Below are 113,599 nucleotides of genomic sequence, written 5' to 3' on the forward strand. Positions count from 1 at the left end.
TTCGATCATGTCGTCGTGCGCATTTCAAAGCTAGTCCTCCAATAGTCAATCAATCTTAAAATGAAACACATCTAATCATATCAAATGAGGCGTGTTTCAAACAGTCATAATTAGGGAATAGTAGAGTAAGAGAGAAGCAAAGGAGGCGTTCTTGATGGGATATATAGCCCCGATTCAGCCGGATCTGTATTTTCAGTATATCAATCGTCCAGCTCCTCAGGATAAAGAAGACTATGCGAAAGTAACAAAGGTTACCCGCACCTTTCATGACAAGATTTACAGAGAGCTGGAGAAAAAAGAGGACTTAGTGACAGAAGCGGAAACGAAAGTACAGCAAAAAAAGCGGGAACGCTTTGTACGAGATATGTTTATGGAGGAAGGCAAGGGCATTCATATCAATACGTATATATAAATGATTGCGCTTTCTTCCATTGGCGAACGATAATGAAAAAGAAAAAGCCAGGGCATCTTGAATGCTCTGGCTTTTCTTTTGGTCAAACAGACAGTGTTTTTGTCATTTTGACATGTTTGATTCCTGCTTCTTCAAACGGTTCAGAAACCGCTTTGTAGCCTTTCTTTTCGTAGAAAGGAAGAGCTTGGATTTGGGCATGCATAACCGCTTCTTTTGCTCCATTTGCAATCGCTTCTGTTTCTAGCGCCTCTAATAGTTTGTGGCCAAGGCCGAAGGAGCGCGCCTCTTTTAACACACAAATGCGTTCAAGCTTTGCCTTTGATCCCTCAATGATCCGCAGTCTAGCGGCCGCCTGAGGCTTTTTGTCATCATTGTAAATGACAAAATGGGTGGCTTTGTCCTCTAGTTCATCTATTTCGATCTCTACTGGAACTTCTTGTTCTTTTACGAATACTTCTTTTCGAACATAATATGCATCTTCTCGTTGTGTTTGTTCTGTTGCGATGACTGTTTTCAAATGTCTTTAACCCTCTTCTCCTAAAATAAATGTTTCATAGACGGTCCAAGATCCGTTCTCTAATTGATATAAAAGGTGGAAGCGATCCACTGTTTCTTCATGGTCAATCTTTCTCAGCTTTAATGTGCCAAGTACGTCTGAATGCTCATCATCGGATAGTTTTTGAGCGACTGTCACATGCGGAACAAAGGCATATTCAGGTGTACCAGCAAGTGGATCTGCGTACAATCTTTCATTGAGCGCCATGATGTCCTCGTTCGGTTCTACTTTCATATAAATGACGTTGTTTACAGGAGCGAATGAACTGAATTTTTTAATACGTAACGTAATAGGAGAAGCATTTTTTGCATAATCTCTTAACGTTGAGACGACCTCAGCCGCTTCTAGATCCGTTAATTCAAAAGGTGTTCTTAATGTTAAATGAGGCGGTATGAGTGCATAGTTCGGATCATAACGCTTCCGGTAAGAGTTCGCAATATCTTGCAATTTTTTTGATGGAAATATAACAACTCCGTATTTCATCATGTTCCCTCCTGAATAAGAAAGTATTTATTATTGTTTATTATAACAAAATTCAGTTGATTAACGAATATGGGAGCATTCTTTTTAACGAAGGCGCAATGAGCGGCTGCCAAAACGTCCATTTATGATCCCCTTCGAATGTCTCAAATAAATAATCCGCACCAGATTGTTCAAGAAGGGCCTTTAAATCTTCGTTCGGCTGAACAAAATCAAGCACCTGGCCATCTGTTGTTTTCACAGCGGTTTCCTCAAGCCCAATTTGATGGATAATGGCATAATGAGAAAGGGCTGTCGACTGTTTGACGGCTTCTAGAACCGACTCGTCAACGTAAGGGGACTGCAAAATCAGCCCGCCAAATAAAGAAGGATAATCAATGGCTGTCATGAGAGAAATCGTCGCACCAAGTGAATCACCAATAAACGTACGACCTGATCCAATTTGATAGGTTGGAAAGTGTTGATCAATATAAGGAACCAGTTCATTTGCTAAAAAGCGTTTATACGCTTCAAACTTTGTGCCGTCTGGATGATACGTGTTCCGTCTTTCCGTGACATTTTCATAAGGAACACCAATGATAATCGAGCGTTCCATTTCTTTGTTTTGCATCAATTCTTCTGCCTGTCTGCCTATTTTACCTAGGCGGAAATAATCATGACCATCCTGGGCAATGATGACATGATATGTATAAAGGGGGGAGTAATTGACTGGCAAATAGATCAAAATGGTCATGTCCGCCCCAAGTTCTTTTGACTGTATGGTTTCTTCTTGAATGATTCCTGTTTTCTTCACCATAATCCATTCCTCCAGCTAACCAAATTCATCATAAAGTGAAACGTTTCCATTCATTGTAACACGAAAAACAGTGTTGTTCCTATATGCTAACATGCAATCAAACCGTATAACATCAATTCTGTTATAAAATACAGAAAATTTTAATTAATCATGACATTTCCCCTTGAAAAATGAGATTTAATGGGTTACAGTATTAAGAATTAGAACAGACAGACAACACATTCTTATCGTGAGAGGTGGAGGGACTGGCCCTTTGAAACCTCAGCAACCGGTATGCATCACTTCATGTGATGTACCAAGGTGCTAAATCCAGCAAGCAGCTTTTTTGCTTGGAAGATAAGAGGAAGCGATTAAACCCCTTCTTCTTATGAAGAAGGGGTTTTCTGTTTTGAAATCAGATTTTTACTTAGGATGGTGTCAAATGACAGAACATGTGGAAACGAAATTAGCGCAGATTGGAAACCGTAGCGAAGAGGTGACTGGCACTGTCAGTCCTCCCGTTTATCTTTCGACAGCATACAGACATAGAGGCATAGGGGAATCTACAGGATTTGATTACATTCGAACGAAAAACCCAACAAGACAGCTCGTAGAGGATGCAATTGCTTCACTCGAAGAAGGGACGGCCGGTTTTGCCTTCAGTTCGGGAATGGCGGCGATCCAAACGATCATGGCTCTATTTGAAAGCGGAGATGAACTCATCGTCTCTTCAGACCTATATGGCGGTACATACCGTTTGTTTGAAAACGAATGGAAAAAGTACGGCTTACGTTTTCTTTATGATGATTTTTCAGATGAAGACTGTTTACGCTCTAAAATCACGCCAAACACAAAAGCGGTCTTTATTGAAACACCGACAAATCCACTGATGCAGGAAGCTGATATTCAAAAAATAGCGAAGATTGCAAAAGATTATGGCGCTTTGGTGATTGTCGATAACACCTTTTACACACCAGTCTTGCAAAAGCCCATTACGCTTGGAGCGGACATTGTCATTCATAGCGCAACCAAATATTTAGGCGGACATAATGACGTTCTTGCAGGGCTTGTGGTGACAAAAGGAGAGCAGCTGTCTGAAGATATGTTCCAGCATCAAAACGCGATTGGAGCGGTTCTATCACCATTTGACTCATGGCTTTTAATGAGAGGAATGAAAACACTGGCTCTTAGAATGCGCCAGCACGAGGCAAATGCGAAGGAGCTGGCACAGTTTTTAGAGGAGCAGCCAGAAATTCAAGATGTGCTTTATCCAGGAAAGGGAGGCATGCTGTCATTCCGAGTAGCCAAAGAGGACTGGGTCAATCCATTTTTGAAGCAGCTGAAAACGATTTGTTTTGCTGAAAGCCTTGGCGGAGTCGAAAGCTTCATTACGTATCCTGCAACACAAACGCACATGGATATTCCAGAAGAGATTCGCATTGCAAACGGTGTATGTAACAAGCTGCTCCGTTTCTCTGTTGGCATCGAGCATGTAGATGATCTGAAATCAGACCTGAAACAGGCACTATCACAAGTAAAAGAGGAGGTACACGCCAAATGACCACACACGATTGGACACTCGAAACACAACTCGTTCATAATGCGTTTAAAACAGACCGTTCAACAGGTGCAGTCAGTGTACCGATTCAGCATGCATCCACATTTCATCAAAGCAGCTTCGATGAATTTGGCCAATATGACTACTCCAGATCGGGAACTCCGACACGTCAAGCATTAGAGGATACGATTGCAGCGCTGGAAGGAGGAACGAGAGGGCTTGCCTTTGCATCAGGCATGGCTGCTATTTCAACCGCTTTTCTTCTATTATCAAAGGGAGATCATGTCCTTGTCACAAGAGATGTGTACGGCGGGACTTTCCGAATGATCACTCAAGTTCTTTCAAGATTTGGAATTGAGCATACCTTCGTGGACATGACGGATTTGAATGAAGTCAAAAGAGGCATTCAATCAAATACAAAGGTCATTTACATGGAAACACCGTCCAACCCAACACTAGGGATTACAGATATTGAAGGTGTCGTCCAGCTTGCGAAAGAGCATGGCTGTCTGACTTTCTTAGATAATACGTTTTTAACACCTGCGCTTCAGCGTCCGCTGGACCTTGGTGTTGACGTTGTTCTGCACAGCGCAACGAAATTTTTAAGCGGCCACAGTGATGTGCTGTCAGGCTTAGCCGTGGTGAAAGATAAGAAGCTGGGAGAGGAACTCTATTCACTGCAAAACTCCTTCGGTGCAGTCCTTGGCGTGCAGGATTGCTGGCTCGTGCTAAGAGGATTAAAAACCCTTCAGGTCAGATTAGAAAAAGCAAGCCAAACGGCATATGAACTCGCTACATTCCTCAAAGAACATCCTGCGGTGAAAAAAGTATACTACCCAGGCTTAGATGACCATCCGGGTGCAGATATTCAGCGAAAGCAAGCAAGCGGAGCAGGAGCCGTTCTCTCATTTGAACTAGAAAACCAAGCGGCTGTCAAAGAATTGGTGGATGCCGTTACATTACCTGTATTCGCCGTCAGCCTCGGCGCCGTTGAATCGATTCTGTCATATCCAGCCAAAATGTCACATGCGGCTATGCCAAAAGAAGAAAGAGAAAAAAGAAGGATTACAGATGGGCTGCTTCGTTTAAGTGTCGGAGTTGAAAACGGAGAAGACCTCAAACGCGACTTCAAACAAGCACTCGATCAACTAAAGCCCGTCCTTGTGAACCAATCATAAAGAAGGAGAGAAAAAAGCCGGCACAGCCGCCGGCTTTTTGACCTTTTTTGAACAAAACCATTGACGACTTAATATGATGGTTATATAATAGAGACTGTCAGTAAAAGAAAGCCCAGAACTGATACATAACCCGATTCCGTAGCTCAGCTGGGAGAGCGCTACCTTGACAGGGTAGAGGTCGCTGGTTCGAGCCCAGTCGGAATCATCGTTGAAACCCTTGCGTAGCAAGGGTTTTTTGTTTTTTTTGACAACGAATATTTGTTCTATTTATTTTAATTGGGGACGAATTGGGGGGCGAACTTTATCCGCCAGATTGTTTCCAGTTGGCAGGAGGTTTTCGATTGCTTGCCTAACAGTCTTCTCGTCTTTACCTGTTTTTCTTTTCAGATCATCAATTGTTGGATTCTTACGGAAGCGGCTCATATTATAAATAATTCGATAAATCTTTCTCTCGAGATCAGACAGACAATCACCACCAAAAATAGTTTGTCAGAATATAAGTTCGTGTTGAAGTTTAGTTAAATGAAATTAGGAGGAAATAAACTTTGAAATCTTTTTGGGAAATAGACGAGGAAGGTTACTATACGTTAAAAAAGATCACCGCAGAAGAAGTAGCTAAGGCTGAAAAGAAACTAGGAGTCACTTTGCCAGATACATATAAAAAGCTCATATTAGAACAGAATGGTGGTTATACCATTCATAATGCTTTTCCAACCACTCATTCTAATTCATGGGCTGAGGATCACATTCAATTTAATCACCTGCTGGGAATTGCTGAAGATGAAGGGATTATGGATAGTGCCTATTTGATAAAAGAGTGGGAGCTGCCAGAAGGGCTTGTTTTGATTAACGGGGATGGCCATACTTGGGTAGCGATGGATTATCGAAAAACGAAAGAGAATCCTTCAATTCATTATTTTGATGTTGAGATGGAAGAAGACTTTAAGTTAGCAGATTCCTTTGATGAATTCATTGAGGGGCTTTATACAGCTGAGTACACTGCCGATGAGGAAGCAGCAGAGGGTGAATATGAACTTTCTGAAGTTCATTTAAGTAAAGAAGAACTTGAAGCCATATTTGAATTGGACGTCCTTGATGAAGAGAATCTTTATAAAATTCAATACTACCCGATGGTTGATTTGAACGAAATTGAATGTTTTTTTAAAAAGATGCAATATCACATTGAAAAAACAAGAGATGAAGATGATCGTTATGAAGTAGCTTCTGCGATTAACAACGTTCTCTTATTGAATCCCAATATGCCAATCAACGATAAAATTAATGGAAATCTAAATCAAATTGCTAAATTTTTAGAAAAAAATAAAGATCCACTTATAGTAAATCTCGGAGAACATATTGCTATGAAAACAAGTTTCCTTTAGTAAGCTTGGGCACAAAAAACAGGCCATACTAGTGGAAGATTTATTTGGAGTATCATCAAATAATAAAAGGCATACCAGAGAGGCGAATTCGTCTCTCTTTTTTGCGGTTTCTTTTCGGTGTGGAATATTCAAACGGATGATAATATATGTAATTATAGGGAAAATAAAGGAATGGATAGGGGGAGGTTTGTTTGGGAGAAAAAGTAGCAAGCCCATTTGTTGCTAAAATGATCGGTGATTGGTACGGATATATAAAGAAACAGGACATTCTAAAGGCTGAAAATAAGAGAAAAGAGATCGTAATAGCCTTTGAAAATATGGAAGAAGATCAAAATGTCTTATTATACTTTAACTTGATTGATTCCAGATACAAAATGTTGGCGCAGGAGTTTGAGGGATCAAAAGATATATTGAAGCAAATAGACATTGAAGAGAAGCAGAAAACGGATGACATGATTCAGTATTATTATTTCTTCTTCAATGGCATGTATGAGTTTTATAAAAAGCGCTTTTCAGACGCTATCAACTATTATCATATTGCAGAGACCCGACTTCGAAACGTTCCTGACGATTTAGAACGTGCTGAATTTAATTATCAGCTTTCGATTGCATACTACGAAATCGCACAAAATCATTTCTCCATTAACCACGCCAAAAAAGCTTTAGAAAGCTTTAAATCAGCAGATTTACAAGAGAGTCGGGTTGCTACTACTCTAATGGTAATCGCATCAAATAAGATGGATTTAAACCAATTTGTACAAGCTGAATCCACCTATAAGGATGCTATCAATTTAGCAGCAGAATCTAAAATTGATTTTCCACAAGCGCTAGGGTATTTCAATCTTGGGATATGTTATGAGCGTCAAGGAAAGCTTCAGCAAGCTTTAGAATGTTTACAAAATGTCTTTTCGGTTGAATTAAAAAAGCCACACAAACCACTGTATATGAGAACAAATTACATGTTAGCGCGTGTACTCTTCCAGTTAGATAAAAAAGCTCAAGGGCTGGATGCACACAACGAGTCACTCATGTTAGCGAATGAATTAGCTGACAATGCGTATATTGCTAAGTTAAATATCATACATTCAATATATGTAACAGATGATGAAATTCAGCTCGACGCAGCTCTTGATGTACTGAAAAATCAAAAACTTTGGACAGATGCCGCAGAATTGTCAATTATGGCAGCAAGATTTTATAAAAAGCAGGATAATTACAAACTGGCATCAAAATACTTTGATGAAGGTTTGGAATCACAGGCCAAAAAATTGACATGGATGGAGGAGGAAGCTGAATGAAGCACCTGAAAGTTATGATATTAAGCCTTACCTTATTAATGGGGATCACAACCACTGTACATATAAATTCCTCAAATGATTTTCAAACCGCAGAAAACGGCTACTTTGGTTAAGCATGAAGTCTATTAATAAAAAAGCCCTTTTTGGGGGCTTTTTTTATTTGAATATTATCTGCTATTTTCATTGCTGTTTCAATTGATCAAAACACAACTTCAAAACGTATAGGCAAAATAAAAACAGACCCTGCAAGGTCTGTTTTTATGGGGACGGATGGGGCCTAATCATTACTATCTTTTTCATTAAGATTAGAAGTTCCCTATACGCTCCATTGCTTTATCAAAACCTTCATAGTCAATACTTGAATTATCTATACAAAAAGAATTTAATTACTGCGATTTTTCTCTCCCCAATCACATAACTGTTCTAAAATTGGTAAAAGTGTTTCTGCCTTATCTGTAAGACTGTATTCCACTTTAGGGGGGACTTGTGGATATTCCTTTCGTATAATCATCCCATCTGCCTCTAAATCTTTAAGTTGTGCACTCAATGTTTTAAAGGTAATCGTTCCAAGTCTCCTTTTCATATCATTAAAGCGAACGGGTTGATTTTCCGAAAGGAGATACAGAATTAGCATTTTCCATTTGCCTCCTATAACTGATAAAGTATATCCAAAAGGTGTCTCTTGGATATTACCCGTTTTTCTATAATCGGCCATACTCATATTGACACTATCCTTTCTGGTAGTAACTATCTAAATAGTGCGTACTTTTTTTCTCTCTATATTCATTTTATACTTACTTTACTTTGAAATAAAGGAGAGAAAACGATGACTAATATTAAAACCTACAATCACAATCTATGGGATCACGGTATTACCCAAGGATATAGCGTTAAAGGAACAATCTACATTTCAGGTCAATTTTCATACGATAAAAATGGTATGTTCGTTGGTAAGGAGAATATTGAAGCTCAGACTCTGCAAACATTTGAGAACCTTGATCGGGTATTGGTGGAATTGGGAGCTACGAAAAACAACATTGCATATGTGGAAATTTTTCTTACAAATCCACAAGAACACTCAGAAACGGTCATAGATCTATTCAAGGAATACTTAGGTCAACACAGACCAGCTGGCAGTCTCATTGGTGTGACATATCTGGCTTTCCCAGAGCAATTGATTGAAGTCAAGGCTATCGCACACACTGATTAAATATGTTATCATTTGACCAATTCTCAATATCAATACAAGGGATAGAATAAGGATTCGAGCCAAACCATCTATGATGATTAAAATGAACAAACTATGCTAGAGTAATGCCTTACAGTATTTTTCTAACCTCAAAAGGTAGCCGAAAAAATGGGATAGACGGCTACTTTGGAGCAAAAATAGAAAATGCGGTCAAACGATTCCAGCTCTTGCATGCTTAGAGCTGATGGTATCTATGGTCCGAAGACAAAAGCAGCTCTTCAAAAAGCATTGAAAATAAGTAAAACCCCCTGTCCTGTGTAGGATAGGGGGTTTTTATGTTTTAAATGATTTAACTCTACTTGTGGTCAAAATTTAATGTTTTGGATTTGTAAACAAAAGTTTTACACCAAAACCTACTAAAACTAGTCCTGTTATTCTGTCAATGGTCATTTGAACTTTTGTTGATAATAGGAATTTCCTGATGTATCCAAGCAGAAATACAATCGTCGTAAACCACAGTATAGATAATAGGGCATAAATAGAGCCCATAATGACAAATTGAAGACTAGTATTGAACTGTGGTGTAACGAATTGAGGTAAAAACGTTAAAAAGAATATAGCAACCTTTGGGTTTAAAGTATTTGAAATTAAACCTTGTTTAAAAGCTGATTGTTTTGGTACTACAACATCATGAAAAGATGTATCGTCTTTCTTTTTCTTGTTGATGAAAGAAGACACGCCTAGATATATAAGATAAATAGCACCTAAATACTTAATGATTTCAAACGCTAAGGCAGACTTCATTAAAATTAAAGAAAGTCCAAATGCTGCGGCAAGTGTATGAATGAGAGCGCCAGATGTAAGACCTAATGCCATCTTCATCCCATCAGATTTTCCTGTTCCGATGGTTCTTTTAGTAATTAACGCAAAATCAACTCCAGGAGAAGCAACGACAAATAAGGTAAGAAGAAGGAAAGTCACAAAGTCATTCATCTCCTCACATCCTTTTAAAAGTGATAATACATACTAACGCAGAAACATTTTCATTGCAACATGAGAGTGCCTTAATTAGCAAAAACATCGAACTAATGAATAAGTAAAACCCTTGGCCATAAAGGTCAGGGGTTTATTTCGGTGTTTATTTTTCAGGAGACGTTTTTCTGAAATCCTTATTCACTATGTTTGATCCCAAAAAAACAAAGGCTCCAAAAGGTGTGTCCAGTTTAAGAGGTTATTTGCAAAATATATAGACTTTTTGCGAGAATCCTCCGAAATGTAATACGGACTTTAAATTTTTTCATTTATAATTCTCTATTTGTCTATACTTTTCATATCGCTGTTGTATTAGCTCTTCCGAAGATAATAGTATCAATTGTTTTAGAGATGAGGCGATTGCAGATTCAATCTTTTTTGCCTGTGATTTTATATCATTTTGTGCTCCACCTTTCATTTCAGGAATGATTTCATCAATAATTCCTAAATGTTTTAAATCTTTTGCTGAAATTTTCATATGTTCAGCAGCTTCTGGAGCATACTTAGCGTCCTTCCATAGGATAGATGCTGCTCCTTCTGGCGAAATGACCGAGTACCATGAATACTCTAACATATGGATATGGTTACCGACACTAATGCCAAGAGCTCCACCACTTGATGCCTCTCCAATTACAATACAAATAATTGGCACTTTAAGTGTAGCCATTTCCAATAGATTTCGAGCTATCGCTTCAGAAATTCCACGTTCTTCAGACCCTTTCCCTGGATAGGCGCCTATTGTATCAATAAATGTAATAATAGGGCGATTAAATTTATCAGCTTGTTTCATAAGTCTTAGCGCTTTTCTATATCCTTCTGGATGTGACATTCCAAAATTTCTTTCTATATTTTCCTTTGTACTTCTACCTCTTTGATGACCAATAACCGTAACGGGCATTCCTTTAAATTTTGCAATACCACCTATCATTGCTTTATCATCACCATATAATCGATCACCATGAAGTTCGAAAAAGTTTGTAAACAATAAAGGTATATAATCCAATGTCGTGGGCCGGTTACGTAGCCTTGCAATTTGAACTCGTTGAAAAGGTGTAAGATTAGAATAAATTTCTTCTTGCATTTTATTTAAACGTTTTTCTAATAAATGAATTTCTGACGATAAATCTACATTATTTTCTTTCATCATTTTCTTTAATTCATCAAATTTCTCTTTTAGTTCAATAATAGGACGTTCAAAATCCAAGCTCATTTTATCCTCCAAAGGTTATGATTTACCTCACTCTAATCAAAAGACTTAGAAATAGAATCAATAAATAATTCAAAACCATCCACAACTATTTTTTGTTCTGATTCTGATAAATTATTGAGGATACGTTGATAAAATGTAAGGGATTGTTCTCTTAAGCGATTAACAGTAATGTGTCCTTTTTCTGTGAGGTGCAAAAAAAGTTCTCTTCTGTTTTTTTCATTTACTTCACGATAAACAAGCCCCATTTTTACTAACTTATCTACCAATCTACTTACAGTTGAAGTATCTAATCTAAGTTTATTGGATAGTTGCCAAACAGTTAATCTTTCCACCTCTAGTTCCTCTAACGCCATCATTTGAGAAGTTGGTAGAGGTTTTTCAAACGGTCCATTTGGCAAATTTTGAGATTCGAAAACCCCAGTTAATATAATCATTTTCTTAATATCTGTTCTTAGTTTTAAGGCATCTTCTCTTTTCAAAAGGTCAACCTCCTACAATTCGTGTATCATACATCAATTGTATTATACATCAATATGATTTTTTCACAAGCTTAACGTAAGCCAATATGACAACATGGACGAGATATTTCTTCTTGTTAAATGTATCTAATTTGTGAAATTAACAATTTCCACAAACTAAAATATATGGAAGTTCAGACTATAGTAGGTAACATAATACTCATTGTTATGGCGAGTATCTAGTCTTGTAAAAGTGACAAGAATAATCATTTTGCATGAATAGGAGGAGATTTTATGATGATTATTGCCATAACTGATGTTACGTACGGTAGTAAAGTTAGAGAGCCAAAAGGTGCTCTGCGTTACTACTAAACACATGCCTTAGAAATCGAAAATTTTAAGGAAGAGCTTCTCATTCAAATGGACTTTACAGATTAGCTCTCGAAAAAAAATTACACGGAGGTAATAGGAAATGAGAATTAACCACAATATCGCAGCACTTAACACATTGAACCGTTTGTCTGCAAACAACGGTGCGAGCCAAAAGAACATGGAGAAACTTTCTTCTGGTCTTAAAATCAACCGTGCAGGAGATGACGCTGCAGGTCTAGCAATCTCTGAAAAAATGCGTGGACAAATCCGCGGATTAGAAATGGCATCTAAAAACGCACAAGACGGTATCTCTCTTATCCAAACAGCTGAAGGTGCATTGACTGAAACTCACTCAATCCTTCAACGTGTTCGTGAACTAGTCGTTCAAGCTGGAAATACTGGTACACAGCAAGGTGAAGACGTAGCTGCAATTAAAGATGAGATCACAGCGCTTGTTGAAGAGGTCGATGGTATTTCTAATCGTACTGAGTTTAATGGAAAAAAATTATTAAATGGTACGTTTAATGGAACAGGCACACCAGAAGTTCCGCCGACAGATCCAGATGATCCAAGTACCGGTACACCTGCAACTGAAGGTGATGCTTTAGTATTCCAAATTGGTGCAAATGCTACACAACAAATTAAGGTAAACATTCAAGATATGAGCGCTGCTGCTTTAGGCGTTACTGACGCAGATGGTGCAGTCGAGACAGGTAAATCTGTTAAAGATATCGATGTTTCTAAATTTGAAACAATCGCAGCTGATGACGATGGTGGATTTGATGATCAGTTAGCAATCGTTGATGGAGCTATTAAGCAAGTTTCTGCACAACGTTCTAAACTTGGTGCAGTTCAAAACCGTCTAGAGCATACAATCAACAACCTTGGTGCTTCTGGCGAAAACTTAACGGCTGCTGAATCTCGTATCCGTGACGTTGACATGGCAAAAGAAATGAGTGAGTTCACGAAGAACAACATTCTTTCTCAAGCTTCTCAAGCTATGCTTGCTCAAGCGAATCAACAGCCACAAAACGTACTTCAATTATTACGTTAATAAACCAAAAGCCCCTATATAAAGGGGCTTTTTTTGTTTGTCTTTATTCAGTTCGATGTCTTATTTTATAGATCGTTCTAAGCCACTTCAACGCCAATGAATACGACAAATAATATTACTATCCAACTAACCAATTCTGCCCAAATATTTGACATGGTAATCATGCCGAACTGACTTAATCTCGATTGAATTACAAGGGAGATTCAAGCAGTAATAAACACAGACTCTTTTTCAACATCAGTTCCAGCCAATGATTCTAAATGATTTTTGATCTCTAATGAAATATCCTTTGGTAAACCATCATTGATAACTTTGGATTCATCAAAGGAGAAAGTTTCAGTTGATTTCACCTTGACAGGGTAGAGGTCGCTGGTTCGAGCCCAGTCGGAATCATATAAAAAGACGTTAATACAGAGCCATTCTTGAGTTATTCGAGAGTGGCTTTTGTATTTCTCAGTGTTGGTCATTATCCTGTTTTTCACAAACAGAGAGCTACATAAAGCAGCTCCCTGACAAGTAATCAATCTTTCTTTTTTTTGTAGTCTTTTATTAAGCTTGAAACAGTTAAACCCATTACACCAAAAGCGACTACATAAAATAAAATATTTGTAACAGGTGTATCGATTTTTCCTAAAATCAACACAATAGCGATAATAGCGGCAGGTAAAGTGATTAACAAACCTTTGGATGCCTTATTTTCCTGTGTCACTAGCCGAGCACCTCCTTGATGTTTCACCATTTAGATGTGTTTTAGTTCATTTTAAAAAACGAACAACATGATGGTTTTAGCAACCCACCATGCTGCATTTTCACTTCCAGTCACTTTAAGAGCGCCTAAGTAAATACCATGTTCAAGAGTGCCTGTATAGTGTTCGAGAGTGATTAAAATGGTTTCTAACCCTGTTACACCGCCTATCATTACTTTCAGTTTTGTTGGTAATTGGTCATAAGCTCCTTTTATTGCTTTTATAGCAGATGTGAATTTACCGTGTAGAGCAGCTTCTCCGTTTGGTTTGGACTCTGCTTCTTTTATTGCTTTTTTGAACTTTGCTGTTTCTTCTTCATTGAGATTCCAATACTGTGTAATCTCATCTATTGTAGGCTCTTTTGATTGATCAAAAGAAGATTTTACAGATGAATAAAAAAAGGACTGTTCTTTTTCGAGAGCTTTAGTAGCATTTGCTTCTGCAAAAGGTGTGAATATAAAAACAGAAATTCCTGCAACCGTTGATAAGATTAAACCTTTCGAAAAACTTAGTTTTTCCATAATAAACTCCTACTTTTGAATATATTTTAGAAAATTAGGCTTTCAACGAATGTAAGGCTTATTTAGTAATGCAATATTTTGTTTTAGCTGTTAGAAATATTCCTCCTATTTTAATGAATGTTATCATTTGTAAATAAAAGAAGTAAATAGGTTATTTGTTATAGGGTTTGAACGGTACAATATGCATGCATATTAATGATGAAAATCATGAATAACAAAAAATGTAAACAAAGATTAAGAATAAAGAGGTAACATTTTTAGCTCTTAAAAAACGAAGGAATACCGGAGGATAAAAAGCGTCTGTAGTAACGGTAGAAGTGTATTAGAGGTGTCACTGGTAATGACAGAATTCTATACCTCTACCTTGACAGGGTAGAGGTGCCGGTTCGATCCATCGTAAAGAATTCTTCTTTGTTAAAGATTAAAGAAGCAATCAGTAAAAAAATATGAAACTATTTTATTTCCTCATCCATCACTTTCTTATATTTCTCAAACTCAGAATCCTTCATTTCTCCGTTCATTTGAAGCAGGAAGTTCCCTTTTGAATATGTGTGAGAGAAGAACATAGATCCAGCATTTCCCAACTCATCATAATAAGATTTGGCTTGGTTAAGGTCAGTTTCATTTCCAAATTTAAAAATCCTTCCACCAGCATTTTCACCTAAAGAAGGAATGAGAATCCTTTTTCCTTCTTCTCTTATATTTCCAAACTCTTTTTGTTCAAGATCAGTTGGTTTTTCTGCTTCAAGCCCAGCACTTTTGAAAGCTTCAATCACGTTGTCTGTGGTGAGTTGTTTTTTAGTAGATGCTGCACTGCTACAAGCTGTTAACAATAATAAACATGTAAAAAATAATACAAAATATTTCTTCAACGTTCAGGTGAATACACATTTGATAAAATAATTAGCGAGGGGGAGAAAGATATGAAGTCATTTTTACTAATTGGACAATCAAATATGGCGGGGCGCGGCTTCAAACATGAAGTTCCTCCGATTTATAATGAAAGGATCATGATGCTGCGAAATGGTAGATGGCAAATGATGACTGAACCCATTCATTTTGATAGGCCGGTAGCTGGCGTAGGACTGGGGGCTTCCTTTGCGGAGGCTTGGTGTAAGGATCATGAAGGAGAGAAGATTGGCCTTATTCCTTGTGCAGAGGGTGGCAGTTCCATTGATGAGTGGTCGCCGGATGAAGCATTATTTCGTCATGCAATAAGTGAAGCTAAATTTGCAAAGGAAAGTAGCGAATTGGCAGGGATATTATGGCATCAAGGAGAAAGTGACAGCCAAGATGGGAAATACAAAGAATACTATGAAAAAATACTAAGATTATTTCATGAACTAAGAACTGAATTATCTGTACATAACATTCCGCTTGTAATAGGAGGTTTGGGTGATTTCTTGGGAAAGGCGGCATTTGGCGCAGGATGTGTGGAATTTTCACTGATGAATGAGGAACTTCAAAAATATGCACATCATCATGAAAATTGTTATTATGTTACTGCGAAAGGTCTTATACCTAACCCGGACGGAATTCACATCAATGCGATGTCCCAGAGAATATTTGGTATAAGATATTATGAAGCATTTCGAAAAAAAGAACATATACATGAGCCAATAACAAATGAACATGAGTTAGTGAATGAATGTCATAATAGAATGAATACCTCAGCGGAGAAAACATATATAGCAATAGAAAAGTTCACGTTAGGCAAGATGACTTACGAAGAGTTGCTGCAGGCTTTATCGTAGGTAAAACTCATGGTAGACTTTGAATGGACAGAAACACATATCTCTTGAAAGGATGATTGTGGTGGTGAAAACAGATAAAGTCTCCTCCTGAATACAGTAAATCACACATTCAGGAGGAGATAAAAAATGTTTAAACAAATAGATGAAAATTATCCGAGAAAAGAGCACTTTCATCATTATATGACGTTAACTCGATGCTCATTTAGTCTGGTGGTTGATCTAGACATCACGACATTGCATTCAATATTAAAAGAAAAAAAGCTAAAAGTATATCCTGTGCAAATTTATTTGTTAGCAAGGGCTGTGCAAAAAATACCGGAGTTTCGGATGGATCTAGTGAACGATGAACTTGGTCACTGGGATCTTCTCCATCCTAGTTATACGATTCTAAATAAAGAAACAAAGACATTTTCAAGTATTTGGACACCTTATGACGAAAACTTTGCTCGGTTTTATAAAAGCTGTGTAGCGGACATTGAAACTTATAGTGAAAGTAACAAACTATTTCCGAAACCTAATATGCCAGAGAACATGTTCAATATTTCAAGTCTACCTTGGATTGATTTTACTTCTTTTAACCTTAATGTATCCACAGATGAAACTTATTTGCTGCCAATATTTACGTTAGGTCAATTTAAGATGAAAGGAGAAAAAATCATCCTACCCGTTGCGATTCAAGTACATCATGCTGTTTGTGATGGCTATCACGTCGGTCAATATGTGGAATATTTGAGGTGGCTTATAGAACATTGTGAAGAGTGGTTAAGCGATTCATTGTATACTTAATTTTCAAAAGGTGTAGTCATTTAGAAAAAGGCAGACTTTGCAGAGTCTGCTTTTTCTGTTGTTAGAAGAAATGTGTAAAATCGCGGTTACTCAACTGTTCTTTTTGCGGTTTCTTTTCGGTGCCTTGTAAACTCATACATGTGATAATAAATGTAATATAAGGGAAATTAGTGGAAGGGGAATAAGGGATGGAGAAAGTTCTTTCTTCACATGTTGGTGTGAAAATAAATAAATGGTATAAAATGATTCGGCAATTCAGTGTACCCGATGCAGAGATTTTGAAAGCTGAGGTAGAACGAGAAATTGAGCGAATGGAAGAGGATCAAGACCTGCTCATTTACTATCAATTGATGTGTTTTCGACATCAGCTTATGCTCGATTATATAAAACCTTCATTCGATCAATCAATTTCCGCGCTAGTCGATAAAATAGAGAATTCTAACCATCAACTGTCTGGAATGTTGCAATACTATAATGCCTTTTTTAGAGGTATGCATGAATTCAGTAAGAAAGAGTATGTACAAGCCATTCAATATTATAAGATTGCTGAGAGGCAGCTGGCGCTTGTTGTAGATGTAATTGAACAAGCAGAATTCCATTTTAAAGTTGCTGAAGCATATTACATTATGAAACAAACCCATGTTTCTATGCACCATATTATAAAAGCCCTAGAGATTTATGATCGTTATGATCTTTATAAGGTGAGAAAAATTCAAAGTCTATTTGTGATCGCAGGAAATTATGATGATTTTAAACGATATGAGAAGTCGCTCCCCCACTTACATAAAGCACTAGATCTTGCTGAAGAAATAAATGATCAAAGATTAATCGCTAAAACTTATTTGAATCTTGGAAATACGTATGACAGGCAACAGGATTATATTAAAGCTGCTTCCTTCTATAAAAAAGGGTTGGATAAGATGACTGAAAACAATGAAGATATTAAACCAAGATTATTTTTTAGTTTAAGTTGGACTTTGTTTAAAAGTGATAAAACAAAAGAAGCACTTGAATATATCGCTAAAGGAATAAAAAGTGCAACAGCAGAAAACAATCTGTTTTATAAAACATTGCTCAATTCATTAAAGACAATTTATGTAGATGAAGGTATTGAAAATATACGAAAAATGTTTAAAGGGTTAGAGGAAAAGAAGTTGTATCCTTATATTGAAGAGTTTGCTTTAAGCCTTGCAAATCTTTATGAAAAAAGGAATGATTCGGAGAGGGTAGCAGATTATTATAGAACTGCCATAGAAGCTCAAACCGAAATCCAAAAAGGGGAGTGTTTATATGAATATTAAAATGAAGATATTGATTAGCGCCACTTTATTGGTAGGTGCTGCTTGCCTAGGTTCTTTTAATTACTCACAAGAATCAACTGATCGAAATATCACTGTATTTCCTCAAAAAACCGATCGAAACACGACGATGATCGATCCAAATTCAACATTTGAAAACTAATAGGCAAAACTAAACAGACCTTGAGGGTCTGTTTTTTTAAAATGGGGACAGATTGGGGACGAACCCTTTCAGTTTTTTATCAGAAATGCACTTGCACATTATAGAACCTTATTAAATCAGTCTTTTTCAGAAATTCTACAAGACATCACAAAAATCCTTTGACGCCCTAAAGACATCCCAAAAAGATTTATACGGCCTCACCGCCACCAACGGCTTCAGCGAAGCGATCACAGGCCGAGACATGTTTGGAAACAAGATCTCAAAAGAACAGCAGGAAGCAAGTATGAACGCGGCGCTTGGAAAGCTTTTGCCGTTTGGGGCGAAAGGGTTTCATGGAAAAATGGGGATTAAGAAAGGTGAGAAAAACTCTTTATCTCCAGGTAATGGATTAGCTATACATGAATCTAGAGGTGGACACTTAATAGAAAGACACGTTGGGAAAACAGATGAAGAACTATTAGAAAGATTGAAAAGTAATCCTAAAATTACGGGTTCTTCTACTTTTAATGATAGAATGACTGCAGAAAAAGTTGCTGATTCAGTTTTGGGTGATCCTAAGAGTGTTGATAAAATACAAAAGTGGTTATCTGACCCCAACAGTAGACCTACATTACCATTAAAATATAAGGGGGATGGAGAGGTAATTGGCAGAAGTGTTTCGAGAAATTCAGAAGTAGTCGAGAATGTTACAAATGCGAAAATTATATTGAAAAAAGATGAGAATGGCGGTTTTATTTTAACAGGATACCCTGTTAAATAGAAAGAAGGATGATAAAATGAATGAGAGTTACAGTTATTTAGAAGAGTTAGAAGATTTTTTAGGTGGCACATTTCATCAGGATATCGATTCACCAGAAGAAGCGATTGATGAGTTTATTCATGAAGCTAGCAAAGAATGTCTGCTGTCTACTATAAAGGATTGTCAGGATTTTTTGAATAGTACTTTAACAATACAGGAAAAAGAAAACTTTATCGAAAATAATGCAGAAATCTACTTTCCGGCGATCTCATTAAACTCTTTACAGTGGTTTAATAAAATAATAGAGGAAATGAAAGAAGCAGTGAAGATGAAGTAACAAAATGAACCTTGATTGGCTAATGCCTTTCAAGGTTTTTTGTGTCTATTGGTCAACAAACCGAGAAAAAGAAGATCTTTTTCTACGTGGATTATCGTATGATATAGATAAACAAATCGAACGTGAATATTTTGTCCAGAAGGAATAACCTGAGGATGCTGACATTGAGCACTTTAAGTGCCTTGTACTTAGCTGGCACTCCAGTCAGATCTTTTTTATATCTACTGATAAATTCTTTATTGGATGAAGGAATTGAACGAGTTTGTAATTTGAGGTTTTAAAATGGTAAATGAGTAGTTGGTCAATGATATACTGATCTCATTAGAAACTAGGAGGTCCCCACTTTGAAACCTTTTTGGGAGAAAGAAGAAGAGAGTCCTTTCACGTTAGAAAAGATAGATGAGGAAAAAATTCGTGAAGCAGAGGTGAGACTCGGTGTCGCTTTACCTGTTACATATAAAAAGCTCATCTTAGAATGGAATGGTGGCTTTACAGTTCGTAATGCTTTTCCAACGGAACAACCGAATTCATGGGCTGAGGGGCATGTTCAATTTGACCATCTAAGAGGAATCGCCCAGATAAGAGATCAACATGTTTTGAATGAAGCAACGACAACAATTCACTCCATCCTTCTGTTAAACCCGGATATGCCAAGGAATGACTGTATCAATCAAGAGGTGAAAGAAATAGCGGAGTTTCTAGAAAATAGTGGTGAGTCTAATACTGCTTTTTTAGGAGAAGTCATTCATCCACTGAAAAAACGATAGTAAAAGAAGAAAAGCCCTTAAAACAGCCTTATAGAAAAGTTCTATTTGAAGGTTGAGGATAAGTTACAATCTATCCAAAATCCATTAGAATAAAGAAAATGGATAAAGGAGCAACCACATGAATTTCAATTTAAATGAAGCTTTGGATATGTTGAGTCGAACTCCTCACATGTTAGAAAGTCTTTTGTCCGGTTTATCGAATGATTGGCTTCACAGCCGTGAAGGAGAGGGAACATGGAATCCAGTTGAAGTCATTGAACATTTGATTGAAGCAGAGAAATTCAATTGGATTCCTCGATTAAATGTGATTCTTGCTGATGGAGAGAATACACCATTTCCTGCGTTTGACCGCTATTCTCATTTGAATCAATCTGAAAGACAGATAGAACAAGCACTATCTGAGTTTCATCATGTGCGGATGGAGAATGTGGCATACATTCAGCGCATGACACATTCAGGCCTTGATTTAGAGAAAAAGGGCGTCCATCCGGAGTTTGGGGTCGTGCAAGTGAGCGAATTACTTTCTGCGTGGGTTGTCCATGACTTCACACATATGTCCCAGATTATTCGGGTCATGGCGGAACGATATCGAACCGATGTGGGTCCATGGAGCGCTTATTTAGGAATTTTGAATAGGAAATAAATGTTTAATGACGCTTAGCGGCCCACTCAGATTGAAGAATGGCATATTGATATTCATCGACCCAATGTCCCTTCGACATATAATTTTGCAGCAAATGTCCTTCGCGTCTCATTTCTAAACGTTCCAGCACTCGAATGGATTTTTCGTTGCGCACATCTGTAAAGGCGATGGTTTTATGTTTGTTCAATGTCATAAAAATATATTCGAAGATTGAACTGAGAGCTTCGTGAATATAGCCCATTCCTTGGTATTCGGGCGCGAGGGTAAAACCTATTTCAACGATTCTAGGTTCACTGTCAAGTGTATGGATGGCGCAATCTCCTATCAGCTGATTGGACTCAGATAAGGCAATAGCGTATTGAAACCACGTCCCCGGTTGATTAGGTTTTTGTGTCATTTGATGTTGAACAAATGATTCAGCATCTTCGTACGTGTAGTTTTCCCAAGATTGAAATTTTGCAATAGAAGGATTTGCTCGATATTGATAAAATGCTTCAATATCCTGTCTATCAAATTGACGAATAACAACTCGGTTTGTTCTTGTAAATATGCTGTTTGCATTCTTCATGTGTTAACCTCACTTTTTAGTTTGTTCTTGATTTGAAAAAGTCTATCAGCCATTCAGATAGCTGCTGTTGTGCTTTGCTGACAAATCGATCTGCATAATAAATTAATTCCAAGTGCCGGACAGGTGCTGGATCAGCAATAGGAATCGAAACAATATTAGGCCACATCGAATGTTGCTTTAGTAATCCTCTTGGCTGAATGGTTGCACCGATGCCGGCTTCAACCAGCTGCAATAGCGAAAACGCGGACCCAACCTCCATGGCAGTGTCCAGTTCAACACCCTGTTCTTTACATACGTTATCTACTAAATCCCTTCCTAGATATCCCTTCGGATACATGACCAACGCACGGTGAGTCAGCTCTTTTAATGACACTTCGCTCTTTTGGGCCAAATCACTTTCTGAATGAACAAATAATTCGTAAGGCTCACTTCCAAGTGGAATTTGAACGAGACGCTTATCCGAAGGCCCTCGCAGTCCGATGCCGAGATCCACTTTATGCGAAAGGACTTCTTCACGAACGAAGATATTTGAATATGCCTTTAGATTGGTTTCTGGATAAAGAGTTTTAAATTCTACAAATAGTGGCACCAGCTGAAAATCAAGATCTGAGGGGAGTACTGCGAGACGGACGGTTCCTCGTTTTTCCGATAATAGTTCTTTCATCGCATTTTTTGCATCTCTTTCAGCTTGAAGCATTTTCACGCCATATTGATAAAGCAGCGAACCAGCTTCGGTAGCAACGACCTTTTTGCCGATTCGATCAAAGAGCGGCATCCCAACTTCTGCTTCAAGCAGTCGAATTTGCTGGCTAAGTGTAGGCTGTGATATGCCTAGCTGCTCAGCAGCCTTTGTAAAATGCAAATGATTGAATACAGCCATAAAATAGGTAATATGCCGGGTATCCATATGTCCACCTTTCATAAATGATAGTCTTTTCCTATCATCATAATACGATTTATTGTATTGATCAATGAATGCGGCAGATTTATACTCAAAGTAACCTTAACAAGATGAGAGAGAAAGAAGGGTATTGATGAAAAAAATATATTATTTAGCCGCTTTATTTTTAGCCGCTTTAAACTTACGTCCGATCATTACTTCCGTGGCTTCCATGATGAGCATGATCCAATCAGAGCTTGGAGTAAACGCACTGACAGCAAGTCTTTTGACCACTTTGCCTGTCCTTTGTATGGGAATATTTGCTCCCGTTGCAACGATACTCAGCCGGCGTTTTGGTTTAGAGAGAACGCTGTTTTTCTCGATTCTTCTTATCACGATTGCCACTGCACTGCGTGGTACTAGCCAATCGGTTGCTATCCTGCTCATGACTGCGTTTGCTGGAGGGGTAGGGATTAGCTTCGCAGGTCCTTTATTGTCTAGTTTTATTAAAAAATATTTCCCGAGAAATCCTGGGATTGTCAGTGTGTATTCAATTTCGATGACAATAGGTGCAGCGCTCGCTTCCGGCTTCACGATTCCGATTTATCTACGCAGTCAGCATCATCTTCCATTTGCATTGTCCTGCTGGGCTATTCTAGGGGTGATCGCCCTTATTCTATGGATAGGTTTAGCTCGCAAAAATGAGCAGAGTGATCTTGTAACGTTGCCGTTAAAATTGCCGCTGCGAAACAAAAAGGCCATTCAATTCACCTTGTTCTTTGGCTTTATGTCCAGTATGTTTTATTCTTTGACGGCATGGATTTCACCGATTGCTCTTAGTTTTGGAAACAGTCCGCAATATGCTGCCATGCTCTTGACCATATTTACACTCATTCAGATTCCGGTGGCACTACTCGTTCCAGCGGTCGTTACTCGGTTAGGAAAACCGAAATTATTTCTCATCTTATGCAGTCTGTCTGAACTCATTGGACTTATCTTTCTTCTTCTGCCAATGCCGATCTTGCCAGCCGTCATTTTCCTAGGTATGGGTGCCGGGGGGTTATTTCCTTTAGCGCTTATGCTCCCGATTATGGAGACGAGTACTCCGGAGGAAGCCGGAACCTGGTCCGCGATGTCGCAGATGGGCGGGTACATCGTGGGTGGATTCGGTCCGTTTTTCATTGGCTTGGTTTTCGATCTAAGCGGACATTTTTATGCTTCCATTGTGGCAATGCTTGTCATCGTCTCGTTAATGATTGGCGTTCAGTTATCAATGAAACTTGGTAGAAAAGAAGAAGTGTCGAGTTAAATGATGCAGCTTCACATTTCAATATAAACGGGGGAATTCTATTGCTCATTCGAGAAGCAAAAACGATCGATTATCCACAATTAAGACAAATCTATTTAGAATCCCGGCGCCAGAGCTTTCACTGGCTCAATCCAGAAGAACTCCATCTGCAAGATTTTGATCAAGATACGCAGGAAGAGCAAATTTTCTTAGCTGAGGACAACAATAAAATTCTTGGATTTATTTCTCTATATGTACCAGATCGTTTTATTCACCTTTTGTTTGTACATCCAGAAGCTGCTGGTCAAGGGGCTGGCGATCTGCTGCTCAAACAGGCTATAAAAGTTTTAGGAACACCGGTCACCCTCAAATGTGTCTCCGACAATCACAATGCTTTATCTTTTTATCAAAAAAGAGGGTGGAAGGCTGTTGTGGAAGAAGGAGAACCTGGGGCGGAATACTGGGTGCTTATTTATGAATAGAAGTCATTTTATCTTATCATTCACAGGGCCCTTATAGGGCCTTTTTGCGGTTTCTTTTCGGTGTCGAATGGCGCATAAAATGGTAATATATGTCATTATAGGGAAAATAGAGGAAGGGGTAAGAGCTGATGGAGAAAGTGCTTTCTTCTCACGTCGGTTTAAAAATCAATGAATGGTATTATCATATTCAAAAATTTAACGTACCGGACGCCGAAGCATATAAAGAGGAAATCAAATCAATGCTTGATTATATGGAAGAAAATCAAGATTTATTTTTGTATTTCTCACTCATGGAGTTCAGACATAAATTAATGCTTGATTACTTGAATCCTTTAGAAAATGGGAAAGAGCGGGCCAACTTCAAGGAGCTCGCAATGAAGATCAAAAGGGACCAAGAGAAATTAACAGGACTGCTCGAGTATTACTTCAATTTTTTCTACGGCATGTATGAATTTGAAAACTATGAATACCTAAATGCAATTACCTTCTATAAACGGGCAGAAAAAAAGCTGTCTCTTGTCAGTGACGATATTGAACGGGCCGAGTTCAATTACAAGATGGCTGAAATCTATTACCACATGAAACAAACCCACATGTCCATGCACCATATCGCACAGGCGATAGAATGCTATCGAGAAAAAGAGACATACACTGTAAGAGAAATACAATGTTCTTTTGTGATCGGATTAAACTATATAGATATGGGCTGCCCCGAAAAAGCAATACCCCATTTTCAACACGCACTAGAAAAAGCCGCCGACAACTCAACAAAACGATTAAAAGGATCAGCACTCTATAATTTAGGGTTGAGTTATTTTCATCATAATGAAATAGCCCAAGCAATTATACATTTTAATGACTCAATTCGAGCATTTAGAGAGCAGGGATACGAACATTTAAATAGAATCTTAGACCCGCTTATTATGTTGTCAAAAGCCTATTTCAAAAAGAAAGAAAAGGATTTAGGTAAGTATGCTTTAAATAACGGCATAGAACTATCTGAAAAGCTGAAAGACCATGTGCTGTTATTGATATTCAAATTTTTAAGATCACTATATGTTGACAACAATTTTGAGCAGTTGGAAACAATAATGGAATCGCTAGAAATAAAGTCAATATATCCTGATCTTGAAGATTTAGCAAAAGATGCTGCAAAATATTATAATGAAATGGGAGATAAAGACAATGCAATGCATTTCTATGAAAAGATTCTTTATTTCCAAACTCAAGTGAAGCGGGGGGATTGTCAGTATGAAATTTAAAACGTTAACAGTCGTATGCGTGATGTTTAGTATCATCAGTATTGTTGGTTATTTTACATCTGAAGTGACAGCAAGTCATGATGAAGCTAGGAGAGGTCATACTGCAAGTATCGGTTATACTGCATAAATAAAAAGCCCCTTAAGGGCTTTTTATTTTAAGACGGAATATATGCTATGAATAAAGAATATTTTTTCCATAGAAAAGATATTGAGGAGGAAGTAAAGTGACAATGTTAAAATCAACATTATTTCGAAGGATTTTCATTATATCTTTTGCTTTAACCTTTATGATTAGCCTGTTCAATATGGCTGTGTTGCCAGGGACGCCAGCGTCTTATTATGTTGGTCTGGTTTGTAAAATGTTGTTTATCAGTTTGTTAAATGGTATGTTTTTCGGAACAATCATCTATTTGATTGGCGTCTTTCTCGGTGCTAAATCTTCAAAGGAAAATCAATAAAAAGTGAGCGGCTATAGTCTGCTCTTTTTTATTTGAAAAAATTTGATATCTAATGAAGAGAAAATGAGTTACTTCATGTACGATCTAGATCGTAAATCCAACATATGTATTTTTCATCATACATTACATTATTTTTAATATCCTACTGCATTCTATTTTAAAGGATGTTACCGTTGTTTGTAAGGAATGATTGGCCAGTCTTCCAATAAAAATTGGAGGGAAATCATGAATTACAAAATTGAAATGTTAACGAATATGAAAATGGTGTATATGAGAAATATCGGATCATATGGCAGCAAAGAGAATTTTGAGATGATGAAGAGATTTAAAAAATGGATTAAGCAACATCATTTAAATGATGAATTAAAGGAATATGGTATATATGGTGTTCCTCAAGATCATCCTGGAAAAATTCCATCAGAAAAATGCAGATATGACCTCATGCTTATGACAAATAGAGATTTCACAAAAGATCAAATGGTTCAGACTGGTCATTTTGAAGGAGGAAAGTATGCTGTGTTCACGGTGACACATACAACCGAAAAAGTGAATTTGTTTTGGAGACAATTGCCTCAAATGATCCAAAACAATCGATTAAACATGCGTCAGGCACCTATAATGGAAAGGTATAGAGAAGAAGAAGGCGAAGATAAGGTGTGTGAATTCTTACTGCCTATCTTTTAAACACTTTATCAAACTGCAATGAAAACAGACCTCATATGGTCTGTTTTCATGAGTATTAAATGTTTAAATATTTTAGGACTCGTTCCTTTAAATATCGGTATTGATCCTCATTCGTATCTTGAAATGCTTCTTCTCGATTTGAAGGGACATCCATATAAACGATTTCCTCCGAGAATTGTGAAGAAGTAAAGTCGATTCTTGTTCCATTCACTACGTTGTAAAAGTGCCATCCGCTAGGTAATGCGGTCTTGTTTATTTTTCCGCCTAAAAGATCATGGACGACTAAAGAAGTGACACCGCATTGTCCATTGGCCGGGTTTTCTTTACTCCATTTTGAACTAAATTGAGAGGACCAGGCTTTATAAAGAGCATCAATGATTTCGTCTGTCGTGTAGAGGTTCATCATAAAAATCCTTTCTATTTAAAAGCGAAATGAATATAGTGTCTGTTTAGTCTATAATAGATTTTTTTTTCGATCAAAATCCAGATGCTATACTTGATTAAACCAATATAACAATGAGGGTCATGACAGGAGGAGCATGGAGTGATATTCATCATAGGCATTGTAATCGCTTTTATTGTGGCTATTTTAGGCTTTACTATTTTCGTAGATGTAGGTAATGGGCTGGGAACGGTTTTTAGCATCATCGGTGCAATGGTCATTTTATGGATAGCGGGTAGGCTGCAAAGGCAAAAAGAAAAGAATGATCCAAATATATTATTAGATAAAATGATGATGCTTTTTCAAGAAGACGGGTTTCAGGCTTCCACATACATCTTTTCACAAAATGTTGATAAAGGCTTTGCGATTGATGATGAGCGAAAGGTAATACGCTTTATTACACATCAACCTGGCCGCTCATCTCGAAAATTCAGGTTTGAAGTCACTGAGCTTTCCTTGAAAGAGTTGAAGCAAGTTGACATGTTAGAAGATGGTGTACCGATTGAACAATCTGTTGAGAGTGATAATAATGAAGAGATCTCGACACTTGAATTGAGATTAACTATGAATGATCAGGAATCATCAACGATTACGCTCACCTTTCTGACATTTGATGTGCCTGTTCGTAAGAGCACTGCCGAATATTTGACTGAACGAGAAAATCTGAAGGAGATTTATCATGAAATTGATTCAATGATGAAATCTGCGGTTTAATAAATGACTGTTCATAAAGAAGAAATCACAGTTTGAGGTGGTTTCTTTTTTTATGTCCATCAAGACAAAAGCTGGTTCAATCATTGCGGTTGAATGTTTTTCTCAAAAATGAATAAAGATAGACTAGACACGAAAACGATCATTGATATCGAAATGACTGGAGGAAACATACATGCAAAAGCTTTGCAGGGAAGTCTGGATCGAGGTCAATCTTGACGCGATTAAAAGAAATATCGAAGCCATTCAAGCGCATATTCCAAGGAAAAGCAAGATCATGGCTGTCGTAAAGGCAAATGCTTATGGACACGGCTCAGTTGAAGTAGCGCGGCAGGCACTAGAAAGCGGTGCGACAGAGCTTGCGGTTGCCAGCTTGGAAGAAGGTATTGTATTGCGGAGAGCAAAAATTGAAGCACCGATTCTGGTCCTTGGATTTACCCCGCTCGACTGTGTGAAAAGGGCTGCAGCCTGGAGAATTGATCTCTCCGGCCTTCGAGAAGACTGGATTGTTCAAGCAAATGAGATCTTAGCGGAAGAAGAAAGTCAGCATCGCCTTGGGATTCATGTCAATGTTGACACAGGGATGGGACGATTAGGTGTACGGACAAAGGAAGAGCTGTTAGAGGTGGTGGAGGCGCTTGAAAAGAGTGAAAACCTGAGGTGGGATGGAATATTTACGCATTTCTCCACTGCGGATGAGCCTGACCCTGATTTCACACTAATGCAGCACAGCATTTTTATTGATTTTCTTCGTTTCTTAAAAAAAGAAGGCATTACTTTGCCCACTGTACATATGAACAATACAGCGGCTGCCATCGCATTTCCTGAATTTAGCGCAGATATGATACGGCTAGGCATCGGACTTTATGGACTGTATCCTTCGCAATACATTGAGAGTTTAGATGCTGTTAAGCTAGAGCCCGCTCTCAGTTTAAAAGCAAGGATTGCATTCGTGAAGGAAATGGTGACAAAGCCAAGGACCGTCAGCTATGGGGCAACCTATGTAGCAAAACCTGATGAAGTTATAGCAACCATACCAATCGGTTATGCAGATGGGTACTCACGAGCATTATCCAATCGAGGATTTATGCTTTTCCGTGGAAAACGAATGCCGATTGCTGGCCGCGTCACCATGGATATGACGATGATCAGTTTAGGAGAAATGAAAGCAAAGCAAGGCGAAGAAGTCGTCATATATGGTCGTCAAAAGGGCGGAGAAATTTCTGTCGATGAAATCGCCGAAATGCTCAATACGATCAACTACGAAGTCATCGCCACCTTAAGCCGGCGCGTCCCAAGGTTTTATCGTCGCGGCGGAAAGATTATTAAAATATCGACGCCGGTGATGTATGTGTGAGGGTAAATAACAGGTGCAATTTGAGGATATTTGTTCTGGTGTACAATGATAAAAATTAAATTTTATTACAAATATGTCGATAAAAGGAGGGATATTTAAGATATGGAGGAAAGAAACGATGAAAAAAGGTTTATTTTTAGTGCTTTTGACTATTTTTATGATGGTCACAATTCATCCGGTAAAAGCTCATGCAGCTGAAACAAATGGGTGGACGAAGCGAGCGGACTTACCGGAAGAGCGTATCGGAGCAAGTGTAGGAGTAGTTGAGGGGAAAATATATGTATTCGGTGGAGCAAGTCAACAGTCTAAATTCAACAATTCAACATATATGTATGATCCTAATACTGATTTGTGGACAGAAAAAGCAAGTATGCCTAGAGAAAGAACGGGCGCTGCTTACGCGACAGTAGGTAAAAAAATCTATGTTATTGGCGGTCTTACTGATACAACTAAAACAGTTCACAAAACCATCGATGTTTATGATACGGAATTAGATCAATGGACAGAAGAACCGATTCAGATGCCTGAGAAATTTATATATACATCCTATATAAATGGTTCCTTAAGAGCAGTTACAGTTGGAGAAAAAATTTATATAGTGGCATCTTTATCAAGCTCTCAAGTAAATTTTTATTCCTATGATACGGTAAGTGGAGAGTGGGAAAGCTTAGATAATTCTCAATTAACTTCTCGTCAAGGGAGAAGTATTGCAGAGATAAATGGAAAGTTATACATTGCTGGTGGTGAGGCTAATGTTAGCCGAACGAATGATAAAGATATTTTAGAATATGATATGGCGCTAGGGAAGTGGCAACGGTTAAAGGATGTTCAATTAAATTCTTTTGCATATGAAGCTGCTTATGTGACATACAATCATAAATTATTTATGATTGGCGGCCAGCGAATTGGAGATAGATCGAGTAAATTACTAAAACAAGTTCAGATATTTGACCCACAAACTAGTCAAGTCAAAGATTCCTTATATGAAATTCCAGAAGGTAGAGTTGGATCTGTGGCAGCTATTGCTGATGATCAATTATATGTTATTGGTGGAAGAGATTATGCTGAATCAATAGGTAGTCATTCTGTCAAAAACAATTTTAAATCTGTTATTTCTATTCCATTAAAAGATCTGCAAAAAGTGTCAAAGGATCAGGATGAAACAAAACCAGGTGATGGAACAAGCGAAGAACCAAAAGATCAGGACGGAACAAAGCCAGATGATGGCACAACCGAAGAACCGAAAGATCAAGACGGAACAAAACCAGGTGATGGTTCAACCGAAGAACCGAAAGATCAGGACGGAACAAAACCTGGTGATGGTTCAACTGAAGAACCAAAGGATCAAGACGGAACAAAACCTGGTGAAGAAGCAGCAAAAGGCATACTTTCAATTACGATGATAAACGGGCTGCAAAAGGATTATCTGCTTTCAATGAAAGAAATCAACGATTTTCTTAACTGGTACAAAGAAAGAAGCTTTGGTATTGGTATGAACTTCTATGAAATCAATGATGAACACAATAAAGGTCCTTTCACAAGTAAGAAGGATTATGTCGTATACCAAAATATCTTAATGTTTGATATCAAGCAATACTGAAATCCATAAATGATAAAGCTGCTGATAAGAGATCAGCAGCTTTTATTTTGATAAATTTGTTAAAATTAGGATTAACGTCATGAAAAAATGTGATATCTTTTAAAAAATCTGCTAAACATCCTATAACCACATCCGATAATAGAATTGTCAGGGTTGATAGGCCCTAGAATAAAGGACTTTTTTCAGACAAGGACGTCTGTCAGGTCCCACATACATGGAGGTAATAGGAAATGAGAATTAACCACAATATCGCAGCACTTAACACATTGAACCGTTTGTCTGCAAACAACGGTGCGAGCCAAAAGAACATGGAGAAACTTTCTTCTGGTCTTAAAATCAACCGTGCAGGAGATGACGCTGCAGGTCTAGCAATCTCTGAAAAAATGCGTGGACAAATCCGCGGATTAGAAATGGCATCTAAAAACGCACAAGACGGTATCTCTCTTATCCAAACAGCTGAAGGTGCATTAACTGAAACTCACTCAATCCTTCAACGTGTTCGTGAACTAGTTGTACAAGCTGGAAACACTGGTACACAAGATAAAGGTACTGACCTTCAATCTATCCAAGATGAGATTAAAGCTCTACAAGAAGAAGTAGACGGTATCTCAAACCGTACAGAGTTTAACGGTAAAAAATTGTTAGATGGTACGTTTAAAGATACTGGTGATCCTGCAACTACAAAAAGTTTGACTTTCCAAATTGGTGCTAACGCAACTCAACAAATTGATGTTAATATCGAAGATATGGGTGCGGATGCAATTGGTGCAAAAAATGCTGGAGTAATTGTTGCTGGTCAAAGTGTTAAAGACATTGATGTGACTAAATTTGCAGATGTAGCTGCTACTGCTGCAGGCGGTTTTGATGAGCAATTAAATATTGTTGATTCTGCAATCAACCAAGTATCTGCTCAACGTGCTAAGCTTGGAGCAGTTCAAAACCGTCTAGAGCACACAATCAACAACCTTGGTGCTTCTGGTGAAAACTTAACAGCTGCTGAGTCTCGTATCCGTGACGTTGACATGGCGAAAGAAATGAGTGAGTTCACGAAGAACAACATTCTTTCTCAAGCTTCTCAAGCAATGCTTGCACAAGCGAACCAACAGCCACAAAACGTACTTCAATTACTACGTTAATAACGGGCCCCTTTATGGGGCTTTTTTGTATTTATTAATTAAAAAATATGGATGATATTTAATTTTTTAATAAAATTTAGGAGTGGGGTATTAAGCGTAATTGTGAATTTAGACAGATAAATTCATAAATTAATCTTGAATCAAGCTAAACATCCTTTAAAATAAACCGATATTTTAATTGTTAGGGTTGTTAAGCCCTAGAATAAAGGACTTTTTTCAGACAAGGACGTCTGTCAGGTCCCATATACATGGAGGTAATAGGAAATGAGAATTAACCACAATATCGCAGCACTTAACACATTAAACCGTTTATCTGCAAACAACGGTGCGAGCCAAAAGAACATGGAGAAACTTTCTTCTGGTCTTAAAATCAACCGTGCAGGAGATGACGCAGCAGGTCTTGCAATCTCTGAAAAAATGCGTGGGCAAATCCGCGGATTAGAAATGGCTTCTAAAAACGCACAAGACGGTATCTCTCTTATCCAAACAGCTGAAGGTGCTTTAACTGAAACTCATTCAATCCTTCAACGTGTACGTGAACTAGTCGTACAAGCTGGAAATACTGGTACACAGCAAGGTGAGGATTTAACTGCAATTAAAGACGAAATGGATGCTTTAATTGAAGAGATTGATGGTATTTCTGATCGTACAGAATTCAATGGTAAAAAACTTTTAAATGGTGATTTTAAAGCTTCTACCCCACCAGTAAATACTGACCCATCTTTAGTTTTCCAAATCGGAGCTAATGCAACTCAACAAATCAAAGTGAACATCCAAGATATGGGTGCAGATGCTTTAGGTGTCGATAATGGAACTGGTGGTATCGTTGCAAACCAATCCATTAAAGATTTAGATGTAACAGCCTTTGCAACTAATGCGGCAGATGCTACAGATGTTGGTTTTGACACACAACTAAAAATTGTTGATTCAGCTATCAACCAAGTTTCATCTCAGCGTGCTAAACTTGGTGCAGTTCAAAACCGTCTAGAGCACACAATCAACAACCTTGGTGCTTCTTCTGAAAACTTAACAGCAGCTGAGTCTCGTATCCGTGACGTTGACATGGCGAAAGAAATGAGTGAGTTCACGAAGAACAACATTCTTTCTCAAGCGTCTCAAGCAATGCTTGCACAAGCGAACCAACAGCCACAAAACGTACTTCAATTACTACGTTAATGAAAAGCCCCTTTATGGGGCTTTTTTTATGCTTTTTTTCTTCGTGTTTTCTCCAGTCTTATGCTTCTTAAATCCCTCTGTTAACTCATGATAAATGACCTTTAATTTTGGCATACTCTAGCGAAACGATCATAGTGAATGAGACTTACTCCTTATTTATCCCTTTTTTGTTAAACATATTCCATTAAAGTTCGATAAATGGATTGTAAGGCTTACAAAAAAATTCTAATTTAGAACTTTTGGATAAGGACGTCCAATTGGTTCAAACACATGGAGGTCATTTAACATGAGAATTAACCACAATATCGCAGCACTTAACACACTGAACCGTTTGTCTGCCAACAATGGTGCAGGGCAAAAGAACATGGAGAAGCTTTCTTCTGGACTTCGTATCAACCGTGCAGGAGATGACGCAGCAGGTCTTGCGATCTCTGAAAAAATGCGTGGACAAATCCGCGGATTAGAAATGGCGTCTAAAAACGCACAAGATGGCATTTCGCTTATTCAAACAGCTGAAGGTGCATTAACTGAAACACATGCGATTCTTCAACGTATGCGTGAATTAACAGTTCAAGCAGGTAACGTTGGGACTCAACAAACAGAAGATTTAACAGCAATTCAAGAAGAACTTACTGCTTTGGTTGATGAAATTGATGGTATTTCTCAGCGTACAGCATTTAACGGAAAGAATCTGTTGGATGGCAGCGTTGAAGAAGGATTCCAATTTCAAATTGGCGCAAACATTGAGCAAAATATCAACGTACAGATTGGCAAAATGGATGCAGAAACTTTAACTGTAAAAGATATTGTAGTTAATGAAGAAGGCTTTAACTTTGACACCGAAGTAGCAAAAATCGACGCAGCAATCGGCGCTGTATCTAAACAGCGTTCAGCTCTTGGTGCAGTCCAAAACCGTCTAGAGCACACAATCAACAACCTTGGTGCTTCTGCTGAAAACTTAACAGCAGCTGAGTCCCGTATTCGTGACGTTGACATGGCAAAAGAAATGAGTGAGTTCACAAAGAACAACATTCTTTCTCAAGCATCTCAAGCAATGTTAGCGCAAGCAAACCAGCAGCCGCAAAACGTACTTCAATTATTACGTTAATGAAAAAGCCCCTTTGAGAGGGGCTTTTTTTATTTCATTCAAATGACAGCAAGTGCTCTAGACGAAAGTCAGGAACCGCTTCATGGAAAAAAGCTCGGTTGCCTTCATCGTTCTTTTGATCCCATTGCTTCCACCATTCAGCGGTTTCTCCAGAGGTGTCAGCTTGAATCATGTTGTGCAGCTGTTCTAAGTTGATGATTTCTCTTGGTTCTAATAAAAAAGAATGCATCCGGTGATACGCCTCAAGACATTCAGGCTGTTTTGTCACAATGGCGAATTGTACGTAGCGATTTAAAAATTCCTGTACGAACGTCAAGTGGGGGATGGTTGCTTCTCCTTTTAACTCGACGCCGTCCCACGCCATATCAGCAATCGCACAAAGCCACCAGCCAAGTTCACTCGCTTGCTGCATTTGTTGTAATGTGTCCTTTTCAAAAGACAGCCGCTCATTTTTTTGTGCTAGTTTGAGCATACGGTCAAGTGTTTGTGCTTCGAGGGCTGCCTTTGTCATGCCCTGTCCATGAATGGGATCTAACGTACACAAGGCATCGCCCATCACCAATAATCCACTTGGCCAATCCTGCATGTGTTCATAGTGATGTCTCACGCAGGAAGGAACTCTAAATCCTTTTGGTTTTGTAAAGGGCGTTAAATGGGTGATGGCTTCTGCTATCGCGGGGTGGGTCAGTGCAGCGGTTTCTGAATCAAATTGATCAGCATCCGTTGTTGGATAATGTGAACCGCCAGCTGCAGAAAGAAGAACAGCCACTAAATCATGATCAACCCGTTCAAACAGTCCTGTTGGAATTTGCTTGTCTGGCTGGCCAACTACGACCATTGATTGCAGGGGTGGGGCCCCTGATGGTATGTGATAATATCTTGTGCTGTAGCCTAGAAACACATGTAACTCATCAGTCTTTGGTAAGGTCCATCCAGCGTCTTTCAGCCATTTTGGCAATTTGGACATTCTTCCAGACGTATCGATCACTAAGTCTGCTTTTATTTCATGAATGCTGCCAGGTTTTACTTGCCGGTCCTTCACAACAAGCCCCATGACTTGATTAGTCCCCTCTTTAAACTGAAGGGAGATGGCTTCATGTTTTTCTAAAAACTGCACACGTTCCTCTTTTACTATTCTTTGCATCAGCACCCACTCTAGCATTGCACGTCTTGTGACGGCGGTTTCTTCTGTATCAGTGAGCGTTAATTCGCCATCTTTTGTGATAAATCGAGAGGTTTGATGCATGGTATTAAATCCGCCCATTGCCAGTAACTCTTTTGTATAACCAGGGAATAGACGTTCAACGATTTGATTGCCAAGTGGCAGCATTCTATGTGGGTGAAAGGCTTGAGGAGTGCCAAGACGATTCTCAGGAGAGTCCGGCAGTTCATCCTTTTCAATCATCAAAACTTGATGATAAAACGTTGATAAAACTTTTGCAGCGAGCATCCCGGTGATACCTCCGCCAATGACGATTGCCCTCTCATATTTCATGGGTTGTGTCACAACATGCGCCTCCAATGAATATACAAAATGGTTACATGACCATTTCATCATATGTCGATTCATTAATTATAGCAAATTTACGTTTGAATATAGAAAGGAAAAGTACTTCTTTTTACTCGTAAATATGAAGAATTTCTTCTAATCATTATCATTATTTTAAAAAGTAACTATTAATTTAAGAGGAACGACCGATAAACTATATAAGGGGGTAGAGAAATTGGATATACTACAGAGTATTGTGACAGCAGCACCTTATATGATGCAGATTTTAAAAAACGAAGTGACGATGGGTGTCATTGATCGAGAGAAATTCTTGCTGTATTTGCCATCGAAAGATGTTGATTTTCAAATTCGAGCAGGAGAACTCATTAAGCCAGATGATTTAAATATGAAAAAAGCGCTCAGAGGTGAGACATCAAGTATGTTTGTGCCTGAATCGGTTTACGGAATACCGTTAAATGCAATGGGTCTGCCAATTTTTGATGAAAATCAACAAGTTATCGGCGCACTCGCTTTAGGTTTTCCACTTAAAAATCAATTAGAGCTTGAAGCATATATGGAGTCATTAAATGACATCATTCAAAGTATTCAAGAAAAGGTGCATGTGGTGGCGGCACATTCAGAAGAGCTTTCTGCGACAAGTGAGGAAATGACCTTACAAACGCAGCAAACACTTGAAAGCTCGAAAAAAACATCTGATATTACAAAAATGATTAAGGGCATTTCGAAACAAACAAGTTTGCTGGGATTGAATGCGTCAATCGAAGCAGCCAGGGCAGGAAAAGAGGGGGCTGGATTTAGTGTTGTAGCCAGTGAGGTTCAAAAGCTTTCAAGTGAAACTTCACGTGCAACAGAAAATATTGAAAGTTCACTGCAAGGGATTTCCTCTAATATACATACATTACTTGAGAGTATGGACCATATGAAAGGTTCATCATCAGAGCAGGCTTTACTTGTGACAGAGTTTAGTGAAATTGTGGAACGGCTGACGAGCGTAAGTAAAGAAATGAAAGAATTCATGCAGCATGTGATGTCAACGTAAAAAACGAATCCAAGAGGGATTCGTTTTTTTGATACGCTATTTTCTTTTGTTCCGGTCAAAGCGATAATCGTATGTTTCTCCCTTTACCACATTTAAAAATTCATGCCCAATTTGAACAAGCTGTCCATTTTTCCATTTGATGAGAGGGTCTTTATCAGGGTATTTCCAGTAAATCGTTTTCTTTCTGTGGGTGAGTTTGTTTTCAATTTCTGCTCTAACTGCGTTTTCCTTTAGTTTCCCTCCGCTATGTCGATAGGTGTTGATGATATATGTTCCGTCAGGTGATGTCATCGAGCGGATAAAGGTTCCGTGAGATACGCCTTGAAGAGAAAAGCATTTCCAGTAAATGATGCCAGCGAAGCTAAGGATTAAGATGACAAAGGTGATGGTGGTTTTCTTTTTTAACATGAATTCCTCCAGATGTAGATCACAATATTTCTAATTTATGAGAGAGAATGCAAAAAGATTCATATAGTCCAAAAGTTCTATTCATTTCAATTATCGGTCATTTTTTCTCAAAATTCAACAGATAGCCGAAAAGATAAGGAAAGTTTAAGGATGTATTAAGTCGATAGGTCATGTGAAATCCCTTTACAAAAGAATTTAAGATCAGTAGACTTATGCTCAAATAGAGAAATGGGGAAGATGGAATGACGCAAATCATTGATACATATCAAAGTTATGAAGAGCTTTCCGCTCATGAAAGAGAGGGAATCGACTATCAAATTCTTCACGAGCGGAAAGGAGACCAGCTTTTGGTTTTGTCCCCTCATGCTGGGGGAATTGAATCTGGCGTGAGTGAGCTCATTCATGAAATCGCAAGTGATGATTCTATGTATTTATTTGAAGGCCTTAAAGTGAAAGGCAATCATGTGCTTCATATTACAAGCACACGTTTCAATGAGCCGGTCTGCCTTTCTCTAGTGCATACCCATCATTACACGTTTGCGCTCCATGGCTACGGGGAAACGGAGGTGCTTCAAACATTAGTGGGCGGGACAGACAGAGAAAAAGCGGCAGAAACAGTGAAACGTTTAACGCTTAATGGATTCCCCGCAGTGCTGCTATCTGAATCTGATCGCTATTCTGGAACACATCCTCACAATATTAATAATCAATGTCTGACCGGAAAAAGTGTACAACTTGAAATCAGTCAGGCGCAAAGAAGAGCATTCTTTCAAGACTTCAGACGGCGCTATCGCCGTGAAACGCAAAATGAGCAATTTTATCGGTACACAAATGTACTCAAGCAAGTATTAAACCTTTATGAATAAACCCCTGTCGCCCTATGCAGAAGAGGCTTACGTTTGATAAACAGCTTCTTTTTCCGCGACCTTCTCGGCTTTCATTAAATAAGATGTAAACTCTTGTTGGAAGCGAATGCCTGCTTTCCGCTGTTCGAACAAGGCCAGCCGCTTTTCAGCGAAAGCCCAGGTGACATGAAATGTTTGCGAAATGTGCAAAATGGCTTGCTGCCGAAGGTTTGGAAGCTTCATTTGCATCAGCATAAAGGTCGGCACACAAAAGTGATACATGAATTGTTTAGCCTGAAACTCTTGCAGTTCTCGAAAGAGTTTGTGCATCTTGAAATGATTGCCTGCATGCTTCAGCACATGACAAAGCTCGTGGGCAAAATCCTGCCATTGTTCCTCTGACGATAGAGATCTGTTTAATATAATACTGTAAAGACCTTGATGTTTGATCATCATGCTGCCAGTATCCTCATAGTGGACCCATACATGAAATTCAGAAGCGATCCTTTGCATGTCTCTATAAGCAGGACCGCTTATTTGTAATTTGGCATATAACCGCTTAATCTCTTCTTCTAAATGGGTTAAAAAACCAGTCATTTAAAAACCTCCAAGCAAACGTATGTTCTGTTTTTGGCGTAAAAGAAAAGTCCATATAGGACTAAATAGCTAATGAAGCTATTACTTACTTTTAATATCGGCTTATTTTTAACAATTTTAACATAAAATCAAGGAAAAATGGAATTAATTCCTGTTTTTTTCTTCATTTTTGCGTTTTCCATTACTAAAAAGAGTGGTTTGAATTCAAATTTTACCATAGTCTTATCACTAAAACAAACCTAAGTTGTCTTACGAACGCCACCAATTGATGAGAAAGATCAATTCAATTTAGCAAAAGGGAGTGCAGAACATGGTAGAAATTTATCAAGATTTTATTCCAGTTGGAAACGGGAACCGCCCAGGATACGCCATGACACCGATGTATGTGACGGTGCATAACACAGCAAACACGTCAAAGGGAGCGGATGCGAAAAGTCATGCGGCATATGTGAAACGCCCAACGACAGAAGTGAGCTGGCACTTTACAGTGGATGATCATGAAATCTTTCAGCATCTGCCGTTAAATGAAAATGGCTGGCATGCAGGGGACGGACATGGAAATGGGAACAGAAAGTCGATCGGCATTGAAATTTGTGAAAATGAAGATGGAAATTTCCAGCAAGCGGTCAAACATGCGCAATGGCTCATCCAAAAGCTGCTGAAAGAGCATAATATTCCACTAGCGAATGTGGTCACACATCAGCACTGGTCTGGAAAAACATGTCCGCGTCTGCTTCTCGCTACATGGGATGAATTTAAAAAAGGAATTGAAACGGCAGGAGATCCTGAGACGGTCATCACGTATGTCGTCAAAAGCGGGGATACGTTAACGAGTATTGCCAAAGCTCATGACGTCACAGTTCAAGATCTTCAGAAGTGGAATAACATTAGCGACCCGAATAAGATTCAAATTGGACAGGTTCTCAAAATTTATCGAAATGATGGAAAAATGATGTATGAGCTGCCAGATGGGATTTTAAAGGTGACTTCGCCTCTAACGAAGGGAGAGCACGTACGCCTCGTCCAAAAAGCGCTTGCTGCTGTTTATTTTTATCCTGATAAATCGGCTGCAGATAAAGGCATCGATGGTGTTTACGGAGAAAAAACGGCGAATGCCGTAGCGCGCTTTCAGCTGGTGAACGGTTTGACAAGTGATGGAATATACGGTCCTAAAACGAAGGAGAAGCTGCTTAAACTGTTAAATCAGTGAGTGTTTCTGTTTGTATGATTGGATGGCTGTTTCACTCTTTTCAATTAAACGCTTAGTATATGGGGACGGCTGATATTCGGCAAACTGAACATATCTCAGTTGTTTGATTTTCTTTTTCATTTTGGCACCTCAATCGTTGCAGCGTATAGTGTATTGTATGCAAGTCTATGTGAAAATGGAAGCAGGACGCGGATTTCGTTCCGCGTCCTTTAGTGTAATCAAGCCTTTTTATTTTTATACTCATCCAGAAGCTGTTCATTCTTTTTAAAAATTCGCTCAGTATGGGGGCTTACCTTATAATCGGCCATACTGATATGGCGTTTTTTCTTTAAAATCTTAAAAGGGTTTTTCTTAGGATTGTTGTTATCCCCTTGAAGTGCGTGGTCCATCTTCATCACCTTCCTCTTCGTCAGGCAAGATTAGGTCATAAATTGTTGTAAGTGATGTCATTAATAAATAGTCGAACTCCGTGACAATCTCATCGGAGGTGAGCTTAATGACAAAATGAGCATCTGCTACAGAAAATGGGATGAGCACCAAATGACCGAAATCATCGTAATATACTTCCTGCCTGTCAAGCTTCGCCTGAATAAGAGCCCGCTGGTCAAGTGTCCGAAGCAGGTCGTCTTTTTGTTCCTGCATATCGTATGGACAAAGCACCGCTTGAATATTCATCTTGTCGGCAAAAGAATAAATCAGCCGCTCAATTCCCTCTATATATGCCTCTACACTTCCATAATATACATGGATCGGTTCATTTTTCAATAGGTATTGGTACGTTTTTAGTTTATTGAGGTAAGAATGAAGCAGATCGTTATTTTGTTCAAGGAGTTGATGGGTGTCGGTTTCCAGCTCATGATTTCCGAGTTTTTTAATATAGGAGCTAAGAAAGATGAAAGCATCAGTTAATGCGAAAAATACGGCAATGATCAAGTAGTGCATCCAATCAGTGAAGATAGAAGAGGGGTCATTTGTCCAGTACACAACAGCACCCGCTACATAAATCCAATACCACGTTTTACGAATGGCAAACATCTTTTCTTTTACTTTTTGTTCAAAGCGCCAAACCGCAAATACATACACAGCAAGAGCACCTAGCAATAACCATACAGTCAATTGAAAAAATAATAGCATGTTCTTCTCTCCCATAGACAGATGAATACTTGTTTATTTCTATGGATATGATTGGAAACCCTGCTTCATGAAAAAATGTCCTGTAGAAGGACGGTTTTAAGTGTGCGGGCAAATAAAAAAAGACCTGTCAGACAGGTCTTTGATATTAGAGAATCGCATTTAACACAAAGTATATAAGAGCTCCTAGAGTTCCTGAAATCGGTAATGTAATCACCCAAGTGACAAGCATACGTTTTGCTGTACCCCAGTTAACCCCTTTGACTCTGTGTGCAGAACCTACACCTAGAATAGAAGATGAGATAACGTGAGTCGTACTAACAGGTAAGTGAATAAACGTCGCACCGAAGATAATAGCTGCACCCGTTAAGTCTGCAGATACTCCGTTTACTGGACGAATTTTCATAATTTTACCGCCGACTGTTTTGATAATCTTCCAGCCGCCGATAGAAGTACCGAGTCCCATTGCAAGCGCACAAGAGAATTGTACCCAGAAAGGAATGTCGTCTGTTGTATGCAAATTACCTGCAATTAAAGCCATCGTAATAATTCCCATCGCTTTTTGCGCATCGTTTGTCCCATGGGTATACGATTGCAGTGCAGCCGTTAAAATTTGAACACGTCGGAATTGTTTATTTGTTTTTGCGAGATTGTTGTTTCTAAATATAATTTTGATAATGGTATACACGATATATCCCAATACGAAAGCTAGGATAGGTGAAAGCAAAAGTGCTTGAATGATTTTAATGAATCCCGAATAGTTTAAAGCGCCAAAACCGGCAGAAGCAATAACCGCACCTGCAATTGATCCGATTAATGCATGTGAAGAACTACTCGGAATCCCGTAATACCAAGTAAGCAAGTTCCATGTGATGGCGGCAATTAAAGCAGCCAAGATCACAACAGAGCCGTTTTGAAGCGTAAATGGATCTGCGATATCTTTTGTAATGGATTTTGCCACACCTGTAAATGTCATTGCTCCTAAGAAGTTCATGAACGCTGCCATGATGATCGCATGTCTAGGCTTTAATGCCTTCGTTGAAACTGAAGTCGCAATGGCATTTGCTGTATCGTGGAACCCGTTAATGAAATCAAAAGCAAGTGCACAAATGACAATAAGTATGGTAAGGATGAGTAATGTGTCCATGTTTAACTAACCCCGTTACGCATTCTTCATAATGATTGTTTCTAGATTGTTGGCAACACTTTGACAGGAATCAGCGATTTCTTCAAGTGTTTCGTAAATTTCTTTGTATTGAATCACTTTAATTGGATCTGTTTCTTTTCCAAACAAGTTCTTTAATGATTTACGATGAAGATTGTCACAATTATGTTCAATCTCTTTGATCTTGATTGCGTGCGGATGAATATCTTTCAAGCGATTTTCAGCTAGTAGATCAATTGTGATTAAAATTTCTTTCGCACACTCTCTGATGTAGTGGCTGAATTTGTCGATATGTTCGTCAGAGCTTGTAATTGAGTAAATTTCTAATGTTGCGGAAAAATGCTCAATTCCATCTAAAACATCATCGAGGCTATTCGTCAATTGAAGAATGTCTTCACGTTCAATCGGTGTAATAAAGGCTTTGTTCAGCTCTTTAATCATGGTATGAACATGATTATCACCTTTTGTCTCATATTCCTTCAATGTGTCAGAAAATTCTTTCAGAGTGGTTTGATTTGTTACTTTATAGCTAACAAAATACTCAGCAGTTTCATCTAAATTTTTAGCAATTTCCGTTAACAAGACGGAAAACTTGTCTTTTTTCCTTTTTAACATGTAAAAACCCTCCATTGTATAAATGAGACAATGCACACATCAAATAATTATATATTCTTTTGTCGAAAAAAAACAGGTGTAGTCGAAAATTTCTTCACTTTTTCTATTTGATCTTATTCTGACCTAAAGATGTGATCTCAACACACCTTTTTCTAAAAGGGGAAAAGCCACGAAAAAAGCGGGCCATATTTGGCGCCGCTTAAAGGCTAAGAAGCTGAATGAATCAGCTTAAACCGTTCACAAACAAGAAGCATATCCTCTTTGAATTCTAAACCGTATGATTGGAGTGCTTCTGTGAAAAATTCTTTATGTTCTCTGTACCAATAGTCATAAGATAAGTCGCCTTCACCCTCTGCTTGTGCAAATGATACGGGGACTTCATTCATTGGCATGACATCTACATGTGTAATTTCAATGATGGCTTTTGGCTCTTCTTGGCTGTTCAAAATGACCGCATATTGTCCGGGTTGTGGAAGCGGCTCCTGTTCCTTTTCATAAAAAAGGTGTCCAGAACAAGTGGCTGTTTTTTTTCCTTGCTTTACAAGGTCAAGCAAATGATCAGGATCTGAGCCGAATGCCCACGCCGAAACAAACGCGTCAGCAGGTGCTTTTTCTGATTTCTCTTTCCAATAGTCTTCCCAAAATAATCTGCATTTGTTGTTCAATGCTTTTCCCCCTCTTTGTTGTGTTTATTATACCTTGAAGCTGAATCGTTGGAAATGATGTGTCTTTATTCCTAATGAGTGAGTGCGTCATATGTTTTGAAAAACAATGTTTGATTTGGGAAATGTAGGATGATAGGATGAAAATTTTTGAAATTTTAGAATAATCTATTGTATTCTGGTCAAGAAGTCGGTAAGGTCAAAGTAAGAATATGGAAGGGGTGTTGTTCATGAAACGCATTTCTCTAACTGTTTTGTCCATATGTCTGTTTGTTTTCTCGTTTTTTCTGCCTGTCAGCCAAGTCAATGCGAACGAATCTCATGGGAGTAAAGTAGCTGTTGGGAAAGATGGCATGGTGGCTACTGCTCACCCGCTGGCATCAGAAGTAGGTGCTGATGTATTGAAGAAAGGTGGAAACGCAGTGGATGCTGCTGTTGCCATCCAGTACGCACTGAATGTGACAGAGCCAATGATGTCTGGAATTGGCGGCGGTGGTTTTATGATGGTTTATGATGGAAAGACAAAAGAAACATCCATCATCAATAGTAGAGAACGAGCACCACAGGGCGCAACACCTGACATGTTTTTAACGGACGAGGGAAAAGTCATCCCATTTGCTGAGCGGTCCACACACGGTAATGCGGTTGGCGTCCCAGGGACAGTAAAAGGTCTCGAGGCAGCATTAGATAAGTGGGGAACCCGTTCGATGAAGGAATTGATTGAGCCTTCCATTCAGCTTGCAGAGGATGGATTTGAAATCGATTCTGTTCTGGCAAAAGCCATTGAAGATCATCATGAAAAGCTGAAAAAAACGGCCGCAGCGCCAATCTTTCTTCCAGATGATCAGCCGCTCAAAGAAGGCGATCTGCTTGTACAGCCAGGTCTTGCGAAAACATTTAAGCTCATTGCAAAAAAAGGAAGCAAAGCATTTTATGAAGGAAAAGTAGCAAAAGCACTTGCAAAGACAGTCCAAGATTTTGGCGGAACGATGACAACTGATGACCTTGGTCGTTATGAGGTCAAGACTGACAAGCCTATCTGGGGGGACTATAAAGGATACCAGCTTGCAAGTATGCCTCCACCAAGCTCAGGCGGTGTGTTTATGCTGCAAATACTCAAAATACTAGATCACTTCAATCTATCACAATATGACCCCAAATCATTCGAAAAATATCAGCTGCTAGCTGAAACAATGCATCTCTCCTATGCTGACCGTGCTGCATATGCAGGCGACCCCGAATTCGTAGATGTTCCACTAAAAGGACTACTAGACGATGATTACATTTCAAAAAGAGCTTCTCTCATTCAATTAGATCAAATGAACAAAAACCCGAAAGAAGGAGATCCATGGGCGTATGAGGATGAAAAAAATCCATCCCCAATTGTCCCGCAGCCAGAAGATAAAACCATTGGCGAGACCACTCATTTTACTGTTGCCGATCAGTGGGGAAATGTCGTGTCATTCACAACAACCATTGAACAGTTATTTGGTACAGGAATTCTTGTTCCGGAATATGGCTTTTTCTTAAATAACGAACTAACAGATTTTGACGCAAGACCAGGCGGAGCAAATGAAGTCCAGCCAAACAAACGTCCATTATCCAGTATGACCCCGACCATCATATTCAAAGATAACGAGCCGGTCATGACTGTGGGCTCACCTGGAGGAACGACCATTATTGCTTCTGTTTCACAAACGATCCTAAACTTGCTTGAATACGACATGGAGCTGCAAGATGCGGTGGAAGAGCCGCGGATTTATACAAACAGTCCAACTTCTTACCGTTACGAAGTAGGTGTTCCCCTTGATGTGAGAACGAAGCTAAATGACATGGGTCACCGTTTTGGCAGTTCACCTATTGATATAGGAAATGTGCAAGCCTTACTCATTGATCGGAAAGCAGGGACATTTACAGGAGTAGCTGACTCCTCAAGAAATGGAACCGCTGTTGGTGTCAATTTAAAGCTATCTGCCGATTAAGACCATTTCCCGGGAAAAGAAGCGCCTCTTCAAGATGGCGTTTCTTTTTTTGTTTAAATGAAAAAACAGAGTTGACACCTGTGAATAGTTTGAATAATATAAAGACTGACATCAATCATACATAGCTGATCGGACAACCGAAGGCTCTTGGCAATTTGAAGTACAGAACTGTGATGTATTTCAGGTGGCTAAGGGTCTTTTTTGCGTGTGAAACGGCAAGGTTGGTGTCACTATTATTTGATAACGGGGAGCGGGATAACATGAAAAAGTGGAAATGGGTCTCTATCGTGACCATCATTTTAGTCTTGGCTGTGACGAGTACTGCATGCTCAAACGCAAACGAAGCTTCAAAGCAAAAGGGAAAGGTTGAGCTGTTAAATGTTTCGTATGATCCTACACGTGAATTTTATCAGGAATACAATCAAGCCTTTCAGACGTATTGGAAAGACAAAACTGGTGAGGATGTCACGATCAAGCAGTCTCACGGTGGATCAGGAAAGCAGGGAAGATCGATTATTGATGGACTCGAGGCAGATGTGGCAACACTGGCTTTAGGGTATGACATTGATGCGATTGCAGATCGCGGACTGCTTTCAAAAGATTGGCAAAAAGAATTTCCAAATCAGTCCACACCGTATACATCGACCATTGTGTTTCTTGTGAAGAAAGGGAATCCCAAAAACATTAAAGATTGGGACGATTTGATTCGGCCAGGTGTGTCCATCATTACGCCAAATCCGAAAACGTCCGGCGGTGCGAGATGGAATTACTTAGCTGCATGGGCCTACGCCGATAAAACATTTCATGGGAATGAAGAAAAAACAAAGGATTTTGTCAAAAAGCTATATGAACATGTCGAAGTCCTTGATTCAGGTGCACGCGGAGCCACAACGACCTTTGTTGAACGCGGACTTGGGGATGTGTTAATTGCATGGGAGAATGAAGCCTATTTAACGCAGCACGAACTAGGCAAAGACAAATTTGAGATTGTCACCCCATCAATTAGTATTCTAGCGGAGCCGCCTGTTGCGGTTGTTGATCAAAATGTGAAACGTAAAGGAACAGAGAAAGTGGCGAAGGCTTATTTAGATTATTTATATTCTAAAAAAGGGCAGGAAATTGCGGCGAAAAACTATTATCGCCCTAGAAATCAAGAAGTCTTAAACATATATAAAGACCAGTTTAAAAAGATTGATATGGTGACGATTGATCAAGCGTTTGGCGGGTGGAGAAAAGCGCAGAAAAGATTTTTTGATGATGGCGGCTTATTTGATCAAATATACAGCGGACAAAAATAGGGGGCAATGTGATGAAGAAAACACATGCAGCCGCCAATAAAAGAAAACGTATATTGCCTGGATTTGGTCTGAGCCTTGGGGTGACGCTCGTTTATGTGAGTGCGATTGTCGTCATTCCATTATCCATGGTATTTATTTGGACGGCTTCATTAGGAGCAAAGGGGATTTGGAAGGTTTTTACCGATGCAAGAGTATTGAAGTCGCTTCAGCTGACCGTGACGACTTCCTTTGCAGCTGCTCTCATCAATGCAGGGTTTGGTGTACTGATTGCCTGGGTTCTCGCCAGGTACACATTTCCTGGAAAGAAAATCTTAGATGCTCTCATTGATTTGCCTTTTGCTCTCCCAACCGCTGTTGCGGGTATTGCCCTCACCACCCTTTATTCTCCTAATGGATGGATTGGTCAATTTCTGCATATAAAGGTGGCGTACACACCGATTGGGATTATTTTGGCACTGATTTTTATTGGCATTCCATTCGTTATCCGAACCGTTCAGCCTGTGATAGAGGGGCTGCAGCAGGAAGTGGAAGAGGCTGCGGCGATTCTTGGTGCGACAAGGAGACAGACCTTTTTTCACATACTGCTGCCGGCCTTGTTTCCTGCGGTGATGACTGGATTTTCACTTGCGTTTGCAAGAGCGCTAGGTGAATATGGCTCTGTTGTGTTTATTGCTGGAAATATTCCGTTTAAAACAGAAATTACACCGCTGATGATCATGTCCAAGCTTGAACAATATGATTATCATGGTGCAGCAGCAATTGCATGCTTGATGCTGCTTCTTTCATTTTTCATTCTGTTATTGATTCACGGCATTCAGTGGTATGTTGAGCGGAAAAAACAAGTATACGTGAGGTGAAACCATTGGAGAGAGAGTTTAGTCATCAGCACCATATTCGGTATAAAAGTCCTGTAACCGAATCTAAAGCAGTGAAAATCCTATTGATTACGGTCGTGTATGCTTTTTTGATTTTATTTTTACTTATACCGCTGATCGCCGTTTTTTCAAAGGCATTTGAGAAAGGGTGGAGTTCATACCTTCTGGCCATCTCACATCCAGATACACTAGCGGCGATCAAATTGACCGTTTTCATTGTCGTCGTCACCTTGCCGCTTCAAATGATCTTTGGGGTGAGTGCTGCATGGCTTATCACAAAATTTAACTTCCGCGGAAAACGTTTGTTAACGACTGTGATTGACCTCCCGTTTGCCGTTTCGCCTGTGATTGCTGGACTTGTATTTGTGCTTTTATTTGGTTCAAACGGGCTTTTAGGACCTTGGCTTATGGCGAATGGATGGAAAGTCATTTATTCTGTACCAGGCATGATCCTAGCCACCATATTCGTTACATTTCCGTTTATTGCTAGAGAATTAATCCCGTTTATGCAGCATGAAGGCATTCATGAGGAGGAAGCATCGCTCACACTTGGTGCAAACGGATGGAAGACTTTTTTCTTTGTGACACTGCCGAATATCAAATGGGCTCTTTTTTACGGTGTCATTTTAGCCGGGGCAAGAGCGATTGGTGAATTTGGTGCCGTGTCGGTTGTATCAGGTCATATTCGAGGCATAACCAATACGATGCCGCTTCATATCGAAATTTTATACAATGAGTACCAATTTCAAGCCGCTTTTGCTGTGGCGTCTCTCATGGCGTTTGTGGCAGTCATTACTTTAATCATTAAGCAAATCATTCAGCAGAGGGATCACCGGCTAGGCAAGCGGTCAACATAAATGGAGGGATGTGCCTTGGGGATTACAGCAAAACAAATATCAAAACAATTTGGCCAGACAAAGGTTTTGCAAAACGTGGATTTATCGATAAGAAATGGTGAATTGATCTCTTTATTAGGACCGTCTGGCTCTGGGAAGACGACGTTATTAAGAATCATTGCAGGTCTTGATTACGCCAATAACGGGCAGATTTTATTCGGAGATCAGGATTACACACACATTCCAGTACGAAAACGGCAGATCGGTTTTGTGTTTCAGCAATATGCGCTTTTTCGAAATATGACGGTTTTTGATAATGTGGCATATGGACTGAAAATTAAACCTAGAGGAGAAAGACTGCCTAAAAAAGACATCAAAGAGCGGGTACATGAGCTTTTAGAGATTGTTCAGCTTACGAAGTTTGAGCAGCGGTATCCAGAGCAGCTGTCAGGCGGGCAAAAGCAGCGTGTAGCACTGGCGCGCGCACTTGCCGTTCAGCCGAAGGCACTCCTCTTAGATGAACCCTTTGGCGCACTTGATACAAAGGTGAGGAAAGAATTAAGGCATTGGCTGAAAAAAGTTCATCGTGACTTTCAAATGACCACCATTTTTGTGACACATGATCAAGAAGAAGCATTTGATATTGCTGATCGTGTTGTGGTGATGAATGAAGGAAGAATCGAAAAAATTGGCACAAAGGAAGAAATGGCAGTGCAGACAGACAATCTATTTGTATCTGAATTTTTAGATATAGGAAGCCACATTTAACAAGCAGTATAGAAGATTAGAAGGAAGAGACGCGGTGATGACTGCGTCTTTTTTTATTTAAATTTCCCTAGGGACATTGACTTATAATTTTGAATATTATAATATCTTTACAAAGGTAACAGTATTGAACATTTTTTAGAAAGTATAATTGTAAGCGCTTTATAAAAGGTTCTATTCTAAAAATGTTCTTTCTTTTTGTTACATGTGTTCATATTTATACCAAATGAAAGGGGTGGTTGTTTGAACAGCTTGTTTGAGTTAGATGAACAACTGATTAAGCTGCAGTTCGAAGCATCTTCGAGAGAGGAGGTGACCACATATTTAGCAGGGCGGTTAGAAGCTGGAGGGTACATTAAATCGAGCTTTTTACCAGCAGTGCTTGAAAGAGAAAAAACATATCCTACAGGCCTTCCACTTGCAGCCTTTGGGGTAGCGATTCCGCATACAGATCCTGAGCATGTGAACAAACCAGCGATTAGTGTAGCTACTTTAAAGGAACCTGTCATTTTTCATAAGATGGGAAGCCCTGATGAAACAGTGCAAGCCAAAATTGTGTTTGTCCTAGCAATCTCTGAGCCTAGCAAACAGCTTGTGATGCTGGAGAAGCTGATGACACTTTTTAGAAAAGAAGAAGTGATGACGAAGCTCTCTTATATGACATCTTATGAAGAAGCGGTTGACGTGCTTCAGCAAGAACTAAACCAATAGTCACTCACGAAATTATGTAAGCGCTTTATCTGAAAAATTCAGGAGGTGGATGTATGATCAAGCAAGCCGTCGATTTTATATTAGACCTTGGACCAACTATTATGCTCCCGATTATTATGACGCTTTTCGGTATGATTTTAAGGCAGGGCTTTAAGAAATCCTTCAGGGCCGGTATTACGATCGGAATTGGATTTGTTGGTGTCAATCTTGTCATTAATTTGCTCGTGAGCGGACTTGGGCCAGCAGCAAAAGCCATGGTTAATTCCCTTGGGCTAAAGCTCGATATTTTGGATGTTGGATGGCCGATTGGAGCTGCCATATCCTTTGGTACACCCGTTGCCCCGCTCATGATTCCTCTTGTGCTTTTATTAAATGTCATCTTATTGTCTGTAAACTTTACGAAAACGCTGAATGTGGATATTTGGAACTTCTGGCATTTGATTTTCGCAGCCTCTGTTACTTACTACGCTTATCATAATATGTTCTTGGCTCTTGCTGTTGGCTTGATCGTCTCTGCGATCACGCTAAAGTTAGCCGATTGGACGGCGCCGACAATCGAACACCATTTCGGATTAAAAGGCGTATCGATGGCTCATGCGGAAACGGTCAACTTCGCCCCGCTCATGTATGCGTCCAACCGCGTCATTGATAAGATTCCTGGTTTAAACAAAATTCATGCTGATCCAGAAACCTTGAAGAAACGCTTTGGCATCTTTGGCGAACCGCTTGTGATGGGTCTCATACTTGGTATCATTATTGGTCTTCTCGGCGGCTATGATGCAAAAGGCGTGATGACGCTCGGTATTCAAATGGCGGCAGTTCTTGTCTTAATGCCAAGAATGGTTGCGTTATTAATGGAAGGACTGATTCCAATCTCTGAGGGCGCTCGTTCTTATATTCAAAAGCGTTTCCCTGGGAAAAATGTCTATATTGGTTTAGATACAGCGATTGTGATTGGTCATCCAGCGAATATGGCGGTAGCCCTTTTAATGGTGCCGATTACGATTTTGCTAGCAGTTGTTCTGCCTTACAATGGCATGCTCCCGTTTGCTGACTTATCGGTTCTGCCATTTACAGTTGTCTGGGCAGTAGCAGCCGCTCGTGGAAATATTATTCGCGGCCTTATTAACAGTATTTTTACATTAATGATTGTCTTCTTTATTGCAACGAACCTTGCTCCGCTTGCGACAACCATGGGGAAAGCAGTCGGCTTTGATTTCCCAGAAGGGGCAAACATGATTTCAGGTATTGATCTTGGTTCTCACGTCATTCCTTGGATCATGGTGAGACTTCTTGATCCGAGCAACCCTTACTTTATTGCAGCCATCATCTGTGCTCTGGCTTATGGGCTTCTATGGTACTGGGTGCGAAATGATATTAAAAAGCAGTATGCAAAAGAAATGGGCTTAGATCAGAAAGAACAATAAATGAGCTGGAGGGATTCTAATGGCGAAGAAAATATTAGTATCATGCGGAACGGCAGTTGCAACATCAACGGTTGTCGCTAAAAAGGTAGAAGAGACGTTAAAGGAAAAAGGATATGATGTCGTGGTGGAACAGTGTAAGGCATCTGAAGTCCCGCAAAAAGCGGAAGGCGCCGATTTAATTGTGACGACAACGCCTGTAAGTGATACAAAAGGGACACCTGTGATTCAAACATTATCCTTTTTAACTGGATTTGGTATTGAAGATGATATCGAGAAAATCATTGATCATATCAAGTAGAGGGCTATTTTCTGAAGGAGCTTTTCCGGCTCCTTCTAGTGATTTGAAAGGAGGAAGTCTTATGCAGCATCATGCTTATAGCCGAACGTCTGCAGTGTTGTCTATTTTTCTTCCGGCTGTGCTCATCTGTCTTTTTTTTCTCTGGTCTCTTTATACGTTATGGTCAGCAGGACCTGACCCGTTAGCTGTGTTAGGCGTTTATACGCTGCCTATTCTCATGCTATCTAGTATTACAGGACTGAACCAGCCGACAAGCGTCATCATTAGTGAAGATCAACTGAAGATAGGCGCTTTTGGCAGATGGCACACATATGCAGTTTCTGATATTAAAGGAAAGCTTTTTTTAAAGCCTTATCCTCATATCGGGAAAGTCTATGTCAGGGTGGGGCCATCTCGTATATTCGGAGGGCGTTACTGGATATCCAGTGAGATGAGTGAGTACAAGCAGCTTGTTCAAACGTTGCAGGATTTTGCGAAGGGTGATGAAAAGGAGGATGCCGCTACATGAAATCAGCTGTCTTTTATTCTTCAGAGGACATTCGGTATGAGGAGCGGAACCGGCCAGTCATCGGTGATGATGAAGTTTTGTTAAAGCTGCGAGCCTGCGGCTTATGTGGAACGGATATTTACAAAGCAACACATGAGACAGTACCTCCTGGGACAGTGCTGGGGCATGAAATCGCTGGTGATATTGTCGAGACCGGCAAGCACGTGACAAATGTCCAAACGGGAGACAGGGTCTATGTGGCACATCATGTGCCTTGTTTCACCTGTGACTTTTGTCAAAAGGGTTTTTATACGATGTGTCCGCAGTTTACAGCCACAAATGTAGAGCCGGGCGGGTTTTCAGAATATATCCGTGTACCTGCTTTGCATGTCAAGCACACGATGGGCAAGCTTCCAAAAGACGTATCGTATGAGCAAGGGGCGATGGTAGAACCGGTTGCCTGCTGCCTGCACGGGTTTGAACGAGCTCCTGTTCACCCAGGAGATTCCGTTTTGATCCTTGGAGCGGGGCAAATTGGCTGTATTCAATTGCAGCTCGCCAAATATTATTTGGCTGGGAAAGTGATGATAACAGACGTGAATGAGAACAGACTGCTGCAAGCGAGGAGTTTAGGTGCAGACGTCTCCTTTCATCCAGCAGCCGAGCCGGTGGAAAACCGGGTGATGAAAGAAACAGATGGAAAGGGAGCAGACCTCGTCATTATTTCTGTTGGGAGCAGTGCGCTTTTAAAAGAGGCGTTTCAGGCTGTAGCGCGAGGCGGGACGATTTTGGTGTTTGCTCATTTTCCAAAGGGAGATGTGGCCATTCCTGCTGAACGATTTTTCAATGATGAAGTGAAGGTAGTAGGAGCCTATTCCTCGCATCCATATCATTATCGTGAAGCTCTTGAGCTTTTGAAAGCAAAAGTGGTCAACACTGAAAAGATGGTGACGCATCGTTATCCGTTAAGCCAGCTGCTTCAGGCGATAGAATGTGCGAGGCATCCTGAGGGTGAGAGCGTCAAAATCATGATGTATCCAGATGAATGAGTGTATGAGATTAAAAGAGAAAGAGAAGTTCTTTGGAAAAGGGCTTTCCCTTTCTCTTTTTTTCTGATAAAAGATGAAAACGCTTAAAAACGAGAGAGAAATGCTTGACTTCGATGACACTTAAACGTATGATGATTACAAATGTAACATATAAGAACAAATGTAAAGGGGAGAGAAGAAATGCAAAAACAAATCACTTTGCCTGAACAGATTAGCCATGAGAAATTAGCAGATTTATATAAACAAATGTGGTTAGTGAGATATTTTGATGAAAAGGTCGACCAATTTTTTGCAAAAGGACTTATCCATGGCACCACTCATTTATGTGTTGGACAGGAAGCGTCAGCTGTTGGATCGATTGCCGTATTAGAAGATAAAGATAAGATCGTCAGCACACACAGGGGACACGGTCACTGTATTGCAAAAGGGGCCGAGGTTAATAAAATGATGGCTGAATTGTTTGGACGTGAAACCGGCTATTGTAAAGGAAAAGGCGGCTCGATGCATATTGCGGATTTAGAAAAAGGAAATCTTGGGGCAAATGGAATCGTTGGCGGCGGTATCCCGCTGGCAACAGGTGCAGCGCTCACATCTAAAATGAAGCAGGAAGGCTTTGTTGTTCTTTGTTTCTTCGGAGATGGTGCCACAAATGAAGGCAGCTTCCATGAAGCATTAAACCTTGCGTCTATTTGGGATTTACCGGTTGTGTTTATTTGTGAAAACAACCAGTACGGCATGTCTGGCCCTGTGAAAGAAATGATCAACATTGAAGACATTTCAACAAGAGCAGAAAGCTACGGAATGCCAGGAAAAACGGTTGATGGAAATGACATGGTCGAAATTATGAACACAGTAGATGAAGCAGTCAGCCGTGCGAGAGCGGGAGAAGGCCCATCACTCATTGAAATGAAAACGTACCGCTGGAAGGGTCACTCTAAGAGTGATGCGAAAAAATACCGTACACGTGAAGAAGAGACAGAGTGGAGACAAAAAGACGGAATCAAACGCTTTAAGTCTCTCTTGATTGAACTGAATGTTTTAACAGAAGAGCAGGCAGCAAGCTTACAGGAAGAAGCGAAGCAGGAAATTGAAGCGTCTGTAGAATTCGCCAAAAACAGTAAAGAACCGTCAATTGACACACTATTAGAGGATGTATACGCCTAATTAGGAGGGAAATCACGTGACAAAAACAACAGTGAGAGAGATTTCATATTTAGAAGCCGTTCGAGAGGCTATGAGTCAGGAAATGAGAGAAAACCAAGATGTCTTCATTTTAGGTGAAGATATCGGCGTATATGGAGGTGCTTTTGGGGTCACGCGCGGCATGATTGAAGAATTCGGTCCAGAGCGCGTTCGCAATACACCTATCTCAGAGGCTGCCATCGCAGGTGGGGCAGTCGGAGCGGCTTTAACTGGTATGCGGCCGATTTTAGAACTTCAATTCTCTGACTTTATAACAATTGCAATGGATCAGCTTGTGAACCAAGCAGCCAAAACACGATACATGTTTGGCGGAAAAGGAAAGGTGCCGCTTGTCGTAAGAACACCAGCAGGATCAGGAACGGGTGCAGCGGCTCAGCACTCACAAAGCTTAGAAGCGTGGATGGCGCATATTCCAGGACTCAAAGTGGTTCAGCCTTCAACAGCCTATGATGCAAAAGGACTTTTAAAAGCGGCGATGGATGATGACAACCCTGTCATTTTCTACGAGCACAAGCTTTTATATAAAACAATCGGTGAAGTGCCTGAAGAGCAATATTCCATTCCTCTAGGGAAAGCAGATGTGAAAAGAAGCGGGAAAGACGTCACGATTGTAGCAACAGCGATTATGGTACACAAAGCGTTAGAAGCGGCGAAGGAACTAGAAGCAGAGGGAATCGATGTTGAAATCATTGACCCAAGAACACTTGTCCCATTAGATGAAGAAACGATTATCGAATCTGTGAAGAAAACAGGTAAATGTATCGTGGTTCATGAAGCAGTAAAACGAGGCGGCTATGGCGGAGAGATTGCAAGTATGATAGCGGAAAGTGAAGCCTTTGACTACTTAGATGCTCCAATTAAACGACTTGGCGGTCTTGCGGTCCCAATACCATACAACCCGACGCTGGAAAAAGCGGTCATTCCACAAGTGCCAGATATTATTGAAGCAGCAAAAGAGCTTGTGCGCTCTTAAGTAAAGGGGAGAAGATCATGCCAAAAGAGATATTTATGCCGAAGCTGAGCAGTACGATGGAAGTCGGCACCTTGCTTCAATGGTTTAAAGAAGAAGGAGATTCGGTTGAAATCGGTGAGCCTCTTTTTGAAATTATGACAGACAAGATCAATATTGAGGTGGAAGCCTATGATGATGGTATTTTTCTAAAGAAATATTATGAAGCCGATGATCAAATTCCAGTCAATGCTGTCATTGGATACATCGGAGAGGCAAATGAACAGGTGCCAAGCGAACCGCCAGCACAATCAGATGAAGATTCACCAGGCAGCAGCGAATCGTCTTCATCAGACGCGGCTTCATCCAGTCCTGCTGAAGCCCCAAAAACACCTAATGAAAAAGTACGTGCCACACCTGCGGCGAGAAAAACGGCAAAGGATCATCATGTAGCGATTCATGAGGTATCTGGCACAGGACCTAAAGGCAGAGTTCAAAAGCGGGACGTCGAGGCGGCCGTCCACTCTAGTGAGAAAGATCAGCGCGTGTCTCCGCTTGCAGAAAAAGTGGCTGCTCGTGAAGGAATCGATTTAGCGAATGTTGCTGGATCTGGTGCACACGGGAAAATTATGAAGAGTGATGTGACGGCAGCAGCTGTAAAAACAACAGAGTCTTCTCCAGTGAAAACACAAAAACTAGCTGGTATGAGAAAAGTGATCGCTGACCGCATGTCACAAAGTGCCTTTACAGCACCGCACGTGACATTAACAAGTGAAATCGATATGACAAAAGCGAAAGAAATACGCAAACAGCTATTGCCAGCGATTGAAAAAGAGACAGGCTACAGACTGTCGTTCACAGAAATTATGATTCATGCGGTCAGCAACGTACTCACGCGCCACCCGCAGATCAATATGACATTTGAACAAAATGAGCTCCATTTCCATGATGATGTGCACATTGGTCTCGCTGTCGCTGTAAAAGATGGCTTAATGGTTCCAGTCATTTCTCATGCAAACCAAAAAGGGTTAAAACAGCTGACAAAAGAGGCAAAAGAAATCGGCCGAAACGCACGTGACCAAAAACTGCTGCCAGACCAGCTGAAAGGGTCCACTTTTACCATTAGTAACTTAGGGATGTATGCCATTGATACCTTTACCCCGATTATTAATCAGCCGGAAGTGGCGATCTTAGGGGTTGGGCGCATTCAAGAAAAACCTGTTGTAGTAGATGGAGAAATTCAGGTGCGGCCGATGATGGGTGTTAGTTTATCGTTTGATCACCGAGTGGTAGATGGCGCACCAGCGGCTGCCTTTTTAACAGACCTTAAAAAAGTGCTTGAACAACCATTTGAATTGCTAATGTAGGAGATGAATCGGATGACGAAAACGTATGATCTGGCAGTCATTGGCGGAGGGCCTGGCGGGTATACTGCCGCCCTTCAAGCAGCTGAGCGTGGACGGAAGGTCGCATTGATTGAAGAGGATTTTCTAGGCGGTACTTGTTTAAATCGGGGCTGTATTCCTTCCAAGACACTGCTCAAACATGCAGAAGTCATTGAATCAATTGAGAAGGCGAAAAGCTGGGGAATTGAAACAGGTGATTTGGTCCTTTCCTTCGATAAAATGAGAAAGCGCAAAGATGACGTCATTGAAAAGCTCAGAGGCGGAATTGCCTTTTTATTAAAGCAAGGAAAGATTGATGTATATAACGGCAGAGGTACAGCTGTTACAAAGCACCGGATTGAGATTGAAAAGCAAGATGGTTCAGAATCGATTGAAACGAAAGAGCTCATCATTGCCACTGGATCTTCACCTGCCATTCCGCCAATACCAGGCCTTAAAGACATTCAATTTGACACAAGTGATACGATCTTTGACATCCCAGAAATTCCGGCTTCTGTCGTCATCATTGGCGGCGGTGTCATTGGACTTGAGCTGGCTTGTATCTTCCAGAGTCTTCAATCAAAAGTCACGATTATCGAAGCGGCTCCGTCTATTATTCCACAAGAGGATGAGGAAGCATCTAAGCTGCTAGAAAGAGAATTAAAGAAAAAAGGCATCCATATCGCGAAAAAAACCACTGTAACAGAGGTGACGGAAAGCGAAGGAGTCAAAGCGGTTCATGCATCAGACGATAAAGGAGAGACGCATATCTTTACGGCTGAAAGACTGCTTGTTTGTGTAGGAAGAAGACCTAGCGTTTCTGCTGTCAGCCAGCTTGACCTTCAGCTGGATGGTCCTTTTATCAAGGTGAACGACAAGATGCAGACAAGCGTGGAAGGTGTCTATGCAGTTGGGGATGTCGCTGGCGGCTATCAGCTTGCTCACGCAGCGATGGCAGAGGCCGCTGTTGCGGTCAGTAATATTTGCGGTGAGTCTGAAAAAATGAATGCTGATATCATGCCTAGATGTATTTATACATTACCAGAGGTAGCAAGTGTCGGTCTGACTGAGAAAGAGGCAAAAGCCAAAGGACTTAACGTGCGGGCAGAACGATTTGATTTAGCGGCAAGCGGTAAAGCACTAGCGGCAGGTGATCAAACAGGCTTTATTAAATTGGTATACGATACAGCCTATGGTGAAGTGATTGGCGCGACGATGGTTGGCCCGCACGTCACAGAGATGATTTCAGAAGCTTCCTCCTTTATGTATTTAGAAGGAACAGCAGAAGAGATGGCGAAAATGATTCATCCGCATCCGACCATCTCAGAAGGTTTTTATGAAGCAGCACTTGATATCGTGAGTAAGCTGAGAAAATAATGGCCAAACAAGGGATAGGGAGGAGATGCATGTGCACGTCCAGCTTCATCAGAAAGCGGCACTTGTGACAGGTAGCACAGATGGATTTGGAGAAGCCATCTGCCTGGCTTTAGCCCGGGCAGGTGCACATGTTTTTTTACACACGTTTCATGATGAATCAAAGGCTAAAACCATTCGTGAAGACATTCAAAAAATGGGCGGTCAAGCGAGTATCATTCAGAACCCGCTGGAAACACCGCGTGATGCCGCGCGAATGCTGAGGCAAGTGATTGATACATGCGGTAAACTGGATATTTTGGTCAATCAAGCAGAACAAGGAGCGGACGCGAAGCTTGATGACGTGCGTCCTGATGAGTGGGTGGATGAAGTGGAATCGGCTGTGAATACCGTCTTTCTTTCCAGTCAGGCTGCCGTATGGCATATGGTTGATCGGAGGCAAGGCTGCATCATTAATATATCGTCATCAGGCAGTATTACAGGTGATGGCGGGATCTCGCATGCTACATCGAATTCTATGCTGAATGCCATGACAAAAGGGTTAGCGAGAGAATTTAAAGACAAAGGCATCCGGGTGCTTGCGCTGCTGCCGCCTCCTCTCCATTTGGTTCCTGATACAGAGCAAATCAAGGAGACTGTGGCCCATATGACGGTGTTTCTCAGTACATCCTATGGTGCATTTACAGATGGCGTGGCGATTATGCTTGATGGGGGTGAGAGTGCTGGCTAATGTTCAAAAACCAGTTCTCATCGTTGGCGGAGCCCAAGGGATCGGAAAAGAAATAGCTGAACGATTTTTAAAAGAAGGGCACCAAGTCGCCGTGTCAGATATAGACGAAAAGGGACTTTCGCTCTTAAAGACACAGTATCCTCAGCTGCTGATATTTCAAGCTGACGTTTCATCGTGGGAAAGTGTTCAGCAAATGATATCAGCAGCTGAAAGGGAGCTGGGCGGTATTGCTCACCTTGTGTATTCAGCAGGAATGACTAAATCACTGCCTTTTTTAGAAGTCGATTTTTCACTTTGGAAAAAGACACTAGCTGTGAACTTATATGGTCTTTACTATTGCATCAAAGCGTTGGCACCCTATATGTGTGAGCGGCAGGAAGGCAGTGTTGTCATTATTGGATCGGGATCTGCAATCACCGGCTCAGGCGGCGGTATTCAATATTATGCATCAAAAGCAGGTGCTTTTGGATTGATGCGTTCGCTCGTAAAGGAACTAGGCTCGCATCAAATACGCATCAATGTGATTGCCCCCCGCGTCATTGAATCTCAAATGCTTGATACGCTCTATCCTACTGTAGAGGAGAAACGGCAGCTGCAATCACTCATTCCCATCGGAAGATTAGGAAAGCCTGAGGATATCGCAGGGCTCACTTTATTTCTCACACGTCGCGAGGGGAGCTATTTGCACGGACAAATGATCCTGTTAGACGGAGGGAGAACGTATCAGCCCAAATATACTGAGGGAAAAAGAGCGGAGAGTTAATCGCTCTTTTTGTCATTTTCATAACAATTGTTCCAATTGGAAACGAATGTTTGGTATACTGGTAATCATAGTATATTAAAAGGATGATGTCACATGCTGAATTGGGAAGAAAGACGACAGCTCGTCAAAGTTGCTCATCTTTATTATACAGACGGGTGGACGCAGCAGGAAATTGCAAAAAAGCTCAATGTCTCAAGACCAGTCATTTCAAAGCTCTTACAAAAAGCAAAAGATGTGGGAATTGTTGAAGTGTACATTAAAGACGAAAGCATTCATACGGTGGAACTTGAAAAGCAGCTAGAAACAACCTTTCAATTAACAGATGCGGTCGTTGTCCCAAGTGTCGGGACAATGTCTGAGATGGTGAAGCGGGCAGTCGGTCAAGCAGGCGCCTATTATTTGTCTAAAAACATGAAAAATGCGGAGAAAATCGGCATTTCATGGGGGACGACGCTTGCTGAGCTTGTAAAAGAATATCCGTTTGAACGAAGAAACGATGTGAAGGTCATTCCTTTAGAGGGTGGAATGGGCAGGCAGGCTGTCGACATTCATGCCAATCAGCTGGCATATGAGCTGGCAAAGAAAATGAACGGCACGTGTTCCTATTTATATGCCCCTGCGATTTTAGAAACAGAAGAATTAAAAGAACGGCTTATGGCGATGCAGGACATAGAAGCAGTGCTTGAAGAAGGCAGAAATGTGGATATTGCTCTCATCGGTATTGGCAACCCGCATAAAGGGTCAACTTTAAAAACAGTCGGTTATTTAAAAGAAGAGGACTTATCTGGTTTAAGGCAATCAGGGGCTGTCGGTGATATTGGCTTTCGTTTCTTTGATGGAGAAGGAAAACCTGTCCAAGATGAACTGAATCAAAAGGTCATTGGCTTATCGCTGGAACAATTAAAGAGCGTCAAAACGGTCATCGCTGTTGTAGAAGGAACCCATAAAGCTGAGAGTATTTTAGGGGCTTTAAATGGCGGCTTCATTCAAGTACTGGTGACAGACGAACTAACGGCGGCAGCCATTTTAAAGGAAGCATCCGTCCAATAAAAGGCTGGCAGCGTTCGAATGGTATAACAAGAGCAACATCAAACGAGAAAGGAGCTGTGTATCTTGAAGCAAACCGAAATGGAAGCAAACCTACACTGTACTCGGTGCCAAGAAGAGACCCTCCACAGCATCGTTTATGTGAATGATCAGATGAAAAGCGTTGAGTGTACAGAGTGTCATCAAAAGATCAGTGTGCAAGTCGACATCATGAAGGAATTTTACAAGGAAGTATACGAGAAAATAGCGACAAAGCCAAAGCGGATCACGCAGGAATATAAGTCGAACCTGAATGGATTTATCTCAAGACTCCCAATCCGTGTGCTTAGTAAGCCATACCGGCTCATGAGATATTTAAACGAATCATACAAAGTGATCAAACAATATAAAAAATGAAGCAGAGACCGTTTAGCACTCTGCTTCAGCCTGTAGGCAAGTCAGTCCTCCGCTCCGATACTCGTCTTTCCTAGACTGCAAAGGTTTCTATTACGCTGAGAAGAAGGAAAAAAAGCAGAGCACCGTTTAGTGCTCTGCTTTATTTTGTGTTTTTTTCATATAATAATAAATAGGCAGTCCAGCCATCCCGATCAGCATGGAGATCAGGCAGCTTTTCCAATCGGTGATCATGGTGCTGATTAAAACGAATAATGAACCGATAATCGCAATGATCGGTGTCAGCGGGTAAAGTGGTACACTGTACGCACGCTTCATTCCGCTGTTTTGTTTTCTCAGCTTAAAGACGGCGAAAAAGGCCATCACATAAAAGATGTAGATCATGAAAATCGAGACCTCAGACAGCTTCTCCGGATTACTGACGATCATAAACACAATGGCGATCAAAATTTGCACAAATACAGCGATCCAAGGTGTTTTAAACGTTGGGTGAATCCGCGAAATCGCGTTGGCGAAAGGAATCTGCTTTCGTTCTGCCATCGCAAAAATCACACGTGGGAATGAAAGAACCTTTCCGTTCAAACAGCCAAAGATGCTGATGATGATCCCAATACTAATGATTTTCCCGCCAATTGGCCCAAAGAGCATGGTAGCAGCAGTGCTTGTCGCATTTTCACCTAACTGGACGATTTGATCAGCTGGCAGCACGTGCAAAAGTGCGACATTAATAAAGAGATAACAAGCCGTCACGATTAAAATTCCGCCTGCCATCGCGCGAGGCAGCAGTTTCTCAGGGTTTTTCATTTCACCCCCAAGCGCCGCAAGTAAAATCCAGCCATCATAAGCAAACAGCGTAGCCAAAATCGCTGCACCGAAATTCATTTGAGCGATACTATCGTTGACGGCCATCAAGATGTTTTCGTTACCTTTCCATATGCCAAACACAATAATAGCGGCAATTGGGACAAGCTTTCCGATAGTGGTCAGCCCCTGAACAAATCCGCCGTATTTTGTTCCCATGATGTTGATGATACATAAAAATAAAACGGTGATAATGCCGATCGTTGTAGACCATAAAGTCGAAAGAGAAAATAGATTGGCTAATAATGAACCAAAATAAAGACCAAGTGCACCAATGATGGCGGGTCCGTAAATAATAATCTGCACCCAACCGCATAAGTAGCCCCAAAATTCACCATACACTTCTTCAAGATAGGCGTACAACCCGCCGGTTCTCGGGATTTGTGTACCAATTTCAGCGACAGTCAGTCCGCCTGCAAGGGTTAAGATGCCACCTAGCAGCCAAGCGAATAAGGCGATGTCTGAGCTTCCTGAATAGGAAAGGACGTTGCCTGGCTTCATAAAGACGCCTGACCCGATAATGGTCCCGATGACAAGAGATAGGGCGAAAAATAAGCCGATGTCTTGTTTTAACGCTGGTTGTTCTTTGTTCATTACACACGACCTCCTGCATCACTTTCGTACGTTACTGTGACATGTATTTTGTTCATTGTAATACGATTTTAGGAAAACAAGAATTAAAAAAATTTTCTGATTTTCGTATTTGTATTTGAAAGTGTTCGTTTATTGGAGATATTAGGGTGAATGTTGCGTTAAAAACGAACAATAAAAGATTATTTTCGATTTAATGTTAATTTAATGACCGGAAACCGAACATCCAGTTAACGTGCAGCCAAATGGTTGACTTTTCTTGAAAAATGAACTATTTTATTCATAAGGATATTATCTCGAATTCGAGATATTTTAAAATAGGAGTGAAAATAATGAAAATCAATGGGATTCACCACGTATCTGCGTTAACAGCCAATGCTCAGAAAAATGTTGATTTCTACCGCCAAATCCTTGGCTTAAAACTTGTAAAGAAAACAGTCAATCAGGATGACCCGTCTATGTATCACTTGTTTTATGGAGATGAGGTCGCTTCACCAGGAACGGAGCTAACATTCTTTGAAATTCCAATGCTTGCCCGCCGTTTGGAAGGGACAAATGCGATCACAAGCACTGGCCTTCTCGTTTCTTCTGAAGAGGCACTCACGTTTTGGGAAAAGCGGTTTGAAGATAAAGGCGTGCAGCAAGAAACAGCTTCCTTGAGAGGCGGAAGACCTGCTTTGCGTTTTAAAGACCCAGAAGGGCAGCAGCTGTTTTTAACAGTAGAACCGAATACGCAAGAGGCAGGCTCACCGCCAGTGCATGACGATATTCCGGCAGAGTTTGCGATTAGAGGTTTAGGTCCAGTTGAATTAACCGTTGCAGAAGCTGACAAGACGATCCGTGTTTTAACAGACATCCTTGGCTTCACCGAAAGAGCACGTGAACAATCAAATGATGGTGAGATCGTGACCATTTTTGAGTCAGGAAATGGGGGTGCTGGAACAGAAATTCATGTGATCGAAAAAACAGAAGGGCCTTCTGAACGTTCCGGCAGAGGAAGTGTGCATCACGTCGCATTTCGTGTGAAAGACGCAGAGGAGCTTGAAAAATGGTTTGAAAAAATCTCAAAAGCAGGCTTCACGAACTCTGGTGTTGTAGAACGTTTTTACTTTAAAGCTCTTTACTTTAGAGAGCCAAATGGTATTTTATTTGAAATTTCAACAGATGGCCCTGGATTTACAGTCGATGAAGGGGTGGATGAGCTTGGCGATCAATTAGCCCTTCCGCCGTTCCTAGAGCATAAACGAGCAGAAATTGAACAAAGATTAACGCCAATTCAGTCGTCATAAAAAAACAGCTCATCAACTGAGCTGTTTTTTTATTAGGAACTGACCTGCTTAGATTCAGATTGTGTTAATGTGACCTGCTTAGTTTCTTGTTTTCCGTTTCGAATGAGGGTGATGCTCACGGTGTCCCCTACTTTTGCATTCGTGTATAGCTCATGACGTAATTCACTGCCAGTTTTGATTTGTTTCCCATTGATGCCGGTAATGACATCCTCTGACTTTAAGCCAGCTTTGGCGGCAGGTGAGCCTGCGGCGATATCTTTGACATACACGCCTTTATTGAGCTGACTGGTTTTGAGTCCGAGAGTTTCTTTTTGATACACATCTGGAACTTGTTCGAGATCCAGCATGCTGATGCCGATATATGGACGTTCAATTTTTCCTTTTGCGAGAAGCTGATCAGCGATTGGTTTGACATCATTGATTGGCAGTGCGAACCCAATGCCCTCAACACCTGTTTCAGAGATTTTCATACTCGTGATCCCCACAACCTTTCCGTCTGTCGTCAGAAGCGGGCCGCCGCTGTTACCTGGGTTAATGGCTGCATCTGTTTGAATAACATTAATACTGCTTTCGCCTGCTGATGTGTTCATAGAGACTGTTCGGTCGACACCGCTGACAATTCCTTGTGTCACCGTTCTTGAAAGATCTTCACCAAGCGGGTTTCCGATCGCAATGACGGTTTCTCCAGCACGCAGTGAGGAGGAATTGCCTAATGCCGCAACCTTCGTCACATGACTGCTGCTAATTTCCACAACGGCTAAGTCAGTGAGCGGATCAGCTCCAACCAGTTTTCCTTCAATGGTTTTGCCATCGTGTAAGGATACGGTTAGTTTATTTGCCCCTTCAATGACGTGGTTGTTTGTTAAGACATAGGCTTTATTGCCTGATTTTTTGAAAATCACTCCTGAGCCTGTACCGGTTTCTTCCTCTTGACTGCTTTTGTTTTGCTGTGATTCATCGAAAGGCGTATTGAAATCGCCAAAGCTTGTGTCTGTTTGAGTTTGTGCTTGGTAGTTTGTAATGCCGACAATAGCTGGTGATACATTTTCGACCATACTGGAGATGCTGCTTGATGAATTTGATGTTTGGACGGCTGTTGTTTTTGACGAATTCGTGTGATTTGTCGATACTGCTTCAGTTTTCGCTGCCGAATCATTTGCAGTGTTGTCTGATGAATGCTGAGCATATGGCGTAAGAACGTAGACACCTAACGCTAATGTACCGCCTACAACACCGCTGACAAATGGCTTAAACCAGCCGTTTGGCTTTTTCTGTTTTTGAGGTTGTTCAATTGTTTGTTTGTCATCATTGTGCTGTGTCATTTCAATCACTCTCTTTCAATGATTTTTTCATGTATGTGTTTGGGTGTTTTACCGTATGTGGTGGGGACTGACTTTATCGTATGAAAAAAGTGTGGGATAAAAATGAAAACATTGTGGGAAATTGTTAAAATAAGTAGTGAATCTAAGCAAGATAGAGGAGATTAAACTGTGGAGACAATTGGAATCATTGGATATGGAAGTATGGCTGATATGATGGTGCAAAAGTGGCTGGAAAATAGGGTGCTGGATGCTCATCAAATCATGATCCATACAAGAAGTGAAACGGAGCGCCTTCATCAGCTCAAAGAAAAGCACCAAGAAGTCAACATTTGTTCATTAGACGAACTTTCTGCGTCATGTGATATATTGTTTGTCTGCGTGCCGCCGCTTGCAGTACTTGATGTTCTGGATCAGCTGCCTTCTCAAGCGAGAGCGGTACATATTGTGTCAGTAGCAGCAGCTGTGACATTAGAAAAGTTACAGGCGCATACAACACAGCCAGTGTCTAGATACATCCCAACACTCACGTCAGCTGTTGGGACGGGCGTATCACTTGTTGCGCATGGTGCAGCAGCAGGACGCGAGGAAAAGGAGCGTTTGCACCGTCTGCTTTCAGCTTTTAGCATCGTCAGGGAAGTAGAGGAAGACCGGTTTGATGCGGCGAGCAATTTGACAAGCTCATCTCCTGGTTTTATCGCTGCTCTTTTTGAAGAAATGGCGAAAGCGGCTGTGAGAAATAGTGATCTTTCCTTAGAGGAAGCGAATGAATTTTTAACGTATGCCCTTTTAGGTACTGGCCAGATCCTCGTAGAGCGAGGCCTAACCTTTGCTGAAACTGTCGCTAGAGTGGCGACAAAAGGGGGAATTACAGGAGAAGGTGCTGAGGTCATTCAACAGCAGGCACCTCAGATGTTTGATGATTTATTTACACATACCATGAAGAAATATGAACAGCTGAAATCTCAGATCAACGAAGCGGATAAACACCACTAAAGACATAGTTAGTGGTGTTTTATTTGTTAAAAAAATCCTTTCTAAAAAAGCCTTTTGACCTGTATTATCTGAGTCTAAACTCCTTATTTTCGAACATTGTATTGAAAAATCAATCAAGTTCTCATATAATTTTTTAGAAAATTTAGAAAAATATACACAAATTTTATGTTTAATTAAAGGGGGATGGGAATGAAGCTCTATGTATCTGTCGATATGGAGGGGATTACTGGTCTAGCTGATCATACATTTGTTGATTCGCGCCAGCATAACTATGAGCGGGGCAGACGTATTATGACTGGTGAAGTGAATGCTTGTGTAGAAGCGCTTCTTCAGCATGGTGCCACCGACATTTTGGTGAATGACAGTCATTCTAAAATGAATAATCTTTTGATCGAAGAACTGCATGAAGAGGCAGTTCTCATATCAGGTGACGTAAAGCCTTATTCAATGGTGCAAGGATTGGATCAAACCTATGATGCAGCTGTTTTCTTAGGCTATCATGCAAGGGCATCAATGAAAGGTGTGATGTCGCACAGTATGATTTTTGGAGTCAGACATTTTTACATAAATGATCATCCAATTGGGGAAATGGGCTTTAATGCGTATGTTGCAGGCTACTATGGTGTGCCGGTGATTCTTGTTTGCGGGGATGATCAAGCAGCACGTGAGGCAGAAAAGCTGATGCCTGGTGTGAAAACAGTGGCAGTGAAAGAAACCATCTCAAGATCTGCTGTGAAATGCTTACCTCCTGCCAAAGTCAATAAACAAATCTCGCAGCAAGTGGAAGCCGCGATGAAACAGATTGATCAAATGAAGCCGCTGACGCCTCCTGATCAGCCGCTGCTTAAGATTGAGTTTGCCAATTATGGACAAGCTGAATGGGCGAATTTAATGCCGGGTACTGCCATCATAGAAGGAACAACGACGGTGACGTACCAAGCAGACAATATATTAGAAGCCTATCAAGCGATGCTTGTCATGACAGAGCTTGCCGCACGTACAACATTTTGTTAAGTGAGGGGGAGACAGCAGATGGCCAGCTTTTTGTTCAAGCGTTTTATTGCGATGATTGCTACGATCTTAACGATTACGACTTTAACGTTTATTTTAATGAAGGTCATCCCAGGATCGCCTTTCAATGAAGAACGAAATACAAACGAAACCGTCCAGCGAAACCTTGAAAGCTACTATCACTTAGACGAACCACTCTATGTTCAATATGTCATCTATTTAAAATCCATTGTTACCTTTGATTTTGGTCCTTCCATTAAAAAGCCTTCTGAAAGTGTCAATGATCTATTGGCGAGAGGCTTCCCAGTCTCATTAGAACTTGGTCTTATCTCGATATTGATTGCTGTCATCTCTGGCATCCTGCTAGGGGTCATGGCTGCCCTCCGGCATAATGGTTTAATTGATTACATCGCCATGACCATTGCAGTTTTCGGTATATCCATTCCAAACTTTATCTTTGCTACCCTATTAATTCAGCAGCTTGCTGTCAATTTGAAGCTCTTTCCTACAGCGATGTGGACAAGTCCAATGCATATGGTGCTGCCTACAATCGCCCTTGCTGTCGGCCCAATGGCGATTATCGCCAGGTTAACGAGATCGAGCATGATTGAAGTGCTGTCACAAGACTATATCCGTACGGCCAAAGCAAAAGGGCTTTCTCCCTTTAAAATTGTATTTAAGCATGCGCTTCGGAATGCACTTTTACCCGTTGTAACCATTCTTGGAACACTTGTCGCAAGTATTTTAACAGGAAGTTTTGTCATTGAAAAAATCTTTGCTATTCCTGGGATGGGAAAATACTTTGTCGAGAGTATTAACAACCGTGATTATCCTGTCATCATGGGAACCACTGTTTTTTACAGCATTATTTTAATCACACTTCTCTTCATTGTCGATGTGGCGTATCGTCTCCTTGATCCGAGGATTCAGCTGCATCAGAAAGGAGGAAAGGCATGAGTATACACCTTCAGCATGATCCACCGAACAGGCATCCTGAAGTGCCAGACGAATGGTTTTCTCCACGAGAGCAAAAGAAAACAGAAGCCCATGCCATTAAAAGGCCCTCTCTTTCCTATTGGGCTGATACATGGAGGCGGCTGAAGCAAAATAAGCTTGCGATGTTTAGCCTATCGGTCTTGATTTTTCTTTTTGTCATGGCAGTCTTAGGCCCATTGCTTGCGCCAAATAGTGTGACAGAGCAGCGTCTTTCGATGCAAAATCTGCCGCCTTCGGCTGCTCACTGGTTTGGAACAGATGAACTTGGACGAGATGTGTTCACACGCACTTGGTACGGAGCCCGTATTTCATTATTTGTGGGTGTCATGGCAGCCCTGATTGATTTTGCCATCGGCGTGATTTATGGGGGCATAGCGGGCTATAAGGGAGGCAAATACGACCATGTCATGATGCGGATTGTCGAGGTGCTCTACGGACTTCCTTATTTACTCGTTGTCATTTTATTGATGGTGCTCATGGGGCCAGGGCTTGTCACCATTATTGTAGCGCTCACTGTCACCGGATGGATTGGAATGGCAAGAATTGTGAGAGGTCAGGTTCTTCAGCTGAAAAGCCAGGAATATGTCCTTGCCTCAAAAACCTTTGGTGCCAAAAGCCTGCGGATCATTCGCCGCAACCTGCTGCCGAATACGATGGGGCCGATTATCGTCCAGATGACCCTGACTGTGCCGACCGCGATATTTGCTGAAGCGTTCCTAAGCTTTCTCGGTTTAGGTATTCAAGCACCGTTTGCAAGCTGGGGCGTGATGGCTAATGATGCTTTGCCGACTGTGCTGTCAGACAATGGACATTGGTGGCGTTTATTTTTCCCGGCATTTTTTATTTCACTCACGATGTTTTGCTTTAACAATTTAGGTGATGGCTTGCAAGATGCGCTTGATCCAAAGATGAAGAGGTGAAGCGCTTTGAAAAAAGTTCTACAAATTATCGATCTGCACGTCAGTTTTCGGACATACGGCGGTTCAGTTCAAGCAGTACGCGGAGTGAATGTCGATGTATATGAAAAAGAAACCCTCGCAATTGTGGGAGAATCAGGCTGCGGAAAAAGTGTGACATCACAAAGCATTATGAGGCTTCTGCCTGCATACAGCGCGCAAGTCGATCAGGGAGAAATCTGGTTTCAAGACCGCAACTTGCTGTCATTATCTGAAAAAGAAATGCGCGCCATACGAGGCGTGGATATTTCGATGATCTTCCAAGATCCGATGACAGCACTCAACCCAACCTTGACAATAGGAGATCAGCTGATGGAGGCGGCGAAGGAGCATCAAAAGCTGACGAAAAAAGAAGTGAAAGAAGCCGCCATACAAATGCTTGATTTGGTTGGTATTCCGCAGCCAAAGGAGAGACTAAAGCAATATCCGCACCAATTCAGCGGGGGAATGAGGCAGCGGCTCATGATTGCCATGGCACTGATTTGTGAGCCAAAGGTGCTGATCGCAGATGAACCGACGACCGCGCTGGATGTGACCATACAGGCACAAATTTTAGAGCTGTTTAAAGAGATTCAGAGGAAAACAGGGGTTACCATTATCTTAATCACACACGACTTAGGGGTCGTAGCCCAAGTTGCCGACCGGGTAGCGGTCATGTACGGAGGGAAAATGGTTGAAACCGGAACAAGGCAGGATATTTTTTACAGTCCGCAGCATCCTTATACAAAAGGGCTCCTGCAATCCGTTCCAAGACTTGATATGAAAGATGAACTGATTCCGATTGAAGGAAGCCCGCCTGATTTATTTGCACCGCCAAAGGGCTGTCCGTATACCGATCGCTGCCCGGCTGCCATGAAAGTGTGTGATCATATCATGCCGCACGAAACGCAGCGGTCACCTACTCATACAGTGCATTGCTGGCTTCAGGATGAGCGAGCGAACCAAGCGATGTTATCTTCAACACAAAGGGGGAGTTTTTGATGAGGAAAAAAGGGTGGATCATCAGTATTTGTTTGTTTATCATCATACTGCTCGCTGGATGTACAGCCAATGAGCAAGCAGGTAAAGGCTCATCAAGCAATAAGGATGAAAAGAAAGTATTAACCTTAAATAACGAAAACGAACCGACGTCATTTGACCCGCCGATTGGTTTTAATAATGTATCGTGGCAAGGTCTGAATAACTTAATGGAGGGATTAACGAGACTGAATGAAAAGCACGAACCATCTCCTGCAATGGCGGAAAAATGGGAGATTTCAGAGGATGGCAAAACGTACACGTTTCATTTAAGAGACGGCATCAAGTGGTCGAATGGTGACCCAGTGAAAGCGAGTGACTTTGAATATGCGTGGAAGCGTCTGCTTGATCCGAAAACAGGCTCATCTGCATCCTTCTTAGCATACATGATTGAAGGCGGAGAGGCATTTAACAGCGGAAAAGGAAAGAAAGAGGATGTAAAAGTCAGTGCTGAAAATGACAAAACGCTAAAGGTCACACTGGCATACCCGCAGAAATCGTTCTTAAATATGACCGCAAACCCTGCCTTTTTCCCTGTCAATGAGAAGGTAGCAGAGAAGGATCCAAACTGGGCAAAGGATGCCAAAACCTTTGTTGGGAATGGACCGTTTCAGCTGACACAATGGAAGCATGATGAGAGCTTCACTATGGAAAAAAGTGAGACGTATTGGGACAAAAAATCAGTCAAGCTGGATCAGGTAAAGTGGCTGATGATCAGCGATCGAAACACTGATTATCAAATGTATCAATCGGGAGATTTAGATACTGCCTTCGTTCCAGCAGAACAAAGTGAAAATTTGCTGAAAAATAAAGATGTGCAAATTGAAGATCAGGCCGGACTGTTCTTTTATCGTCTGAATGTGAACATGGAACCTTTTCAAAATAAGAACATTCGCAAAGCCTTTCAAATGGCGATCAATCCGCAAGATATCGTGGATTATGTAACGAAAAATAAAGAGAAGCCAGCCCGCGCCTTCGTTTCACCGGGGATTCTAGATTCAAAGGGTGATGATTTCAGAGAAGCTGGCGGCGATCTTGTCAAACAAGATACGAGTGAAGCTGCGAAGCTATTAGAAAAAGGGCTGAAAGAAGAAAACTATTCAAAGCTGCCGCCCGTCACATTAACATATAGCACAAAGCCTGAGAATAAGAAAAAAGCTGAAGCCATCCAGCAGCAATTAAAAGAAGCGCTGGGTGTGGACGTGAAGCTTGCAAACATGGAAGCCAATGTATTTGCAGAGGATCAAAAGGCGCTGAAATTCCAATTCTCGCAAAGTTCATTTTTAGCAGACTATGCAGATCCGATCAATTTCCTAGAGAGCTTCCAAACAGGGAATGCGATGAACCGGACTGGATGGTCAAACGACACCTATGATCAGCTCATTAAAAAGGCGAGCCAGGAAGCAGATGAACAAAAAAGAAACAGCATCCTTCATGATGCAGAGGCACTTCTCATTGAAGAAGCACCGATCATTCCAATTCATTTTTATAACCAAGTGCATTTGCAAAAAGAGGGCGTGAAGGGAATTGTCCGCCACCCTGTTGGGTATATCGATTTGAAATGGGCACAAGTAGATGGAGAGTAATTGAAGGAAATGAGGAACACGGACGCTTTGAACAAAAGTGTCTCAGCGCGCGGACAAACCCTCGCATTCTTTGTCAGTCCTGCGCTCGGTGCTCACGAATGTCAAATTCGCTCCGATCCGATGCTCGTCCTTCCTAGGGCTGCAAAGGTTTTCAGGTCACGCTGAATAGAAGACAAAGGGCTAAAATAAAGATCATTTTAGCCCTTTGTCAACAATATGGGACGCTTTGAACAAAAGCGTCTGTTCCTTTATTTGTTCATGTTATGGAGAAGATGCCCATAGATTGTAAGAAATAAAGAGAAAGAGGGGATTGGCATGAACCAGCTGCCAGCGGCGCTTCAAACAGGGGATACGGTGGGGGTTATCGCACCAGCAAGCCCGCCTGATGAATTGAAATTAGCAAAAGGGATTGCCTTTTTAGAAAGCCTTGGGCTGAAGGTGAAAAAAGGGAAGTATCTTGATTCCCGGTACGGATATTTAGCAGGTCGTGATCATGAAAGAGTGGAAGATCTTCATGGCATGTTTCAAGATCCAGAAGTCAAAGCGGTTATTTGTGCCTGCGGAGGGTACGGAACTGGAAGACTTGCGGAAGTCATTGACTATGATCTCATTCGCCGGAATCCAAAAATCTTTTGGGGTTATAGTGACATTACGTTTTTACATACGGCCATCCAGCAGCAGACGGGTCTTGTGACTTTTCATGGTCCAATGCTTTCCTCTGATGTGGGACTTGAAGAGGTCCATCCGTATACGAAGGATACCTTTTTGCAGCTGTTCACGCCGAAGGCCTTTACGTATTCGCATCACTTGTCACCTCTTCATACCTTCTACCCCGGCACCGCTTCAGGGGACATCATAGGAGGGAATCTTGCCCTCATCGTGACAACACTTGGCACACCTTTTGAAATTGATACGAAGGGAAAGCTGTTGTTCATTGAAGATATTGACGAAGAGCCTTATAAAATCGATCGCATGATGCAGCACCTCACCTCTGCTGGAAAATTGGATGATGCGGCTGGATTCATCATTGGCGATTTTCATCAATGTGAACCAAAAAAGAAAGACCAGTCCTTAACCTTGGAACAGCTGTGGGAAACCTATATTGTGCCGCAAAAGAAACCCGCACTCGGTGGCTTTCGGATCGGTCATTCATCACCGAACTTTGCCATTCCGATGGGCGTGCAGGCTGCACTAGATGCGGTAGGGAAGAAACTGCACATTTCTCCAGGCGTTGCAGCGAAAGAGGCGATTAAATGAAAATTGTGGATGTTCGTACATGCAGAACGAGTGTGCCGCTAAAAAAGCCTTTCAAAACCGCTTTAAGAACGGTGTATGACGCAGCATCTCTGATCGTCATCATCACATATGATCAAGGTGACGTCAGCTACGGAGAGGCAGTTCCCACATCGGTGATTACAGGAGAAACGCTGGAAAGCATCGACTATGCCATCTTTGAAGTGATCAGACCCATTTTGCTAGGGGCTTCCTTGGCAGAGTATGAACAAATCTTTTCTGCTATGAACCGCGTGCTCGCAAGCAACACAAGCGCAAAGGCTGCAATCGATATGGCCATTTATGATGGCTTAGCAAAGCAGGCAGGACTTCCGCTTTATCAATACCTTGGCGGATATCGTCATCAGCTCGAAACCGACTATACGGTCAGTGTAAACCGGCCGCTTGAGATGGCGGAAGATGCGAAGCAATACGCAGCCGAAGGCTTTCAGACGTTAAAGGTTAAAGTAGGAAAAGATGATATACACACGGATATTCAGCGGATCAAGCGGATTCGAGAAAAAGTCGGTCCGGATATTCAGATCAGGCTCGACGCCAATCAGGGCTGGACGTGGAAGGAAGCGATCACAGCCATTCGAAAAATGGAAGCGCTGAATATTGAACTAGTAGAACAGCCAGTGCCGAAAGAAGATATTGAAGGGCTGCGCCGTGTGACAGAAGCAACTGAAACACTGATTATGGCAGACGAAAGCATTTTCAGTTTTCATGATGCCATTAGGGTGCTTGAAACGAGAAGCTGCGATCTGATCAATTTAAAATTAATGAAATCAGGCGGCATAAAAGAAGCATTAAAAATCAATGCCCTAGCCGAAGCATACGGTGTTCAGTGCATGGTTGGCAGTATGATTGAGTCAAAGCTTGGCATTACAGCTGCGGCACATTTCGCCGCAAGCCAGCCGAATATCACCCGCTGCGATTTTGATGCCCCGCTTATGCTGAAAGAGGACTTGATAGACGGAGGAATCGTGTACAAAGGAAAAGACATATTTTTACCGCTGCATCATGGGTTAGGCATTCAAGGGGTGAAAGGAGTCTCATGATGATATACGAATCAAAGGTTCCAGTCGCTAACGTATGGACAGCGCCGCATTCGCCGAGAGAAATCGATCAGAAGGTACTTCAGGACTCCATCAACATCAAAGAGTGGATTGACCAGCAAACATATGAAGAAAAGCTGGCTTTATGTGAAGAAAATTTGATTCAATCTCAAATACTGCTCGGCGAACGAGTGATTGGATTAGAAGAGACAGATGGCTGGATAAAAGTCGTCATACCGCAGCAGGCCAGCCGGAAACATCCAGAAGGCTATCCAGGCTATATACCTGCTGAGCAATTAAACCAAGTAACTGAGGGAAGTGCGTCAGCTGTATCTCTTATCGTTTGTCAGAAAAAAGCCACGCTATATCAAAACGGGGAACCAGATATGGAGATTAGTTTTTTAACAGAGCTGGCAGCAGCCAAAGAAACTGATGATCAATTTCATGTTGTCACCCCAGTAGGAATAAGAGAAATCAACAAAGCGGATGTACGCCCAGGCTCACATGCTTTCTCTCTGACAGGCAAAGATGTCGTAGACGCAGGAAAACAATTTATAGGCCTTTCGTATTTATGGGGAGGCATGAGCAGCTTTGGCTATGATTGTTCAGGCTTTGCTTACAGCATGTACAAAGCGTGCGGATATCTTTTGCCGAGAGATGCAAGTGACCAAGCTGTTCAAGGAACGCCGGTTACATCAAGCCATTTAGAACAAGGCGACTTGCTGTTTTTTGCAAATGAAAACGGAAAGGGAGCGGTCCGCCATGTAGGGATCTACGCTGGGAACGGGATGATGCTTCATTCGCCTAAAACTGGCAGACAAATAGAGCTTCTCTCCCTTTCTGGCACTTCATATGAAAAGGAATGGGCAGGTGCAAGGCGGTATTTACCAAGCGAGAGGAGGAGCGATCATGACAGTTGAACCACTCTTACAAGTAAACAACCTTAAAAAACATTTTCATCTATCGAAAGGGAGAACCTTAAAAGCGCTGGATGGTGTCTCTTTTCAGCTGAAACAAGGAGAAACCTTTGGTCTCGTTGGTGAGTCTGGCTGCGGCAAATCCACACTTGGAAAAGTGCTCATGCGTCTTTATGAACCTACAGATGGTGAAGCCTTATATGAAGGGAAAAGTCTTCACCACCTTTCTAAAAAAGAATCATTTGATTTCAACCGGCAAATGCAAATGGTCTTTCAAGATCCGTATTCCTCGTTAAATCCAAGACTGTCAGTAAAAGATATTATGCTGGAGCCAATGGAGATTCATCAGCTTTATGGCAGTCAAAAGAAAAGGATTGCCCGCGTGAAAGAACTGCTTGAAGCGGTAGGATTAAGCTATGATTTTGCTACCCGCTATCCGCACGAATTTAGCGGGGGACAGAGGCAGAGAATCGGCATTGCAAGAGCACTTGCCTTAGCGCCAAAATTTATTGTGGCAGATGAGCCGATTTCTGCACTAGACGTCTCTGTCCAAGCGCAGGTCGTGAACCTGCTGAAAAAACTGCAAAAAGAGGAAGGATTAACTTTTCTTTTTATTGCACATGACTTGTCCATGGTGAAATATATTAGTGACCGGATCGGTGTCATGTATTTAGGTCATCTCGTCGAATTGACGACGAGTGATGCATTATATCAAACACCGCTTCACCCATATACACAAGCCTTGCTGTCTGCCATCCCCATTCCAGATCCTGACGTAGAGGACAAGCGCAAAAGGTTTATTTTAAAAGGAGAAATTCCAAGTCCAGTGAACCCGCCAAGCGGCTGTGTATTTCGAACACGATGTCCTGCCGCGATGGATGTGTGTGCTGAAAAAAAGCCGACATTACAAGCGGTGGAAGAAGGACATGAAGTCGCCTGTCATTTATACAATAGAAAATAGGACAAGCCCGATAAAAAGCCAGCAAGTAGACAAACTGTTCTACATGCTGGCTTTTTTAGTGGATGAACGCCGAATAGGCAATGTACAGCATCTGAAAGAGCCGCCAGATTTAATAATTTCCGAAAAGTCCACTTTAATAACGGTGTACCCGTGAGCGGTTAATAAAGCATTTGTTTCTTGGTTGCTGGGCAAGCTGATCACTTTTTTCTGCCCAATGGATAAAACATTTGGTCCAAGTGTGAATTGCTCTTGTTCGCTGATTTCAATCAAATCATAATACGTTTTGAGCAGCTGGAGATCCTTTTGCTTGAACGCTTCAGGATAAATGATTATCTCGTCATGAGACAGAGTATTCATCACACAATCAAGATGCAAAATGTGAGGAGGAAGGTGAATCGGAATGATGTCATGATCCGGCAGTTCCTTTTTTAGCTGGTAGATAGCGGCTGAACTAGTTCTTTTGCTCGTGCCAACAAACACACGCTTCTGATCCACAAGCACATCGCCGCCTTCAATCGTTCCGTCTGTCAAAGTGACAGCTGACCACCCTTTTGCGTGTGCCCATTCTTTTAGGTATTGTTCTTCCCCTTGCCGAACCGGAGCGGCCATACTTGAAACAAACAGTGTCTGTCCAATCGTAAACCCAATATCCCGAGTGAAGACTTGCTCAGGGAAGCGTTCATTCGCCGGGAGCAGGATAGGCCGTACTTGATGATCTTTAAGGGTTTGGATCAATTGCTTATGCTGAGCGACTGCTTTCATTTGAGAAATATTTTCTTTCGCAAAATGTTTCTGGGTTTCGTTAATAATTTGTTTGATTTCCATATAAATAGGACTGCATAAAAGAACTTCTTCTAAATCGTCGTATTCACTCATGCATTGCGGCATTTTGTATAATTGCTCTGCTCTCATAGAATCCATCAAATGGCCTCCTTGTTCATTCATAGTTCTATTATTCCTTCTTCTAGCCATGGTTGAAACATTTCCGAAAGAAAATCTCTCACATAAGACTAAAGCAAAAAGTTTAGACAAACCTAAAAGAATAGTGTTTAATAAAAGTCGTTCCGCATCCACGAAAACAGCAAGAAGGAGCTATGATGATGAGTGAAGAAAATTTCAAATACTGCAAGGAATCGAAAGTTGTTAAAACCAGCAGGGTATTCCCTCTCGATACGAATAACCACCAAACGTTATTTGGCGGGAAATTAATGAGTTATATAGATGACATTGCCTCCATCTCGGCAGCAAGACACAGCCGCAGTGAAACGGTCACAGCTTCAATGGATTCTGTTGACTTTTTAGAGCCGATTGGACAAAAGGAGTCAGTATGCTTGGAATCCTATGTCACATGGGTGGGCACGTCTTCTATGGAAGTGTTCGTCAAAGTCATTAAAGAAAACTTGATGTCTGGAGAGCGCAGACTCGCAGCGACTTCATTTCTGACATTTGTCTCATTAGATGAAAACGGAAAGCCTAAACGAGTCCCGCAGGTGATGCCGGAAACAGAGGAAGAAATCATGCTTCATCAAACAGCGAAGCAGCGGGCAGAGGAAAGAAAAAGCCGCCGAAAGCATAGTAAGGCGCTTGCTGACGCACTTGGGACAGATAAGCCTTGGGCGTAAAAATCACCCTTTAAGCGGTGATTTTTTTCTGTGCCAGTATCTTGCATGGCAAGATAGTGTATGATAAGATAAAGCTATCTTGTGATGCAAGGTACTGGAATCGGAGGAACAATCATGACAACATCCACACAAATGCTAAAAGGAATTTTAGAAGGCTGTCTGCTGTCGATTATTTCTGAGGGCGAAATTTATGGGTATGAAATGACGAAGAAGCTCGCGCATTATGGGTTTGATCAAATTAGTGAAGGCAGTATCTATCCGATTTTGCTGCGTATGCAAAAGGAACAGCTGGTGACCACCGTTACAAAAGCGTCAGCGAGCGGTCCGAAAAGGAAATACTATACGCTCACACAAGCGGGAGAACAAGCGCTCACAGAGTTTATTGAGCGCTGGAATGAGCTTTCAAAAAATGTAAACCGCTTATTACAAAAAGGGAAGTGAGATTATGGTATCAAAAGAAACAAGACACATTCTACTAGAGCTGCAACTTTATCTCATATCAAAGGGAAAAAATCAGGATGAAATCGATGAGCTGATGGATGAACTGACAGCACATGCGGTTGAGGCTGAAAAAGACGGCAAAACAGGTGAGGATGTGTTCGGCGGAGATCCGCGGAGCTATGCTGATGAATTGGCAAAAGAGCTGTCAGGAAACCATAAAGACTGGGTGCCATTCGTCAGTGCTTTCTTAATTGGATCGCTTTTTTATATGATCTTATCAGATGCAATCAGCCAAAACTTATCCTATTCTTGGTTTGCTTTAATTGGATATCCGCTCGTATTAGTGGCCAATGTCATCATGATCATTGTGATGTTTAGAGCGTCTGCCTTTCAAACAAGCAGCCGGGTATTTCTTTACTTTTGGATGTTAGGAATCTTTCAGCTGACAGCGATGGTGACAATCAAACTATTGGATCAAAAGATCGGCACACCACTACTTGTCCTTACTTCTGGCCAGAGGTGGGGCGTCATTCTGCTCATGCTGCTATGCATCGTAGTATTCAATGCAATCTTAAAGGCGAATGTCGTTTCATTGATTCCGATTATCTTTTTCGGACCGCAGCTCATCTTCGAATGGATTGGCTGGACGTCACCAAGTGTGATTTTGCTGCAAAGTCTGCTATCTATTGTGATTTTAATAGGGCTTATGCTCATTGTCCTGCGCCGGGCAAATAAGAAAAATGAAAATACGAATGTAAACTGAGCACATCTCATACGATGTGTTTTTCTTTTTCTAAAAAAATGTAGAAATGGAATTGTATTTTTCATTACAATGGGGAGAGGACAAAAATGAAAAGGGGTTCTGTTTTTGGATATCGTATGGGGATATGTACTCGTCTTTGTATTGGCTGCTTTGCCTTTTTTTGAAGTGATTGGTGTCGTTCCATTCGCAATCTTAAGTGGGCTGCACCCTGTGACAACGGCTGTAATTGGATTCATCGGCAACTTTCTCACAGTTTTGCTTCTCATTGTGTTTGTGGACCGGTTTAAAGCATGGTGGTTAAAGAGAAAAGAAGAGAAAGGTGATGAGAAAGGAGAGAAAAAGCAGCTGCGGGCAAGAAAAATTTGGGAACGATACGGTCTGCCTGGATTAGCGCTCATTGGTCCTTTTATCATCGGCAGTCATTTAGCGGCCTTGATGTGCATGAGCTTTGGAACGAAAAGAAAGCAAGTCGCGGTGTGGATGACCGTCAGTTTAATGATGTGGACAGCGCTGGCTGCAAGTTTAACCGGTGCGGGCTTCCATTACTTTGCCCCAGATTCAAATGGATTGTTCGGAGATATTTTTAGCAAGTAAAAAAGGGGGGATCATCAATGACAGTTCAATCAAGAACAGTACTAGAAACAGAGCGCCTGAAACTGAGAACGATGAATGAACATGATGCGTCATTTTTATATGACGAGCTGTTCCAAGATGAAGAAGTGATGAAGTATTATCCTTCTTTGAAGGATGAACAGCAGACAAAAGAGTGGATTGCATGGAATCAAAAAAATGACCGCATGTACCACACCTCGCTATGGATCATTGAAGATAAAGAAACAAATGAACGTCTTGGACAAAGCGGAATTGTTCTGCAAAATATCGAAGGACAAACGGAGCTTGAGATCGGATATATGCTAAAGAAAGCGGCGTGGGGGAATGGCTATGCTGCTGAGGCTGCAAAAGGCTGCCTTACCTATGGATTTGAAGAAATGAAGGTCAGACGGATGGTCAGCCTAATTCGTCCTGAGAATGAAGCTTCGGTGAAGGTCGCTTTAAAAATGGGCATGAAAAAAGAAAAAACCATTTCAAAATGGGACCAAATCATTGATGTATACAGCATTACCCGTAACGGAGAAAACGGCTCGCTTACCGATTAAGCAGAGCCGTTTTTTTATGCACGCTGTTCTAACTGAAGCAAATATTTCTTCCGTTCAATCCCCCCGCCATAGCCTCCAAGCTCACCACTTGTTTGAATCACGCGGTGGCAGGGAATGATAATCGCCAATTGATTCGCACCATTTGCATTACCAACGGCACGAACCGAATGCGGATCGCCCAGTTTCGCGGCTAGATCACGATAGGATCTCGTTTCGCCTGCTGGAATGAGTGAAAGCTGCTCCCACACCTTCATTTGAAAAGGGGTGCCATGTAAGGAAAGCTGTACAGTAAACTTGGTCAGCTTTTTCTCAAAATATAAAGCCAATTCCTTTGCTAATTGCTGATGGACGTTTGTTTCTCCAACTAAAATGCGGGCATGATGCTTCTTTCTTAATGTTTCAATTTCTTTTTCGAGTCCCCGCCTGTCCATAAACTCCAGTAAATACACATGTGTGGCATCTGTCACACTCATCATGCGCCCGATCGGTGTAGAAATAAAATTAGCATAAAGAATGTGAATCTGCGCTTTTTTAGGGGGATTTCCCATGATTTTCGTAAATGCATCATTGAAGGCGCTTGAAGATTCATAGCCGAAAGTGACCTGCTGATCGATTACTTTTTTTCCGTTCAAAATTTCTTTAAAGGCAAGTCCCATTCGGCGAGATCTTGCATATTGTACAAAGGTCATGCCGTAAATGTCTTTAAATTTTCTTCGAGCTGTGGCAGAGTGAATCCCTAATTGGCGGAAGTCCTCTTCCTTCCAGCGTTTCTCAGGATTTTTTTCTACTGCTGAAACGAGTGTTTTGACTTCTTCAGGAATGCTGTTCGGGTATGTTAATGGTGTGCAGCGCTTGCAAGGGCGATACCCTGCCAGCAGTGCTTCCTCCGCTGTAAAGAAAAACTCACAGTTTTCAAATTTTGGCTTTCTGGCCGTACATGTGGCATGACAGAAGATGCCAGTTGTCTTAATACAGGCAAAGAATGTGCCGTCATATTGCGGATTCTTGTCAACAAGTGCTTGATAAAATTCATGTTTTTGTTCATCGGTCATCATCATATGAATCCACCTCTTAATTTTCTATAAAATGTTTTTCAGCATTATTTGGAGTACAACGGATGATCTGTAAATGCATCATCCTAAAGTTGAACGTTCATCACATCAATCTGATTTTATTATATCAGCGGTGTGATCGTTGCCGTACCCGGAATAGATCCTTCTCCCTCGTATAACAATCAAGCATCATTCTCCTTCTTTTCTCATTTTTCACTTCCTGTTTTAGTTCATATATTTTAGCTGCTTCTGTTTCATTTCTTCATAAAATGCTTCAACTTCTTGTTCGTAAAGTACGGTCTCCATGTCCTTGTATTTACGCTTAATCGTCAATGTCATAAAAAATAAATGAATTGTCATATACGCTCGTTTCCTTTCAGTTCGCAGCATGTGAAACAGCCCGCAGATCTTCTTTATCAGTTGACCTGTTTCTAACCCTTAGTATACGGAGGTCCCATAAAATTTCTTTCGAAAAATGAACAAGTATATTTACGTGTGGCAAGCAAAGCGGTAGACCGGTATTTCGGGGTGTGATACAATTTTGACACACAGAATCTGCTTTAAGTCAGATCTGTTTATTAAGAATTGGTTTTCTAGGGTTCCGTGCGGGTGGCGCAGTCTGGACCGAGAGAAAACACATAAGGTCTACAAAATAGACCGTATGTACACGGAGGGATAAAAGCCCGGGAGATTTGATCAAACGATCGATTTCCGGGCTTTTTTTGTTGGTTGGAATCGTTCAGAAAGGAAGGATTAGATGAAATGGGGAAATGTCTTTATTGCGGCGATCTTTGAAGTCGGCTGGGTGATGGGGTTGAAATATGCTGACTCTTTATTGGAGTGGGCCGCAACCATCGTTTGTATTGTCGTCAGCTTTTATTTACTCCTGAAAGCCACGACTGTACTGCCAGTTGGCACACTTTACGCCGTTTTCACCGGACTTGGGACAGCAGGTACTGTCATAGTAGGTATGGTAATGGGTGAGCCGGTACAGCTAGTGAAATTACTTTTAATCATGGTGCTTTTAAGCGGTGTATTAGGGCTCAAACTGACCACGGGTGAAAAGAAAGGGGAGACTGAATCATGAGCTGGCTTTTACTCATTGGTGCAGGCATTTTAGAAATGCTTTGTGTCACCATGATGAATCAATTCCAGAAAGACCGGCATGTCAAATGGATTTTATTCATTGCAGCTGGATTTTCGCTGTCCTTTCTCATGCTCTCTCTTGCGATGAATACAATTCCGATGGGAACGGCATACGCCATTTGGACTGGCATTGGAGCTGCTGGAGGAGCCATTGTCGGCATGCTGTTTTACGGTGAGTCGAAGGACGCAAAACGTATTTTCTTTATCGCACTGATTTTATCTGCGGCGGTCGGGTTAAAAATCATTGAATAAGAAAAGGGTGGCATCTGTCTGCCAGCCTCTCGATGTAGACAAACCCTCGCATTCTTTGTCAGGGCTGCAAAGGTTTTCTATCACGCGTTAAAAGTAGAAAAAGGGCTCAAATAAAAATCATTTGAGCCCTTTTTTGTTACATCGAATGATGATTGGAATCGTTTTCATTTTTGCGGTAAAGCTGACTCACTAGAAGAAAACAGACACCAAATGTGAGTAAAGGAATGAGTCTCTCACCGGCTATAAAAAGATAAATACCTGTGATCAGACATACGATGCCGAGCCAAAAGCTCACTTTACCAAACAAAGTCATGCTTTTCATCTCCATCACTCCTTTTGTGATAAAAGGTCTACTCATATTATATCACGCTAGGTGCGAAATTGAATGAATATTCAATAAAAAATGGACTCTTCATTGCTTTTTCTCTTTCCAGTCCAGTATAATATTTCATTAGAATGAAAACGTAAATGAGGTCATGATACATGAGAACATTGATTACAGAGAAACTTGAATTACACAGACAAAAGCACGAGCAAAAAGGCAGATTACTTGTCAGCTGCCCGGATCAGCCTGGTATTGTATCAGCTGTTTCTTCCTTTTTATTTGAGCACGGAGCGAACATCATTGAATCGAGCCAATACACAACCGATCATGAAAGCGGCCGGTTCTTTTTAAGAATTGAATTTGATTGGAAAGACATCTCGGCGAATATGGATCAATTGAAAAATAGCTTTGAGCCAATCGCAGCATCATTTCAAATGACGTGGAGCATGTCGCGTGCAAGTGAGCTTAAAAAGCTGGCAATCTTTGTCTCAAAAGAGCTTCATTGTCTGCATGAGCTTCTGTGGGAATGGCAAAGCGGAAATTTAATGGCTGAAATCGCAGTTGTGATCAGCAATCATGAAACGGCAAAAGATACAGTAGAATCGCTTGGAATCCCATTCCATTTTGTAAAGGCGAACAAAGACATTCGCAAAGAAGCTGAAAAAGAGCAGCTCGCCTTATTAGAAAAGTACGACATTGATGCGGTTGTGCTTGCCAGATACATGCAAATTTTAACGCCTGGATTCATTGAAGAGCATCCGAACAAAATCATTAATATTCATCATTCCTTCCTGCCAGCATTTATTGGTGCAAACCCCTACAAGCGGGCATATGAGCGGGGAGTCAAATTAATTGGTGCGACTTCTCATTATGTCACCAATGATTTAGATGAAGGACCGATCATTGAACAGGATATTGAGCGTGTAGATCACCGGGATGATGCGGAAGCCCTGAAAAATATTGGCCGGACAATTGAGCGCAGTGTGCTTGCACGTGCTGTCAAATGGCACCTTGAAGATCGAATTATTGTTCATGAGAATAAAACGATTGTCTTTAATTGACCGCTTGACTTTTCTTTAGCAATTGGTGATAATATAAAAAAATTAACGAGCGTTGAAAAGGAATAGTAAGCAGGAACTGATGCGTAAAGAGAGCAAATGATGTGCTGAAACATTTGCCGCAGACAGCTGCTGAACCTGCCCTTTGAGCCTTAGAGGAAAAATCTAAGCGCGTGCCTGGCGTTACAGGAGTTGAGTGGAATAAGCAGATCGCATGCTTATTCAATGAAGGTGGTACCACGGAAAATCCCTTTTCGTCCTTTACATAAGGAGAAAAAGGGATTTTTTTGTGCCTAAAGGTATAGCGGAGGGAATCAAGGATGAAAAAGCAAAGGATCGTCATAAAAATTGGCAGCAGTTCATTAACAGAGCAAAAAGGAGCCATTGATGAACAAAAGATGCGGGATCATGTAAGAGCCATCGCAAAGCTCAAAGAAGCAGGTCATGAAATCATTTTAATTTCGTCAGGAGCCGTTGCAGCAGGATTTGGCAGCTTAGGCTATCCATCAAGACCTGTGACCTTAAAGGGGAAACAGGCAGCTGCCGCCGTTGGTCAGGGCTTGTTAATGCAGAAATATACAGAGCTTTTTTCACAGTTTCACATGACACCTGCTCAAATGCTTTTAACACGTAATGACTTTTCAGATCGAACAAGATATCGAAATGCTTACGCAACGATGATGGAGCTGCTGGAAAGAAAGATTTTGCCGATCATAAATGAAAATGATTCAGTCTCCATCGAGGAGCTTACCTTTGGGGATAATGACATGCTGTCAGCTCTTGTCAGTGGATTAATCCATGCAGACCAATTGATTATATTAACAGACATCAATGGCATTTATGATGCAAATCCAAATGAGCATCCTGAGGCGAAGCGGTTTGATGTCCTGACCCACATTTCAGAAGAATTGTTTTCATATGCAAAGAGCACCGGTTCAAAGGTTGGAACAGGCGGAATGAAATCGAAGCTGTCTGCTGCACAAACGGCACTTTCACTTGGCGTGAAAGTCTTCATTGGCACAGGCACTGGGGAAGACAAACTGCTTCGCATTCTTGCGGGGCAAGGCGATGGAACGTATATCGGTGAACAGGACTTATCAGCCGTGAACAACCGTCGTCAATGGATTCAATTCCACTCACCGGTCTCTGGAAAGATCATGATTGATGCAGGAGCAGAAGCGGCGATTTTGCATAATGGCAGAAGCCTTCTTCCGGCAGGAGTCATTGATGTCGCTGGTGACTTTTCTAAAGGAGAAGTCGTAGAAGTCGTCGGTCCAAACGGATTAGTTGGTAAGGGACAAACCTTGTACGCCTCCGATGAGCTTCTCGGCATTAAAGGAATGCGAAGTGACGAGCTTTCAAAAGAGAAGCCTGAGGTCATACACCGAGATCACTGGGTACAGCATGTACAAAACTGAGGAGGGAATACGATGAATGAAGTTCTTGAAAAAGCAAAAAAAGCAAGTGCAGCCAAAGATCAGCTGCTTCTAAAAACGACGGAACAAAAAAATGCTGCCCTGCACGCCATCGCGAGTGCACTAAAAGCATCTTCAGCTTATTTAATAGAGGAGAACCTAAAGGATGTTCAGGCTGCTGAGGAAAAGCAGTTCACGCCATCTGTCATTGACCGGATCACACTCACGGAAGAGAGAATTGAAGCCATTGCAGACGCGACCCTTCAACTCATTCAGCTAAAAGACCCAATTGGTGAAACGTTAGAAACCATTCAAAAAGAAAACGGCCTGCTCATCGAAAAGGTCCGTGTACCGCTTGGAACGGTTGGAATGATTTATGAAGCAAGACCAAACGTGACAGTCGATGCTGCGACCCTTTGCTTGAAAACTGGAAATGCTGTGATTCTGCGCGGAAGCTCATCTGCTATTCATAGTAATAAGGCAATTGTAAAGGTGATTCATGAAGCGCTTCATACGACGGATATTCCAGTAGACAGTGTGCAATTGATTGAAGATACTGGCCGTGAAACGGCGAAAACGCTGTTCACCTTAAATGAATACCTGGATGTCCTCATTCCGCGCGGCGGGAAGAATTTAATTGATCTTGTCGTGAGAGAGTCAACTGTGCCGGTGCTTGAGACAGGTGCAGGAAATTGTCATATCTATATTGATGAAACAGCAAAAAACGAAATGGCTGAGCGGATTGTGCTGAATGCCAAAACCCAGAGACCATCTGTTTGTAATGCGATCGAGAGCATTGTCATTCATGAAACATGGGCAAAAACATACGGTGCTTCGTTATTTGAAGCCCTTCAATCAAATGGGGTAGAAATACGCGGTGATGAAGCCGTTTGCGCGCTTGCTCCTAGTGCTGCATTAGCGACAGCAGAGGACTATGCAACGGAGTTTTTAGCACCGATCGTCAGTATTAAAATTGTAGAAAACATAGAACAAGCGATTCAGCATATTCAAACATATAGCTCTAAGCACTCTGAAGCGATCATTACGGAAAGCGATGAGCATGCAGCCCTTTTCTTAACAGCTGTCGATGCTGCCGCTGTTTATCATAATGCCTCTACTCGTTTCACAGATGGCTTTGAGTTTGGCTATGGAGCGGAAATAGGAATTAGTACACAAAAACTTCATGCAAGAGGGCCAATGGGTCTGCCAGCCTTAACGTCTGAAAAATTTGTCATTCGTGGTCAAGGACAAATAAGAGAATAACGAATTTAAAAGAGAGTCTTGTGACAACAGGCTCTCTTTTTCCTTTCATTTTTGTATTTCTCCGGTCAAGTATGATAAAATATGGTAATGTTTTATATTTTGAGAAGATTGGAGAAGGCAACGTATGGCGAAAATCATTCCCTCTTCGGATATTGGAGTGAAAATCAACAAGTGGTATGAATTAATCCGCAGATTTGATTCAGAACAAGCAGAACAGTTAAAACAGGAAATTCGCACCTCTCTTGATTCAATGGAAGAAGATCAGAATTTGCTTCTCTATTTTTCTTTAATGGAATTTAGGCATGAAGTCATGCTCGATTATTTAAAGCCATTAAAGGAAGGAAAGCTTCGCGCCAACTTTTCCGAGCTTTCGAAAGAAATAGATGAGCATCAAACGCATGTCACAGGCATGCTTGAATACTACTATCATTTTTTTAGAGGCATGTATGAATTCGGGCGGAGGGAGTATATTGCTGCCATATCGTCTTATCAAAAGGCAGAGCACAAGCTTTCTTTTGTATCAGATGATATTGAACGTGCGGAATTTCATTTTAAAATGTCAGAAATATATTATCACATGAAACAAACACATATCTCGATGCACCATGCCAAACTAGCGCTGGATGTTTATGTTCAGCATGAACTGTATGCGCTTCGCACAATTCAGTGTGAATTTATTGTGGCAGGTAACTACGATGATATGAGAAGGCATGAAAAAGCATTACCACATCTCGAAAGAGCACTTGCGAGATCAAGAGAGTTTCAGAATGTGCGTTTTATTGCCTCCTCTTTGTTTAATATGGGCAACAGTTATTACCGAATGGGAGACTTGACCCGCGCACTCGAATTAATGAAAGAATCCATCTCGTTATTTGATCAAAATCAATCCGATCATCTTCGTCGATCTATAGACCCTCTTTATACAGCCGCTCAGATATTATACAAACAAGGAAAACACGAAGAAGCATTACACTACAGAGAAGAATGTATGAAGCGAGCAGAAGCTCTTCAAGATGACATTCATCTTCAGAAAACCATATTTCTAGAAGCATTGTATTTAAGACAAGATGCTGAGCATATCAAACGAATTTTCCATTTTTTAGAGTCTGTCTATGCATATCCAGATATAGAGGAGCTGGCATTAGATACCGCAAAGTATTATAATGAAATGGGGGATTATGAAAAATCTTCCATGTTCTATGGGGAAGCGGAACATGCTCGAATCTATATTCAGAGAGGGGATTGTTTATATGAATTTTAAAAAATGGGCAGTCGTCTGTACAAGCATCACCATTATGGCATTGTGGCTGGCAGCAGCAAATGCCGACCCAGATAACAGAAACCATACGCTGGAACAACCGAATCCGCAGCATGACACGATCTAAAGCCCTTGTTAAAGGGCTTTTTTTACTGCCTAAACACCATTCTGCGGGACATGCTCATAAAAAGGAAACGAGGAGGAAAACTTAAAAAAGAGTATTTATTGATTGACTCTACAATTTAAATTGTGTACAATTCAATTGTAGGAAATATTATTGGAGAGAAAGAGGGTTATATTCATGTCAGACGTTTTATTTACAGCAACGGTATCAGCTGTCGGAGGAAGAGAAGGTAAGGTTGTTTCAACAGATGGTGTACTTGAGCATGATGTAGCAATGCCTGGAACACCAAGAGCAAAAAAAATTGAAAAAGCAACAAATCCAGAGCAATTATTCGCAGCAGGCTACTCTGCATGTTTTGATTCAGCCCTTCAAATGGTAGCAAGACAAGAGCGTATCCGTTTTGAAAGTGAAGTAACAGCACATGTCAGCTTATTAAAAGACAGTTCAGATGGCGGCTTCAAACTAGGTGTTCAATTAGAAGTAAAGGGAACTGGAATTGAGCAGTCTGCATTAGAAGAACTTGTTCATAAAGCGCACGGCGTATGCCCATATTCAAAAGCAACTCAAGGAAACATCGAAGTAGAACTAGTAGCTGTCGCACAATAATAGATATCAATAAAAGGCTGAGGGAACATTCCCTCAGCCTTTTGATTGTGTTAAATTTTGCAAAAGCTCATGTAAAGAGGCACGCAGTGTTTTTAGCTCTTCTTCCGATCTTCCTGTCCCAGTCAGCATGTGAGACGGAATCGCAGTGGCTTTTTCTTTTAGCTGCTCTCCATATTCCGTTAAACGAATTTGCACAGACCGCTCATCCTCTTTCGAACGTTCTCGGATAATGAGTCCGTTTTGCTCCATTCGTTTCAGCATGGGCGTGAGTGTACCGGAGTCTAAATAGAGAAGCTCTCCCATCGTTTTCACATTTAATGTTCCATGCTCCCACAATAAAAGCAGTGCCAAATATTGCGGATACGTAATGTTTAATTCTTCTAACAACGGTTTATACTGCTTCGTCATCTCTCGTGAACTTGCATATAACAAGAAACAAAGCTGATTTTCCAGCTTCATATGTTCAAATTCATTTGTCATGTCAGTCACCAACTATTTTTTGTCATACTTATCATTGTATAAGATTTTCTTCTTTTTTAAAATAAATACAGACGAAAAATGAAAAATTCTTCAATGTGCCATAAATGTTTGAGAAATGAAGAGAACGTGAAAAGGATGAATAGATGAAGGAGGAGATGAAGATGAAACCATTATTCACAGCAAAAGTAAAGGCGCAGCATGGAAGAGCTGGACATGTTCGTTCAGAGGATGGTGTGCTCGATCATAACATTGTCATGCCTAACGCTAAGAAAGATGGAGAGACTGGTACAAACCCAGAGCAATTATTTGCAGCAGGCTATGCAGCTTGTTTCGGAGGAGCACTTGAGCAGGTAGCGAAGAAGCAAGGGATAGAAATAGAATCGGAAGTAGAAGGACATGTCAGTCTTTTAAAAGATGAAAGTGACGGCGGTTTTAAGCTTGGCGTAAAGCTGATTGTATCTGCGAAAGGTCATGATCATGACAAAGTGAAAGAGCTTGTCCATGCTGCACATGAATTCTGTCCATATTCAAAAGCAACAAGAGGGAACATTGAAGTAGAGCTTGAAGTGGCTGAATAAAAAAGTTTTCTATCACGCTGAAAAGAGAAACACCTGCTGATGAGCAGGTGTTTCTTTTTTAATATTCTTTCTTTTGTTCGTATGCTTCCCATGCTTCAAATGGCGCAAGGGTTTTTTGAGGTGTCAGCTTGTAAAATGGTATATTTCTTGATTCGTATTCTTTGTTGATTTCTTCATAAATAAATGAGTCATCAAAACCAGAATCCGCTGCATCCTGATGCCCAGCGGCAAAATACACAGCTTTTGGTCTAGCCCAGTAAATAGCGCCAAGGCACATCGGACAAGGCTCGCAGCTTGTGTATAGAGTGCAGTCTTCTAATTGGTATGTATTCAGCGTCTGGCACGCCTTTCGAATGGCTGTGACTTCAGCATGTGCGGTTGGATCATTTGCTGTTGTCACGTTGTTGCTGCCCTCTGCAATAATCTGACCATCCTTGACAATGACTGCTCCAAAAGGGCCGCCAGTACCACTATTGACTCCTTCTACTGCAAGATCAATTGCTCGTTGTAAAAAATCTTCGTGATTCATTGTCTTCCTCCCTTTGTTCGACTGACTTCTCTAGTATAAACGAATCATGCTAGAAAAGAAATCATCATAGCAGGAGATCGAACAGGCCAAATTACGCATAAAAAACCCCTGCCGCGTTCAGCAGGGGAGGGACATTCAATTATGCATGCTGCGCCAGCTTTTTACGAGCGACTTCAGCAGCTGTGACCATGTTTTTCAAAGCAGCAATGGTTTCAGGCTCTTGTCTAGTTTTTAGACCACAATCCGGATTCACCCAGAAGCGATCTGTCGGACAAACGTTCAGCGCATCATCAATGATTTCGCTCATTTCTTCAACAGATGGAACGCGCGGGCTATGGATGTCATAAACGCCTAGTCCAAGTCCTTTCAAATACGGGTGTTTTTCTAAGTAATCGAGGAATCCGCCATGACTGCGTGAATGTTCAATTGTAATCACGTCAGCATCCAAGTCTTCGATTGTATCGACAATATCCTCGAAGTTACTGTAGCACATATGTGTATGAATTTGTGTTTCATTTTGAACGGATGATGTAGATAAACGGAATGACTCTGCTGCCCAGTTTAAATATTCTGCCCAATCACTTTCTTTGAGCGGAAGACCTTCTCTTAGCGCAGGCTCATCCACTTGGATCACTTGAATACCAGCTGCTTCTAAAGCTTCTACCTCTTTACGCAAAGCGAAAGCAATTTGGAAAGCAATGTCTTTGCGAGAGATATCCGTTCTTGGGAAAGACCAGTTTAAGATGGTAACAGGTCCTGTCAGCATGCCCTTGACTTTTTTCTCTGTTAAACTTTGTGCGTATACCGTCTCTTTCACTGTCATTGGCTCTGTAAACTCTACATCTCCATAAATGATTGGCGGCTTCACGCAGCGTGATCCATAGGATTGTACCCAAGCAAATTTTGTAAAGGCAAATCCGGCTAGCTTCTCACCGAAGTATTCAACCATGTCTGTACGTTCAAATTCCCCATGTACGAGCACATCCAGACCAATTTCTTCTTGAATATCAATCCATCGTTTTGTTTCTTTCTTAATAAACTCATCATACTCTGCATCTGTCCACTCATTTTTGCGCCACTTTTGACGAGCACTGCGCACTTCGGCAGACTGCGGGAAACTGCCAATTGTTGTTGTTGGAAGAAGCGGGAGCTCAAGAGATTCGTTTTGGATACGAAGGCGTTCTTCAAAGGCAGCTGGACGTTTAAAATCTTTCGATGAAAGATTGTTGCGTTCCGCTGTTAGATCCGCATTTGTTCCTTTTGCGAACTCTTTTAAGGTAAGAAGTGCTTGTGCTGCTTCGTTAATATCAGCATCAATGGCAGCTGCTCCTTTTGTTAAACCTTCTTTTAGTAATGTCAATTCAGCCAGCTTTTCAGTGGCATAAGACAGTCCGTTTAATAGTTTTTCTTCAAGCTGTTCGCTTGGGTGTTTGGCAACTGGCACATGCAGCAAGCTGCTTGATGGCTGCAGCCACACTTCTTTCGGCTGAACGTCAGCCATGACTTCAGAAATAAAGGATAATCTTTCGCCAAGGTCTGATCTCCAAATATTTCTTCCATCAATGACGCCTGCTGCTAAAATTTTATCTTTCGGGAAGCCGTGCTTTTTCACTTGATCAAGGTTGCGCCCTTGATCATGGACAAAATCAAGACCAATTGCTTCAACAGGATATGTGACAAGCTCTTCATACGCATCTACTGAATCAAAGTATGTTTGAAGAAGAATGTTCAAGCCAGGTACGGCTTCTTTGATCGTTTGATAAATTTCTTTTACGGATTTTACGTCTTCACTGGAAGCTGTGACAAGTGCAGGTTCATCAATTTGAACCCATTTGACGCCTGCTTCTTTAAGTTCTTTTAAAAGCTGAGTATAAAGCGGCACTAGACGCTGCTGGATTTCTTTCACTTCATTTGCTTCATAACCTTTAGAAAGTGAGACAAATGTATATAGACCAAGTACAACCGGTTTTGTTTCAACACCAAACGCCTTTTTCACCTTTTCGTAAGCTTCAAGCGGCTTGTTGTGTGTGAGTTTAAATTCTGTGCTTTTTTCGTATTCTGGAACGATGTAGTGATAGTTTGTATTAAACCATTTTGTCATTTCACTTGAGACGGCATCTTTTGTTCCTCTTGCCATCGCGAAGTATGTATCTAGCGGGTCTTTTAAGCTGCGGAAGCGCTCTGGAATCCAATTGAACATAACAGCGGTATCCAGCACGTGATCATAGAAGGTAAAGTCTCCAGAAGGAACAACATCAATTTGTTGATCGATTTGTGTTTTAATGGCAGTTAAAAATTGTTCATCCAGTGTGCTTAAGAGGGTTTCGCGGTCTGTTTGACCTTTCCAGTAAGACTCAAGTGCTTTTTTCCATTCTCTGTTTAAACCAATGCGCGGAAAGCCTAGATTACTTGTTTTAACAATTGTCAATTCCAATTCCTCCTCTAAATATAAAAAGACATTTACGCTCATGATCATGATTGATGAGGTAAATGTCTGGTTTAAAAGACAAAATGTGTGTGCGAAATAAGGCGTGAGTATCACTGACGCTTTTCCGACATCTCCTATCAACCGTAGGGGGTTTGATGTGATAGAGCGGCTGGTATCCTGGCTGGTGAATCTGCAAGCTTTTCATCCTTCCCATCCTAATGACAGTGGATTCCTGAGAAAAGCTCTCCTCACTCACAGTGGCGGGACCGCGCCGGATTTTCACCGGTCTTCCCAATTAAAATTCGACGTGTAATCGAATTACCGACTCTCAAACTATGAATTTATTGTGTTCGATTATATAACGTTCACTTCATTTCGTCAAAGTAAATTTTGAATAATTTTAATTAAAAAAATCCTGAGAAAATTCTATCTTTTCTCAGGACCTCTATTTAAGCTATAGAGATAAAAGATCTGCTTCTAATGTTTTTTCTAAAAGGACATCAGGCGCAGTTAAATATAAAAATCCATTCCCTACAAGGGCTTTCGACTGTTTTAATGGAAGGGTTCTTCTGACAAGCTGAGCATAAACCTCAGGCTCTGTCAGCTTGCGCTGGAACGCTTCTTCTTCGGCATTTTTAATAATGGCTAGTGCACCGCTTACGTGAGGGGCAGCCATTGAAGTCCCTGTGAGCCTGCCATATTTATGGTTAGGGAGAGTGGATAAAATGTCTTCTCCTGGAGCGACGAGGTCGATTTCTTTATTGGCGTTAGAAAATTCAGAGGATTCTCTAGCAAGGGAAACAGAACCGACGGCAATGACTTCATTGTATGCTGCTGGGTAGGAGAACTCTTCCGTACGCTCGTCCCCGTCCCCTTCATTTCCTGCTGCGCACACAACAAGCACACCGCTTTTTACCGCATTTTGAATGGCTTCCTGCAGGGCAGGCTCATTGCTTGGACCACCGAGAGACATAGAGATAATATCCACCTTCTGCTCTGCGGCATAGTTGATGCCATCAATGATCCACTCATATTTTCCGCTGCCATTTTCACCGCCAAGAACTTTCACGATGAGCAGCTTGGCTTCAGGGGCAACCCCTAAAATTCCGCCATTTTGATCGGTTGCGGCAATCGTTCCTGCTACATGGGTACCATGCCCATTATAGTCTTTTACATTTTCAGCATCTCCATCGTCATCATCGGTAAAGTTCTTCCCACCGATAATCTGATCTTTTAAGTCGGGATGCTCTGTGTCACAGCCTGTATCAAGGACAGCAATGGTTATGCCTTTTCCTTTGAAGCCACTTGACCAAAGTTCGGGTGCTTTAATCTCCTGAATACTTTCCGGCGTCTCTTTCGCTTCCATCACATTGGCTTTTACTTCATACGGAATTAAGCGAATTTCACCTTTCATAAGAAAGCCCTCCTTATTTTGTTTTCAAAGTAGATTCAGGCTGCATAATGTTATTGTATAAAAGAAACTTTTGATCGGAAAGGGTCAATTGTAATAATTTTTAAAATAATCAATCTATTATCAAAAGTGCAGTTCTCCTCACATATTGACGAAAGAGCTCACCTTTTGAAGAAAACTCTTGATATCATATGAAAAAGAAGGAAATGCTGCATAGTGAGGTTGCACCTGTACAGATGAAAATGGGTGAATAGAACTAAAAGAGGCAGACTAAAAAATAATGAGATGAAGTAACAAATTGAGAAGAAGGATCAAGTTAAATGTTTTTTCTCAAAAATAATTCCCTCCATAAAAAAATAGATGTGAAGATTGTGACTGTTCCAAATGAGAAAGGCAACATATAATAATGGAAAGACAAGCTTGCCTTTTAGATAGGAGAGATAGAGATGAACAAAGGGAAGATACTCGTAGTCGAAGATGAAAAGAAAATCGCAAGGGTACTGTCACTTGAACTTGAATATGAAGGATATGAGGTGACAGTCAAAGAGACAGGAATGGACGGGCTTCAGGCTCTTGAAGAAGACAGCTTCGATTTGGTGCTGCTTGACGTCATGCTTCCAGAGTTAAGCGGTCTTGAAGTGCTGAGAAGGGTTCGGAAAACAAATACAGCGACACCTATTATTTTGATTACAGCAAGGGGAAGTGTTCCTGATAAGGTAAGCGGGCTCGATCTTGGGGCGAATGATTATATAACAAAACCTTTTGACATAGAAGAATTATTAGCGCGAATTCGCGCACAGCTAAGGTTGAATATACATGCACAAGAAGAAAAGGAGACAGAGCTGAGCATAGCAGATTTAACGGTCAACGAGAAAACAAGAGAAATCCAAAGGGCTGGGCAAATGCTTGAACTCACACCGAGAGAATATGACCTGCTTGTCCACTTACTGAACCATCAGCAGCAAGTGCTCACAAGAGATCAGCTTTTAACAGCGGTTTGGGGTTTTGATTATTTCGGTGATACAAATGTGGTAGATGTCTATATCCGTTATTTAAGGAAAAAAATCGATTACCCATTCGAAAAACAGCTGATTCACACAGTGAGAGGTGTGGGTTATGTGATGAAAGGATAAAGAATGAGATTAAAAAATAAGATTCAGCTTTATACGTCGTTGTCTTTGTTTTTAATGGTGCTCTTGTTTCATACAGCCATTTATTTTATTTTTTCGATGACCTTGACGCAAAAAGATATGTCCCGCTTGTCTGAGGTGGCTGAAAATATTGCCATTGCTTTAAAAAAATCAGAGGAAGAGGGTCTTCCGTCCTCGGAGCTGCTGAAGGCGTACCTGCCTCAAAATGGTATGATCCGAGTCGTGACAGAAACGGGAGAGTCAAAACTGACTGTCACAAAGGAATCAACGTTTAGCTCACTGCCTTTTACATACGAATCTGGCCAGACAGCAGAAATCAAAGAATACAATAAGCATATGATTGCGTTCGCTGCTATTCCGGTCATTTGGACAAATGGTGAGATTATGTCGCTTCAAGTATATGAAGAAATCGAAAATACGGAAGAGAACTTAGCGTTATTAAAAATGATTTTAATCGCTACCGGCGTTTTGTTTATTGTGCTTTCCTATTTTGCAGGCCACGTTTTAACAAAGCAAATTGTCCGGCCGATTAGCAGAATGACGAATACCATGAAGGCAAGTATGAAAGAGAAGGCGTTTAAACGAATTGAATTAACAGGCGATTCAAAGGATGAACTATATCAAATGGGACAAACCTTTAATGAAATGTCCGAGATTCTCGAGAAGCATTATGAAAAAGAACAGCAATTTTTGCATGATGCCTCCCATGAATTGAAGACACCGATTACCGTCATTATGAGCTACAGCAATTTACTCAAACGCTGGGGGCAAACACGTCCAGAGGTTGTAGAAGAATCCTCCCAAGCGATTCATGATGAAGCGAAAAAAATGAAAAGACTGACAGATCAATTATTGACATTGGCGAAAAACGGCCAGCCGTTATACTTGGATATGAAGCCGGTTGATCTTGGTCATTTGTGCAAGCAGCTTTGTCATACACTTGAAGTGGCTACCAATCGAACGATTCAATCTCATGTGCAGACAGATCAGCCGCTGATCGCAGAAGGAGACGAAGAGAAAATCAAACAGCTTTTGACCATCTTAATTGATAATGCGGTCAAATATAGCAGAGAGCCAGTTGATGTGACCTGCGGATGGGCAGAAGACAAGCCATTTATTTCAGTGATTGATCAAGGAATTGGCATAAAAGAAGAGGATCTGCCGAAAATCTTTGACCGCTTTTTCCGTGTGGATGAAGCGAGAAACAGTGAGACGGGCGGAACCGGACTCGGTCTTTCAATTGCGAAGCAAATTGCAGAAGAACATGAGGCCGAGCTGAAGGTAGACAGCCGTATCGGCGAAGGGACAGCCATGACCATTCTTTTTCAGAAATAAATGGGTCTTTTCTCATCAATTTCTCATTTCCTCCTTATAAAATAGGAAATAGGAAGGAGGCGCTGCATGTCTAGAAAAACGAAAATGGTGCTTGCGCTCGCAGGATGTCTTGTGATTCTTGCGGCCTTTGCAATGCTCATGATCCAAACCATTGATCAAAAAATATTAAGTGAAGCAGAAATGAAAAAAATGATCGCAAAAGACTACAATGGAAACATTACACATATTGATTTAATCAATCATAAACAGGACTATACAATGACGCTGGAAAATGCAAATGGCATCTATCAAATCATTGCATCTTCTGCAAGCGGTCAAATGAAAGAAATTAGACAGTTAAAAAGCTATCAAAAGCCAAATGAAAAAAATGCTGAGCTCCAGGCAGAAGAGGCGGCTGTTAAAAAGGTGAGCGGAACTGTCATTCAAAAAAAAGAGACGTCAGATCGTTTCATTTTTACCATCCAATCAAAAAAAGAATTATATCAAGTCGAGGTCGACAAACAGTCATTTAAGGTGCTTGAAGCAGAAAAGAAAAAACCAATCTCTAAAGAAAAGAAGCTTACGAAAATCACTGTCGAGGAAGCCATCCAAATTGCCGTCAAAGAAGTTGGCGGAACAGTGGATGATGCTGATCTTGAAACATTCAGCGGTATGCTCGTATTTGAGGTGGAGCTGGATTTGCCTGACGGAAGAGAGGCGGAGGTGCTTGTGAACGCCTATACAGGGGATATTGAGGGCATTACGTACGAAAACTAATCCTTTTCTCATGATATTCTCATGTTTCTTTCCTTCCTTTATCATCTTGTTTTCTTAAGATAGAGAAGAAATCAAACAGAGGAGGAATTGAACATGATGAAAAAAGTACTAGTAGCTACAGCATTAACGGGAACTCTTGTCGCAGGTGGTTTCACACTTCAAGCGCAAAATACAAATCAAACAGCAAAAGCCGAGCAAGTTGTGCAAAAGAAATCGTCATTTGTTTCAAAGAAACAAGCTGAAAAAGCAGCCTTAAAAGTGGTGAAAGGCTATGTGGATGATGTGGATCTTGAGCGTAAAAAAGGAAAATGGGTGTATGAGGTCGAGATCAAAAAAGGCGGCTTTGAATATAAAGTATATGTCGATGCAAAAACTGGAAAAGCGATGAATGATCCAGTCAAAGAAAAGAAACAGAACGTGAAGATCACGAAAAAACAGGCTGAAAAAATGGCTCTTGCAAAAGTAAAAGGCACAGTCACTGATTCTGATCTAGATAAAGAAAATGGTGTGTACATTTACGAAATTGAAATCACAACACCAAGCGGCGAGGAAGTTGATTTTGAGATTTCCGCTAAAACAGGCAAAATCCTGAAGCAAGAATGGGATGATTAAGCTATGACCAAACCTTACACTTTCATGTGTAAGGTTTTCATCGTGTAGACAAACCCTCGCATTCTTTGTCAGTCCTGCGCTCCGGTGCTCACGAATGTCAAATTCGCTCCGCTCCGGTGCTCGCCCTTCCTAGACTGCAAAGGTTTTCTATCACGCTGAATAGAAGACAAAGGGCTAAATAAAGATCATTTTAGCCCTTTGTCAACAATCTGCAAACCTTACACTTTCATGTGTAAGGTTTTTTCATTGGGACAAACTACGGGAAAGGAGGCGAGAGAATATGAAGAAAAAAGAAGAAGAGCAAACAATGGATCACGCGGAATACGTTCCGCATCCTGATGGAGAAGGATATGCTTTGTTTTTGCATGATTCCTTTCATCTCCTCTCCCAAGAGGATATGAATCAGCCTGAAGAGGAATAAAAAGACATGAAAAGGGCGATGGCTGAGCTGTCTATCGCTCTTTTTTTGAAAAGTAAGCGAATACATAAGGATACTTGGCATCTTGCTTATTGACATCATTCCGCTTTTTCTGTAATCTCAGTGTGTTAACAATATGAGACTTCGTTAGGTGAGGCTCCTGTATGGAGATACGCTGCTGCCCAAAAATGTCCAAAGACGCCAATGGGTCAACAGAAATCATCGACATAAGGTGATTTTTAATGCAGCTGGATTTTATCCTATGCCATACAGTGCTAAAGCTCTACGATTGAAGGAGCAAGTGTTTATTTTGTCATGCTTACAAAGCGCCTTCATTCGGTTGAAGGTGCTTTTTTATGAGAAAAGGAGGTGTGGGGATGGATCATCCCGATTCGAGACACATAGAGAGTATGTCAAAAGATCAGATTGACGCATCAGACAGAGGAGATCCTGACCCCGCACATTCTAAGGGATTCGGGTATCTCCTGACTTTGGGGAGGTAACAGCGATGATACAGAACATTACGTACGATGAACTCATTTTAAGAATCATTATTTTATTAAGAGATGGCAAACGCAAAGAATTTAAAAACATTATGGAAGAACTTCAGCCATATGATATGGCCTATTTATTTAAAGAACTTCCAGAAAAACACCGCGGCCGTTTCCTCAGCTTTTTAACAATCGATGATGTGACGGAAATGATGGGTGAGCTTGAGCGCGAATACCAAGAAATTGTGCTTGAAAAAGTAGGAAAAGACAAAGCCACCTTCGTCACAAACAAAATGGATAACGATGACCTAGCCAACTTGTTTGATGAAATGGATGATGAGCTGAAAGATCAGCTTTTATCAAACATGGAGGCAGAGGAATCAAAGGCCGTCCAGCTTCTCATGAATTATCCTGCTGAGACAGCAGGCCGGATCATGACCAACCGGTACGTATGGATTCCTCAGCACTATACGGTTCAGGACGCAGTTGTAAAGCTGAAAAGCTTTGCTGAAATTGCAGAATCGATCAACTATTTATATGTCATTAATGATCAAAAGCAGCTTGTAGGGGTTCTGTCGTACCGGGATCTCATTTTAGGTGAACCAGATGAAAAAGTGCAGGATCTTATGTTTACAAGAGTCATTGCCGTTGGAGCTTTTCAGGATCAGGAGGAAATCGCAAAGCTGATTGAACGGTATGATTTTCTTGCCATTCCTGTTGTAGAAGAGAACAATGTCCTGGTCGGAATCGTCACAGTCGATGATATCATTGATGTCGTCATTCAAGAGGCAGGAGAAGACTATGAGAAGTTCGCTGCCTCTGGTAAAGATATTACGTTCGACACGCCCGCTTTTGTGGCAGCATACCGGCGTCTCCCGTGGCTCATTTTGCTCTTATTCATTGGGCTGATTTCAGGCAGTATTTTAAATTACTTTGAAGATACCCTTCAGCAAGTCGTCGCCTTAGCCTTCTTCATGCCGATGATTGCCGGAATGACAGGGAATACAGGCACACAGTCGCTTGCGGTCGTCATTAGAGGACTTTCAAAAGAAGAATTAACGAAAAAAACCATTATGCGCCTGATTTTTAGAGAGCTCCGAACAAGTATTTACATTGGGATTGTCTGTTCCATCATTATTACAGTCGTCGCAATGGTGTGGCAGGGTAATATGATTTTAGGATTTGTTGTTGGTTCGTCACTGCTTGCCACACTGATTATTGGAACGATGGCAGGTACGATCGTGCCTATTATTTTACACAGATTAAACGTGGACCCTGCGATTGCATCTGGGCCGCTGATTACAACATTGAACGATATTTTATCACTGCTCATCTATTTTGGTATTGCGACAGCTTTCCTTCATACACTCATGTAGCAAAAAGACTGTAAAACATGACGTTTTACAGTCTCAGCGCGCCGACAAACCCTTGCATTCGTTTTCAGTTCTTGCGTGCCGGTGCTCACGAATGTTCAATTCGCTCCGCTCCGGTACTCGTCCTTCCTAGACTTCAAAGGTTTTCAGATCGCGCTGAAAGGTAGACAAAGGACTAAAATAAACATCATTTTAGCCCCTTGTCCACAATCTAAGACTGTAAAACATGACGTTTTACAGTCTTTTTTTGTATAAAGATTGCATATAGCGCTTCCATCCTTTACATTTTAAGGAGAAGGTGGGAGAGAAACATGAAGAAATTCTTATTCGTTTTGATATGTATGTTTTTGCTGAGTGCATGTCAAAGGGAGGACGAGGGGAAAGACCGAAGGCTAGTGGCTGCAGAGCATATGCTTGAAGCCATCACCGAAGGAAATAAAAGAAAAATGGAAGACATCTACGTCGAAGGCGCAGTCCCGAGCCCAGACGACATTCTGAAGCTGAAAAAAGAATGGGGCATAGACACGCTTTCTTATGAGGATTTTCAATTGGAAGAAGCCAGCATTCATGTGTTCCACGCGAATTATGAAGATGCAAAAACCGGGAAGAAAAAGGCACTTGCCCTGCGGGTGAAAGAAGATCCTGAAAGAGGCGGCGTGCTGATTGACTTTGTAGGGGTTGTTGAAGGTACTGAAGCTTCCTCTAAATAAAAAGAATCGTTCAAAAGAGCGATTCTTTTTTTGTTTAACGATTTTTATACCGAAAGTGTGCGTTAATCTGGCCTTCCAGCATTTTTTTCTTAAATTGTCCGCTTTTTAGCGCTTGTTCTTTTTTCTTCATGTCTTTTAAAATTTCAGCTGTCTGCACACCGTCTTCCCGTTTATTGGCGATGTCCATCAAACGTTCAACATCTGCAAAAGAATATTTCCGTGTGCCTCTTGTTGAGCGCTGGGGGTAAATGAGTTTACGTTCCTCATAATATCGGATTTGCCTGACGGAAAGCCCTGTTAGCTCACTGACAATCCCGATTGAAATGACTTTTTTATCTTTATAAGATACATCTTCCTGCGTCATATACTCACCCCTGCAAGTCTTTTCTTCATATTATATAGAACGAGAAGGAAAAAAACCTATCGTTTGTTAGAAAATATAACACAAAAACGAAAAAAATGAAAAAACCATGGAAGGAAAGATAACAGGGAGTGTGCAATACATCTTACGGCGGCATATAATCATGGTGAGTTGACATAGGAGGAGGAGCATATGATGGAGCAAGCACAGATCATTCGTATGGCAAAAGAAATCATCGCATTAGATGTGAAGAGGGATGAATTGCTTGAGCAATTCATGCAGGCTGCAGGTCAGAATGCACATGCGCTTCTAAGAGCCATGCAAAATGATTTGTATAAGAAGTCTTCATAAGCACCCGATCCAAATCACTTGATAGGAGGGATAATCGGTGCGGCGTATATTAAAAGAAGCTTTAGCAAAGGAAAGACATTATTATACGAAGCAGCTATGTTCATTAGGAGTTTACAGCCCTGATGCGGCCAAGGACATGACGATTAGTGACTTAAAAAAAGAGTATCATTTCTTTTTCAACAAAACAGAGCGCTATTTGTAAAAATCCCTTGAAATGTGCGTATGTCACATAAAGGGTTCTTTTTTTGTGTTTAATATTATAGCAATATTGAATTTTGTAGAAATTTGGCGAATGAAGTGTAAGAAACCATAGATTCTTTACAGATTTTGTTAAAGTGTGTCGCATCTTGATGGTTTGCTGAAAAAGCTTTTTTTCGAGATGATTGTGAAAAATAAGAAGGATTTTAAAAGTTTATATCGAAACCTTATACATAACACGAATGGAGTCACTTATGTGGTTGAAAGGGTTTTCAAAAACGTACTTCTATTTTTTACGAAAGGCTCCAACTGCACCGCAAGACAGCCTTGAAGTTAAAAAAATATTATAAGAGGTAGATATGTGATGAGACTATCGTTTAATGAAGAAGAAGTAGAACGCTCAATGACGCTTTACAAGGTTTTTGCAAGAGCATTTAAAAGCGTTTCAGAACACAGTATTAGAGACAGCAAAGAGCATGGATTCAATCCAACTGAATTTGCCGTTCTTGAATTACTGTACACAAGAGGTGCTCAAAAGCTTCAGCAAATCGGCTCAAGACTCCTGCTTGTCAGCGGGAATGTGACGTACGTAATTGACAAATTAGAACGAAATGGTTTCATTGAAAGAGAACAGGACCCCAAGGATAAACGGTCTGTTTATGCCCATTTAACGGAAAAAGGGCGAAGCTATCTTGACAAGATTTATCCGATCCACTCTCTTCGGATTGCGCGTGCATTCTCTGGTCTGACGCGTGAAGAGCAAGAGCAATTGATTAGTCTATTGAAAAAAGCAGGTATTCACAGTCAGCATTTATTATTTAGATAAAACGAAAAGGTGCCAATGATGGCACCTTTTTTATGTGTCAAGCAGCGCCGGATAGGCGATGAATTTTTCAATATCGCTTGCTGGCAGCGGCTTGGCATAATAAAACCCTTGCAGGTCGTCACAGCCCTGGGCAGATAATAGCTGAGCCTGTGCAAATGTTTCAACACCTTCTGCTATCACTTCGAGAGATAATTGATGTCCCATCGCTATAATAGCCCCTGTAATCTGTTCAGACTTTGAATCACTTAAAATATCCTCTATAAAGGATTTATCAATTTTCAGTCGATGAATCGGTAAATCCTTTAAATAGCTTAATGAGCTGTGGCCTGTACCGAAATCATCAATACTAATGCGGACGCCAAGCTGTTTCAACGACGTTAACACCTGTTTTGATTGCTTGATATTGTCCATTGTCATACTTTCTGTGACTTCAAGCTCCAAGAGTGACGGTTTCAGATCGTATTTTTTCAGTGTCAGCTTGATCAAATCAATTAAGTCTTCAGAATTGAATTGTTTCGCAGATAAATTGACAGCCACAGGGATCTTTAGCCCATCGTTATACCACCTTTTTGCCTGCTTGCCAGCCGTATCAATGACCCATCTGCCAATATCGATGATCAGTCCTGATTCCTCTGCCAGCTCAATAAAAGCTTCAGGTGACTTTAAGGAACCATCTGGTGCCTTCATTCTTAAAAGGGCTTCAACCCCAGTCATTTTTCTTGTTTTGGCACTGACTTGCGGCTGGTAGTGAAGGACAAATTGTTCTCTTTGAATGGCATCCCTCAGCTCCAGCTCCCGGTTTAACCTGTCCTCACTCAATCTTTCCATGGATTCGGTAAAGAATTCATAACGGCTTTGCTTATGTTTTTTGGATAAATACATGGCCATATCGGCTTTTCTCATCAGTTCCATCCCGTTTTTTCCATTTTGCGGAGAGATAGCGATTCCAATGCTGATCGATGTAATGAGCTGATGGTTCTGGATGAAAAAAGGACGTTCAAATTGATGGATGATATTTTTAGAAAATTGTTCGATTTTATGTGTATCATGATCCATGTGGGGAAAGATCATTAAAAATTCATCACCGCCAAGTCTTGCGATAAAGCCATTGTCCGGTAAACATTGCGTTAGTCTGTTTGCGGCAGCTTTCAGCAGTAAGTCTCCTATGTTATGACCAAGTGCATCATTAATAATTTTAAAACGATTTAAGTCCAGAAACAGAACCGCTGTTGATGTTTTTGACTTTTCTTGAGCAGAGAGAACATCATTTAAATGATTGATGCCGTGGCGGCGGTTAGGAAGCTCTGTTAGTGCATCATAATGTGCCATCACATGAATTTCTTTTTCTGCAATCCGCTGCTGTGTTAAATCTTTTAAAACAAGATAAATGCTGTCGAGTGAATTGTTCACATGAACAGGTATGTAAGTGACATGATAATAATAAAAACGATCTGCTGCTTTCAGTTCTGCTTCGCGTGTGATGGCCTTTTTTGACTGAGAAATAAATTCTTCCCACAACTCAGTCGGCATCACATATTGGCTGACATCATCACCAATCTTAGAATTGCACAACTCTAAGATTTGTTTACCAGAGTCATTTGCAGAAAGAACCTTTCGATCGACAGATAACACGATAATGCCGTCTATATTATGTTTGATGAGCGATTGAAACCGCTGTTCATTTTCTTTCAGCTGATCTGACTGCGTCATGATCCGGTGATCAATATAGGCACCAAAGATCATCAGCGTTTGAACAATAAGTGTCATCAATCCGATGAAAATCGACAGACTGAATGGCGACATTTCAAGATAGCCGCCTGCAGCGGCCTGTCCATTTGAATGATAAAACATGGTAGAGGCAGCCATACCAGTATAATGCATGCCTGCTATAGCACCGCCCATCAACATTGAACCAAGGCTCTTTAAAAGATAATTCTTCCGTTTACTTTTCATGTGCTCAACACGAAAGAAGAGCTTCAATGAAAAGTAGGAGGCAATGGCAGCGATGAAAAATGAAAGAAAAAAGAGGACTGGATCATAGCTGATTGAGACATTGGCCATTGATTCCATTCCAAGATAATGCATGCTGCAAATAGCTGTACCTATAGTGATTGAACTAATGAGCAGCCTTCTTCTAGAGACCTGCTTTTGAATGCATATTGAAAAAGCAATCAAGGATCCGATAAATGAGGCCAAAATCGATAAAATCAGTAAGGACGTATCATATGTAATGCCAACACGCATTTGAAATGCCATCATGCCAATAAAATGCATCGACCATATCCCCATTCCCATGATCATTGCACCAATGAGCAGCCATACCTTTTTCTTTGCACCGCTTGACTGTGCTACCCTGCTGGCTATATGAAGAGCTGAGTAGGAGGCGACAGCGGCGACAGCGATTGACAGAAAGACAAGCCATCCATTGTAGCTTCCTGTTAAATGGGTCATGTAAGAAAACCTCCTGTATCTTAAAACAGACATATACTTAATATATCGGATCGAATGGCTTCTGTGTTCACCTTTCCTTCACTTAAATAAAACAATCAACGTTTTTTTCATCCTTCTTTTATAGTAAAATCAAATTTAATGTAAAAAAACGATGAAAAGTGAATCGTTTCTTCGGTTTTATTCGTTTAATATATGGTGTGATTCTAAAAGAGATAGAATCAGTCAAATGATTATGTGTGAAAGGGATTGATAAACATCGAAGATTTTATTATTTCATTAGCTGATGCCTTTAAGAACTTGTCATACTTTGGCATCTTCCTCGCATTATGCATTGAATTTGTACCTGCTGAAGTGGTTTTGCCTCTTGCGGGTTACTGGGTCTCAGAAGGGGACATGGCCTTTATCGGTGTTGTGGCGGCCGGCTCCATTGGCGGCGTGGCTGGCCCGTTGACCTTGTACTGGTTAGGACGTTACGGCGGCAGACCCTTTTTAAATAAATATGGAAAGTACTTTTTTATAAAACCTGAGTCACTTGATAAATCGGATGCTTTCTTTGAAAAGCATGGCGGATTGGTCGCATTCAGCGGCCGGTTTATACCAGGAGTCAGAACACTGATCTCCATCCCGTGCGGTATTGCTAAGATGAATGTGTGGGTCTTTTGCCTGTATACGTTTTTGGCGATTACACCAATTACGTTTGTGTATGTGTATCTTGGGTTTATGCTTGGGGAGAACTGGAAAGAGGTTGGCGCTATGTTAGATCCTTATCTTTTACCAATTGGAATCGGTGTTGTGTTATTGTTTGTTCTGTACCTATTTATAAAACGAAGAAAAAGAAAAACAGAAACGCCAACTGCCTAATCAATGGATCGAACAGAAAGTCACCTGTTGACAATTCAGTGTCTATTGATTAAGATATAAGTAATCTAAATATTCTAAATCCCGCCAAAGGGGAGTAGCGTCCGGTTTTTACCGGAAACAAAGTCGTCATTACATGGACAGATGTTCATCGGCTTTGTTGGCATGATTCTACATATCACATGTCTAGCAAGACCTTTGCCATTACAGGCAAAGGTCTTTTTTGCATTCATAAGCCTTTGTCTGTTGTGGGACAATAGATAAAAACAAGGAGGAATGATGATGGATGCAGCTATTATTTTAGAGTACGGGTGGGTTCTGCTCGTACTGATTGGATTAGAAGGGATTTTAGCAGCTGATAACGCGCTGGTCATGGCCGTGATGGTCAAACACCTTCCTGAAAAACAAAGAAAAAAGGCACTGTTTTACGGACTTGCAGGTGCGTTTGTCATGCGGTTTGGTTCTCTGTTTCTTATTTCGTTTTTAGTGGATGTGTGGCAAGTTCAAGCCATTGGTGCAATTTATCTTCTTTATATTTCCATTCACCATATTTTAAAATCGCACGTATTTAAGAAAAAGGAAACAGATACAAACATGAAACAAAGCGGTTTCTGGGCAACAGTCGTGAAAGTAGAGCTTGCCGACATTGCTTTTGCTGTAGATTCCATTTTAGCGGCAGTCGCTTTAGCTGTGACACTGCCAAAAACAAGTCTTCCGCAAATCGGCGGACTCGATGGCGGTCAATTTATTGTTATTCTTTTAGGCGGTATCATTGGTCTTGTTATTATGCGATTTGCAGCAACGGTCTTTGTGAAACTGCTCAAAACAAGACCGAGCCTAGAAACAGCAGCATTTGTCATTGTCGGATGGGTGGGTGTGAAGCTCACGCTTTATACACTGTCACATCCAGCTATTGGGGTCGTATCGTCTCATTTTATCCATTCAGCATTATGGAAAGTCATTTTCTGGACAGTGCTTCTCGCAATTGCAGCATTTGGCTGGTTTTTATCAAGTCCATCAAGAAAAGGCGGACAGGAAAACGAGGAGAAACAAGAGGCACGCCTGGGAGAGTAGGTTTTTTGAAAGAAATATCATTTCATTTTCATAACACGTATATTACAAATAAGGGGGAGATACCCCCTTATTTCTTTGCTTTTAGACGAAACATTGTAAAGTAGATGGTGACATACATGTCATAATTGAGTAACAGGAAATGAATTCCTCATTTCTTCCTTTGCGCTTCCCTCATAAATTAGCTATCATAAATGAGTAATATAGGGAGAACTGAGGTGAAACCATTGCTTAGCCTTTTGTTTAAAAAAGGAAAGAAAAAGCAAACATTAGAGCAGTCGGCTATCAGTATTCAACAAGGTGATATCGAACTGCAAAATGCATTAATAGAGCAATACAAACCATTTGTCGCTAAGACGGTTTCATCCGTTTGTAAACGATATATAGATGAAAAAGATGATGAATTCAGCATAGGCTTAATAGCCTTTAATGAAGCGATAGAAAAATACTCTGCCGAAAAAGGAAACTCACTGCTTGCTTTCGCAGAATTAATTATTAAAAGAAAAGTGATTGACTATATTCGAAAAGAAGCAAGAAATGCGCCAACGGTTCAAATGGACCTGCAAGAAAGTGAGAATGGCGAATACTCTCAAAGCATGATTGAAGCAGAGCTCTCTGCAAATGAATATAGGCGTTTAATTGAACAAGAACATAGAAGAGAAGAGATTGAACATTTTAAAGAACGATTGAAAGTTTACGGTCTCACGTTTCAAGAGCTGCTTGAGCATTCACCAAAGCATGCAGATGCCAGGCAAAATGCCATTAAAGTAGCCCATACACTCGTTGAACACGATGAGCTGAGAACCATTTTATTTCAGAAAAAACAATTGCCTGTCAAACAGCTGGAAAAGCTAGTGGAAGTCAGCCGCAAAACGATTGAGAGAAATAGAAAATATATCATTGCGATGGCGATCATTATGACAGGTGACTATGTGTATTTGAAAGATTACCTTAAAGGGGTGCTTAATTCATGAGAAGAGGCATTATAGTAGAGAAAAACAAAAAATATGTCACGCTGCTGACCCCTGATGGACAATTTCTGCGGACAAAATATGAAGAGCAAAACTATGAAATCGGCCAAGAAGTGACATTTCCGAATGAATCACGTCTCGAAAGAAAAAGAGCCGGTTTTTTTGACCTGCTTCGTTTACGTCCGTTAAATGCAGGAATCCTATCAATAGCAGCGATTATTGTCGTGATTTTTACTATGATGCCATCTTTCTCAAGTCAAAAAGCATATGCGTATATGACAATTGACATTAATCCAAGCTTTGAGCTGAAGCTTGATCACAATTATCAAGTGATCGGTGTCACACCGCTGAATAAAGATGCAAAGCAAGTACTGGCGAGTATGAAGGATTTAGAAAAAAACGACATGACCAAAGTCGTGCAGGAAATTATAGATGACTGTGACAAAAAAGGATATGTGAACAATTCTAAAAGTATTTATATTTCAACCGTTTATGAAAACAAGCAGGACAATACATATAAAACAAACGTAAAAAGCAAAATTAACACCATTTCTGGTGAATATCAAAAACGCAATTATAAGCTGGAAACTGTGGAAAGTGACCTGGAAACAAGAGAAAAAGCTCAAAAGGCAGGCATTTCAACAGGAACATATATTAGAAATCAAGAAATGCAAAATAAAGAACATGAAGACATCAAAAAGGATGAAGACGCAGCAGAGAACGATGCTGTGAAGGAAGAAGATCCTAAGAAACATGAAGAAGAACAAGCAGATAAAGACAATCAAGAAGACGTAAAGACAGACGATAGCGAAGAGATGCAGCCAGATCAAGAGGCTCCTGAAGCTGAGCACAAAGAGCAGAAGGAGGTAGAGAGGGAAGAGCAAGGATCTGTTCAAAAGCCTCAAAAACCTGATAATGAAAGCAAAGACAGCAACATAAAGGAAGAAAAGGATCATTCTTTCGATAAAGAGCAAAAAAAAAATCACTCAACTGATCCTGATGAAAGAAGACACTGGAACGGTACATCACGTGGTGATGCAGAAAAACACGCAAAAAAAAACGGCAGGGATCAGAACCATCCATCCGCTGAACAAAAAAGAGAACATGCAAAGCAAAAAGGGAAAGGTGCACCGTTTCCTTATCGCGAGAACCGGCATGAGCACACATATCAACAATAAAAAAACGCCAGAATAGCTCCGGCGTATTTCACCATGTCATGATTTAGATTGATTACCCATTTGTGATTGAGCCTGTTGAACGAGTCTTTTTGTGATTTCACCGCCAACAGAACCGTTTGCACGTGAAACTGTATCTGAACCGAGAGTGACGCCAAATTCTTGAGCGATCTCGTATTTAAATTGATCTAAAGCTTGTTCTACTCCAGGAACAAGAAGTTGATTTCGATTTGCCATGTTCGTATTCCTCCTTTCACCTCATGTTTGTTGCGCCTTCTTATTTTGAAAAAAAAGCCGTACAATTATGCTGGCAATTGCTGTACAAAAAACCGAGATGATGAAGGTCACCTCGGTTCTTATTTATCCCTTATTCAGCTGCAGCGTATTATACATCATTTCTTGAGCTGTACTTTGCAAATGAGAAGTAAATACAGAGAAGACGGTAGAACTGATAATCCCTTTAATCAAATTCCATTGGCTCTTCGTCAATTCTGTAAACTCGTCATGAAGCTTGTCTGTCTGCTCCTCGGTTATTTCTCGTAAATTTGTTTCCTTTAATGGAAATTGTGTATGGTGATAAATAAAATCAAGGACGTGCGCATATGCTTCATAAAAACGGATTGGACTAATAATATCATCTGTTCGATCTGTGATGGTGTTAAATAAGGCAGATAAGATCATACGTATGGTATCGAAGTCAAAAACTGATTTTAAATCCCTGACAATTAATAAAATAACGACCTGATCAATAGAGTACTTCTTGCCAAGCTCTGGATGGCCAATCATATCTTTAATATCACGTTTGATCCAATTTTGGATCGCCGTCGATTTAAGAGAAGTCAGCTCACACAAGTTGCCAAGCTCTACAATTTCATTTGTAGAAAGACCATGCTCTGATTTTTGCTTCCGCCGTTCAAGCTTCTCAAAAAAAGACGGGATCTTTAATTCATCATAGTCATGATCCTTGCCATTTTTTACAGATAGTTTCAAAAGCTGAAGCGGAGTCAGATCTCCCTCTCCTTTTAGAGAATACAGAAGTCTTGTCATGTCAATTCTCGTTAATTTAAAAGTAACCATGTTCCACCTCATTTGTACGTCAAAACGTGATTATTGATCTAATTCAACATCATAGTCTCTTTTTGATGAAAATGCAAAATAAACTCAAAATCAGACCTGTGCGTCACAATTTGTTCACTTTTCTGCTGGGGCAAATGTCGTAAATATTGATGTGACGGGGCTTTAGCCGTTATGATAAACAAAGAAAGTGATTCCTTTTTCCTTGCAATTTGAGACGTTTATTTTTATAATTTTATTAATAAGTTCATTTGAACTTAATATGACAGCGGAGGTTATGTATGGGTAAGAGAATATTTCTGTTTATATTAACGAACATTCTTGTTATCACTACGATTGGTATTGTACTGTCGGTTATTAGTGCAGCAACTGGTGTTGGTTCTTATATAGGAGCAGACGGAAGACTTAATATCCTTTATCTTCTTGTATTCAGTGCAGTTGTTGGTTTTGTTGGCTCGTTTATGTCACTTGCAATGTCTCGCTGGATGGCAAAAATGATGATGGGTGTACGCGTGTTAAATCCAGAAAAGGATTCATTAACATATGATGAGCAGCAGCTTGTTGACCGCGTGCACAGACTTTCAAGAGCAGCAGGCCTTTCTAAAATGCCTGAGGTTGGTATTTATCAATCATCTGAAGTAAATGCTTTTGCAACAGGTCCTTCTAAGAGAAGATCACTTGTTGCGGTATCAACTGGATTGCTTCAGGAAATGGATGATGCAGCAGTTGAAGGTGTAATCGCCCACGAAGTCGCTCACGTTGCAAATGGTGACATGGTGACCATGACGCTGCTTCAAGGAATTGTCAACACGTTTGTTGTGTTCCTTTCAAGAATTGCGGCATGGATCGCAAGCCGTTTTGTTTCACGCGAAGAGCTTGTGCCGATTGTTCATTTTATCGCTGTGATTGTTTTCCAAATCATTTTCTCTATCCTAGGAAGCCTTGTCGTGTTTGCATATTCTAGACACCGTGAATTCCATGCAGACCGCGGCGGAGCCGACCTTGCAGGTAAAGATAAAATGATTCATGCGCTTCGTTCACTTGAGGCGTACACGTCAAGAATCAAAGATGATGATCAAACAGCAGTCGCTACACTTAAAATCAGCGGTAAACGAAAAGCTTCTCTTTTCTCAACACACCCTGATTTAAACGAAAGAATCAGAAGACTAGAAGCAAAATAAGAAAGAGGAAAAAGACATTCTTTAACAGGATGTCTTTTCTTTTTGATGAAAAAGAAAATAAAGCATAAAATAGCTTTAAAATCATGTCTCTTTTCATTAAAATGATAAAGGTATTCGAAAAGATAGATAAAAGAAGGAATGACAATGAATCCTATAAAAAAGCTAATTGACCGGCTGTCAGCTTTTCAGTTGATTGCCCTTTATTATTTTCTTGCTGTGACCGTGTCGTTTATTCTTCTCAGCCTGCCAGTGGCTCATCAAGAGGGAGTCAAATGGACATTCATTGATGCCTTGTTTACAGCGGTGAGTGCTGTAAGTGTTACAGGACTGACTGTTGTCGACACCTCACAAACATTTAGTGTGGCAGGGATGTGGATCCTTGCATTTGTTCTGCAAATCGGAGGCATCGGCATTATGACGCTTGGTACTTTCGTATGGCTAGTTATGCGAAAAAGAATTGGAATTAAAGAAAGAAAGCTTATCATGGCAGATCAAAACCAAAGCAATTTATCTGGAATTGTGAAACTAATGAAGCAGGTCTTATATTTAATTTTGCTGATTGAGTTTGTCGGCGGGCTGATTTTGAGCATGTATTTTCTCAAGTATTACGATGTGCAAGGCGCTTTCTTACATGGCTTCTTCTCAAGTATTAGTGCGACAACCAATGGGGGCTTCGATATTACAGGGAGTTCTCTTATTCCTTACAAAGATGATTATTTCGTCCAGTTTATTACGATGCTGCTGATTATTTTTGGAGCGATTGGTTTTCCTGTGCTCGTGGAAGTGAAGGATTATTTGTTCAATCAGGACCGAAAGCACGCATCATTCTCATTGTTTACAAAAATCACAACGCTCACGTTCGGCGGCCTTGTGGTTGTTGGAGCGATTGGAATATATGCACTTGAAGCCGGGTTTAGCTTTGTAGGGAAAAGCTGGCACGAAATCTTGTTCTATTCTTTGTTTCAATCGACTGCAACAAGAAGCGGGGGGCTGACAACGCTAGATATTACGCAGCTGACGGAACCGACGCTTTTATTTTTATGTATGCTCATGTTTATCGGGGCTTCCCCAAGCTCTGTGGGGGGCGGCATTCGGACAACTACGTTTGCTCTTAATTTACTTGCCTTGTTTCATTTTGCTAGGGGAAATAAGTCCATTAAAATCTTCAAGAGAGAGCTTCATCAAGCGGATATTAATAAATCCCTTATGGTAACCATGATGGCCTTTATTTTGGTCTTTGGCGCTACGTTCCTGTTATCCTTAACAGAGCATAATACACTTCTTGAAAATTTATTTGAAGTCTGCTCTGCTTTCGGAACAACGGGGCTGTCGCTTGGGATCACCTCAGATCTCACTGTGTTTGGTAAATGTATCATCATGGTTGTCATGTTTATTGGCCGGATCGGTATTCCAAGCTTTTTATATTTAATAGGCCGAAGAGAAAGCGAAGCAAATTATCATTATCCGAAAGAGCGCGTCATTATTGGCTAAACAGCATTCAATTTGAATGCTGTCAGCGTGTAGACAAACCCTCGCATTCGCCCGCAGTTCTGCGCTCTGGTACTCACGAATGTCAAATTCGCTCCGTTCCGGTGCTCGTCCTTCCTAGACTTCAAAGGTTTTCTATCACGCTGAAATGAAAACAAAGGGCCAAAATGATCTTCATTTTGGCCCTTTGTCAACATCTTACAGCATTCAATTCGAATGCTGTTTTTTTATTTCCATTATCTAACTGGCTAAATCACATGGGATGTTCGCAATCTATAGGTAAGAGGTGAACGAGACGTGCTGGATGTGTTATGGAAAGCAATTGTCATGCTGCTAGTTGGTACCTTGCTGCTGAGAATAGCAGGGCCTAAATCGATTAGTCAATTAACTGTACAACAAACAGTCATCATGATTTCAATCGGATCGATTATTATCCAACCCTTTATTGAGCATAATTTACTTGAAACCATTTATGCAGCTACCATCTTTATTGTGGCACTTGTCATTATGGAAAAGCTGTCAATTCAATCGGATTTTTTTGAAAAATTGCTTTCAGGCAAATCGGTCGTGATTTTACAGGATGGCCAAATGCTTGATCATAAGCTGAAGAAAACAAGGCTCACAAGGGACGAATTTAAAATGCGTTTAAAGCAGCAAGGCATCACTGACATCAGCTGTCTCAAAAAAGCCACGCTAGAAGCCAATGGGCAAATTGGCTATGAGTTAAAACCTGAGGAAAAGCCAGTGACGGTCAAGCAAATGAAAGAACTCCTTGACCAATTAAGAGAAGAACTAAACCTGTCAAAAAAGGACTGAATTCAGATGAAAAGAAAAGCAGCGAAAAATGAAGCACTAACAAATAATATGACGCCGACAGAAAGTATGGCACATGATCAAGGACAAACTCAATTTGACGAACAATCAAGAGATCGTCAGGCAAACCGAAATTCTCATAAAGGGAAACAAGGGGGAGCATCTCGTGACTAAGAAGCATACGAAGAGCAAAGAGATGAAGGACCATAAAAAGCCAATGGACCCAGATATTTTAGAAGAGGAATTTGGCAGTGAGCTTGGAGATATTAACAGCAGCAAATGGATTGATACGTTGGTAAAGCCAAAGAAAGATGATGCATGTCAGCAGAATAAGAAATAGAAAAAACGATCCATGAAGGATCGTTTTCAGCGTGTAGACAAACCCTCGCATTCGCCCGCAGTTCTGCGCTCCGGTGCTCACGAATGTCAAATTCGCTCCGCTCCGGTACTCGCCCTTCCTAGACTGCAATGGTTTTCTATCACGCTGAAATGAAGACAAAGGGCTAAAATAAAGATCATTTTAGCCCTTTGTCAACAATCTGAAACGATCCATGAAGGATCGTTTTTTATTTGATATAACTGC

General features: G+C 40.9%; 129 protein-coding genes, 1 tRNA gene, 3 pseudogenes, 5 riboswitches and 1 other annotated feature (2 of these 139 cut by a window edge). Of the genes and pseudogenes, 94 read left to right on the forward strand and 39 right to left on the reverse strand.

The genetic code is table 11. The features are described from left to right. Positions 1–28, reverse strand: the 5' end (the start) of a protein-coding gene (locus tag NSU13_RS05790; protein WP_342489925.1) for an ATP-dependent helicase. It extends 2,285 nt beyond the left edge of the window; 28 of the gene's 2,313 nt are visible here — the first part of the coding sequence; it begins with the start codon at positions 26–28; its stop codon lies beyond the left edge, outside the window. A gap of 126 nt (positions 29–154) precedes the next feature. On the opposite strand from NSU13_RS05790, the gene NSU13_RS05795 reads away from it, so the two are divergent. Then, positions 155–412 carry a hypothetical protein gene (locus NSU13_RS05795; RefSeq protein WP_024425007.1) on the forward strand — a complete coding sequence of 86 codons (258 nt, stop codon included), beginning with the start codon at positions 155–157 and terminating at the stop codon, positions 410–412. Positions 413–494: 82 nt separating this feature from the next. On the opposite strand, the gene NSU13_RS05800 is transcribed toward NSU13_RS05795, so the two are convergent. From NSU13_RS05800 to NSU13_RS05810, 3 genes are read right to left on the reverse strand one after another with little or no spacing between them, the layout of a single operon-like run. After that, positions 495–929: a GNAT family N-acetyltransferase gene (locus NSU13_RS05800; protein WP_034282019.1), complete on the reverse strand. Its 435-nt coding sequence runs from the start codon at positions 927–929 to the stop codon at positions 495–497. Between the two features lie 6 nt (positions 930–935). Next, entirely contained in the window at positions 936–1,451 is a 516-nt protein-coding gene (locus tag NSU13_RS05805; protein WP_024426454.1) for a YjcG family protein, read from the reverse strand. A 52-nt stretch (positions 1,452–1,503) separates the two neighbouring features. Beyond that, on the reverse strand, positions 1,504–2,244 hold the full coding sequence (locus NSU13_RS05810; RefSeq protein WP_214755263.1) for an esterase family protein: 741 nt from the start codon (positions 2,242–2,244) through the stop codon (positions 1,504–1,506). 221 nt (positions 2,245–2,465) lie between these two features. Beyond that, a riboswitch (SAM riboswitch) is annotated at positions 2,466–2,587 on the forward strand. Positions 2,588–2,665: 78 nt separating this feature from the next. Between NSU13_RS05810 and NSU13_RS05815 the strand changes: the two genes are divergently transcribed. The 3 genes from NSU13_RS05815 to NSU13_RS05825 all read left to right on the forward strand — a co-directional run bounded on the left by NSU13_RS05815 (position 2,666) and on the right by NSU13_RS05825 (position 5,164). Further along, entirely contained in the window at positions 2,666–3,784 is a 1,119-nt protein-coding gene (locus tag NSU13_RS05815; RefSeq protein ID WP_046310595.1) for a methionine biosynthesis PLP-dependent protein, read from the forward strand. Then, positions 3,781–4,959, forward strand: a complete 1,179-nt coding sequence (gene metC / locus NSU13_RS05820) for a cystathionine beta-lyase (protein WP_342489926.1) — start codon at positions 3,781–3,783, stop codon at positions 4,957–4,959. The genes NSU13_RS05815 and metC overlap by 4 nt, the downstream gene beginning before the upstream one ends. Positions 4,960–5,091: 132 nt before the next feature. Beyond that, positions 5,092–5,164: transfer RNA gene (locus NSU13_RS05825), tRNA-Val, on the forward strand. A gap of 62 nt (positions 5,165–5,226) precedes the next feature. On the opposite strand, the gene NSU13_RS05830 is transcribed toward NSU13_RS05825, so the two are convergent. Next, positions 5,227–5,424 carry a hypothetical protein gene (locus NSU13_RS05830; protein WP_065214243.1) on the reverse strand — a complete coding sequence of 66 codons (198 nt, stop codon included), beginning with the start codon at positions 5,422–5,424 and terminating at the stop codon, positions 5,227–5,229. A gap of 80 nt (positions 5,425–5,504) precedes the next feature. Between NSU13_RS05830 and NSU13_RS05835 the strand changes: the two genes are divergently transcribed. Together NSU13_RS05835 and NSU13_RS05840 are read left to right on the forward strand one after the other, a co-directional pair. Next, positions 5,505–6,341: an SMI1/KNR4 family protein gene (locus NSU13_RS05835; protein ID WP_342489927.1), complete on the forward strand. Its 837-nt coding sequence runs from the start codon at positions 5,505–5,507 to the stop codon at positions 6,339–6,341. A 191-nt stretch (positions 6,342–6,532) separates the two neighbouring features. After that, positions 6,533–7,639, forward strand: a complete 1,107-nt coding sequence (locus tag NSU13_RS05840) for a Rap family tetratricopeptide repeat protein (protein ID WP_041117188.1) — start codon at positions 6,533–6,535, stop codon at positions 7,637–7,639. Positions 7,640–8,021: 382 nt separating this feature from the next. Here the strand turns inward: NSU13_RS05840 and NSU13_RS05845 are convergent, their stop codons facing one another. After that, positions 8,022–8,360 carry a helix-turn-helix domain-containing protein gene (locus NSU13_RS05845; protein WP_024424994.1) on the reverse strand — a complete coding sequence of 113 codons (339 nt, stop codon included), beginning with the start codon at positions 8,358–8,360 and terminating at the stop codon, positions 8,022–8,024. 105 nt (positions 8,361–8,465) lie between these two features. Here NSU13_RS05845 and NSU13_RS05850 point away from each other — a divergent pair, with 105 nt between their 5' ends. Together NSU13_RS05850 and NSU13_RS05855 are read left to right on the forward strand one after the other, a co-directional pair. Beyond that, on the forward strand, positions 8,466–8,849 hold the full coding sequence (locus NSU13_RS05850; protein ID WP_041117191.1) for a RidA family protein: 384 nt from the start codon (positions 8,466–8,468) through the stop codon (positions 8,847–8,849). A 131-nt stretch (positions 8,850–8,980) separates the two neighbouring features. Then, positions 8,981–9,149: pseudogene (locus tag NSU13_RS05855) on the forward strand (peptidoglycan-binding domain-containing protein); the annotation flags it as partial. Positions 9,150–9,200: 51 nt separating this feature from the next. On the opposite strand, the gene NSU13_RS05860 reads toward NSU13_RS05855, so the two are convergent. From NSU13_RS05860 to NSU13_RS05870, 3 genes are all read right to left on the reverse strand, one after another. Continuing rightward, positions 9,201–9,821 (reverse strand): LysE family translocator, encoded by a 621-nt coding sequence (locus NSU13_RS05860; protein WP_041117193.1) that lies wholly within the window; start codon positions 9,819–9,821, stop codon positions 9,201–9,203. 304 nt (positions 9,822–10,125) lie between these two features. Next, positions 10,126–11,070, reverse strand: a complete 945-nt coding sequence (locus NSU13_RS05865; RefSeq protein ID WP_342489928.1) for an acetyl-CoA carboxylase carboxyltransferase subunit alpha — start codon at positions 11,068–11,070, stop codon at positions 10,126–10,128. A 32-nt stretch (positions 11,071–11,102) separates the two neighbouring features. After that, positions 11,103–11,549: a MarR family transcriptional regulator gene (locus NSU13_RS05870; RefSeq protein ID WP_034282010.1), complete on the reverse strand. Its 447-nt coding sequence runs from the start codon at positions 11,547–11,549 to the stop codon at positions 11,103–11,105. Positions 11,550–12,000: 451 nt separating this feature from the next. Between NSU13_RS05870 and hag (NSU13_RS05875) the strand changes: the two genes are divergently transcribed. After that, a complete protein-coding gene (hag, locus tag NSU13_RS05875; RefSeq protein WP_342489929.1) occupies positions 12,001–12,954 on the forward strand; it encodes a flagellin Hag in 954 nt (317 codons plus the stop codon). A gap of 520 nt (positions 12,955–13,474) precedes the next feature. On the opposite strand, the gene NSU13_RS05880 is transcribed toward hag (NSU13_RS05875), so the two are convergent. The 3 genes from NSU13_RS05880 to NSU13_RS05890 form a co-directional block, all read right to left on the reverse strand. Next, positions 13,475–13,663: a hypothetical protein gene (locus NSU13_RS05880; protein WP_059377832.1), complete on the reverse strand. Its 189-nt coding sequence runs from the start codon at positions 13,661–13,663 to the stop codon at positions 13,475–13,477. Positions 13,664–13,714: 51 nt separating this feature from the next. Next, on the reverse strand, positions 13,715–14,221 hold the full coding sequence (locus NSU13_RS05885) for a hypothetical protein (RefSeq protein WP_340889011.1): 507 nt from the start codon (positions 14,219–14,221) through the stop codon (positions 13,715–13,717). A 452-nt stretch (positions 14,222–14,673) separates the two neighbouring features. Beyond that, on the reverse strand, positions 14,674–15,093 hold the full coding sequence (locus NSU13_RS05890; protein WP_285707914.1) for a stress protein: 420 nt from the start codon (positions 15,091–15,093) through the stop codon (positions 14,674–14,676). A gap of 51 nt (positions 15,094–15,144) precedes the next feature. Between NSU13_RS05890 and NSU13_RS05895 the strand changes: the two genes are divergently transcribed. From NSU13_RS05895 to NSU13_RS05930, 8 genes and pseudogenes are all read left to right on the forward strand, one after another. Then, positions 15,145–15,975: a sialate O-acetylesterase gene (locus NSU13_RS05895; RefSeq protein WP_342489930.1), complete on the forward strand. Its 831-nt coding sequence runs from the start codon at positions 15,145–15,147 to the stop codon at positions 15,973–15,975. Between the two features lie 126 nt (positions 15,976–16,101). Continuing rightward, positions 16,102–16,761 (forward strand): type A chloramphenicol O-acetyltransferase, encoded by a 660-nt coding sequence (gene catA / locus NSU13_RS05900; protein ID WP_342489931.1) that lies wholly within the window; start codon positions 16,102–16,104, stop codon positions 16,759–16,761. A 188-nt stretch (positions 16,762–16,949) separates the two neighbouring features. Continuing rightward, positions 16,950–18,062, forward strand: a complete 1,113-nt coding sequence (locus NSU13_RS05905; protein ID WP_342489932.1) for a Rap family tetratricopeptide repeat protein — start codon at positions 16,950–16,952, stop codon at positions 18,060–18,062. Then, positions 18,052–18,222, forward strand: coding sequence for a hypothetical protein (locus NSU13_RS05910; RefSeq protein ID WP_183002006.1), 171 nt, complete (start codon positions 18,052–18,054; stop codon positions 18,220–18,222). The genes NSU13_RS05905 and NSU13_RS05910 overlap by 11 nt, the downstream gene beginning before the upstream one ends. A gap of 136 nt (positions 18,223–18,358) precedes the next feature. Continuing rightward, positions 18,359–18,982, forward strand: a pseudogene (locus NSU13_RS05915) (RNase A-like domain-containing protein); the annotation flags it as partial. A 16-nt stretch (positions 18,983–18,998) separates the two neighbouring features. Next, positions 18,999–19,298, forward strand: coding sequence for a contact-dependent growth inhibition system immunity protein (locus tag NSU13_RS05920; RefSeq protein WP_342489933.1), 300 nt, complete (start codon positions 18,999–19,001; stop codon positions 19,296–19,298). 344 nt (positions 19,299–19,642) lie between these two features. Continuing rightward, a complete protein-coding gene (locus NSU13_RS05925) occupies positions 19,643–20,065 on the forward strand; it encodes an SMI1/KNR4 family protein (protein WP_342489934.1) in 423 nt (140 codons plus the stop codon). A gap of 118 nt (positions 20,066–20,183) precedes the next feature. After that, a complete protein-coding gene (locus NSU13_RS05930; RefSeq protein WP_046310626.1) occupies positions 20,184–20,708 on the forward strand; it encodes a DinB family protein in 525 nt (174 codons plus the stop codon). Between the two features lie 4 nt (positions 20,709–20,712). Here the strand turns inward: NSU13_RS05930 and NSU13_RS05935 are convergent, their stop codons facing one another. Together NSU13_RS05935 and NSU13_RS05940 are read right to left on the reverse strand one after the other, a co-directional pair. Then, entirely contained in the window at positions 20,713–21,276 is a 564-nt protein-coding gene (locus NSU13_RS05935; RefSeq protein ID WP_327825804.1) for a GNAT family protein, read from the reverse strand. Positions 21,277–21,292: 16 nt separating this feature from the next. Next, entirely contained in the window at positions 21,293–22,198 is a 906-nt protein-coding gene (locus NSU13_RS05940) for a LysR family transcriptional regulator (RefSeq protein WP_326136560.1), read from the reverse strand. Between the two features lie 112 nt (positions 22,199–22,310). Between NSU13_RS05940 and NSU13_RS05945 the strand changes: the two genes are divergently transcribed. The 6 genes from NSU13_RS05945 to NSU13_RS05970 all read left to right on the forward strand — a co-directional run bounded on the left by NSU13_RS05945 (position 22,311) and on the right by NSU13_RS05970 (position 26,330). Further along, positions 22,311–23,465 carry an MFS transporter gene (locus NSU13_RS05945; RefSeq protein ID WP_046310631.1) on the forward strand — a complete coding sequence of 385 codons (1,155 nt, stop codon included), beginning with the start codon at positions 22,311–22,313 and terminating at the stop codon, positions 23,463–23,465. Positions 23,466–23,506: 41 nt separating this feature from the next. Next, complete coding sequence (locus NSU13_RS05950; RefSeq protein ID WP_317222091.1) at positions 23,507–23,926, forward strand: GNAT family N-acetyltransferase; 420 nt, start codon at positions 23,507–23,509, stop codon at positions 23,924–23,926. A gap of 128 nt (positions 23,927–24,054) precedes the next feature. Then, a complete protein-coding gene (locus NSU13_RS05955; RefSeq protein ID WP_342489935.1) occupies positions 24,055–25,188 on the forward strand; it encodes a Rap family tetratricopeptide repeat protein in 1,134 nt (377 codons plus the stop codon). Then, complete coding sequence (locus NSU13_RS05960) at positions 25,178–25,315, forward strand: aspartate phosphatase (RefSeq protein ID WP_155762185.1); 138 nt, start codon at positions 25,178–25,180, stop codon at positions 25,313–25,315. Before NSU13_RS05955 ends, NSU13_RS05960 begins: the two co-directional genes overlap by 11 nt. Before the next feature lie 97 nt (positions 25,316–25,412). Beyond that, positions 25,413–25,646: a hypothetical protein gene (locus tag NSU13_RS05965; RefSeq protein ID WP_342489936.1), complete on the forward strand. Its 234-nt coding sequence runs from the start codon at positions 25,413–25,415 to the stop codon at positions 25,644–25,646. 225 nt (positions 25,647–25,871) lie between these two features. Further along, a complete protein-coding gene (locus NSU13_RS05970; protein ID WP_144496584.1) occupies positions 25,872–26,330 on the forward strand; it encodes a GyrI-like domain-containing protein in 459 nt (152 codons plus the stop codon). Positions 26,331–26,385: 55 nt separating this feature from the next. Here NSU13_RS05970 and NSU13_RS05975 read toward each other — a convergent pair whose 3' ends face one another. Continuing rightward, on the reverse strand, positions 26,386–26,733 hold the full coding sequence (locus NSU13_RS05975) for a hypothetical protein (protein ID WP_144496585.1): 348 nt from the start codon (positions 26,731–26,733) through the stop codon (positions 26,386–26,388). 141 nt (positions 26,734–26,874) lie between these two features. Between NSU13_RS05975 and NSU13_RS05980 the strand changes: the two genes are divergently transcribed. The 6 genes from NSU13_RS05980 (at position 26,875) to hag (NSU13_RS06005) (ending at position 33,860) form a co-directional block, all read left to right on the forward strand. Continuing rightward, entirely contained in the window at positions 26,875–27,486 is a 612-nt protein-coding gene (locus tag NSU13_RS05980) for a GlsB/YeaQ/YmgE family stress response membrane protein (protein WP_024426765.1), read from the forward strand. A gap of 172 nt (positions 27,487–27,658) precedes the next feature. Continuing rightward, entirely contained in the window at positions 27,659–28,840 is a 1,182-nt protein-coding gene (gene alr, locus NSU13_RS05985) for an alanine racemase (RefSeq protein WP_046310657.1), read from the forward strand. Positions 28,841–28,958: 118 nt separating this feature from the next. Further along, entirely contained in the window at positions 28,959–30,440 is a 1,482-nt protein-coding gene (locus NSU13_RS05990) for a kelch repeat-containing protein (protein WP_081124281.1), read from the forward strand. Positions 30,441–30,670: 230 nt separating this feature from the next. Further along, the gene (gene hag, locus NSU13_RS05995) at positions 30,671–31,576 is read left to right on the forward strand and encodes a flagellin Hag (protein ID WP_081124282.1); all 906 of its coding nucleotides are present in this window, start codon (positions 30,671–30,673) and stop codon (positions 31,574–31,576) included. Positions 31,577–31,840: 264 nt separating this feature from the next. After that, positions 31,841–32,752 carry a flagellin Hag gene (hag, locus tag NSU13_RS06000; RefSeq protein WP_041116353.1) on the forward strand — a complete coding sequence of 304 codons (912 nt, stop codon included), beginning with the start codon at positions 31,841–31,843 and terminating at the stop codon, positions 32,750–32,752. Between the two features lie 286 nt (positions 32,753–33,038). Further along, a complete protein-coding gene (hag, locus tag NSU13_RS06005) occupies positions 33,039–33,860 on the forward strand; it encodes a flagellin Hag (RefSeq protein WP_025093449.1) in 822 nt (273 codons plus the stop codon). Positions 33,861–33,894: 34 nt separating this feature from the next. Here the strand turns inward: hag (NSU13_RS06005) and NSU13_RS06010 are convergent, their stop codons facing one another. After that, on the reverse strand, positions 33,895–35,367 hold the full coding sequence (locus NSU13_RS06010) for an FAD-dependent monooxygenase (RefSeq protein WP_342489937.1): 1,473 nt from the start codon (positions 35,365–35,367) through the stop codon (positions 33,895–33,897). A gap of 217 nt (positions 35,368–35,584) precedes the next feature. On the opposite strand from NSU13_RS06010, the gene NSU13_RS06015 reads away from it, so the two are divergent. Next, positions 35,585–36,409, forward strand: a complete 825-nt coding sequence (locus NSU13_RS06015) for a methyl-accepting chemotaxis protein (protein WP_034281469.1) — start codon at positions 35,585–35,587, stop codon at positions 36,407–36,409. Between the two features lie 36 nt (positions 36,410–36,445). On the opposite strand, the gene NSU13_RS06020 is transcribed toward NSU13_RS06015, so the two are convergent. Then, positions 36,446–36,817: a DUF5412 domain-containing protein gene (locus NSU13_RS06020; protein WP_024426772.1), complete on the reverse strand. Its 372-nt coding sequence runs from the start codon at positions 36,815–36,817 to the stop codon at positions 36,446–36,448. Between the two features lie 242 nt (positions 36,818–37,059). Between NSU13_RS06020 and NSU13_RS06025 the strand changes: the two genes are divergently transcribed. After that, positions 37,060–37,683, forward strand: coding sequence for a poly-gamma-glutamate hydrolase family protein (locus tag NSU13_RS06025; protein ID WP_061109719.1), 624 nt, complete (start codon positions 37,060–37,062; stop codon positions 37,681–37,683). A 27-nt stretch (positions 37,684–37,710) separates the two neighbouring features. On the opposite strand, the gene NSU13_RS06030 is transcribed toward NSU13_RS06025, so the two are convergent. Continuing rightward, positions 37,711–38,259 (reverse strand): ImmA/IrrE family metallo-endopeptidase, encoded by a 549-nt coding sequence (locus NSU13_RS06030; protein ID WP_061109720.1) that lies wholly within the window; start codon positions 38,257–38,259, stop codon positions 37,711–37,713. Positions 38,260–38,569: 310 nt separating this feature from the next. Between NSU13_RS06030 and NSU13_RS06035 the strand changes: the two genes are divergently transcribed. Then, the gene (locus tag NSU13_RS06035) at positions 38,570–39,469 is read left to right on the forward strand and encodes an N-acetylmuramoyl-L-alanine amidase (RefSeq protein ID WP_061109721.1); all 900 of its coding nucleotides are present in this window, start codon (positions 38,570–38,572) and stop codon (positions 39,467–39,469) included. Here NSU13_RS06035 and NSU13_RS06040 read toward each other — a convergent pair. From NSU13_RS06040 to NSU13_RS06065, 6 genes are all read right to left on the reverse strand, one after another. Beyond that, positions 39,458–39,589 carry a type II toxin-antitoxin system SpoIISB family antitoxin gene (locus NSU13_RS06040; protein WP_120207232.1) on the reverse strand — a complete coding sequence of 44 codons (132 nt, stop codon included), beginning with the start codon at positions 39,587–39,589 and terminating at the stop codon, positions 39,458–39,460. The two genes, NSU13_RS06035 and NSU13_RS06040, sit on opposite strands and share 12 nt — an antisense overlap. A 98-nt stretch (positions 39,590–39,687) precedes the next feature. Then, entirely contained in the window at positions 39,688–39,864 is a 177-nt protein-coding gene (locus NSU13_RS06045; protein WP_080652934.1) for a type II toxin-antitoxin system SpoIISB family antitoxin, read from the reverse strand. Continuing rightward, the gene (locus tag NSU13_RS06050) at positions 39,833–40,603 is read right to left on the reverse strand and encodes a type II toxin-antitoxin system SpoIISA family toxin (protein WP_024424960.1); all 771 of its coding nucleotides are present in this window, start codon (positions 40,601–40,603) and stop codon (positions 39,833–39,835) included. Before NSU13_RS06050 ends, NSU13_RS06045 begins: the two co-directional genes overlap by 32 nt. A 145-nt stretch (positions 40,604–40,748) precedes the next feature. Beyond that, the gene (locus NSU13_RS06055; RefSeq protein WP_017359158.1) at positions 40,749–41,747 is read right to left on the reverse strand and encodes an inorganic phosphate transporter; all 999 of its coding nucleotides are present in this window, start codon (positions 41,745–41,747) and stop codon (positions 40,749–40,751) included. A 15-nt stretch (positions 41,748–41,762) separates the two neighbouring features. Then, on the reverse strand, positions 41,763–42,380 hold the full coding sequence (locus NSU13_RS06060) for a DUF47 domain-containing protein (protein ID WP_024426775.1): 618 nt from the start codon (positions 42,378–42,380) through the stop codon (positions 41,763–41,765). Between the two features lie 206 nt (positions 42,381–42,586). Then, the gene (locus NSU13_RS06065) at positions 42,587–43,045 is read right to left on the reverse strand and encodes an ASCH domain-containing protein (protein ID WP_327825798.1); all 459 of its coding nucleotides are present in this window, start codon (positions 43,043–43,045) and stop codon (positions 42,587–42,589) included. 227 nt (positions 43,046–43,272) lie between these two features. On the opposite strand from NSU13_RS06065, the gene ggt reads away from it, so the two are divergent. The 18 genes from ggt (at position 43,273) to NSU13_RS06155 (ending at position 60,617) form a co-directional block, all read left to right on the forward strand. Next, entirely contained in the window at positions 43,273–45,024 is a 1,752-nt protein-coding gene (gene ggt, locus NSU13_RS06070; protein ID WP_327825797.1) for a gamma-glutamyltransferase, read from the forward strand. 260 nt (positions 45,025–45,284) lie between these two features. Next, a complete protein-coding gene (locus NSU13_RS06075; RefSeq protein ID WP_327825796.1) occupies positions 45,285–46,322 on the forward strand; it encodes a sulfate ABC transporter substrate-binding protein in 1,038 nt (345 codons plus the stop codon). 11 nt (positions 46,323–46,333) lie between these two features. Next, a complete protein-coding gene (cysT, locus tag NSU13_RS06080; RefSeq protein WP_327825795.1) occupies positions 46,334–47,179 on the forward strand; it encodes a sulfate ABC transporter permease subunit CysT in 846 nt (281 codons plus the stop codon). A 5-nt stretch (positions 47,180–47,184) separates the two neighbouring features. Next, a complete protein-coding gene (gene cysW / locus NSU13_RS06085; protein WP_327825794.1) occupies positions 47,185–48,054 on the forward strand; it encodes a sulfate ABC transporter permease subunit CysW in 870 nt (289 codons plus the stop codon). Between the two features lie 15 nt (positions 48,055–48,069). Further along, on the forward strand, positions 48,070–48,801 hold the full coding sequence (cysA, locus tag NSU13_RS06090) for a sulfate ABC transporter ATP-binding protein (protein WP_327825793.1): 732 nt from the start codon (positions 48,070–48,072) through the stop codon (positions 48,799–48,801). Positions 48,802–49,041: 240 nt separating this feature from the next. Next, positions 49,042–49,509 (forward strand): PTS sugar transporter subunit IIA, encoded by a 468-nt coding sequence (locus NSU13_RS06095; protein ID WP_041105930.1) that lies wholly within the window; start codon positions 49,042–49,044, stop codon positions 49,507–49,509. A gap of 53 nt (positions 49,510–49,562) precedes the next feature. Beyond that, positions 49,563–50,936, forward strand: a complete 1,374-nt coding sequence (locus tag NSU13_RS06100; protein WP_034281477.1) for a PTS transporter subunit IIC — start codon at positions 49,563–49,565, stop codon at positions 50,934–50,936. Positions 50,937–50,955: 19 nt separating this feature from the next. Then, complete coding sequence (locus NSU13_RS06105) at positions 50,956–51,234, forward strand: PTS sugar transporter subunit IIB (protein WP_003212259.1); 279 nt, start codon at positions 50,956–50,958, stop codon at positions 51,232–51,234. Between the two features lie 61 nt (positions 51,235–51,295). Beyond that, the gene (locus NSU13_RS06110) at positions 51,296–51,742 is read left to right on the forward strand and encodes a hypothetical protein (RefSeq protein ID WP_034281478.1); all 447 of its coding nucleotides are present in this window, start codon (positions 51,296–51,298) and stop codon (positions 51,740–51,742) included. Beyond that, positions 51,739–52,770 (forward strand): alcohol dehydrogenase catalytic domain-containing protein, encoded by a 1,032-nt coding sequence (locus NSU13_RS06115; protein WP_034281479.1) that lies wholly within the window; start codon positions 51,739–51,741, stop codon positions 52,768–52,770. Before NSU13_RS06110 ends, NSU13_RS06115 begins: the two co-directional genes overlap by 4 nt. 180 nt (positions 52,771–52,950) lie before the next feature. Then, the gene (gene pdhA / locus NSU13_RS06120) at positions 52,951–53,934 is read left to right on the forward strand and encodes a pyruvate dehydrogenase (acetyl-transferring) E1 component subunit alpha (protein WP_024424949.1); all 984 of its coding nucleotides are present in this window, start codon (positions 52,951–52,953) and stop codon (positions 53,932–53,934) included. Positions 53,935–53,965: 31 nt separating this feature from the next. Then, complete coding sequence (locus NSU13_RS06125; protein ID WP_034281944.1) at positions 53,966–54,946, forward strand: alpha-ketoacid dehydrogenase subunit beta; 981 nt, start codon at positions 53,966–53,968, stop codon at positions 54,944–54,946. 17 nt (positions 54,947–54,963) lie between these two features. Beyond that, positions 54,964–56,289, forward strand: a complete 1,326-nt coding sequence (locus tag NSU13_RS06130; protein ID WP_101677281.1) for a dihydrolipoamide acetyltransferase family protein — start codon at positions 54,964–54,966, stop codon at positions 56,287–56,289. 12 nt (positions 56,290–56,301) lie between these two features. Then, positions 56,302–57,684, forward strand: a complete 1,383-nt coding sequence (gene lpdA / locus NSU13_RS06135; RefSeq protein ID WP_101677280.1) for a dihydrolipoyl dehydrogenase — start codon at positions 56,302–56,304, stop codon at positions 57,682–57,684. Between the two features lie 25 nt (positions 57,685–57,709). Continuing rightward, positions 57,710–58,411, forward strand: coding sequence for an SDR family NAD(P)-dependent oxidoreductase (locus NSU13_RS06140; RefSeq protein WP_251232176.1), 702 nt, complete (start codon positions 57,710–57,712; stop codon positions 58,409–58,411). Further along, positions 58,389–59,174: an SDR family oxidoreductase gene (locus NSU13_RS06145; protein WP_041116371.1), complete on the forward strand. Its 786-nt coding sequence runs from the start codon at positions 58,389–58,391 to the stop codon at positions 59,172–59,174. Before NSU13_RS06140 ends, NSU13_RS06145 begins: the two co-directional genes overlap by 23 nt. Before the next feature lie 93 nt (positions 59,175–59,267). Beyond that, positions 59,268–60,224 carry a sugar-binding transcriptional regulator gene (locus NSU13_RS06150; protein ID WP_024424944.1) on the forward strand — a complete coding sequence of 319 codons (957 nt, stop codon included), beginning with the start codon at positions 59,268–59,270 and terminating at the stop codon, positions 60,222–60,224. Between the two features lie 63 nt (positions 60,225–60,287). Beyond that, positions 60,288–60,617 (forward strand): bh protein, encoded by a 330-nt coding sequence (locus tag NSU13_RS06155; protein ID WP_034281483.1) that lies wholly within the window; start codon positions 60,288–60,290, stop codon positions 60,615–60,617. Between the two features lie 126 nt (positions 60,618–60,743). Here NSU13_RS06155 and NSU13_RS06160 read toward each other — a convergent pair whose 3' ends face one another. Beyond that, the gene (locus NSU13_RS06160) at positions 60,744–62,069 is read right to left on the reverse strand and encodes an amino acid permease (protein WP_070325746.1); all 1,326 of its coding nucleotides are present in this window, start codon (positions 62,067–62,069) and stop codon (positions 60,744–60,746) included. Positions 62,070–62,398: 329 nt separating this feature from the next. Here NSU13_RS06160 and NSU13_RS06165 point away from each other — a divergent pair, with 329 nt between their 5' ends. Then, positions 62,399–63,355: a ring-cleaving dioxygenase gene (locus NSU13_RS06165; protein WP_342489938.1), complete on the forward strand. Its 957-nt coding sequence runs from the start codon at positions 62,399–62,401 to the stop codon at positions 63,353–63,355. 32 nt (positions 63,356–63,387) lie between these two features. Here NSU13_RS06165 and NSU13_RS06170 read toward each other — a convergent pair whose 3' ends face one another. After that, positions 63,388–64,677: a trypsin-like peptidase domain-containing protein gene (locus tag NSU13_RS06170; protein ID WP_342489939.1), complete on the reverse strand. Its 1,290-nt coding sequence runs from the start codon at positions 64,675–64,677 to the stop codon at positions 63,388–63,390. A gap of 168 nt (positions 64,678–64,845) precedes the next feature. Here NSU13_RS06170 and proG point away from each other — a divergent pair, with 168 nt between their 5' ends. From proG to NSU13_RS06220, 10 genes are all read left to right on the forward strand, one after another. Then, on the forward strand, positions 64,846–65,670 hold the full coding sequence (proG, locus tag NSU13_RS06175; RefSeq protein ID WP_342489940.1) for a pyrroline-5-carboxylate reductase ProG: 825 nt from the start codon (positions 64,846–64,848) through the stop codon (positions 65,668–65,670). 189 nt (positions 65,671–65,859) lie between these two features. Then, a complete protein-coding gene (locus NSU13_RS06180; protein WP_034281488.1) occupies positions 65,860–66,684 on the forward strand; it encodes a M55 family metallopeptidase in 825 nt (274 codons plus the stop codon). 18 nt (positions 66,685–66,702) lie between these two features. Continuing rightward, positions 66,703–67,638, forward strand: coding sequence for an ABC transporter permease (locus tag NSU13_RS06185; RefSeq protein ID WP_034281489.1), 936 nt, complete (start codon positions 66,703–66,705; stop codon positions 67,636–67,638). Then, positions 67,635–68,597 (forward strand): ABC transporter permease, encoded by a 963-nt coding sequence (locus NSU13_RS06190; protein ID WP_034281490.1) that lies wholly within the window; start codon positions 67,635–67,637, stop codon positions 68,595–68,597. The genes NSU13_RS06185 and NSU13_RS06190 overlap by 4 nt, the downstream gene beginning before the upstream one ends. 6 nt (positions 68,598–68,603) lie before the next feature. Further along, the gene (locus NSU13_RS06195) at positions 68,604–69,614 is read left to right on the forward strand and encodes an ABC transporter ATP-binding protein (RefSeq protein ID WP_044331813.1); all 1,011 of its coding nucleotides are present in this window, start codon (positions 68,604–68,606) and stop codon (positions 69,612–69,614) included. Continuing rightward, positions 69,614–71,236, forward strand: a complete 1,623-nt coding sequence (locus tag NSU13_RS06200) for a peptide ABC transporter substrate-binding protein (protein ID WP_081124295.1) — start codon at positions 69,614–69,616, stop codon at positions 71,234–71,236. Before NSU13_RS06195 ends, NSU13_RS06200 begins: the two co-directional genes overlap by 1 nt. A gap of 315 nt (positions 71,237–71,551) precedes the next feature. Continuing rightward, positions 71,552–72,493 (forward strand): LD-carboxypeptidase, encoded by a 942-nt coding sequence (locus NSU13_RS06205; protein ID WP_342489941.1) that lies wholly within the window; start codon positions 71,552–71,554, stop codon positions 72,491–72,493. Beyond that, positions 72,490–73,569, forward strand: a complete 1,080-nt coding sequence (locus tag NSU13_RS06210) for a dipeptide epimerase (RefSeq protein ID WP_342489942.1) — start codon at positions 72,490–72,492, stop codon at positions 73,567–73,569. The genes NSU13_RS06205 and NSU13_RS06210 overlap by 4 nt, the downstream gene beginning before the upstream one ends. Next, positions 73,569–74,486: an NlpC/P60 family protein gene (locus NSU13_RS06215; protein WP_327828151.1), complete on the forward strand. Its 918-nt coding sequence runs from the start codon at positions 73,569–73,571 to the stop codon at positions 74,484–74,486. Before NSU13_RS06210 ends, NSU13_RS06215 begins: the two co-directional genes overlap by 1 nt. Further along, complete coding sequence (locus NSU13_RS06220) at positions 74,476–75,444, forward strand: oligopeptide/dipeptide ABC transporter ATP-binding protein (protein ID WP_041116397.1); 969 nt, start codon at positions 74,476–74,478, stop codon at positions 75,442–75,444. Before NSU13_RS06215 ends, NSU13_RS06220 begins: the two co-directional genes overlap by 11 nt. Positions 75,445–75,483: 39 nt before the next feature. Here NSU13_RS06220 and NSU13_RS06225 read toward each other — a convergent pair whose 3' ends face one another. Beyond that, the gene (locus NSU13_RS06225; RefSeq protein ID WP_061109735.1) at positions 75,484–76,365 is read right to left on the reverse strand and encodes a dimethylarginine dimethylaminohydrolase family protein; all 882 of its coding nucleotides are present in this window, start codon (positions 76,363–76,365) and stop codon (positions 75,484–75,486) included. A gap of 179 nt (positions 76,366–76,544) precedes the next feature. On the opposite strand from NSU13_RS06225, the gene NSU13_RS06230 reads away from it, so the two are divergent. The 5 genes from NSU13_RS06230 (at position 76,545) to NSU13_RS06250 (ending at position 79,427) form a co-directional block, all read left to right on the forward strand. Beyond that, a complete protein-coding gene (locus NSU13_RS06230; RefSeq protein ID WP_008346212.1) occupies positions 76,545–77,066 on the forward strand; it encodes an acyl-CoA thioesterase in 522 nt (173 codons plus the stop codon). Positions 77,067–77,180: 114 nt separating this feature from the next. Continuing rightward, positions 77,181–77,507, forward strand: coding sequence for a PadR family transcriptional regulator (locus tag NSU13_RS06235; RefSeq protein ID WP_061109736.1), 327 nt, complete (start codon positions 77,181–77,183; stop codon positions 77,505–77,507). 4 nt (positions 77,508–77,511) lie between these two features. Further along, complete coding sequence (locus tag NSU13_RS06240; RefSeq protein ID WP_061109737.1) at positions 77,512–78,270, forward strand: hypothetical protein; 759 nt, start codon at positions 77,512–77,514, stop codon at positions 78,268–78,270. Positions 78,271–78,375: 105 nt separating this feature from the next. Further along, positions 78,376–78,864, forward strand: coding sequence for a small multi-drug export protein (locus NSU13_RS06245; protein ID WP_025092307.1), 489 nt, complete (start codon positions 78,376–78,378; stop codon positions 78,862–78,864). A 17-nt stretch (positions 78,865–78,881) separates the two neighbouring features. Continuing rightward, positions 78,882–79,427, forward strand: a complete 546-nt coding sequence (locus tag NSU13_RS06250) for a GNAT family N-acetyltransferase (protein WP_061109738.1) — start codon at positions 78,882–78,884, stop codon at positions 79,425–79,427. 14 nt (positions 79,428–79,441) lie between these two features. Here the strand turns inward: NSU13_RS06250 and NSU13_RS06255 are convergent, their stop codons facing one another. Next, a complete protein-coding gene (locus NSU13_RS06255) occupies positions 79,442–80,485 on the reverse strand; it encodes a trifunctional transcriptional activator/DNA repair protein Ada/methylated-DNA--[protein]-cysteine S-methyltransferase (RefSeq protein ID WP_061109739.1) in 1,044 nt (347 codons plus the stop codon). Between the two features lie 219 nt (positions 80,486–80,704). Further along, the gene (locus NSU13_RS06260; protein ID WP_073204910.1) at positions 80,705–80,839 is read right to left on the reverse strand and encodes a YrzI family small protein; all 135 of its coding nucleotides are present in this window, start codon (positions 80,837–80,839) and stop codon (positions 80,705–80,707) included. 222 nt (positions 80,840–81,061) lie between these two features. Further along, positions 81,062–81,171: riboswitch (guanidine-I (ykkC/yxkD leader) on the forward strand. Positions 81,172–81,236: 65 nt separating this feature from the next. Here NSU13_RS06260 and NSU13_RS06265 point away from each other — a divergent pair. Together NSU13_RS06265 and NSU13_RS06270 are read left to right on the forward strand one after the other, a co-directional pair. Beyond that, the gene (locus NSU13_RS06265) at positions 81,237–81,566 is read left to right on the forward strand and encodes a multidrug efflux SMR transporter (RefSeq protein ID WP_041116412.1); all 330 of its coding nucleotides are present in this window, start codon (positions 81,237–81,239) and stop codon (positions 81,564–81,566) included. Then, entirely contained in the window at positions 81,563–81,877 is a 315-nt protein-coding gene (locus NSU13_RS06270) for a multidrug efflux SMR transporter (RefSeq protein ID WP_024424636.1), read from the forward strand. The genes NSU13_RS06265 and NSU13_RS06270 overlap by 4 nt, the downstream gene beginning before the upstream one ends. Positions 81,878–82,013: 136 nt before the next feature. On the opposite strand, the gene NSU13_RS06275 is transcribed toward NSU13_RS06270, so the two are convergent. Beyond that, positions 82,014–82,199: a hypothetical protein gene (locus tag NSU13_RS06275; protein ID WP_034281503.1), complete on the reverse strand. Its 186-nt coding sequence runs from the start codon at positions 82,197–82,199 to the stop codon at positions 82,014–82,016. 161 nt (positions 82,200–82,360) lie between these two features. Here NSU13_RS06275 and purU point away from each other — a divergent pair, with 161 nt between their 5' ends. The 6 genes from purU to NSU13_RS06305 all read left to right on the forward strand — a co-directional run bounded on the left by purU (position 82,361) and on the right by NSU13_RS06305 (position 87,926). Then, positions 82,361–83,263, forward strand: coding sequence for a formyltetrahydrofolate deformylase (gene purU, locus NSU13_RS06280; RefSeq protein ID WP_120207186.1), 903 nt, complete (start codon positions 82,361–82,363; stop codon positions 83,261–83,263). Between the two features lie 43 nt (positions 83,264–83,306). Next, positions 83,307–83,525: a binding site (T-box leader), on the forward strand. Positions 83,526–83,580: 55 nt separating this feature from the next. Further along, positions 83,581–84,678, forward strand: a complete 1,098-nt coding sequence (gene proB, locus NSU13_RS06285) for a glutamate 5-kinase (RefSeq protein WP_034281505.1) — start codon at positions 83,581–83,583, stop codon at positions 84,676–84,678. A 12-nt stretch (positions 84,679–84,690) separates the two neighbouring features. Continuing rightward, positions 84,691–85,938, forward strand: coding sequence for a glutamate-5-semialdehyde dehydrogenase (locus NSU13_RS06290; protein WP_034281506.1), 1,248 nt, complete (start codon positions 84,691–84,693; stop codon positions 85,936–85,938). A gap of 124 nt (positions 85,939–86,062) precedes the next feature. Next, the gene (locus NSU13_RS06295; protein ID WP_034281507.1) at positions 86,063–87,199 is read left to right on the forward strand and encodes a Rap family tetratricopeptide repeat protein; all 1,137 of its coding nucleotides are present in this window, start codon (positions 86,063–86,065) and stop codon (positions 87,197–87,199) included. Further along, a complete protein-coding gene (locus NSU13_RS06300) occupies positions 87,189–87,323 on the forward strand; it encodes a hypothetical protein (protein ID WP_024424642.1) in 135 nt (44 codons plus the stop codon). The genes NSU13_RS06295 and NSU13_RS06300 overlap by 11 nt, the downstream gene beginning before the upstream one ends. A gap of 174 nt (positions 87,324–87,497) precedes the next feature. Beyond that, on the forward strand, positions 87,498–87,926 hold the full coding sequence (locus NSU13_RS06305; RefSeq protein ID WP_041116420.1) for an organic hydroperoxide resistance protein: 429 nt from the start codon (positions 87,498–87,500) through the stop codon (positions 87,924–87,926). Between the two features lie 33 nt (positions 87,927–87,959). Here the strand turns inward: NSU13_RS06305 and NSU13_RS06310 are convergent, their stop codons facing one another. Next, positions 87,960–88,406 (reverse strand): MarR family transcriptional regulator, encoded by a 447-nt coding sequence (locus NSU13_RS06310; RefSeq protein WP_024424644.1) that lies wholly within the window; start codon positions 88,404–88,406, stop codon positions 87,960–87,962. A 161-nt stretch (positions 88,407–88,567) separates the two neighbouring features. Between NSU13_RS06310 and NSU13_RS06315 the strand changes: the two genes are divergently transcribed. Then, positions 88,568–88,984, forward strand: coding sequence for an organic hydroperoxide resistance protein (locus NSU13_RS06315; RefSeq protein ID WP_034281509.1), 417 nt, complete (start codon positions 88,568–88,570; stop codon positions 88,982–88,984). A gap of 58 nt (positions 88,985–89,042) precedes the next feature. Here NSU13_RS06315 and NSU13_RS06320 read toward each other — a convergent pair whose 3' ends face one another. The 3 genes from NSU13_RS06320 to NSU13_RS06330 all read right to left on the reverse strand — a co-directional run bounded on the left by NSU13_RS06320 (position 89,043) and on the right by NSU13_RS06330 (position 93,355). Beyond that, the gene (locus tag NSU13_RS06320) at positions 89,043–89,513 is read right to left on the reverse strand and encodes a nucleoside deaminase (RefSeq protein ID WP_034281510.1); all 471 of its coding nucleotides are present in this window, start codon (positions 89,511–89,513) and stop codon (positions 89,043–89,045) included. Between the two features lie 139 nt (positions 89,514–89,652). Next, complete coding sequence (gene metE / locus NSU13_RS06325; RefSeq protein ID WP_034281511.1) at positions 89,653–91,941, reverse strand: 5-methyltetrahydropteroyltriglutamate--homocysteine S-methyltransferase; 2,289 nt, start codon at positions 91,939–91,941, stop codon at positions 89,653–89,655. Between the two features lie 149 nt (positions 91,942–92,090). Next, positions 92,091–92,282: riboswitch (cobalamin riboswitch) on the reverse strand. A 113-nt stretch (positions 92,283–92,395) separates the two neighbouring features. Continuing rightward, the gene (locus NSU13_RS06330) at positions 92,396–93,355 is read right to left on the reverse strand and encodes a S8 family peptidase (protein ID WP_024424648.1); all 960 of its coding nucleotides are present in this window, start codon (positions 93,353–93,355) and stop codon (positions 92,396–92,398) included. A 443-nt stretch (positions 93,356–93,798) separates the two neighbouring features. On the opposite strand from NSU13_RS06330, the gene NSU13_RS06335 reads away from it, so the two are divergent. The 7 genes from NSU13_RS06335 to NSU13_RS06365 all read left to right on the forward strand — a co-directional run bounded on the left by NSU13_RS06335 (position 93,799) and on the right by NSU13_RS06365 (position 100,198). Further along, on the forward strand, positions 93,799–94,485 hold the full coding sequence (locus NSU13_RS06335; RefSeq protein ID WP_034281512.1) for a response regulator transcription factor: 687 nt from the start codon (positions 93,799–93,801) through the stop codon (positions 94,483–94,485). Positions 94,486–94,488: 3 nt separating this feature from the next. Next, on the forward strand, positions 94,489–95,838 hold the full coding sequence (locus NSU13_RS06340) for an ATP-binding protein (RefSeq protein WP_034281513.1): 1,350 nt from the start codon (positions 94,489–94,491) through the stop codon (positions 95,836–95,838). A gap of 66 nt (positions 95,839–95,904) precedes the next feature. Further along, positions 95,905–96,594: a PepSY domain-containing protein gene (locus NSU13_RS06345; protein ID WP_342489943.1), complete on the forward strand. Its 690-nt coding sequence runs from the start codon at positions 95,905–95,907 to the stop codon at positions 96,592–96,594. 93 nt (positions 96,595–96,687) lie between these two features. Then, a complete protein-coding gene (locus NSU13_RS06350; RefSeq protein ID WP_065214285.1) occupies positions 96,688–97,206 on the forward strand; it encodes a PepSY domain-containing protein in 519 nt (172 codons plus the stop codon). 280 nt (positions 97,207–97,486) lie between these two features. Beyond that, positions 97,487–97,627: a hypothetical protein gene (locus tag NSU13_RS06355; RefSeq protein WP_003212346.1), complete on the forward strand. Its 141-nt coding sequence runs from the start codon at positions 97,487–97,489 to the stop codon at positions 97,625–97,627. Between the two features lie 133 nt (positions 97,628–97,760). Further along, positions 97,761–97,925, forward strand: a riboswitch (M-box (ykoK) riboswitch). Positions 97,926–98,132: 207 nt separating this feature from the next. Further along, positions 98,133–99,491, forward strand: coding sequence for a magnesium transporter (gene mgtE, locus NSU13_RS06360; RefSeq protein WP_024424654.1), 1,359 nt, complete (start codon positions 98,133–98,135; stop codon positions 99,489–99,491). Between the two features lie 308 nt (positions 99,492–99,799). Then, on the forward strand, positions 99,800–100,198 hold the full coding sequence (locus NSU13_RS06365) for a membrane lipoprotein lipid attachment site-containing protein (RefSeq protein WP_034281516.1): 399 nt from the start codon (positions 99,800–99,802) through the stop codon (positions 100,196–100,198). A 34-nt stretch (positions 100,199–100,232) separates the two neighbouring features. Here the strand turns inward: NSU13_RS06365 and NSU13_RS06370 are convergent, their stop codons facing one another. Then, positions 100,233–100,562: a MerR family transcriptional regulator gene (locus NSU13_RS06370; RefSeq protein WP_024424656.1), complete on the reverse strand. Its 330-nt coding sequence runs from the start codon at positions 100,560–100,562 to the stop codon at positions 100,233–100,235. A 192-nt stretch (positions 100,563–100,754) separates the two neighbouring features. Here NSU13_RS06370 and NSU13_RS06375 point away from each other — a divergent pair, with 192 nt between their 5' ends. The 3 genes from NSU13_RS06375 (at position 100,755) to NSU13_RS06385 (ending at position 101,934) form a co-directional block, all read left to right on the forward strand. Continuing rightward, positions 100,755–100,910, forward strand: coding sequence for a hypothetical protein (locus tag NSU13_RS06375; protein ID WP_087975683.1), 156 nt, complete (start codon positions 100,755–100,757; stop codon positions 100,908–100,910). Positions 100,911–100,947: 37 nt separating this feature from the next. Beyond that, complete coding sequence (locus NSU13_RS06380; RefSeq protein ID WP_034281517.1) at positions 100,948–101,112, forward strand: stress protein; 165 nt, start codon at positions 100,948–100,950, stop codon at positions 101,110–101,112. Positions 101,113–101,469: 357 nt separating this feature from the next. Then, positions 101,470–101,934 carry a MarR family transcriptional regulator gene (locus tag NSU13_RS06385; protein WP_087975546.1) on the forward strand — a complete coding sequence of 155 codons (465 nt, stop codon included), beginning with the start codon at positions 101,470–101,472 and terminating at the stop codon, positions 101,932–101,934. Between the two features lie 30 nt (positions 101,935–101,964). Here the strand turns inward: NSU13_RS06385 and NSU13_RS06390 are convergent, their stop codons facing one another. Next, entirely contained in the window at positions 101,965–104,385 is a 2,421-nt protein-coding gene (locus NSU13_RS06390) for an EAL domain-containing protein (RefSeq protein ID WP_041116424.1), read from the reverse strand. Positions 104,386–104,631: 246 nt separating this feature from the next. On the opposite strand from NSU13_RS06390, the gene NSU13_RS06395 reads away from it, so the two are divergent. The 4 genes and pseudogenes from NSU13_RS06395 to NSU13_RS06410 all read left to right on the forward strand — a co-directional run bounded on the left by NSU13_RS06395 (position 104,632) and on the right by NSU13_RS06410 (position 108,463). Next, complete coding sequence (locus NSU13_RS06395; protein WP_034281519.1) at positions 104,632–105,246, forward strand: DedA family protein; 615 nt, start codon at positions 104,632–104,634, stop codon at positions 105,244–105,246. 77 nt (positions 105,247–105,323) lie between these two features. Continuing rightward, positions 105,324–105,430, forward strand: a riboswitch (yybP-ykoY riboswitch). Further along, positions 105,426–106,317, forward strand: a pseudogene (locus tag NSU13_RS06400) (TerC family protein). (Overlaps the previous riboswitch by 5 nt.) A 215-nt stretch (positions 106,318–106,532) precedes the next feature. Next, positions 106,533–107,288 (forward strand): RNA polymerase sigma factor SigI, encoded by a 756-nt coding sequence (gene sigI / locus NSU13_RS06405; RefSeq protein ID WP_003210952.1) that lies wholly within the window; start codon positions 106,533–106,535, stop codon positions 107,286–107,288. Next, the gene (locus NSU13_RS06410) at positions 107,285–108,463 is read left to right on the forward strand and encodes an anti-sigma factor domain-containing protein (protein WP_342489944.1); all 1,179 of its coding nucleotides are present in this window, start codon (positions 107,285–107,287) and stop codon (positions 108,461–108,463) included. The genes sigI and NSU13_RS06410 overlap by 4 nt, the downstream gene beginning before the upstream one ends. Before the next feature lie 36 nt (positions 108,464–108,499). Here the strand turns inward: NSU13_RS06410 and NSU13_RS06415 are convergent, their stop codons facing one another. Beyond that, the gene (locus tag NSU13_RS06415) at positions 108,500–108,697 is read right to left on the reverse strand and encodes an alpha/beta-type small acid-soluble spore protein (protein ID WP_034281522.1); all 198 of its coding nucleotides are present in this window, start codon (positions 108,695–108,697) and stop codon (positions 108,500–108,502) included. A gap of 123 nt (positions 108,698–108,820) precedes the next feature. Further along, the gene (locus tag NSU13_RS06420) at positions 108,821–109,537 is read right to left on the reverse strand and encodes a DUF1836 domain-containing protein (RefSeq protein ID WP_025092320.1); all 717 of its coding nucleotides are present in this window, start codon (positions 109,535–109,537) and stop codon (positions 108,821–108,823) included. Positions 109,538–109,815: 278 nt separating this feature from the next. On the opposite strand from NSU13_RS06420, the gene htpX reads away from it, so the two are divergent. From htpX to NSU13_RS06445, 5 genes are all read left to right on the forward strand, one after another. Beyond that, on the forward strand, positions 109,816–110,715 hold the full coding sequence (gene htpX, locus NSU13_RS06425) for a protease HtpX (protein WP_041116432.1): 900 nt from the start codon (positions 109,816–109,818) through the stop codon (positions 110,713–110,715). 144 nt (positions 110,716–110,859) lie between these two features. Continuing rightward, positions 110,860–112,206, forward strand: coding sequence for a TrkH family potassium uptake protein (locus NSU13_RS06430; protein WP_080701186.1), 1,347 nt, complete (start codon positions 110,860–110,862; stop codon positions 112,204–112,206). A 294-nt stretch (positions 112,207–112,500) separates the two neighbouring features. Beyond that, entirely contained in the window at positions 112,501–113,019 is a 519-nt protein-coding gene (locus tag NSU13_RS06435; protein WP_046310749.1) for a YetF domain-containing protein, read from the forward strand. A gap of 6 nt (positions 113,020–113,025) precedes the next feature. Next, complete coding sequence (locus NSU13_RS06440) at positions 113,026–113,190, forward strand: hypothetical protein (protein WP_087975542.1); 165 nt, start codon at positions 113,026–113,028, stop codon at positions 113,188–113,190. Further along, positions 113,183–113,356: a hypothetical protein gene (locus tag NSU13_RS06445; RefSeq protein WP_342489945.1), complete on the forward strand. Its 174-nt coding sequence runs from the start codon at positions 113,183–113,185 to the stop codon at positions 113,354–113,356. Before NSU13_RS06440 ends, NSU13_RS06445 begins: the two co-directional genes overlap by 8 nt. A 226-nt stretch (positions 113,357–113,582) precedes the next feature. Here NSU13_RS06445 and NSU13_RS06450 read toward each other — a convergent pair whose 3' ends face one another. Next, positions 113,583–113,599: the 3' portion of an acyltransferase family protein gene (locus NSU13_RS06450; protein ID WP_041116436.1), read on the reverse strand. 1,003 nt of this gene lie beyond the right edge of the window; only the last 17 of its 1,020 coding nucleotides appear in the window; its start codon lies beyond the right edge, outside the window; its stop codon occupies positions 113,583–113,585.

It is taken from the genome of Bacillus sp. FSL M8-0049, assembly GCF_038593355.1.
In the GTDB taxonomy this organism is placed as follows: domain Bacteria; phylum Bacillota; class Bacilli; order Bacillales; family Bacillaceae; genus Bacillus; species Bacillus safensis.

Bases quoted from the DNA above. Each gene is read 5' to 3' on its own strand.
- NSU13_RS05810 (WP_214755263.1), bottom strand. From the start codon at position 2,244: ATGGTGAAGAAAACAGGAATCATTCAAGAAGAAACCATACAGTCAAAA.
- NSU13_RS05940 (WP_326136560.1), bottom strand. From the start codon at position 22,198: ATGAAAGGTGGACATATGGATACCCGGCATATTACCTATTTTATGGCT.
- NSU13_RS06130 (WP_101677281.1), top strand. From the start codon at position 54,964: ATGCCAAAAGAGATATTTATGCCGAAGCTGAGCAGTACGATGGAAGTC.
- NSU13_RS06110 (WP_034281478.1), top strand. From the start codon at position 51,296: ATGCAGCATCATGCTTATAGCCGAACGTCTGCAGTGTTGTCTATTTTT.
- catA (WP_342489931.1), top strand. From the start codon at position 16,102: ATGTTTAAACAAATAGATGAAAATTATCCGAGAAAAGAGCACTTTCAT.
- NSU13_RS05815 (WP_046310595.1), top strand. From the start codon at position 2,666: ATGACAGAACATGTGGAAACGAAATTAGCGCAGATTGGAAACCGTAGC.
- NSU13_RS06375 (WP_087975683.1), top strand. From the start codon at position 100,755: ATGGAGCAAGCACAGATCATTCGTATGGCAAAAGAAATCATCGCATTA.
- NSU13_RS05885 (WP_340889011.1), bottom strand. From the start codon at position 14,221: ATGGAAAAACTAAGTTTTTCGAAAGGTTTAATCTTATCAACGGTTGCA.
- NSU13_RS05935 (WP_327825804.1), bottom strand. From the start codon at position 21,276: ATGAAGAATGCAAACAGCATATTTACAAGAACAAACCGAGTTGTTATT.
- NSU13_RS05945 (WP_046310631.1), top strand. From the start codon at position 22,311: ATGAAAAAAATATATTATTTAGCCGCTTTATTTTTAGCCGCTTTAAAC.
- NSU13_RS06020 (WP_024426772.1), bottom strand. From the start codon at position 36,817: ATGTTAAAAAAGAAAACCACCATCACCTTTGTCATCTTAATCCTTAGC.
- NSU13_RS05850 (WP_041117191.1), top strand. From the start codon at position 8,466: ATGACTAATATTAAAACCTACAATCACAATCTATGGGATCACGGTATT.
- NSU13_RS06310 (WP_024424644.1), bottom strand. From the start codon at position 88,406: ATGACAAATGAATTTGAACATATGAAGCTGGAAAATCAGCTTTGTTTC.
- NSU13_RS05970 (WP_144496584.1), top strand. From the start codon at position 25,872: ATGAATTACAAAATTGAAATGTTAACGAATATGAAAATGGTGTATATG.
- NSU13_RS06250 (WP_061109738.1), top strand. From the start codon at position 78,882: ATGACAGTTCAATCAAGAACAGTACTAGAAACAGAGCGCCTGAAACTG.
- NSU13_RS06220 (WP_041116397.1), top strand. From the start codon at position 74,476: ATGACAGTTGAACCACTCTTACAAGTAAACAACCTTAAAAAACATTTT.
- NSU13_RS06170 (WP_342489939.1), bottom strand. From the start codon at position 64,677: ATGACACAGCACAATGATGACAAACAAACAATTGAACAACCTCAAAAA.
- NSU13_RS06060 (WP_024426775.1), bottom strand. From the start codon at position 42,380: ATGTTAAAAAGGAAAAAAGACAAGTTTTCCGTCTTGTTAACGGAAATT.
- NSU13_RS06105 (WP_003212259.1), top strand. From the start codon at position 50,956: ATGGCGAAGAAAATATTAGTATCATGCGGAACGGCAGTTGCAACATCA.
- NSU13_RS06200 (WP_081124295.1), top strand. From the start codon at position 69,614: ATGAGGAAAAAAGGGTGGATCATCAGTATTTGTTTGTTTATCATCATA.
- NSU13_RS06030 (WP_061109720.1), bottom strand. From the start codon at position 38,259: ATGACTGGTTTTTTAACCCATTTAGAAGAAGAGATTAAGCGGTTATAT.
- NSU13_RS06185 (WP_034281489.1), top strand. From the start codon at position 66,703: ATGGCCAGCTTTTTGTTCAAGCGTTTTATTGCGATGATTGCTACGATC.
- NSU13_RS05960 (WP_155762185.1), top strand. From the start codon at position 25,178: ATGAAATTTAAAACGTTAACAGTCGTATGCGTGATGTTTAGTATCATC.
- NSU13_RS06315 (WP_034281509.1), top strand. From the start codon at position 88,568: ATGAAACCATTATTCACAGCAAAAGTAAAGGCGCAGCATGGAAGAGCT.
- NSU13_RS05865 (WP_342489928.1), bottom strand. From the start codon at position 11,070: ATGAGCTTGGATTTTGAACGTCCTATTATTGAACTAAAAGAGAAATTT.
- hag (WP_041116353.1), top strand. From the start codon at position 31,841: ATGAGAATTAACCACAATATCGCAGCACTTAACACATTAAACCGTTTA.
- NSU13_RS06235 (WP_061109736.1), top strand. From the start codon at position 77,181: ATGACAACATCCACACAAATGCTAAAAGGAATTTTAGAAGGCTGTCTG.
- NSU13_RS05905 (WP_342489932.1), top strand. From the start codon at position 16,950: ATGGAGAAAGTTCTTTCTTCACATGTTGGTGTGAAAATAAATAAATGG.
- NSU13_RS05975 (WP_144496585.1), bottom strand. From the start codon at position 26,733: ATGAACCTCTACACGACAGACGAAATCATTGATGCTCTTTATAAAGCC.
- NSU13_RS06275 (WP_034281503.1), bottom strand. From the start codon at position 82,199: ATGAAAAGCATGACTTTGTTTGGTAAAGTGAGCTTTTGGCTCGGCATC.
- NSU13_RS06215 (WP_327828151.1), top strand. From the start codon at position 73,569: ATGATATACGAATCAAAGGTTCCAGTCGCTAACGTATGGACAGCGCCG.
- NSU13_RS06240 (WP_061109737.1), top strand. From the start codon at position 77,512: ATGGTATCAAAAGAAACAAGACACATTCTACTAGAGCTGCAACTTTAT.
- NSU13_RS06075 (WP_327825796.1), top strand. From the start codon at position 45,285: ATGAAAAAGTGGAAATGGGTCTCTATCGTGACCATCATTTTAGTCTTG.
- NSU13_RS06035 (WP_061109721.1), top strand. From the start codon at position 38,570: ATGGTAGAAATTTATCAAGATTTTATTCCAGTTGGAAACGGGAACCGC.
- NSU13_RS06255 (WP_061109739.1), bottom strand. From the start codon at position 80,485: ATGATGATGACCGATGAACAAAAACATGAATTTTATCAAGCACTTGTT.
- NSU13_RS06210 (WP_342489942.1), top strand. From the start codon at position 72,490: ATGAAAATTGTGGATGTTCGTACATGCAGAACGAGTGTGCCGCTAAAA.
- NSU13_RS05795 (WP_024425007.1), top strand. From the start codon at position 155: ATGGGATATATAGCCCCGATTCAGCCGGATCTGTATTTTCAGTATATC.
- hag (WP_025093449.1), top strand. From the start codon at position 33,039: ATGAGAATTAACCACAATATCGCAGCACTTAACACACTGAACCGTTTG.
- mgtE (WP_024424654.1), top strand. From the start codon at position 98,133: ATGATACAGAACATTACGTACGATGAACTCATTTTAAGAATCATTATT.
- NSU13_RS06355 (WP_003212346.1), top strand. From the start codon at position 97,487: ATGAAGAAAAAAGAAGAAGAGCAAACAATGGATCACGCGGAATACGTT.
- NSU13_RS06115 (WP_034281479.1), top strand. From the start codon at position 51,739: ATGAAATCAGCTGTCTTTTATTCTTCAGAGGACATTCGGTATGAGGAG.
- NSU13_RS06345 (WP_342489943.1), top strand. From the start codon at position 95,905: ATGTCTAGAAAAACGAAAATGGTGCTTGCGCTCGCAGGATGTCTTGTG.
- NSU13_RS06390 (WP_041116424.1), bottom strand. From the start codon at position 104,385: ATGACCCATTTAACAGGAAGCTACAATGGATGGCTTGTCTTTCTGTCA.
- NSU13_RS05895 (WP_342489930.1), top strand. From the start codon at position 15,145: ATGAAGTCATTTTTACTAATTGGACAATCAAATATGGCGGGGCGCGGC.
- NSU13_RS06340 (WP_034281513.1), top strand. From the start codon at position 94,489: ATGAGATTAAAAAATAAGATTCAGCTTTATACGTCGTTGTCTTTGTTT.
- metC (WP_342489926.1), top strand. From the start codon at position 3,781: ATGACCACACACGATTGGACACTCGAAACACAACTCGTTCATAATGCG.
- htpX (WP_041116432.1), top strand. From the start codon at position 109,816: ATGGGTAAGAGAATATTTCTGTTTATATTAACGAACATTCTTGTTATC.
- NSU13_RS06160 (WP_070325746.1), bottom strand. From the start codon at position 62,069: ATGAACAAAGAACAACCAGCGTTAAAACAAGACATCGGCTTATTTTTC.
- ggt (WP_327825797.1), top strand. From the start codon at position 43,273: ATGAAACGCATTTCTCTAACTGTTTTGTCCATATGTCTGTTTGTTTTC.
- NSU13_RS06050 (WP_024424960.1), bottom strand. From the start codon at position 40,603: ATGCTATTATTTTTTCAATTGACTGTATGGTTATTGCTAGGTGCTCTT.
- NSU13_RS06430 (WP_080701186.1), top strand. From the start codon at position 110,860: ATGAATCCTATAAAAAAGCTAATTGACCGGCTGTCAGCTTTTCAGTTG.
- NSU13_RS06420 (WP_025092320.1), bottom strand. From the start codon at position 109,537: ATGGTTACTTTTAAATTAACGAGAATTGACATGACAAGACTTCTGTAT.
- NSU13_RS06415 (WP_034281522.1), bottom strand. From the start codon at position 108,697: ATGGCAAATCGAAATCAACTTCTTGTTCCTGGAGTAGAACAAGCTTTA.
- NSU13_RS05845 (WP_024424994.1), bottom strand. From the start codon at position 8,360: ATGAGTATGGCCGATTATAGAAAAACGGGTAATATCCAAGAGACACCT.
- NSU13_RS06330 (WP_024424648.1), bottom strand. From the start codon at position 93,355: ATGAAAGGTGAAATTCGCTTAATTCCGTATGAAGTAAAAGCCAATGTG.
- NSU13_RS05955 (WP_342489935.1), top strand. From the start codon at position 24,055: ATGGAGAAAGTGCTTTCTTCTCACGTCGGTTTAAAAATCAATGAATGG.
- NSU13_RS06300 (WP_024424642.1), top strand. From the start codon at position 87,189: ATGAATTTTAAAAAATGGGCAGTCGTCTGTACAAGCATCACCATTATG.
- NSU13_RS06165 (WP_342489938.1), top strand. From the start codon at position 62,399: ATGAAAATCAATGGGATTCACCACGTATCTGCGTTAACAGCCAATGCT.
- NSU13_RS06040 (WP_120207232.1), bottom strand. From the start codon at position 39,589: ATGAAAAAGAAAATCAAACAACTGAGATATGTTCAGTTTGCCGAATAT.
- NSU13_RS05910 (WP_183002006.1), top strand. From the start codon at position 18,052: ATGAATATTAAAATGAAGATATTGATTAGCGCCACTTTATTGGTAGGT.
- NSU13_RS06320 (WP_034281510.1), bottom strand. From the start codon at position 89,513: ATGAATCACGAAGATTTTTTACAACGAGCAATTGATCTTGCAGTAGAA.
- NSU13_RS06025 (WP_061109719.1), top strand. From the start codon at position 37,060: ATGACGCAAATCATTGATACATATCAAAGTTATGAAGAGCTTTCCGCT.
- NSU13_RS05860 (WP_041117193.1), bottom strand. From the start codon at position 9,821: ATGAATGACTTTGTGACTTTCCTTCTTCTTACCTTATTTGTCGTTGCT.
- NSU13_RS05990 (WP_081124281.1), top strand. From the start codon at position 28,959: ATGAAAAAAGGTTTATTTTTAGTGCTTTTGACTATTTTTATGATGGTC.
- NSU13_RS06265 (WP_041116412.1), top strand. From the start codon at position 81,237: ATGAAATGGGGAAATGTCTTTATTGCGGCGATCTTTGAAGTCGGCTGG.
- NSU13_RS06190 (WP_034281490.1), top strand. From the start codon at position 67,635: ATGAGTATACACCTTCAGCATGATCCACCGAACAGGCATCCTGAAGTG.
- NSU13_RS05805 (WP_024426454.1), bottom strand. From the start codon at position 1,451: ATGAAATACGGAGTTGTTATATTTCCATCAAAAAAATTGCAAGATATT.
- pdhA (WP_024424949.1), top strand. From the start codon at position 52,951: ATGCAAAAACAAATCACTTTGCCTGAACAGATTAGCCATGAGAAATTA.
- NSU13_RS06150 (WP_024424944.1), top strand. From the start codon at position 59,268: ATGCTGAATTGGGAAGAAAGACGACAGCTCGTCAAAGTTGCTCATCTT.
- hag (WP_081124282.1), top strand. From the start codon at position 30,671: ATGAGAATTAACCACAATATCGCAGCACTTAACACATTGAACCGTTTG.
- NSU13_RS06100 (WP_034281477.1), top strand. From the start codon at position 49,563: ATGATCAAGCAAGCCGTCGATTTTATATTAGACCTTGGACCAACTATT.
- purU (WP_120207186.1), top strand. From the start codon at position 82,361: ATGAGAACATTGATTACAGAGAAACTTGAATTACACAGACAAAAGCAC.
- NSU13_RS06305 (WP_041116420.1), top strand. From the start codon at position 87,498: ATGTCAGACGTTTTATTTACAGCAACGGTATCAGCTGTCGGAGGAAGA.
- NSU13_RS06295 (WP_034281507.1), top strand. From the start codon at position 86,063: ATGGCGAAAATCATTCCCTCTTCGGATATTGGAGTGAAAATCAACAAG.
- NSU13_RS06180 (WP_034281488.1), top strand. From the start codon at position 65,860: ATGAAGCTCTATGTATCTGTCGATATGGAGGGGATTACTGGTCTAGCT.
- hag (WP_342489929.1), top strand. From the start codon at position 12,001: ATGAGAATTAACCACAATATCGCAGCACTTAACACATTGAACCGTTTG.
- NSU13_RS06410 (WP_342489944.1), top strand. From the start codon at position 107,285: ATGAGAAGAGGCATTATAGTAGAGAAAAACAAAAAATATGTCACGCTG.
- NSU13_RS05920 (WP_342489933.1), top strand. From the start codon at position 18,999: ATGAATGAGAGTTACAGTTATTTAGAAGAGTTAGAAGATTTTTTAGGT.
- NSU13_RS06335 (WP_034281512.1), top strand. From the start codon at position 93,799: ATGAACAAAGGGAAGATACTCGTAGTCGAAGATGAAAAGAAAATCGCA.
- NSU13_RS06365 (WP_034281516.1), top strand. From the start codon at position 99,800: ATGAAGAAATTCTTATTCGTTTTGATATGTATGTTTTTGCTGAGTGCA.
- proB (WP_034281505.1), top strand. From the start codon at position 83,581: ATGAAAAAGCAAAGGATCGTCATAAAAATTGGCAGCAGTTCATTAACA.
- alr (WP_046310657.1), top strand. From the start codon at position 27,659: ATGCAAAAGCTTTGCAGGGAAGTCTGGATCGAGGTCAATCTTGACGCG.
- lpdA (WP_101677280.1), top strand. From the start codon at position 56,302: ATGACGAAAACGTATGATCTGGCAGTCATTGGCGGAGGGCCTGGCGGG.
- NSU13_RS06290 (WP_034281506.1), top strand. From the start codon at position 84,691: ATGAATGAAGTTCTTGAAAAAGCAAAAAAAGCAAGTGCAGCCAAAGAT.
- NSU13_RS06045 (WP_080652934.1), bottom strand. From the start codon at position 39,864: ATGAAGATGGACCACGCACTTCAAGGGGATAACAACAATCCTAAGAAA.
- NSU13_RS06205 (WP_342489941.1), top strand. From the start codon at position 71,552: ATGAACCAGCTGCCAGCGGCGCTTCAAACAGGGGATACGGTGGGGGTT.
- NSU13_RS06230 (WP_008346212.1), top strand. From the start codon at position 76,545: ATGAGTGAAGAAAATTTCAAATACTGCAAGGAATCGAAAGTTGTTAAA.
- NSU13_RS06260 (WP_073204910.1), bottom strand. From the start codon at position 80,839: ATGACAATTCATTTATTTTTTATGACATTGACGATTAAGCGTAAATAC.
- NSU13_RS06055 (WP_017359158.1), bottom strand. From the start codon at position 41,747: ATGGACACATTACTCATCCTTACCATACTTATTGTCATTTGTGCACTT.
- NSU13_RS06140 (WP_251232176.1), top strand. From the start codon at position 57,710: ATGCATGTGCACGTCCAGCTTCATCAGAAAGCGGCACTTGTGACAGGT.
- NSU13_RS06145 (WP_041116371.1), top strand. From the start codon at position 58,389: ATGGGGGTGAGAGTGCTGGCTAATGTTCAAAAACCAGTTCTCATCGTT.
- cysT (WP_327825795.1), top strand. From the start codon at position 46,334: ATGAAGAAAACACATGCAGCCGCCAATAAAAGAAAACGTATATTGCCT.
- NSU13_RS06440 (WP_087975542.1), top strand. From the start codon at position 113,026: ATGAAAAGAAAAGCAGCGAAAAATGAAGCACTAACAAATAATATGACG.
- NSU13_RS06270 (WP_024424636.1), top strand. From the start codon at position 81,563: ATGAGCTGGCTTTTACTCATTGGTGCAGGCATTTTAGAAATGCTTTGT.
- NSU13_RS06225 (WP_061109735.1), bottom strand. From the start codon at position 76,365: ATGGATTCTATGAGAGCAGAGCAATTATACAAAATGCCGCAATGCATG.
- NSU13_RS06350 (WP_065214285.1), top strand. From the start codon at position 96,688: ATGATGAAAAAAGTACTAGTAGCTACAGCATTAACGGGAACTCTTGTC.
- NSU13_RS06370 (WP_024424656.1), bottom strand. From the start codon at position 100,562: ATGACGCAGGAAGATGTATCTTATAAAGATAAAAAAGTCATTTCAATC.
- NSU13_RS05930 (WP_046310626.1), top strand. From the start codon at position 20,184: ATGAATTTCAATTTAAATGAAGCTTTGGATATGTTGAGTCGAACTCCT.